We start from the raw sequence: 114,433 nt of genomic DNA, 5'->3' as shown, positions 1-114,433 counted from the left end.
GGCTTCCTGCTCGTTCTTGTACGGCCACATGCGCAGACCGCCGAGCGCGGGGCCCAGCACCGTGTTGTGGATGGCGATGATGGCCTTGAGGCCGGCGTCCTTGTTCTGGCAGAACACGACTTCTTCGTGACCGGTGTTGGCAATGGTTTCGAAAATCATTGGAACGGTTGACTCCATAAAGGACGGTGCCGGTTCGAGGCGTCGAGCGGCATCAGAAGGCAGCGGAAAAGGAAACGCCGAATAGGTACGGGACCTGCGTGATCGGAAATGAGGTAGCGCAGCAAGTGAAGCCCTGGCAGAGGCAGGGGTGGAGAATCAGGCGCGAAAGTCTAATACGTCACTCCGCCAAAACGGTAACGCGCCGCATCATGCGTGCCGCGTGGCGCACCATGTCATCACAGCGGCAGCCAGTACCCGGGCTTGAAATGCCAGCCGTCGCGGTGCCGCTCCCACTTGGCGTCCACATAGCGATAGTCGGGTTTGGCGGGAATCCACTGGCCGGGTACGGCGACAAAATCATGGCCGTCCCAGCGGTAGTAGCTGTGCGCCCATACGTAGCCGCGGCGGTCTTCTTTTACCGTTTCGATCACGAACGGCGGCGGCTCGCGCGGCGCCACCAGGTCGTGCGAGTACGTGCTTTCAAACAGCGGCCGATGCACCACCGGCGTGGGCGGCTGCTCGGCACAGCCGGCGGCGAGCGCGGCGGCCAGGGCTAGCGTAACGAGAGCGGCGGAGCGATTGACCATGGCATGCAGTTCCGAAAAAGCCGTTGAGGCGTGCAGGTGTCGCAGTCTATCGCGCCGTCCACGGTGCCGACAGCGTGCCCCGTGCTGTCTCGGTCCGCGAAAAGAAAAACGCCCCGACGGGCGGGGCGTTTTCATCAAACCGCTAGCGGGTTCGGGCGGCGGGTCAACCCACCACCCACACGCCGGCACGCCAGTGCCAGCCGTCCGGGCGCTGTTCCCAGTGCGGATGCACGTAGTGATAGCCCGGGCGCACCGGCTCCCAGTGGCCACGAACGGTCACGTACTGGCGGCCGTCCCAGCGGTAGTAGCTGCGGGCCCAGATATAGCCCGGGCGCGGCTGCACGTTCTCCACGATGACCGGCGGTGGTGGGCGCGGCGCGACCACTTCCACATACTCACGCGGCGGCGGTGGCGGCTGCTGCACGTACACTGGACGGTCGTGCACGACCCGTTCCTCCACGCAACCGCTGGCCAGCGCCGCGGCGACAACTAACGATGTAACGGCCAAAAGACGAATCGACATGGTCGTATGCATTCCCTGATGAGGTTGAGAAACGTAAAGTGGATGGTGCGTCTAGTGTCAGTGGATGGCCGTCATACCGACAGCCGTCCACGATCGCAGGTTGTTGCGCGTTCAGCGCGCCCAGTAGCCGTTGCGGAAGCGCCAGCCGCCCGGGGCGTGATCCCAATACGCCGGGTGCCAGACGTACCCGGGACGACCGTGGACCCAGTACCCGCTGACCCAGACATGGCGATGACGGTAACCGTCCCAGCGCCAGTAACCCGGCGCCCAGACATAGCCATAGCGCGGCGGCGGCACGCGCTCGAAGCGCGGCGGCGGTGGCGCCACGCCAACTTGAGTTACATAGACCTGCGCCGAGGCGGGTGGCGCGTAGGTGGTTGCGCCGGCGAAGGCCAGGCCGAGTCCGGCAACCAGGGCCAGCTTGAGAGGCATGCTTTTCATCGTCGATCTCCCGGCCGCACCATGCGGCTTGGGAAACAGTAACGGGGCGTGGCGCATGCTGTTGACTTCTTGCGACCCACTCGTTCAGGTTCGAGCCGGTAGCGCAGTATTCCGCGATGTCCATTCCAGGCCGGCCATTTGGTGAGCCCGTCGACCACCAGAAATGCTGCCGTGCAACAACTTTTCGATGCAGCCCCGCGTCATGCCATGCACGCAGCGCACCACGACGATCACACCATCGCCCACTAGAATTGGCGGTCTACCAACGTCAGCTGTCGGAGTTGCGCCATGAGTACGCCTGCCAAGCACGTTCCCGCCAGCGACACCCAGTCCGAAACCACGCCGCTGCGCTTCGTCACCGCCGCCAGCCTGTTCGACGGCCACGACGCGGCCATCAACATCATGCGTCGCATCATCCAGGCGCAGGGTGCCGAGGTGATCCATCTCGGCCACAACCGCTCGGTCGAAGACGTGGTGCGCGCGGCCCTGCAGGAGGATGCCGACGCGATCGCGCTGTCGTCCTACCAGGGCGGCCACGTCGAGTACTTCAAGTACATGGTCGACATGCTGCGCGAGCGCGGCGCCGGCCACGTGCGCGTGTTCGGCGGCGGCGGCGGCACCATCACGCCGGAAGAAATCAAGCAGCTGCAGGCCTACGGCGTCGAGCGCATCTATCACCCAAACGACGGCATGAAGCTCGGCCTCACCGAGATGATCGAAGACGTGATGGCGCGCGCCGGCACCGGCGCGGCCGAACGCGCGCAGAGTGAAACGGCGGCCGTTCCCACAGCCGATATCGACGACGAAATTTCCATCGGCCACATGCTCTCCGCCATCGAAGAGGGCAAGCTCGCCGACGCCGACCTCGCGCTGCTGCGCAAGCAGTGGGCGCTGGCCGGCAGGCAGACACCCGTGCTCGGCCTCACCGGCACCGGTGGCGCCGGCAAGTCGTCGGTAGTCGACGAACTGCTGCTGCGCTTTCTGCATGCGTTTCCGGAGATGCGCATTGCCGTGCTGGCGGTCGACCCGACGCGCCGTCGCTCCGGCGGTGCGCTGCTCGGCGACCGCATCCGCATGAACTCGCTGCGCAGCCATCGCGTGTACATGCGCTCCATGGCCACGCGTCGCCAGCATGCGGCCACCAGCATCGTGCTGCACGACTGCATCGATTTTCTGAAGAGCCAGCCATACGACCTCGTCATCGTCGAAACCGCCGGCATCGGCCAGAGCGATTCGGAAATCGTCGACCTGGTCGACTTTCCCGTCTACGTGATGACCAGCGAATACGGCGCCGCCAGCCAGCTCGAAAAAATCGACATGATCGATTACGCCGAGCTCATCGTGCTCAACAAGTTCGACAAGCGCGGCGCGGAAGACGCCCTGCGCGACGTACGCAAACAGTGGAAGCGCAACCGCACCGCCTTCACCCTGAAAGACGACGACGTGCCGGTGTACCCCACCATCGCCAGCCAGTTCAACGACCCCGGCGTCACCTGGATGTTTTCCAACCTGTGCCGGCTGATGCGCGACAAGCTCAAGCTGCCGGCCGACCGGTGGTCGCCGCAGCTCGACACCACGCTGAAAGAGCCGCGCGCCACCGTGCTCATTCCCGGCCAGCGCGTGCGCTACCTCGCCGAGATCGCCGAGCAGGGCCGCAGCATCAACGCCGGCATCCAGAAGCAGGCCGAGTACGCCAGCAAGGCGCAGCACTATTACGAAGCGCTGAAAGAGCTGGGCGACGACAAGCTGCCGCCCGCGCTCGACCTGTATCAGTCCACCGATCTGCTCACGCACATCGGCAACGATGCGCCAGCGGTCGACCGCAGCCTGCTCACCCTGCGCCAGCGCTACAACGCCGCGCTCGGCGAACTGAGCAAGGAGGCGATCGAGCAGCTGCGCGCGTGGCCGTCGCTGTACGAGTCGGTGACCAAGGAGTTCAACGAGTACACCGTGCGCGACAAGGTCATCCGCGTCGACAACTATCGCGAATCGCTCAGCCACCAGAAAATTCCAAAAGTCTCGCCGCCCAAGTCGAAAGACTGGGGCGAGCTAGTGAGCTTTCTCGGTCGCGAAAATCTGCCCGGCCATTACCCGTACACCGGCGGCGTGTACCCGTACCGCCGCAGCGGCGAAGATCCCACCCGCATGTTCGCCGGCGAAGGCACGCCCGAGCGCACCAACCGCCGCTTCCATTACCTCAGCCAGGGTGGCGCGGCCACGCGACTGTCCACCGCGTTCGACTCGGTCACCCTGTACGGGGAAGACCCGGCGCCGCGCCCGGACATCTACGGCAAGATCGGCAACTCCGGCGTCAACATCGCCACGCTCGACGACATGAAGAAGCTCTACTCCGGCTTCGACCTCAGCGCGCCGAGCACCTCTGTCTCCATGACCATCAACGGCCCCGCGCCGATGATCCTGGCGATGTTCATGAACACCGCCATCGACCAGAACGTCGAAAAATACCTGCGCGAAGAAGAAGCCCGCTGGGCTGCCGCCGAGGCCAAGATCGCCGCGCTCTACAAGAACGTGCCGCGCCCGCAGTACCTCGGCGAGTTGCCCAAGGGCAACGACGGTCTTGGCCTGGGCCTGCTCGGCGTCTCCGGCGACGAGCTGGTCGATGCTGAAACCTACGCGCGCATCAAGCAGCACACCCTGCAGAACGTGCGCGGCACCGTACAGGCGGACATTCTCAAAGAGGACCAGGCACAGAACACCTGCATCTTCTCCACCGAATTCGCGCTGCGCATGATGGGCGACATCCAGCAGTATTTCGTCGACCACAAAGTGCGCAACTTCTACTCGGTGTCGATCAGCGGCTATCACATCGCCGAAGCCGGGGCCAACCCGATCAGCCAACTCGCTTTTACCCTGAGCAACGGTTTCACCATCGTCGAGTACTACCTCGCGCGCGGCATGAAGGTAGACGACTTCGCGCCCAACCTCAGCTTCTTCTTCTCCAACGGCATGGACCCGGAGTACACCGTCATCGGCCGCGTCGCCCGGCGCATCTGGGCGCGCGCCATGCGCGAGCGCTACGGCGCCAGCCCGCGCAGCCAGATGATGAAATACCACATCCAGACCTCGGGCCGCTCACTGCACGCGCAGGAGATCCAGTTCAACGACATCCGCACCACGCTGCAGGCCATGTACGCGCTGTTCGACAACTGCAACAGCCTGCATACCAACGCCTACGACGAGGCCATCACCACGCCCACCGAAGAAAGCGTGCGTCGCGCCGTGGCCATCCAGATGATCATCAACAAGGAGCTCGGCCTCAACTTCAACGAAAACCCGTGGCAGGGCAGCTACGTGGTCGACGCGCTCACCGATCTGGTGGAAGAGGCCGTGTACAAAGAGTTCGAAGCGATCAGCGAGCGTGGCGGCGTGCTCGGCGCCATGGACACCATGTACCAGCGAGGCAAGATCCAGGAGGAGTCGATGTATTACGAGCACAAAAAGCACGACGGCTCGCTGCCCCTCATCGGCGTCAACACCTTCCTGCCCAAAGACCACGGCGGCGAAATCGCCACCGAAATCGAACTGATCCGCTCCACCGAAGAAGAAAAGGGCGCGCAGATCGCCAACGTCAAACGCTACGGCGAAGCGCGCAACGCGCTGGCGTCCGACAGCCTCAAAGTGCTGCAGACCACCGCACGCGATCGCCGCAACGTCTTCGAGCAGCTGATCGAAGCGGTGAAGTACAACTCGCTGGGGCAGATATCGCATGCATTGTATGACGTGGGCGGCGAGTATCGGCGGAATATGTAAGCCATGTCGCGCCTGGTCGAGCAGATAAAGCAAGCGGTCGCCGCATTCGTCGGCTGCAAGACCACGCCTGCGCTGATCGGCGGTTTGGCGCTCGCGGCACATCAGGTGGTGCGCGCGACAAGAGATGTCGACTTTCTCGCCGATGCCGAGGACGCGGACCGGTTGCACAACATTCTGCTCGCGCTCGGCTACCGCTGCGTGCATCGCAGCGAGGATGCGGCCAACTATCTGCGTGACGATGAAGGACTGGATTTGCTGTACGCCCATCGGCCTGTCGCACGCCGCCTGCTCGGCGAAGCCATCGAACACAAAACCGTGATGGGGTCATTGCGCGTGATCAGTGCCGAAGGCCTGATTGGTTTCAAGCTGCAGGCACTGGTCAACAACTCGTCGCGCTCGCGCGATCTTGAAGACATTCGGGCGTTGTTGCGCGCGCAGCGTGGGAGGCTCAACATGGCCGAGGTACGCGAATACTTTGCGATGTTCGATCGCATGGAGATGCTGGATGGATTACTCGACGAAATTGCCGACTGAAAGTGCCAAAGGCGTTTGCGAGCCGTTGGCTGGAGGGCGGGTGCTGGATGTTGCTCAGGTCGGGAAGGGCGATTTATCGGATTGGGTGGAGTTGATGGAGGCGGTAGAGGCGTTGTGCCCGGTGTGGCCTCTTGCTCCGCTAGGAATGCATGATGAGTACAGGCTTTGAGGGCTGAACAGCCTCATAAGTAAACCTGACCCCGTTCTTGGACCCCGTTCTTGGACTGGTGGGTCAAGGGGGATTGGACTCCAAACCTATGTGCTACTCAAAATCGGGGGGGCGTCGCTTCTCTTAATTCCTGCAGATAGCGCAGGTAGTCCGTTTCCGCGGCAAAGCACGCCTGGCGGTCGTTGCCGCGTTGAACGAGATGTTGCGGGATGCCAGGGAGATCAGGACGAGGCTGGCGCGCCATGGTGTGCTTCCGCTGCGTTATGTCGCATCAGGATGCTTTGCGGACGAAGCTGTCGCTGTAGGCAGGACGCCTGTGGCTCGCCACCTCACGGCTCGACCTCTCGCAGGAAAATGAACCTGACCCCTTTGCTTCGAATGACGGAAGCATCAAGCCTCGATCCAACCATGGTCCCGGTACCAAGTGACCTCGTCGCGCAGAGTCTCTCGGACGGGTCGGAATTGAACACCGAGTTCTTCCCGGAGCTTTCGATCGCTGAACGTCGAGCGCCCATTTTCCCGAACCATGAGCCGTACGGTCGCCCAGCTGAGGAGCGCCGGCGCCTTCGTGAGTCTCGCCCGAAGCTCCTGAAATGCCGCAACGATATACAGCATGAAAAGAGGTAGTTTCCTCCGCGGTGCAGGCACGCCGGTGACTTCCTGCAACTCGGAAAAGATACCCTTCATGTCCATATTGCGGCCAGCGGAGAGATAACGTTCCCCGCGACGTCCACGTTCGAGACTTGCGATCATTGCTAAAGCGACGTCGCGTGCATCAACGACCGATACTGTACCCGGGGGGATACCCGGCAGCTTGCGGTTTACGAAGTCCAGAGTCGTCTGACCGGCTTGCGTTGGACCGGAGTCGCCCGGGCCGTGCATCCAGCCTGGCAGCACGAACACGGCGAAAAAATCAGGATGGCTTGCCAAGAACGAACTCACTTCCTTGTCCGCGAGGATTTTGCTTCTGTAGTAGTCATCCCCGTCGTTCTCAGTGCGCAGCATCGTCTCGTCGATCATTGCCCCGCGAGGACCGTTGAGAACTGCAATCGAACTGGTCTGAACGAACTTCCGAACGCCCGCAGCATAAGCAGCTTCCAGAAGGTTCCTCGTGCCCAGTACATTTGCGGCGTGCAGAGCCTTCCAGTGCGAGCCTCCGAGAAAACTTTCACGGAAGTAAGCAGCAGTATGAAAGACGGCAGTCACGCCTCGCATAGTTGAGGCGAATTGCTGCACGTTCGTCATATCCCCCTGAATGACCTCGACCTCAAGCCCCTCGAACTGCTTCGACGCTTTCTCCTGTGATCTGGCGAGAGCCTTTACCGTCCACCCTCGATCCAGAAGCAGTCGTACCAGGTTATTACCCAATAGCCCTGTTGCGCCGGTCACGAATGCGATCCTTTGCTCCATATTTCTTACCCCTGCCAAAGCGTACCCGATAGTATAGATATACCAAACGGTATATTGGTTGCAAATTGTATGCTGTGATGAGGGGGATCGTGCGATGAAGCGGAAGAGACTAACGCGTGAGGAAGGCAAACAACGGACCAAAGAGCGCCTGCTTGAAGCGGCACTGGAAGTGTTTAGCCGATATGGCTACGAGGGTGCCTCTGTGGACCGCATCGCAGATCAAGCTGGCTACACCAAGGGCGCGTTTTACTCCAATTTCCCCAGCAAAGATGAAATCCTCCTTGCTGTTCTGCAGGAACATACACGCAGAGAACTTGTTGATCTGGAGGAACTTGTTCAGATGGAGGCAGATGGTACTCAGTTGCTGGAGTGCCTGGCTCAATACTACGAAAGCTCCCGAACTCGCGTCGATGCCGGAATATTGATGGCAGAGTTTCAACTCCAGTCGGCTCGTGATCCGAAGTTCGCCAAGAAATTCATTCCTGTCTTTACCCAGCATCAAGAGTCGTTGTCTCTGCTGCTGAACAGAGCTCTGGGGAAACTATCGCTTGATCTTGAGTCTCCGCAAGAGTTCACTGGAATTCTGATGGCTCTCTCCGTGGGGATCGCGCTTCAAAAACGATCTCAGCGGAGCCCCGGAGGGGACTCGTTTGGTCGGGTGCTCCGCCAAATATTGGGGGCGCCAAAAACGGGAAAAGGTTGAATCGCCTATATAGAAAACTGGGGTCAGAGTGGTCAGGTTCACTTATAGACTTTTGAATTGTCGCGTGGCGGACGATGCGCGGGCCTGATGCCGGCGAAACGTCGGGTCTTGGCCTCGACCATCGCACGGAAGTCGTCCCGGCCAAAGGCGCGTTGTTGCTGAAGATAGGTCAGGATGGCTTTCAGGTCGTCGTCGGACAGGGTTTCGTGTAATAGCTGGCGGTAGGCATTGGCACGCGCTTTGGGTTGCCATCACTTCCCCATGAATCATGTGCGTCGTGCAGATTTTACCGCGCAATTTTCAGTGTCTAGAGACTTCGATTGCTGCCGCGGACTCGCTTTGGTTTGGACACGGCCTCGCTCCCTTCTGCCAGTTCTCGAGCGAGTGTGAATACTTCGTCCAAAGCTGCACTTAGCTCCGTAGCGATTCGCTGCATGGATTTCAGCGAAGGATTGCGACGGCCGCGTTCGATGCCGCTCACATAGGTGCGGTCGAGCCCCGCGCGCAACGCGAGCTCTTCCTGGCTGAGCTCGCAACGCTCGCGCAGCAATCGGAAAGCAGGGCCGACGTATGAAGTGATGTCCACCGCTAAACAATCGCTTTTGGTGGACTATTGATCTACGGACTATAAGTCACGTTATACTTGGTCCGCGCATGGGGGCCTTGGCTCAGAGCGTCGCTGAGTCGACTTGTGTGGAATTTTCCCGTGGGACACTTCTTCGATGAAATCAGGAGGCGGCCATGTCAACGTTCGATGCGGATGATCGGGACACGAGGGGTTATTTTCTGCCGGAGCACAGCCAGCGCCAGCTGCAGAAGCTGCGCGATTACGCGGAGTTTCTCTCGCATATCGCGCAGCCGCGCATGCCGGATGCCGAGCAGGAAGGGCTCCCGAAGATCAATGCGGAGCAGGTTGCGATCTGCCTGGAATTTCTGGTGGAACAGATGGATGTCGTACTGAGCGGCCTCTCGTTTCCGGCTTATCGACCCGAAAGCGACGCAGCGCCCACGGCCGATAGGAAAGCAGAGGGCGCGGAGGCGATGCCGGACGATGCGGCCGGGAACTACCTTTTCGGCATGACCCTGGAGCAGGTCGATACGCTCAACCCGCTGATCGACATGATTGCAGCCCATGGCGATGTGGTGACTGCCAGCCATGGCGCCGAGCTGGCTGACCACACGCTGTCGCTGCTGGGGCAGGCCATCTTCAGCGATGCGTGCACTGTGCGAGAAATTATTCGTCAGGTGGAGTCGCAGCGGCTCGACCTTCCGCACAGTTTGCACAGCGGCGTGAACGAAGAGCCGGCCGTCTATCGTATTGAGCGAGAAAACGTTCGGGTTCATTAAGTAAAGAACGCGAGCATCATTTACCTTCATGGGAAGGCTGCCGGCCATAACACCGGACTTTGTCGTTTATGCTTAGGTTTTCTGACGCAACAAAAGGGTCAGGTTAAAGGTCAGGAGTAGTCCAACCTGAGCCTGTTCGGTGTGCAAGCCGCCAAAAATTGGCTTCCACCACCTCCACCCATAAGACGAAACGCACGGTGAGAAATCGCCGGTCGTTTCGTTTGCTGGCAACCTATTGGCGCTACTTACCGACAGCAGTGGCATTGAAGGAATGTCGACTTCCATTACTGGCCACAAGTGTAAGAATGGAAAAGATAACATCGGCCATCCATCGCATATGAAAGAACTATCGGATCAACTCGCAGCAAAAATCGTCGATGCCGTACTTGAGGAGCGATGCGCGTCCGAAGAAGGCATGCGTCGATACAGGCCACTGCTTGAGGAACGAGCGCAGAGGATAGTCGCGCGCTTTGCCGCTGATCCCGGTGAAGACAGCAGATCCAACGATGACCCGCTCGATCAGATCCATGCCCTGTTTAGGCTTGCCGATACCATCGTCAAGAACGAGCTAAGCAGCAACCGTTATCCCAAGCAAGCATGCCCGGATGATGGCGGATGCATCATGTGCTGCACACATATGCAGATTGCTCTTAGTGTGCAGGAAGCTGCCATTATTGCGAGGGCACTGCTCGAGCTCACGGAGGCTGAAAAAGCAGAGATCGCCCACCGACTTCCTTCACTCGGAAAATCCGGGCCTGGTTCGCGATGTGGGTTGTTGGGCGAACAGGGCCTGTGCACGCTTTACGCAGCGCGCCCCATCAACTGCCGAACGCATCGCTCATGCTCAATAGCGGCTTGCGAGGACCGTGTGCGGCGGGGCCGGAATGCGGGTGAGGAAGTGGTGTTCGCCTACCCGTTCGATGATCTGATCCGCAAATCCTTCCATCACGCAGTACAACCGAATAGAACGCCGCACTTTCTTGAAATGAACACATTCCTGTCGAGCGTTCTACATGACGATGAGCGGCTTTCAGCATGGGCATCTGACCAGATGCCAGCCGAAAACGATGCATGGCGTCCCATCCCTTGTCGTACCAATAAACAAAAACGGGGTTCAGGTTTAACCTGACCCCATTCTTGGTTTGCAGGCATCCGGTGACCTGCGACGCGATGCAAGATCGGCCTGAGTTGGGGCGAGCTCGTCCCGGTGCTCAGCGCTGCATGGCGACCTGAGCCGGCGGCGGATTTTGCGCCTGTTGCATCGCCTGTGCGCTCTGGGCTTGAGCCGCCTGTTGAGCGTTTTGCTGCCACTGCACACTGCTTTGCGCGACAGACGTATTGACGGCCTGGGTGATGTCGACATGGGCGTAGCTTTTGTGTGGGGAATTGAGGTCGCCCTGGATAGCGAACGCGCGCTGGGCGTCTTGGCTCAGCACGACATGGTCGACGCCGCTCATGCCCTTGGCTTTTGCGGCGACGGCCAGCGCCGCCGCGAGATTTTCGCTGCGTTGATCCGGCACGCGTCCGTGTTCCGCATCCAGGCGATGCACCGCGCCCAGGGCCTGCTGGTAAACCCCATGACGGGGATGTATGGGATCGGCGAGCGTCGGTGATTGCCCCGTCTTATGTAAGGCATCCAGCGTGTTTCGACCGGCGACACCATCGGGCGTCAGGTGATACGCGAGCTGGAATTTCTGGAGTGCGGCCTTTGTGCCTGGACCGAAATCGCCGTCAGGGTGCAATGAGTGACCATGGGTGTCGGTGTACCCCAGCTTGACCAGACCCGTCTGCAGTTCGGTCACTTCTTTGCCGTGAGAGCCCTGGTGTAGAGAACTGTTGTGACTATGCGGCGTGTGGGTACGCTCGCCTTGGCCGATAGCCTTCAAGGCTTCCTTGATGTCCGGATCTTTTGCGGATGTCGAGGGATCGAAATTCGTATCGCCAACCTTGGCATGCGCACGGTCGAGAGCGGCCGCCATCTCTGGGTTTTTATAAGCGTTCTTATACTGCTCGGCCAGAGCGGCAGCCTTCGGCCCATCGTAGTAAGCGTATTTGCCCTTGATCTGGTTGGCTGTGGCCAATACGTCGTCATAGTTTCCGCCGTCTTTAAGCACTTTTTCGAACTTCGTCATCTGCGACGGGATCTGATTCTCCGTCTTCGCCAGAATGGCGACAGTCTCGAGACGGCGATCTTCAGGAATATTCTTTCCGTAAGTGTCCAGCATGTTCACCGCCGACCGCGTCGCCTGCTTAATCTGCGGATAGTCGATGTTTTTGTGAATCCACTTCTGACCGTCTTGAGACGATGCCCACGCGTCGATGCTGTTGCGTGTGTCTCTGTCGATGAAGGTGAGGGTGGTTCGACCATGCTCGCCGTTGCCGTGTGTCAACAGGTCGGTGCGAAGCTTCGCCATGTCGTGCGCAAACTTCAGATCGTGGTCTTTCGCATACTGGCTGGACTGCTGAATGACGCCGTCCACATAAGTGGTCTCGCCCGCTTTGGGTGCGGCACCGTCTGTCGACCCCAGCGCCCACGTTCCGCGCTTGCCCAGATCAACCTGGATGGTGCCGAGCGAATAGCCACTGTCCGCCACGATTTTATCGGCGTTACCCCATTGGGGATCGGAGGTGCCTGCGGTAATGCCCGTAATGGAAAGATGGTACGAAGAAGGGCCGCCTTCGGTACCGCGCCCGACAACGAAGTACGTGGCGCCAGCAAGTGAATCGAGATCGTGTGTATTCAGACCAGGCATGGTGTTCGTCCTTGAGTCGATGCTGCTTAGTTGTCGTTGGCGACGGCCAGATACTTATCCAATGTGTTGGCGCGGTCGCAAAGCTGGAAAATCTCGTTCTGCGTTACTTGAAGGTCAGCGACAGTTTCATTGCCGTAGAGCAGGACTTCGAAATCGCCGCTCTTGTTATGGAATGCCAGCCACTCCCGTTGAGCACTGACCAGACCGTCCTTCGCCTTGCCATTGAGCTTGCCGAGCAACGTCTTGTACGTCGCGTTGAGCCGGGTGTCCTGCTTGGTTTTTTCCGCGGAGAGGCAACCGCCGAGAGCGATCGTGTCGGAGCCGGCCTTGTCGATACAGGTAAAGAAGGCAGTCGTGATGCCTTTCGGAGCATCTCTCCGAATAATTTGGCTCGTAGTGTCGGCGGCTACGGCGGCCGAGCCGTAGGTGAGCAGAGCGAAGGTGATGGCGAGCATCCCTGACGTTTTCATGTGTTCCTCCTGTTCGTCGATTTTTAGCCTTGGAGTCAATAGCGCGGCCTGTCGCAAGATAGACGGAATAGGTAGCCTTCCTTCAAAGATCGCTCCTGAAATTCCCTCTGGAAAGCCTGCCACTGACGCTTGGCAGCAGATCGTGAGCTTGCTAGGGAAAGGTTGTCGGTCAACAGGTTACATCGCATCGCCTGGGCCTGGCACCAGTACCTCGCGTGGGCCAGCTAACCGGATCAGAGCTCTCACCCGCTTTTAGTCGAAAGAATGCACTCAGCGCCTGTTTTCACATCGCATAGCCCATTCAGGGCCGTCACGGCATTAGCAGCGGTTACAATCGCGCGCTCTTTTCAGGTTCGAGCCCATGTCCGATTCGATCGCTTGCCCGCAATGTACGCTGCAGAATAGCTATCCCGACGGCACCATGATGGTCTGCGCCGACTGTGGGTATGAATGGTTGGCGCACGCGCCTGCCGAGGCCTCGGTGGTGGTGCGCGACAGTAACGGCAACGTGCTGGCTCAGGGCGACACGGTGGTGGTGATCAAAGACCTGAAGGTAAAGGGGTCTTCGATTCCCCTCAAGCAGGGCACCTTGATCCGCGGCATCCGTCTGGTTGAGGACGACGCCGAGCACATCGAAGGCAACTCGGACAAGATCAAGGGGCTGGTCCTGAAAACCTGCTTTCTGCGCAAGGCCTGACTACGGCGCCGCCCAGGCCGGCGACCCGATCGACGATGGGGGATGTGCGTACGCAGGGCTGAAATCCTGCGATGCGACGAGCGCATCGGCAGCCATGCATCGATCGTGGCTATCACAAGGGCGGTGCGGATCGGCGATGCTCAAACGGCCTGCCAAGCGCCATTCGGCTCTGTCCGTGTTTGATCGACCCGGTTCGATCGCGACTTTTCACATCGTATCGCCAGGGCCTGGCACCAGGACCTCGCGTGCGCCGTTGTGGCCCATGGAGGACACCAGTCCGGCGGCCTCCATCGTCTCGACCAGGCGTGCCGCACGGTTGTAGCCGATGCGCAGCTGGCGCTGCACGGAGGAGATCGAAGCGCGGCGGCTGCGCAGCACAAAGGCGACGGCTTCGTCGTACAGCGCATCGAGTTCGGCGTCGGCGGCTTCGTCGCCAAACAGGTCGGCCGCCGCTTCCGATGGCGGGCCAGCGAGAATTTCTTCGCGGTAGTCCGGCGCACCGTATTGCTTGAGGTGGGCAACCACGCGATGCACTTCGTCGTCGGCGACGAACGCACCATGCACGCGCTGCGGATAGCCGGTGCCGGGCGGCAGAAACAGCATGTCGCCCTGGCCGAGCAGCGATTCGGCGCCCATCTGGTCGAGAATGGTGCGCGAGTCGATCTTGGACGACACCTGAAACGCGACGCGGGTAGGGATGTTCGCCTTGATCAGGCCGGTGATCACGTCCACCGAAGGGCGTTGCGTGGCCAGAATCAAATGAATGCCGGCGGCGCGTGCTTTTTGCGCCAGTCGTGCAATCAGTTCCTCGATCTTTTTGCCGGCCACCATCATCAGGTCCGCCAGCTCGTCGATCAGCACCACAATCAGCGGCAACGTATCGAGCAGTTCCGGCGTCTCCACATGCGTCGGAAAGGGGTTGCTCAGCGGCGTGCCGGCGGCGCGTGCCTCGCGGATCTTCTGGTTGTAACCGGCCAGGTTGCGCACGCGCAATTCGGACAAGAGTCGATAGCGGTTTTCCATTTCGGCGACGCACCAGTTGAGCGCGTTGGCGGCCAGCTTCATGTCGGTCACCACCGGCGCGAGCAGATGCGGGATGCCCTCGTACACCGAGAGCTCCAGCATCTTCGGGTCGATCATGATCATCCGCACTTCGTCGGGCGTGGCCTTGTACAGCATCGACAGGATCATCGCGTTGATCGCCACCGACTTGCCCGAACCGGTGGTGCCGGCGACCAGCATGTGTGGCGCGCGCGCCAAGTCGGTGACCACCGGTGCACCGGTGATGTCCTTGCCCATCGCCAGCACCAGCGGCGAGTCGTGGTCGCGATACGCATCGGAGCGCAGGATGTCGGCCAGCCCGATCATCTGGCGCCGCTCGTTCGGCAGTTCCAGGCCCATGCAGGTCTTGCCCGGAATCGTCTCGACCACGCGGATGGAGGTGCGACCCAGGCCGCGCGCCAGGTCGCGCATCAAGGCGACGATCTGGCTGCCGCGCACGCCAACGGCCGGTTCCACTTCGTAGCGGGTGATCACCGGGCCAGCCGAAGCGCCGACCACGGTCACCGGCACCTTGAATTCGCGCAGGCGCTGTTCGATCAGCTCGCCAGTGGCGGCCAGCACCTCGGCCGGTTCGGCATCGACCTCCTCGGACGCGGTCGTCAGCAGGTCCAGCGGAGGCAGTTCGATCGGCCGCCTGGACTGGCTACCCGCAGCGGGCATGGCTTGGCTGGTGGGCAGAGCCGGTTCGGCATCGGTATCCCTATCGTGTCCATCGTTGGAGGCGGTGCGCAGCGCTGCCGGCAGCGCACCGACGACCGGTGGCACGTGCTGGATAACGCGCGTGGGGGCCGGCGTTGCGAGCGGCGGCGCCATCTCGGCGGTAGCTGACTTTTGCAGCCGAGGGTCAGCCGTTGCCGGCTCGATAGGCTTCGGTGGCACCGATTCAGTAGACGCAGGCTCCACGCGAGTCGTCGCTTCGGACATGGTCGGAACGGACTCTGCATATACAGGTGTGATCGACGTCGGCTCGGGGTGGGCCATGACCTCGGGCGAGATCGGCGCGGGTTCGATATAAGCCGCCATCGGTTCGATAGGCGTGATCGCCTGGGGCGCGGCCGACATGGGTTCGTCATGCGTCGACGGCGCCATGACCCGTGCTGGCTTCGCCGCCGTAGGTGCGATCGATGCCGGCTCGGTCCGCACCGAGGAGGGCGCGGCGGTTGGCATCGGCGCGGTTCGGCGGGTATCGACGTCGTGCGCATTGCTCAGGGCGCGAACGATGCCGGCTGTCGATGTGGCCGGCGGGCGGACCCGGGTCATTAGGACGGGCGATTCGGTGACGCTGCGCGCTGGCCGTGCGGTCGGCGGCCGATGGGATGGCCAGGCTTCGGCCATCGCTTTTTCGGGTGTGGCTTGCGGCTTGCTGGCGGGCTGCGGCGGATGCTTGCGTTTAGCCGGCGCCTGCTTGCCGCGAGCCCATCTCTCCCCGGCCTTGCCGGCATGAGTGCGGCGCGCGGGTGCGGATGGACGGGTCGCCCGGCGCGTGTTGCGTTTTTGGTTGTTCGACGAGGATTTCCACAGGCGGAACAGAAGCCACATACCAGACAGAATCATTGCCGCGAAAACGTAGATCATCATGCGTGAGGCAGCGCCGTTCATGGTTAAGTCGACCCATGATCTTAACCGATGCGCTTATACGCCCGAATCCATGCGGCGAATACCGCCGCAACATAGCAACATAGCAACATAGCAACATAGGAAGCGAGCCTTCAAAAGGCGGGCATCGGCGCAAGGCTCAAGCACACAGTGTTGGATGCTTCGCGTCGAAGCATTCATTCCACTTGTGCAAGCGCTAAGCGCGCCGCTTTTTTGCCGGCCGTGCCATCGGCAGTTTTTGCAGCTCTTCGAGCAAGAGTGCCACCGGCGCCACCAGCCTCGGCGGCAGGGCGCGGTGCACCAGCCAGGCGACGATCTCGGGTCGGAAATCGGTCACGGTGAGAACCTTGAGTCGATGCCGATAGGCGCTGCGTTCGAGCAGATCGGCGGTGACCATGCCCAGGCCGGCGCCGCGTGCCACCAGCGACAGCTGCAATTCCGAGCCCGCCGCTTCGACCGTAACGTCGAACGGGATGCCGGCGATATCCAGCGCGCTGCGCAGCGCCGAGCGCATGCCGCAACCGCTCTGGCTGAGCACCCAGGAGAAACCCGCCAGGCCGCGCACGTCGAGTTTCGCCGGCAACCCCAGCGACGGCGCGGCGACGATGCGAATCGGCTGCGACGCGAATGCGGTCGCGACAAACGACGCGGGCGGCGTCGCACCGTTGGCGTAACCGACCACGGCGGCATCGAGTTGGTCGCCCTCCAGCGAGGCGGTCAGCGTAGGCGACCAACTGGTCTGAATGCGCAGTGCCAAACGCGGAAAGGCCTCGCGCAGTCGGTCCACCGGTGTGGCCAGCATCATGTCCGCGAGATACGGCGCCATGCCGAGCCGCAATTCGCCCTCCGGCTCCACGGCCGGGTTGACCGCCGCCATCAACTCGCTTTCGGCGCGCAGCAGCTGACGTCCCTTGGCGTACACCTCTCTCCCCACTGACGACGGCCGCAGCGGCTTGGATTGCCGGTCCAGCAGTTCCACGCCGAGCAAGGCCTCCAGCGACTGCACGCGACGCGTAATGGCCGGCTGGGTCAGATGCAGGCGGTTGGCTGCCTGCACGATCGAACCCGCGTCCACCACGGCGATGAAGGCAGTCAAATCATGGGTATTCATCGGCGATGCTCATGTATGTGATTTGCACATAGTCTTTATGATTATTATTCAATTGCTGCATGGGTTCGGGGTATTTAACCTCAGCACCCTCGTCGCCGCAAATGCCGTCCATGTCTACCGATGCCAACGCCGTACTCGCTGCTCCCGCCCCGGTCGAACAGGCGGTCGCTCTCACCCCCGGCATGACGTTGCTGTTCGCGTTCGCCGTCAGCGTGATGATCGTGAACCTCTCCGCCGCGCAGCCGCTGACCGTGCCCATCGCGCACAGCCTGGGTATTCCGCCGACGCTGTCAGGTCTGGTGGCCACGCTGCCCCAGCTGGGCTATGCGGTGGGCATGGTGTTTCTGGTGCCGCTGGCCGATCTCACGGAGAACCGCCGCCTGACCGTGATCACCCTTGTCATCTGTGCGGCGATGCTGGTGCTGGCCGGCCTCGCGCCGAATGCATCCGTGTTTCTGCTCGCCGCGTGCGTGGCCGGCACCACCTCGTGCGCCATCCAGGTGCTGGTGCCGCTGGCCGCCTCTATGGCTCACCCCGACCGTCGCGGCAGCGCGGTCGGCAGCGTCATGAGCGGGGTGATGCTGGGCATTTTGTTTTCGCGCCCGCTCGCCAGCACGGTGGCGGGCCATTTTGGCTGGCGCTCGTTCTATGTGTTGATGGGCGTACTCGATGCCTTGGTGGCGTTGATGCTGCTGCTCAAACTGCCGCCGCGTCGGCCCGATTTCGGGCATAGCTACGGCGTACTGATTCGGTCGCTGTGGACCTTGTGGCAGCGCGAGCGCGTGCTTCGGCGCTACGCCGTGTCTGCCGCGTTTGTGATGGCGGCGTTTTCGGCGTTCTGGACCGGTGTGGCCGTGCTGCTGGTGCAACCGCCGTTCGCCCTGAGTGCCGATGCGGCCGCGGCCTTCGCGCTGGCCGGCGTTGCCGGCACGGTGGTCGCACCGCTGGCCGGTCGCGCCGGCGACAAGGGCCATGGCGTGGTGGGCATGCGCATTGCGCATGGGGTGCTGCTCGCCGGCATCGTGCTCGCGGGCATCGCCGGTGCCGGCTGGTTCGGGTTCGACATTCGCGCCCATGCATGGCTTGCGCTGGGTCTGCTCGTGCTCGCGGCAATCACGATCGATGCCGGCGCCGTCGGCGACCAGACCATCGGCCGCCGCGCGGTCAACATGCTGATGCCCGAGGCGCGCAGCCGGCTCAACGGTTTGTTTGTGGGCGTGTTCTTCGTCGGCGGCAGCGCCGGTGCCGCCGGTGCGGGCGTGGCCTGGGCCATGGCCGGCTGGACGGGTATCTGCGGGCTATGCCTGGGGTTTGTGGCGTTGGCGTTTGCCGGCGACGTCGCGGCGCGCACCATGCGCCATTAGACGTATTGCGGAGGTTAGGGCAAATCTATTCGTAGTTGCCTGGCAGCCACTCGAGGTTCGGCGCGTTTTCATTCCCTCCGTCCCCCTTTGCTGTGCCCGTAGCGGCTTTTGTTAGGCGATGGAATTTGCCCATGCCGCAGCGCACCTCGCCTCCCGATCATTCTTGCGGCAAGATGTCCCCACTTCAGGGGGAAGTACATGGACGCATTGCATACGGAAGGTGGGTCGGATCGGGAGATTGCCGGCTTCTGGCGTCGTCTAGGCGCCTTCGCGGTCGACTCGATTCTGCTCGGCATCGTCGGCTGGATTCTGGGCGCGTTGTTCTTTGATACGTTCGCGCGCATGGGCGCCTATGCGAAGCTGATCGGCTTTGCGATCGCGCTGGCCTATTTCGGTATCTGCAACAGCCGTATCGGTGGCGGGCAGACATTAGGCAAACGCTGGCTTGGTGTGCGGGTCGTCGATGCCCACGACCAGCTGCTGTCCTTGCCGCGCTCGGTGCTGCGCTACGCGGTGTTGGGCATTCCGTTCTTTGCGAATGGCCTGCCGCTTGATCCTAAGCTAGCGATGTCGACACCGTTGGGTTACCTGCTCGCCCTCGTCGTATTCGGTGGCATGTTCGCCATCATCTACCTTTACCTGTTCAATCGCCGCACACGGCAGTCCCTGCATGACCTGGCGGTGGGCTCGTACGTGGAGCGCTTCGATCGTGCGGCGCAGCCCGTACCGTTCCCCGTCATGTGGCGTGGGCATATCGTCGTGGTGGCTCTGCTCGCTGTTATCGCTTTGAGCGCGCCAGCGGTCGCCAGTCGGTTCGCGCAGACCCAGACTTTCGCGGGCATCCTGCCGCTGTACCAGACGTTGTCCACCCAACCCCACGTAATGACGGCGCAAGTCGTACGCGGGTGGTCATCCTTCAATGGCGGCAAGACTACGCACTCCCTGCAGTCGTCGCTGTGGCTGGATGCGCCGCTGACTGACGATGGCGCCATGGCCAAGCGCATCGCCCAGCTGATGGCGAAAGCCGACCCGAATATCGCCAACGAGGATGTCGTTGCGGTGACGCTGGTCTACGGCTACGACATGGGCATCGCGTCGGGATGGAAGAAGCATGGGTATTTGTTCAAGCCGGATGAGTTGCTGTAGGTCGGTTGTCTCTTGGCGAGGGAGTTCAGCCATGATCCAGCGCGGCCGGATACAGGAAGGGTCGATGTGGCCGAGAGGGAAACACCAGATGGCGAAGTGGCCCGAGTTCAAGCGCCGAAGAACACCAAGGCGGGATTTAACTTCCGCCGTCCCGTTTTTCACCGGCGAGTCATCAGTTACTTCCTGGAGCCACTCATTCAAAAACACCGCGGAGAGCTTGCATGAACGCTGAATACGATCAATTTCGAAATTTTCGACGCAAGGTCATGAATCCTTCAAGGAAATCTACTGAGATGAACGCACGACTCACTAAGACCCATCGAGCTGGCATAAGAGTGCAGTCTTTAGGAAAGACCATATCGATCTTATTCTTTTCTGTATTGCTCATAAGCAATGTTATGTCTCAGTCCGCCCCGTCCAATCTCATTTCATCGAACGCTGCAAATTCCGGTCAACCCAACAGAACAAATCCGCCTGACGCACAACCTTACTTACGTGATAATCCGCCATATACCAACGATGTGATGTGGGGAAAAATTATTAGTCTCATACAACTGCATGGCGGATATGTCGAACCCCAAGATCTTGAGTCAACTTTTAACGTTAAATCTATTCGCGATAGAAATTTCGGAAGCAGCGGCTATAGTGCGCACCTTATAAGCAGCAGCTCTTGGAATTTAAATATAACTTACGTCGAATATTTTAAAAAGTATGTATTAGACGGGAAAATTATAAATCCTGGCGGTAAAATGTCGATCTTAAACATCAACTGGCCTTTTTATTTGAATGATAAGAAAGAATGCATAAATGCCGGTAATTCTATAAAAGAACTTAGCGATCTGGGCTGGTTTACAAAAGCAGAAAAAGAAAAAAATGTCACGCCACTGAGCAGCGAATTTAGAACATCAAATGCGTCAGATTTTGTAAATTCGAAAAATAAATCTCGTGTAGTAATTTCTTATGGCGACAACAAAGATTTTATCGATCCCATAAAACCGGATCAGGCTTGCGTTTTTATTGTAGAGATATACGGGCGGCTCTAGATAACAGATATTTCATTAATTTCAGGAAAAGTTAGCCCTGTTATTAGTTATGTTTCTTAACAATTAAATAATGGATTATAGTTATGGCAACTCTTAATGACCTATTGACGCAACTATCCAATGAAATGGCAGCTCAAAACAAGAGCGCGGAATACACCACTTTTTACAACGCTATTTCTTCATCGCCCGCATTATTGGACGCCCTGGAAGCTCAGGTAGCAAACCAGACGATTACAAAGTTTTCTTATAATACGACCGGTAATTCGTCGCTTGGTGGGGCATATAATCCATTGAATACAACGATGGAAATTGGATCATCCTACTTAAATACAATCATAAATTCACCGGCTGATATTATTGAGTTTGTGGCGCATGAAACACAACACGCGATCGACAACGGACCTTATTATCAAAATGAGCCCGGCTCAGGAACAATCCCTGCAGCCACTCAAGTCTATAATAACGATCTCAGCGCTTACTACAATAACCCGGGAAGCTTACCTGCTGGCACCACATTAACATCTATAATTAACACAAATGTTCTCGCCCACCTTGACGATGAAGGGAGAGCGAACATTGCCGGTTATAACGCCAATCTCAGCGCAGCGGTTGCGGCCAATGGTGGTGCGCCACTCACTCAAGACCAGCTCGCTGCGGCCATCGCGGCCGATCCATACGCGAGCCAAGTGGCCGGCATCAACACACTATCAGATGGCACAATTGATATAACCAATGCAGCGAATATTCAATCCGCTGCCAATTACATGTCCTTGGCAAATCCATCTGGATATGCCAATCCATCTGACCCGACGGGAAAGACACCCGACACAGAAATAACGTATAACGATTTATATGGCGCATTTGATTTAAATCAAGCTGTCTCTGCAGCCGATGGAGGCAGCGTTACTGTTAATTTCGATCAGCTTGGGCTGACGACATCTTCCATTGCAAGCGGCGCAAGCGCGTTAAGCGATCTCCAGATAGATGAGAATCTCGCAATTACTGGATTCAATTGCGGCGTTCCACAGGGCGGAACCGGCCAAGACGCCAGCTGCGTTGTGTTCAACTCTTCGGACAATTCCGAGAACTTCTTTTTCATCAACCCGGATGGAAGTGTTCGCAGCGTTGGCGAGGCTACCACCATCCCCGTCGCTTCGGACGGTTCAAATGATTCAACAATACAATTAAGCAGTGACTATGCTGACCTGGATATTGACGCAAGCAATATGCAGGTCGCCATGGCCAATGAAGAATCACTTGGCATTAATTTGGACGGGTCAGATGATGTAATTACCCTAGACCCGGGTTCCGAAACAACTGCAATCGGAAACAATAACGTTTTCACGTTATCCGACAATTCCGACACAACGCTTACCGTTACCGGTCAGAACGAAACGATAAGCACCGCGGGTAACACCATCGTCATCAACGGTGACGGCTCAAGCGTTACCTTGACCGACGCTAAAAGTCCGGTTTTGAACACCATTCAGATGAATGGCAACAATCAAACGCTTAACGCTACACAAGCCTATGAAAGCACCGTTGCCGCCGCGTCAGGCAGCACAGGCGAGACAATCAATGGCTCTGGCTTGACCGTCAATGCGGGCGTGGGCAGTCAGTTCGCGCTCAATGGGATGTCTCTTACGTTCAACGGTGGCGCCAATACCCAGCTCAACATCGCGGGCGGTTTCAACACCGCCACGGTGGGCGATGGCAGCCAGGTCACTTTGAACGCACCGACGACGACAGGCGGTTTTGTGGGTCTCAACACCATCAACGAATCCAATGGAACCGTTACCGTCGCGTTCAACGACAGCACCTATGGTGGCGACACGCTCAATGGTTCGGGCAACACGATCATAAGCGCGAGTAGCGCCTTTAACCTTAAAGGAGACAACAACACCTACAGCGGCTCAAGCAGCAGTACTAGCTCCTTTGGTCTGACAGGTGACAACAACACCTATACGAGTACGGCTGGCAGCAATTATTTTGAGATTACCGGCTCCAACAATGTGGTTTCCGCTGGCAGCGGCGGCTACTACTCGATATACAGTGGAACCGGAAATACGTTGACTGTATCTGGCGCAAACTTTGAGCTTGAGGCAATGGGAACGACAACGATCAATGGATCAAACAACACCATTGACTTGGACAGCACCAGCGACGACACGCTCAATGTTTCGGGCTCAGGCAATACCATTAACGCCCTTGAAGGTGGCCAGCTCAATCTCGTCAGCGGTAGCAATTTTGATGTGTATATCGAGAACAGCACCATCAACGTGGGGGCCAACGTCAGCGCGATACTTGAATTAGACAATGATCAGATCATCGCATCCAATGGAGACAGCTTTCAAATCGTCAACGGAAACAATACGTTTACCGCAGCGGCTGGAAGCACGCTTACGTTCAGTGATGAAGAACAAGATGTTCCGGGAGAATCACTCTCGGTCACGCAAGGTGCCATCGCTCTCGGAGACAAGACGATGTTCACTATCAATGGCGACACCAACGCTATTTTGGGTGGTAATCAGGACGTCATCCTCCTCACAGGATCGGATGATTTCGTCAGTGGAACCAATAGCAGCATCACATTCAACGGCCCGCTGGACGGTGGCGACAACAGTATCTCGATTTCAGGCACGGGAAATAAGTTAAACGCATCCAATGCAGCGATTGCTTTCATCGACGGCCAGACAGGAGACAGTCTGGAGATCCACGGCGTGGGTGACACGATATCGGCCACGGACAAGTCCATCGATTTTTTCACAACAGGCGGAAGTGCTACGGCGATAGGTGCAGGCAACACGTTGACCGGATCGGGGCAAACGCTCGCACTGGGCGGATCAAGCATAACCGACGCGACAGTGATCAGTTTGACGAGCAGCAGCATCACCGCCGACTTGGGAAATTTCGTCATCAGTGGTTCGGGCGACACTTTTACCGGGGCGGACGGCAGTCAGTTGAATGTCACGGGGTATGGCAACACGATAAACGTCAGCAACGCTACCATCACCGTGGCCGATGATACGTCGCTCACGATCGTTGGATCCAACGATCAGATCAAGGGTGGCGATGACGACTCGCTGGCGATTACGGGTACAAACGACGCCGTAACAGCAACGAACAGTTCCATTGTGTTCGGGCAAAACAATTCTGAAGATACCGTGACTGGTGCCGGTGATGGCGGCTCATACTGGTCCGCTCCCGATCCGGATCTGCCGCCAGGAGACAATGGCGGCTATAGCCCACCGTCGCAAACCGCTGCAATGGCCCCGCTCGCTTCTTCCCATTCGAAGTATGCATCGAGCGCTGATGCCATCCACAGTGAAAGTACAGCAGGCATGCCTGACCTCCATGCCCTTGTGCACGCCATGGCTGCTTTTCATACCGAAAGCCAAGGCATGGCGATGGACAGCTTGCTGACGGCCTCATCGCCGACCGAGCATCTGCATCTGGCGGCCGCAGCGTAATCAAGCGCGAGACCGATTGTCATTGTGAAACATGAGACCCGACACGCTGTGTGCCGGGTCTCATGTTTTTCACACCAAACGAAGCGTTGATAACTTGCTGTCGCGTCTGTCGTCTCGTCATGCGGACAAATAAGTTTGCCCTCCTCCACACTGTGTTTCATTGCTGCGCCGAAACAGGGTCAGGTTCACTTACGGTCGTTTGAATTTGGGTGAGGTGGGCGATGCGCGGGCCTGACGCCGGGGAAGCGTGGGTCTTGGCTTCGACCATCGCGCGGAAGTCATCGCGACCCAAGGCCCGTTGTTGTTGCAGGTAGGTTCGGATGGCTTTCAGGTCGTCGTCGGATAGGGCTTCGTGTAAGAGCTGGCGGTAGGCTTCGGCGCGAGCTTCCGGAGTGGCGGCGAGCGTGGTGTATTGCGGATGCGGCGAGAGAGTGGCCTCTTGGCGAAGGCCGCAATGGCTGGCGCAGCTGGACCACGGGAAGGTTGTCGGATCATCCGTCATGCGGGCACGAACGGGATTGAGATCGATATGGCGGTGGCAGTGCAGCACATAGCTTTCGCTATCGACCAGGCTGACCTTGTAGCGCCCTTCCCACAATGTCCCGGTGCGCCGATGACGGGCGTTGAACTGGCCGACGTAGCCGAGCCCCAGTTTTTGCATGAGGCGAGCAACCGCACCGATCTTCGGCGGCGTGGTTAGCAGATGAACATGATTGTCCATCAATACGTAGGCGTGCAGTTTGCAGTCCGTGTCGAGTAACGCCTCGCCCAGCAGGGTCAGGTAACGTCGTCGATCGGCGTCATCGAGAAAGCAGGGTAGACGGTTGTTGCCTCGCTGGACAACGTGTTGCGGAATACCGGGCAAGTCGAGTCGAGGTTGTCTGGCCATTGCCTGAGGATCGACGTGGGCGCGTCCTCTTGATAGCGTCGACGGTCACTGGGTTTTGTCGGTGTCAGCCCTCTCCGCCAGTCGGAAAGTGAACCTGACCACGTTTCTGGCTCATAGCCGCGTCGACGCCTCCTCCGTTTCGTTGCCACCAACCGCGTCATGATCTGTGATGCGCTGATCGACCAAGGTTCTTGAACGAGGGTGACTAGTTTTTTTTGCAGACGGCCAAATCCACGCGCATAGAATGCTTCTGATTGATGCCTAACGCTGGACGTAAGCGGCACGCGTCTTTTCACGCATTTGCTTTGATGAAGCTTAAGCAGCCTTTAAAAAATGGACTTAGTTACCTTTGCAACACCATCAATCAAATCGCTAACCTGGTCCGATGTTGGATCTTTGCTTTTATTGTGATCACACAAATTTCTTATATCGCCGAGGTGTTGATTGAATCTCCACTCTGGAGTGCCAATCACGGATGCGCTCTTTAGCGCCTCGTTTAAATCTGAGATCGTTGGATTTTTCTTAGCAATCTTGACATTGTGGTTGTTGCAAACTTCCAATAGGTGCTTCTCCAGCACTACGCCCGCAACAGCTCCAGCCGCGCGCAAGAATTTGTGTTTCAAGAGCTCACGCGCGGCCTCAAGCTCATCGTCAAGCAAATCTGCTTGGACCATTTGTCGAATATCGTAAAGAGAACTCTCGAATCTGCTGCTCAAAGAGTCCAGGATTGCGATCTGCTGTTTCAAATGTGGCATTGCTGCGCTTGAATCAGTTAGAACCTCACCAAGTCGCGTGACTTGTAGTCCCTGCAGCGCGTCCTCTATCCGGTAATTTTCGAAGCTGATTTCTTTACGCCCTTTTGGTTTCTCATATAAGCGAACGAAGTCATTCAATCTGTCAGGCAGCACTTGCTTAAGTAATACGATGCTTTCTGAATACCAGGCTTGATAGGTTTCATCGAAATTTGGCAAGGCGTCCAAACGAGACTTTGCGACCTTCTTGTCGCCTTTGCACGACTCGAGTACGGCGGCTTCATACCTCTTTCCATAGATGTCGCGCGTAAAAGCTTGCTGTAAAAGACCGCCTTGTCTACGCAGGCGCTCGAAGTCTTTCTTGTATCGTTCAATGTTAGAGGCCATGGATGAACCTTGCTGAGTTGCCCAACGTTTCGATTAAGAGCGTAGCCGTCTGCTTGGATGAGTAGTTATAGAGCTCAGCTACGCGGCGCGTTGGCTGATTTCACGCGAATTGACCAGGTTCTTTAGAACGTCATTGCAGATTGTTATTGATTGTTTTCCCCAACCGTATCGCCTCGCTCTGCAAACCGCAGCAATTGCGGGAAAAGCGTAGTGCCTCAGCTTCGGATTGTTTACACGCAATATAGCCAACCTAGCCGTTAGCGTCCCTCCGCGAGTGCCAATCGCGGTATTGATAGATCTAACCTCCCAATCCATCAAAGGTTGGCTTGGAGCACGACGTATTTTTTCCAGTAACGTGGAGAAAACGCCTCCTGATTTCGGTGGCGAATTCCAGCAAATAAGTGTCAGGTTGATGGCCTGCTCAACCTCGATGGGCGCCATGGGAACGGTGTGACCGGCTGCCCATGACCGCCGCCTCCGCCTCCGCCTTGGGGTGGTTGCAACGGATTGAACAGTGGCAGCAATGTTATCGATGATACCCCTGATACCTGCGACAACCGCTCAAATGCTTTGGCACAACCTTGGCCAGCATAGAGAGTATCGACAGCCGTACCACTTCTGGGGTCGATCACGTCGAATTGATGATACTGGGCATCGGTATCACCAACGTTGAGCTTATCCCCGCAGCAGCATTCCACGGTTTTTCCATGGAGCAAACAGGTGTGTATAACCGGATGCAGTCGGTACTTGGCAAGAATGCGTTTTTTGTTTTCGTCGGTGCGACCATTAGTTGTTGGCATGATGATTTTCCCGAAATTCCCTGCATTGCCTCACCTTGAGGGGCAGTAACGTGGTCCGGCTCGCTTATTTTCCCAATCTCGATTGCAGCAATGTCATGCCGTCAGTGCTTTCGTCAGCAGCATGTCGTACAGCTCCAACCGAAGGCGTGCCCCGACCTGCAACATGGTTAGCCAATAGACGAACATCAGTGCGCCGAACAGGATGACTTCACTCCAGCTTGGCTGTGGCGGCCATTGCAGATCTTTGAACTGGATAACAAGAGCTGCGAAGACAGGCAGGGCGCCCAGCTTGTCCAAATTGCCAGTCAGTAGGGGGAGCTTGCTTTGCACTCGCAGGGTGCGGTGGCTGGCGAAGGCGCTCATTGCTTCCAGACGTTCGCGCGGGAATGTGCTCAGCCATACGATCAGGCCATCGTAATGTGGCATGTCGAAGTCCAGGATCTCGGCGAATTCGCGCCGCTCGGCGGTTGGTGTGAGCTTTATGCCGGGCAGCTCTGCGATAGCGACAAGGATGAGCCCCACGATTTCGATGATCAGCAGCACGATGAGCAGCGCCAATACCCAAGATTTCGCCGGCAGTACTTTGCCGAGTATGAGTGCCATTGCCCCTGCGATGGCAGCTAGTGCGATGCCCCATTTTGCCTTGCGGGATGGCGAGAATTGATAAGACGGATGAAGCGGCAACGCCTCGATCTTCTCATTCAGCGCTGCGAACGTGAGTACCGATGATTCCATTTCTGCGTCCTCCCTGTTGAAACTTTGGCAAGGTTTACTTGCGTGCCCGAAACCGTGCCACCCCAGATTCACTTATCGGGCTAGGGTCGCTTTGGCGGTTTGCGTACTGGTCTTACTTGATCCAACTCCTGTTCGAATTCATCGACGAAGTCGGTCAGCGAACTGCCGCAGGCATTGCAGAGTTCGCGCAACTGCAGCAAGTCCATCCGGCGTGAGCCACGTTCGACGTCACTGACGTAGGATTGAGGGCGCTGCAGTGCTGTGCTCAGGTCTACTTGGGTCATGCCGGCCGTGGTGCGGAGCTCGCGCAGGCGGCGCAGCAGTACCGAATACTCATCCTTATGTATGGACTTGGCGGGCATGGCGGCTATCCGAAACGACAGCCATGACGCTATATCTGCTTTTCAAATATCTGAAAAACAGATATTCTTTTTTGTGTGGAGGCTTATTCGCGATATCACCGGAGGAGGAACGCCATGACGGAAGAACGCCTTGTTTTCGGAGTCACCGTCGACCAGCTCGACGAGCTCAACACGCTGCTTCGGACGATTACGGCGCATGGCGACGTGATCACGGTCGGCTGTGACGAGCCCCTGCATCCGCAGACCGTGTCGACCCTGGGCGAAGTCGTGTTCAACGCGGCGCTTGCCGTGCGGGAAGTCTTCGACCGGATCGAAGCGCAGAAGCTCTGAGCGAAAACGAGCAGAGACGACCGGGTCAGATTTCGACCGTGCTCTGTGCGAACCCACGCTCGCGGAAGCCGCAGGCACCGGCGACTCGGCTGCTGCGCGTTGGAACGCCGGCGTGAACCGCTGACGCGTTTCCATCGAACACCTCCATGCAAGGATTGTCCTTGCACGGAGTGTCGGGGAAATCAGCGGTCGTCCAACCTGACCCCGTGCTTAGTTCGGCCAAACCGGCGGTTGATTGGCGGTGGGGTTGGGGATGTAGCGGCCGTAGCTCACCGTGGCCAGGGTGCGGATGTTCTGCAGCAGGTTGGGGTTGGCGACGACCGAGGGATCGAGCGGATTGCTCGACAGAATCACCATGTCGGCGACGTTGCTGGTGGCGAGGCTGCCGCGATCGGTCATGCCGTATTGCCAGGCGGCATTGGTGGTGAACGCTTTTATGCCATCCAGAATGCTGATGCGCTCGTCGCCCGGGTAAGCCGGGTTGTTGGCGAAGACCACAGGGCAGGTCCGTGTGTTGCGGTTCGGGTACCACGGGGGCTGCTGGGTCTGCCGCGTCACGCCCACCCAGATCTCGAACAGTGGGTAAGGCGGCGTCACTGGCGTATCGCTGTGCAAGGTGAGATGCAGGCCGCGGTCGCGCACTGCACGGGCAGGGTAGATGTTCATCGTGCGCTGCGGGCCCAGCACCTGCTGGCATTCCGGCAGGCCGTAGTAATACACGTTGGTCGACATGATGCTGACCACTACGCCCGGGTTCAGCGTCTTCAACTGATCGAGCTGTGCCGTGGTGATCATCGGCGCATGCAGCATCACGTCGTGCGTGCCCGGCGGCGGCACCGAGTGGTCCTTGGTGGCCGAGGCCATCACCGCGCGCACCGCATTGCCGATCGCGGCATCGCCGATCTGGTGGATCAGCATCGGAAAGCCGGCGGCATGCGCGGCGTACAGGCGCTGCTGAATCTGCTGCTCGCTCAGATCGGGCAGGCCGACATACGGCTGCGGAAAGATGCCGCCGTTGGTGAACGGCGCAAACACCTGCATGTAAGGCGAGTTGAGAAAAGCGGTATAGCCCTGCGGCGATCCGTCGGTGAAGCTTTTCAGCATTGCCACGGTGAGCAGCGGGTTGCTGCCCACCAGGGTTCGGCCCGCCGCACCGGTGGCGACGACGGACGAAAAATCGGGGCTGCTGTCGTCATAGGCCACCATGGCCGCGGACAGCGGGAAGGGACACTTCGTCGGCAGGCAGTTTTTTAGAACGTTGTTGTAGAGCCCGATATCGCCGATCGTCGCGGCGCCTTCCTGGGCCAGCGTATAGCCGTGTTGTGCATAGATTGTGGCGGCCTTCTGCAACAGCGTTTCCGCCAGGCCGGCATAGCGATGGAGTACCAATCCCTGCATCTTGCCGGTGGCGTACAGCGACAGATCCTCGTCGAGCTGCCCCTTCTCGGCAAGTTGGGACTCGACAGTGGGATTGGTGGTGGGCGCGTGGCACCCACCGGATGCCACGGAGGTGTTGCAGATATTGAGCATCTGCAACGCCCTGGTGTTGACATAGGAAATGTGACCCGACTCGCTGGTGACGTAGATCGGGAGGTCCTGCGCGATGGCATCGAGCTGCGGTCGTGCCAGACCGTTTTCGAAGGTTTCGCAATCGAGGCCGAGGCCATCCGGCTTGCTGCAGCCGGCGCCGTGGCCCAGGCGCGATGCGTCGTAGTTGAAGGCCAGCACCGGCAGCGGATCGATCTGCGACCCCGACTGCCGAATTTTCGCCACGGCCGCCTTGATCCGCGCCGTCACATCCTGCTGTGTCTGTACCGGCACGAAGCAGTGCTGGTAATCCTTCGCGTCGAGGCATCCGGGCGTGCCCGGCAAAGGCTTGAAAAGCACGTTGACGTTGGAGACGTCGGTCCAGTGCTCTGGATCGTTGTACATCGCATAACCGGCCATGTGCGAATGCGGGTCGATAAACCCCGGCAACACCGTCGCGCCGCGCAGATCCACCCGCTGCGTATTCTTGTCGGCCAGCCCTAGCACCTGCGCGTTGGTGCCCACCTTCATGATCCGGCCGGCGGGCCCGACCGCGACACCCTGAGCGGAAGCGTTGTTGTCGTCCATGGTCACGACATTGGCATTGTAGATGACCAGGGCCGCCACGCCGGGGCTGGCCGTCGCCGACGGACTATCCGCCGTGGGCGATACCCCTGTCTCGACGGCTCGCTTCGAGGCGGAGCCATCGGTACTGCAGCTGGTGACGGCCGCGCTGGCAAGGATGACAAGCGCGACCAGGGCGGCCGCAATCGACCGGTAGAATCCTTCTACTTTCATGGTTATCCCCTGACGACGAAATGGCGTATCAGGGTATGTACTACCGCCCACCCATGCGGAATGCGTCAATTCGGCAACAAGCGCTGGCGACGCCGTCGACAGAGGCGGATGACATCTCGATGCTTGACAATGATGCGTCTTCGACCCCGCTCGACTCGGCGATCTCTCTTACTGATGCTCTGATCCATTGAACGCAATTACGTGAACTCGCTCAATTCGCGGCGTCGTCGCACCGGCACGCCGTGGAAAAAACGGTATCAGGAACAATTTTATAGCTAACTGGGTCAGTGTCCCTTAGCAACAAGGCCTATTCGGGATGACAAAAAATAACAGCGGTGCCGAATTCTCTACTTTAGGTCGCTACAGCTACGGGGATAGGGTCAAAGCACGCTTACAGTGCGATAGTTCTAAATAAGACTGGATCTATCGGTTCGTCAGGCATGAGTGAACCTGGCCCTGTTTGGTTGAGAAACACAGTAAGAGGCTAAAGATCAGATAAAGAATCAGCCAGGGTTCGACTTAATGCTGACAATGGCTGTCTTTGGATTATTTTTGATATGGGACTGGCTCCAGAATGTTTCTTCTGCTTCAGCTTGTGAGCGGCAACCACGAATCGTTTGCTGGTTGGGGCCTGAGCCTTGTGTATATGTAATCACGTATGTCAGCTTGACATCTGTCATTGCTCTTATCCTCTGGGTTGGGCATTGTCGTAAAAAGGGCAGGTAAAAAGGGTGGTAGGGACAATTTTTGATAAGCGAAGGGTTGCTGCGAGTGCTCAAATGGTCCCTGACTACCTTGTAGTTCGCGTGCTATCTGCCATCAGAAACTAACCGCAACGCGCCGTATTTTAACAGCAGGGAGCTAGAGATGATTCATACCGATAGTTATCGTGATTATGTTGAGGCTTTTGGGATTCCGGGGACGCCTGAAGGGGCCTATCTGAAAGACTCACGCTTGGCCAAAGCCTATGAAGTTGCCTTGGACATACGGAAGTTTGAAATCGACCTTTATTGGAAAAGGTCGGGCAGTTTTTGGCTTCTGGTTGGTGGAATTGCAGCGTCGCTAGGGCTTGCGCTCGGCGCGAAGTCAGGTGTGGTTTTTTCCAGAGCCGCTTTAGAAATAGTGTGTTTGTTTATTTCCCTACTTGGTTGTTTTGTTTGTGTTGCATGGGTGTTGGTCAACAGAGGAAGCAAGTTCTGGCAGCGCAACTGGGAGCTACAAGTCCAGATTTTAGAAGATCGTGTGATTGGTCCGCTTTACAAAAGCGTTTTCGCCGAACGCGACGTCAAGGTCATGTATTCGGTGACCCGGATCAATGAATGCATCGCTGTGGCCTTCGCCCTCATGTTTGCAGCGTCTACGTTTGTTTTCATCATCGGAAGCAGCGGGTTCGCGTACCTAAAATGTTTTTTGGATAACGTTGGTTTTTGGCCTGTAGGGGACGACATGGCAATTACTATGGTTTTGGCCAAGCTTGCTATTGGTTTGGTCGCGCTAGCACTTGCTCGGCGAGCGCTCTCGAGGGCGATTAATGATCGGGTAACGATGGTTGGCAAAAATAAGCAGGATTGGAACCATGATCTCGATATGGAAGTGGAAGTCAGTGTGAGAGCCATCAAGCTGGTTGAAAGATGCAGTAGCAAAGCGGCGGACTTCCATTGGAAAAAGCCTGAATCAGGCTCCAACGAGGTAAAAAGATCGTCGGTGTCTTTTTTTAAAACGCTTTCATACCTATTCAAGTCGTCCGTTCGGCTTGAAGATGATCCGAGATCGAGCTAACTAAAAAAGTCAGATGCACTTTGTCGACAGCTTTTCTGCTGGCTTGGCAAGAAAATACTTTCAGCTGTCGGCAGGCTCGTTTCCGGAAGCCTAGGCGGCTAAACGATGGTCGTAGAACGGCCGTAGCCTGTCGTCGACAATGGCTGGTAACGCATCTGGATGGTTTGGGTCAGCATGAAGCAAGGCGTCTGCGTACGCGGGCTTGATCCCGATGATGCAGCGGGCATGGCTGCCGACCGCGGGCGGCGGCTCGTCGGCGATGTCGGCAAATGAAAATGGCTTTGGCGTGTCGCCATGTCCAGGCGACCGACGTGCCACCAGCCTCGGCTGCCGATACTGCGGTGCTCGAATGGTTACTGACACCTTGACTCATTGGGAGCGCACGGAAGCGCCTCGCTAAACCATCGGCCCCATGCCCGCATTTCTTTCGCGAATTGCTTCGGCGGTGCGGGGAATGAAGAATTCGAGCCCGACCTCGATCACCTCGGCCTGGATACGATCGACGAAGGGTCGAAACGATCGGTTGTAGTGCTCGAATGCTTGCTCGACATCCCCAGCGCATGCCACGAACGCGTCGGCCAATGCTGCTGCGCCGTCGATGGCCAATGAGCCGCCGCGACCGGCGGCCGGGGAAGGGCAGTAGGCGGCATCACCGACCAGGGCGATTCTGCCCTTCGTCCATGAGGGCATGGTCGTGTGGCACAGCTTGTCGAAATAAAAGTTGTCGGAGCGACGCACCTCGGCGAGCAATGCCGGCGTTCGCCAGCCCACGTCGGCCAATCGCTCGGCCATGATTCGACGCTGGTCTTCCTCGTTACGGTAGTCATAAGGGATTTCATCCTCCGACTGAAAGCACAAGCAGATATCGGTTTTCTGGTTGTAGGCATTGAGCATGACCGCTATGCCAGGCTCGTTATAGATTTGCGTGGTGTTGTCGGGGATCAGCGACTTATCCACGATGGTGATCGAAAAGTACGCGCCCAGATAACGCAGAAACTGCGCTTCGTCGCCAAAGCAAAGCCGTCGAACCGTGGAGTGGACGCCGTCGCAGCCGATGACCAGGTCGAATGCACGCGGCTTGCCGCCCCTGAAGCTCACGGCGACCTGGTGTGTTTCGTCGGTCAATGACTGGATGGAGTCGCCGAATATAAACTCGACGTGGTCCTTGACCGCGTCGAAGAGCATGGCGAGCAGCACGTCGCGCTCGATCTCATACTCGTCGTGCGCGTCGTTGCCAGCATGTTGTGGCCGAATGCTTGACCGCTCCGTGACATCGTCGGCGTTCCTGAACTCCATGACCTCCATCTTCAAGGCCTGCTCGCGGATCTGGTCAAGAAGACCCATGCGCTTGACGATGTCGATGGTTCGGTCCTGGATATTGACGGGTGTGCCGCCCTTCTTGGGCCCGGGAGCTATCTCCACCACCGTGACCCGGTAGCCGAATGTCGCCATCCAGTAAGCCGTCGAAAGGCCGGCAAAGCTGGCGCCGCAGATCAGGACGGTCCGATTCATTGATGAGGTTCCACGGGTTAGGTTAAACGGGGCACCATGGGGAGCCGCTGACCAGCGCGGTTACAGACAATCGCGTAATATTTAACTAGGTATAAAAATGTACTCAGTACATAATTCTTGAGGGTAGGAGCTCCGATGTCAACACCCCCGGCCCGCCGCACGCGCAAGCGCCTCGCTACCCGAACCTCGATTTCGGACGTCGCCACGCGCCTGTTCTTCGAGCGGGGCTTCGACCGCGTCACGGTAGACGAGATTGCAGAAGCGGCCGACGTCAGCCGGATGACGGTGTTCAATCATTTTCCGCGAAAGGAAGACCTGTTTTTCGACCTCGATGCGCAAGGTCGGGAAGAACTCATCCATGCATTGCACACCAGGGATCCGACGGTTTCGCCCATCGATGCGCTGCGTGCGTTTGCCCATCACGCGGTGGCGAAGCGCCGGCCGTATGTCGAGTTTTGCGATCAGAGCCAGCTGTTTATTGAGACCATCGAGGCCAGTGAAACGCTGAAAGCCCGGGCGCGCACGATACGCGACGAGCTCATTCGGGAAGTGTCGGTGGCTATGGCCGAATCGGTCGGCCGAGCGCCGGGCGACCCGGACGCTCATCTCGTCGCCGGCATCCAGGTAGCCACGTGGGGCGTCGCCATGTTGGAGGCCCATAAGACGTATCAAAAGACCGGGAAAACCACGTCAGCACACAAGGTGCTGCTGGCGATCGTGGATAAAGGCGCTATCGGGCTGACGACAATGATGGCGGGCACGCCTTACGCCAAGGTTTGACCGTCCTCTGGCGAACTGACCGGGTTATGACGAAAAAGGTGCCGGGGACAATTTCTGACACGAAGGGTCGAAGCCAGAATGCGTCGATTCGCAGCGGTGGCGACGCTGGGGCGGCTGCCTGGGTCTCTCGCATGGTCCCTGACACTTTTTAGTTGTCGCTACGAGCCCTGTACCCGAACTTTTGCAGGATGCGATCGATCTCGTTAAACGCCAGTGCGTCCTCGGTCAACGTGATCGCGTCGATCGTTGAATAAGCGCGCGCAAAGAACTCGGCCAGCAAGTCGTCCCGGTCGGGAAACCTCGCTATCAACTCGGGCATATCGGTGTCCAGCTTTGCCAGGCGCCGCTGTAACTCTTGGCGTGATACCGCCATGGCGCGTCCTCGGTGGGAGTCCGAGCATAGTCCTGTACGGTGTCAACAGCGGATCAAGGTGGCGCACCGACCGCTTTCTGTCACGCCTGCACAAAATCTTGTCTCATCTCCTGACACATTTCGCCGACAAACTCAGCGCACCTCACGGGAGATAGCGATGGACGTGGCAACGTATGTGGTGTGCGGGTTTCACCAGGGGCGTCGCTTGAAGCCGCAGCACTTCAAGACCGAGGCGCAGGCGCGCGAGCATGCCGCCTATATGAAGCAGTCGGCGGACTTCGTGATAGTCACCACCAGCGACGCGCAGATCGGCAAGGTACATGGGGCGCCGTTGCGCGGCCGGCGTCCGCTACGCGCGGTGTAATTTCCGCCGCTGCATTCCTCGACCGTGCCCGCCCCGCTGCGCAAACGACTGCAGCGGGGGTGCGTTCGATGTCCCGATAGCCATGCCGTGGGTAGGGCAGAGACTCTATTCGCACCGTCGCTGTGCGAATGGGCTTTGACCCGGAGCATCCTGGCTCGCCCATGCCGTGGCGGTGACGATGCTGCTATTCCGGGCGAAACCGGCCACCCGAAACGTCTTGTAAAGCGTCGCCAAGAGGAGGTCCGTTCGCCGACGACCACGTTGCCAGGAAGGGCTGCGTGCACCGGGACGCTTGCAACACACGACGGTTGGCGATGACGAGCACGCCGACCAGTATGATCACTCTCAGACCGACTCCGACCGGCAGAAACCGACCCATTTCTGCCGATCGTGGCTTCGATCAGCTTGCCTTGAATCCGACATTCGGCCCGACGTCATTTACCCGGATACCTCCAGCTATGCCTGGATCAAAATACGGGGAGTCGACAGTCCTAGCGTGTAAGGATTTTCTGATTGTGAGGCGCGCATTTTTTCATTGGCCACTTGGGAATACACTCGGGCCAACGACGCAAGGAGCAAAGTGATGGTTAAACGCATCACGTCGATCCCAATGACTGGCACGAGCGCGCTGACGCTCCGCATCTCCGCACACGCCCATCGGCGCCCTTGTTTGCCCCGCCCTTACGGACGACGCCCACTGCCCTTGGGCGCCGGTGGCGTGTCTTCTTCTGAGAAACATTGGCTATGACGAAACCATTTTTGGCGGCCTCGCTTGCGCTGGCCATCCTGACCTCTACGACTGCTTGCGGCTCATCGAACATGACAACTCCGGACATCAAAACCAAAGCGCACCCCACAAAGCGATACGAGCTCACGGTCACGATCAAGGACGCGCCAGGGGGCTTTGATTCGATGCAGACGATGGTGCAATACGACGTCTCAAACCCTTTTTGTGCGCCGACCCGGCCTGGCAGCGGTGCCACAAATGCGCCGGACAAGACCGTGACCATCCCTATGACCAAGACAGGGGAGAACACGTATACGGGCGAGTTCTATGCCGACCTGATGGAAGACGGGGATTACTACGGCAAGGGTGTCTGCCACTGGCAACTGACAGGCGTAACGACGTATTTGCAGCACAAAAATTTGATGATGACGCCTGGCATGTCGCCAAAGAGCATCGAAGCGCAGAAGCCGGAGACTTGGTATTTCTCCGGTCTATCGTATGCCCAGGCTGACACCGAGCGTGTCGATGTGGGCATCACGGATGGCAGCAAGTTGTTGCCGTCTGACCATCCGTTCTCGGTCACCTACACCGCGAAGGAACGCTTTCAATGACGCTCAGCACGAAGGACTACGCGCTGCTCAGCGATGCCGCCTACAAAGATCCGGAGGTAGAGGCGCAGGCGCCGGATGGCCGGGTGATCTCTTATAAGCGCGTCACCCTCGATAGCGTGGAATACCGGCCAATTGCGCATGCGGATAATTCAAAAACCGGATTTCAGGCGACCGCGTATGAGCGATTGGACTCGACCCATGAAGTGGTGATTGCCTATCGCGGGACGGAGATGGACCGCGAATTCAAAAAAGACGTGTTGGTTACTGATGTGGACATGGCGGTCAAAGGGTTCAACGACCAAGGCGCCGACTCCAACGCTTTCACCGAAAAAGTGATCGGCTTGGCCAAGCAAAAGGCCGAGCTTTACCATTCCCCGGTGCCGGTGAGCGTCACCGGCCATTCGCTTGGCGGCACGGAAGCGGAAATGAACGCTTACAAATATGGATTGAAGGGCGAGACCTTCAACGCGTTCGGAGCGGCGGGCCTCAGCGGCCTCCATATCCCCGAGGGTGGCAACCAGCTCATTGACCACGTCCGTGCGACGGACGTGGTGAGCGCAGCCAGCCCGCACTTTGGGCAAGTGCGCGTCTACGCCGTGCCCCAGGACATCCAGGCTTTGCAAGGTGCCGGCTACCACGATAACCGACTGCTCAATGCCCTCACACCCGACGAGCCCATCCTTGGGAAGATCCAGGGTGAGGCGCACAAAATGGGGAACTTCCTAGCCGACAACAGCGTGATCGGGAAATCCATCATCACGCCACAAAACGAAGCGTTGGCGACCGAACACAGCGTGATGATCGGGCACTACCGTGGCCAGATCGAACGCGCACGAGACATGGCGCATCTGGAATACAAAATCAACAAGCCCGTGCTCGATGCCACGGGAGCGGTTGTGCATCGTGTTGAACACAATGCCCAACAAGCCGGCGAATTGCTCGGTGCGGTCAAGGACAAAGCCGTGGAGGACTATCACGGCACGGTTAACGCTGCATCGCACAGAATCGAAGACGTTGTGGGCTACGCCCACAAGGTGTCTCCGGTGCTCTTGAATCATCCCGCGCACCCGGACTACATGCTGTTTAATCAATCGCTGAGTGCCGTGCATCGCCTCGACGCCGAGCTCGGACGCATGCCCGATCAGCACAGCACAAACCTCGCAGCGGGCGTCGCCGTAGGTGCCAAGGCCCACGGTTTGAGCCGGGTGGACCATGTGGTGCTGAGCACCGACGGTGCAAACGCGTCCGCTGTCCAGGGAGATCCGGCGTCTCCGTCGAGAGAAATAGCGCGCCCCACACCGACGGCACAAGCGGTCCACACCCCCGTTGAGCAGCACACGCAGGCGATGCAGCAAGTCAATCAGCAGCAACAGCAGGTCCAGCAGCAAGTGCAGCAAGCGATGCAAGTGCAACAGCCGCAGCAGCAAGGGCCGACGATGGGGCGCTAGGACGCTGAGCTTGGAAAAGCTGAGAACGGCTGAAATCGACCCGTTGCCGTCTTTCACGCTCGCACCCAATATGTCTGCAACGTTGGTGGAAGCGGCCATTGACCTTAGCAGTCGATCGTTCTGATCTGGCGGCTTGTAAGCCGCCTCCAATCTTATTGCCATACCTGATAAACGCGCCCCGTCTGGGGTCCCTCTACACTCCGCACATACGCCATTGCGACACGGGTCGCAGGCACCGACTCGAAGCCGGGAAAGAATGGCCCATAGACGCCTTTGGACTCCGTCAATACCGTCGGGCTCACGGCGTTAATGCGTAAATTGCGAGGCAATTCAATTGCCGCCGCCCGCACAAAGCCTTCAATCGATGCGTTGACGGCGGTCGCGTTGGCTCCCTGTCTGATCGGCTCTTCGGCGACGATCCCCGTGGTCAGCGTGATTGAGCCGCCCTCACGCAACATATGCTGGCCCAGCAGCGCGACCCGCACTTGGCCAAGTAGCTTGTCCTGCAAGCCGATGTTGAAATCTGCTGGCCGCATCGTCGCGAGGGGCCCGAAGAACAAGCTACCTGTCGTCGAAACGATAGCGTCTAATGGACCGACTGCTTTAAACATCCCCTCCACGCTGTCGTCACTCGTGATATCGACGCGGAAATCGCCGTGCTCGCGACCCACGCGGACCACCTCGTGCCGATCGACCAACGCTGCGACAACCGCACTGCCAACGGTACCGCTCGCACCAATTACTAAAACCTTCATATCCAACTCCTTTGAAAGATGGGATAGGAGGATTATTTTGCAAATACTTATTTGGATAAATGAGCGTATTGTTCGCACATTCGAAACCAATGGTTAGTAATATGGACAAACTGCGTGCCATGGAAGTGTTCGTTGCGACGGTCGATGCGGGCAGCTTCGCAGCGGCAGCAACGGCATTGAATCTCTCGGCGGTGATGGTTGGTAAGCACATCCACGCTATCGAAACCCAGTTGGGCGCAAGACTGCTAGAGCGAACGACGCGCCGACATCGACTTACTGACATTGGCGCGGCTTACGTCGAGCGATGTCGCGACGTGCTAGCGACCGTGCAAACCGCCGACGGCGTTGCCGACTCTTTGCACACTGTGCCGCAAGGCATACTCCGGATCACGGCGCCCGTATCGTTTGGTGCCCATCGGCTTACGCCAGTGATCGGCGACTACCTTGCTGCGCACCCGCAAGTGAAAGTGGACCTGAGTTTGAATGATCGCGTGGTTGATCTCGCGGAAGAAGGCTTCGACTGCGGTGTGCGAATGAGCCGCACGCTCGACGATAGGCTGATCGCGCGTCCGCTCGCCATGTCTCGCATGTTCGCCGTGGCCAGTCCCAGTTGGATAGCACGCTATGGTATGCCGGCGCATCCGTCCGAACTTGAAGGCCATGCGCTGCTTAATTTTGCAGTTTGGGGACCGAGCCACATCTGGCGTTTTGCGCGAGGCGACGATGTCGTTAAGGTCCCAGTTCGCGGACAATTCAGCACCAACAATGGCCAGGCGCTGCTGAGTGCCGCGATAGCAGGAGTGGGCGTGATCATGCAAGCGGACGCATTGCTGGCACCCGCCATCGCGGCAGGTCACGTAGTGCAACTCCTGCCCGATTGGGAGCTCCCTACGCGGGCGGTACACATCGTCCGATTGCCCGAAGTAAGGCCTAGCGCCAAGCTGCGAAGCTTTATCGATTTCGCGTTGACGCGACTGGGTTAAGAGCCTTTCCAGGCTCGGTAGGCAATTTGCGCATGTCCTCATGAGCAAAATCAAGGTTGCAAGCGCGCTATGTGAGCGACGAACGAATCGCCTATTAGGTGAGCGCATATCCATAGAATGGCCGGAGCCAGTCGGACTCCGGTCGTTCGATGTTGCATGCCGAGTGTCTCTTGATGGCCGGTCAGTGACCTTTTGGATGGAGACCGTGCCTCGTGGTTATCCGGCCTGTAGCAGAAAAGGCCTTCCAAGAATACCTTGCCGCTTAGCAGTCGTCGGACTGATCTTTTCGCCTAATCTATTGCCTTTGCTTGGACGCTAGGCGTTGGGCATCGCAATCTTCAGCGCGCCTTTTAACGCGTTTTCTTCGACCAAGGAAAGTAGTGTGTTGAAGGCGGAGCAAAAAGTCTCGAGTACGTGGAAGTGCGCAGCTCGAACTCCTTGGACGTAGGCGTGCGCATCACGATTGCGAATAGCGTCTGTAAGCAAGTCGTAGGTATGCTGGACCCTCTCCCTGTCCTCTTGCGAAACGCCTTGATGACGATAAAACAGTTGAGCGAGTTGTGATTTGACTCGACCCATTGTACTGAAATCCTCGACGCCAGCATGCGGAACGCTTAGCAGCCATTCTGATGTCCACGGCGTTTCTTTCGAAGGTATACCCAGCTTCTGTTGCGTCTTGATCTCCAGCAAACCCGAAAAAATCAATGATGCCTTCAGTAGGTACTCAGCTCCCGTGGAAAATAGGATCCACAACATTACTCGACCGAATATCGGGTGCTGCTTACGCGCCTCATCTTCAAAGGCAAATTCTGAGACGGGCTTGAACGCGCTGCTATCGCGATCTAACTCAACCATCTTCGATGAGCACATAAGCGCGATGGCCGCGGCGAGTTGGTTTACCCCCACTTCGGGTGCGAAGTACTCTTTTTCTTGTGACGTTTGCATGTATCAGCAACCTCCGGTGCGAGAGACGATAGGACGATGTCATCCAGCCGGCCCGAAACGCGACGTTCGAGCCCGTCCGTTTCTAGCCGATTTCGGACTTTTGCTGAACGTCGCCGGCCAAACCGCCGAAGATATAGAGGCAGAAATGGCTGCGTAGAATGCGGCGTTGTGAGCTGCTTTCCGTTTTTAATTCGACAGGCTATTCGAGGGCGTCATAGGCAATCCAGCAACTGAATAGTTGTTCTTCCTATAGCGACGAGCGAACTTTCTTGGGCGGCTACCGAATTTGTATAGGTAAGGACCTGCTGATTGCTAATGGCGGTCTCCACGCAACGAGCCCCCACCTTATATTCAGGGGTAGGTTCGCGAGGTCACGGAGTGGAACGTGACCACTGCGAAGATTCAGAAGTGCGGAGCCGCAGTCGCGATATCATGCTTGGACACTGAGCGCCGTTCTGCCCAATTTTAAGCAGCCTAAGGCCACTCACGGATCGAACTTTTTCTCCACGCCCAGTAGGATCGATTGATTGTCCTTGCTCGTATTGTCCAGATAGTTCTGATACTCGGCACGGAACGTCCAGCCTTGAACGGTCTGCAGGCCTATGCCGGCACCAAGCAACGTGTGGTTGCGTGACTGATTGAGCAGGGTCGCCTGATACAGCGGTCCGCTCAGTAGATCGGCATAGCGCATCGTGGCTTCACTCGATCCCTGCAAGTCATGACCGAACTCCGCGCGCAGTTGTGGAGCCCACACGCCGTAGTCGCTCTTGACCGACCACTGCGCCAGCACACCAAGCGTACCTGTGCTGGTCTTGACCGTCTGCCGCTGGTACGCGAGCGAATAGGTCGCGTCGCCGTGCTCGGTGTAGGCATCGAGATTCGCGTGGGCCAGGTCCAAACGGCCATAGGATGTAAACAGCAGGCCGTCGTCGGTGTGGTGTTCGTAACCCACCGAAAACGATCCGAACCACTGCTTGCCATCGCGATTGCCGAACACGGTATTGCTGTCGTCGGTGACATAGCGACGCGCATCGAACGACAGCCATTGATAGCCAAGCAACGCATCGGCGTAGAGCGCCTCCGTTGGACGGAAGCTGGCGTAGATCGCCCCGTTGTAGCTGTTGACGGTACTTCGGCTGTCGTGTTGACCGATGTCCGAATCGTCGTGGCCGTAGCCGACGCCCACGCCCATCGCCAGTCGTTCGGTCACCTGTTTATCCGCACCCACGCTCAAACCTTGCGTCGTGAAGTCGACGCCGTTGTCGCTGGTGCCCGGCTGGGTCTTGCCGAAGTTCACGGCACCGCCGGTCCAGATCGAGAAACCGCCCAACGTGGAGCCGCTGCCGCTAGGTCCGATCAGCGGACTGGTCGACGTCGGCGCGTCCGGCGAGACCAGGAAGCGGGTCGTTCCGTTCTGAGTACCGTTATTCAGATCCGCCATCACGTCGGGGCGGCGCACGCTGTCCGCCGAGCTAGCGGTGATGCCGTTGCTGAAACCGCCGCCGGCGCTGCCGCTGTGAAGTGCTTCTAGACGACGCTGGAAGTTGCTGATCTGCCCTATCGCCATGCGACGTGTCGCATCCGCCTGTGCATCGAGCACGCCGAGCACTTCGGCGTTCTTCGACGGGTCGCTGCGCAAAGTCACGCTGACCGTCAACGTGCCAGGCGCTGAAGTGGCGTACGCGTTGCTGAGCGTATAACGCAACACCGCAGCACCACCGAACGTCGGCGCTGCCGTATAAGACAGCGTGTATCCCGTGCCGCTGGCCTTGATCGTTGCCGAACCGGCGTTGGCCGGCGAAACCGACACCAGCGTCGCCGCCGTAAACGGACCGCCGTGTGCGCTGGCCGTGAGATCAATCTGCACCGTCGAGCCGGCGATCGTCGTGGCCTCGAGCGTGGGTGCTACAGGCACTCCATTGATCGTCAGGGTGACATGCGCCGGCTTGGAGGCACCGAAAGCGTTGGACAGCGTGTAGTCGAAACCGACGCTGCCTGAGGCATCGGCCGCCGCGGTGTAGACCAGATCGGTGCCTTGGACGACCACCGTGCCGGAGGACGGCTGTGTGGCGATGGCTGCGGCAGTGAACGGTCCGTTCGTGGCCCCCGTGGTGGCGTGCAAAGTGACCGATTTTCCGGCGAGCACGGTCGCTGACTGCGCAGTAGCCACCGGCACCGCACCCGCAACGACCGTGATGGTTTCCGTCGCCGGTGCGGACGTGCCGCCTGAGCCCGTCGCGGTGTACTCGAACGCATCGGTGCCAAAATAGTTCGATGCCGGTGTGTAGACGATGCTCAGCCCGTTGACCGTCGCCGTGCCGTGCACCGGCTGTTGAGTCACAGTGGCGCTTGTAATCGGCCCACCTTCGCTAGTCACCGGGATCGTCACGGCGGTGTTGGCATTCGTGCTGGCGGCGCCGTTAGACACAACGGGCACTTCCTGCCCGATCACAACGACGTAAGCCTGGGCCCCCTGAAAATCGAACTTATCGGTTGCCGTTACGGTGACGTTGAACGAACCGGCGGCGGTCGGTGTGCCTGACACTACGCCGGCTGGACTGAGTGTTAGTCCGGCAGGCAACGAACCCGAAGTCACCGCATAGGTGTATGGGGCGGACCCGCCGGATGCAGACAAGGTGGTCTGCGTATAAGCAACAGCCACTTTGCCTTGCGGCAAGGTGGCAGGCGTCAACGTGAGGCTGGGCGCATTCACCGTGAATGTATAACTCTGGCTGATCGAGAACGGCGCGCCAACGCCGCCGCTGCTGTCCGTAGCGCGAATGCTGAAAATAAAGGAGCCGGCGACCGTCGGCGTTCCCGACAAGACGCCGTTGCTTGCATTCAGTGTCAGGCCCGCAGGCAGAGTGCCTGCACTCACCGCATAGGTGTACGGCGCCGTGCCCCCGCTGGCCGTGAACGACTGCGTGTAGGTCGCTTCCGCCGTAGCCGCCGGCAGGCTTGTCGGCGTCAGCTGCAGAGTCGGCGCACCGACCACCAAGGCGTAAGCCTGCGAGCCGGTGAAGCCCAGGCCATCGGTGGCGGTCACAGTGAAACTGAAACTGCCCACGTTGCTGGGCGTACCCGCCAGGTGGCCACTGCTGGAAAGCGTCAGTCCAGCTGGCAGCGTTCCGACAGTCACCGCATAGTTGTACGTGCCGTTGCCTCCAGTGGCGGTGATCTGCTGGCTATACGCCACGGCCGACTGAGCGTTCGGCAAAGTGGTCGGCGTCAGCGTCAGGGCGGGCGCGTTCACCGTGAACGTATAGCTTTGACTCACGGAGAACGGTGCACCGTTGCCGGTGGTGCTGTCGGTGGCTTTCACTGTGAAGGTGAAGCTGCCGGCAGCGGTCGGCGTTCCAGAGAGTGCGCCGCTGCTCGCGTTCAATGTTAGGCCCGCAGGCAGCGTTCCTGCACTCACGGCATAGGTGTAAGGCGCAGTGCCCCCGCTTGCCGTGAGGGTCTGGGTATAGGCGGCTTCCGCCGTGGCTGCCGGCAGGCTCGCCGGGGTCAGCTGCAGGGTCGGCGTGGCCACCACCAGGGTATACGCCTGCGTACCGGTAAAGCCGGCGCCATCGGTTGCGGTCACGCTGAAGTTGAAGCTGCCGGCGCTGGTCGGCGTGCCGGAGAGCTGGCCGCCATTGCTCAAGGTCAGTCCGGCAGGCAAGCTGCCTGCGCTCACGGTATAGCTGTAGGTGCCGTTGCCGCCATTGGCGCTGAACTGCTGGGTGTAGGCCGTCGCCACTTTGGCATTCGGCAGGCTAGCCGGGCTGATCGCGACGTTCGGCGCATTCACCGTCAGCGTGTAGTTGCGGCTTGCCGTGAACGGCGCGCCGGTGCCGGTGCTGCTGTCGTGGGCGGTGATGCTGACGATGAAGGTACCGGCCGCGGTCGGCGTGCCAGCCAGTGCGCCTGTCGTGGAATCCAGGCTCAGGCCGGCCGGCAGCGCGCCGCTGCTGATTGAATACGTGTACGGCGCGGTGCCACCAGTAGCACTGATGCTTTGAGAATAGGCCACCTCGGCGGTCGCTACCGGCAAGGTCGCGGGATTCAAGGTCAGGCTCGGCGCAGCAATGGTCAACGTATAGCTTTGCTGGCCGGTGCTTCCATTCGTATCGGTGGCGCGCGCAGTAATGTTGAAGCTTCCGGCCGCCGTCGGCGTACCGCTGAGTGTACCGCTGCCGCTTAGGGTCAGGCCGGCGGGCAATGCGCCGGCGACGATGGAATAGGTGTACGGCGCAATGCCGCCGCTGGCCGTGAGTTGGCTCGGCGCATAGGCCGTACCGACGCTTCCCGAGGGCAACGTCGCAGGAGCAAGCACGATAGTGGGCGCGGCGACGGTCACCGTGTAGTTGTGGGTCGTGGAGAACGGGCCGCTGCCGGTGCTGCTGTCGGTCATCGTGATCGAGACGGGAAAGTTGCCCGGCTGCGTCGGCGTGCCCGACAGCGTCGCCGTGGCTGGATTCCAGCTTAGGCCATTCGGCAAGGCGCCAGTCAGCACGAACGTGTACGGCGCCGTGCCGCCGCTGCCGGCGAAGCTCTGCGAGTAGGCGCTGCCGTAAGGCGCATCGAGCGTGCCGGCCGGCGGCGTGAAGTTCAGCGTCGGCGGATTCACGGTGAGCGAGTACGTCAGCGTGCCGGTATTGGTGTTGGCGTCCGTCGCGGTCACGCTGAAGTTGACCGTGCCGCCGGCGCTAGGCGTGCCGGACAGCGTGCCGCTGCTGCTGAGCTGTAGCCCGGCGGGCAGATTGCCGCTGGTGACGGCGAACGTATACGGCGCCGTGCCACCAGTCGCACCGATGCTCTGGCTGTAGGCATTACCGACCGCGGCCGCGGGCAGGTTGCCGGGCGTCAGCGTGATGGTTGGCGCAGCCACCGTCAGGCTGTAGCTGCGGGTGCTCTGGTAGGTGCCGTTGCGGGTGGAGTCGGTGGCGGCGACAGTGAAATTGAAATTGCCACCGGTGCTCGGAGATCCGCTCAGAGTTCCGTCGGTGCCCAGGCTCAGGCCTGGAGGCAGGGCGCCGCTGGCCAAACTGAAGGTATACGGTGCGGTGCCACCTTGCGCGGCGAGTGGCTGCGAATACGCCACATGCAGGGTCGCCGCAGGCACGGTCGCCGGCGTAATGGTGATTGTCGGCGCGGCGACGTTTGGCGAATAGGTACGCGTCGCCGTCGTGCCGGCAGCGTCGGTGACCTGGACGGTGAACGTCGCCACACCGGTGGCTGTGGGTGTGCCCGAGACCGTGTCGCCGAGCAGCGAAATCCCCGGTGGCGGGCTGCCGCTGCTGATCGCAAACGTGTAGGGCGGATTGCCGCCGCTGGCTGCCAGCGTCTGGCTATAGGCCACGCCGGCGACCGGATCGGGCAAAGTGGCCGGAGTGACGGTCGGCGCGCTCGGATGGATCGTCAGCGTATAGCCGCGGCTGCCCGAATAAGGCGTGCCGCCGCTGCTGTCCGTGGCGGTGACGGTAAAGTTGAAATTGCCGTAGACGGTCGGCGTGCCGCTGAGCGCGCCGGTGCTGTTGTTTAAGGTCACGCCGGTGGGAAGCGAGCCGGCGGACACCGCATAGGTGTAAGGCGCGGTGCCGCCACTCGCGGTGACGGTTGCGCTATAGGCCGTTGCCTGCGTGCCTGCCGCGAGCGTGGTCGGCGTGATGGCGATGGTTGCCGGTTGTATCGTGCCGCTGTAGGCGAGCGAGCCGGTGCCGGAACCGCCATCGTGCACGCTGATCGTGAAGCTGTAGCTGCCGCCCGCGGTCGGCGTGCCGGACAGCACGCCGGTCGTGGAGGACAGATTCAGGCCAGCGGGTAGGGTGCCCGCGCTGATGCTGAAGGCATAGGGCGACACGCCCGAGCCGCCGCTGGGGGTGATCGTCTGGTTCACCGGCACACCGACGGTCAGCGTGCCGAGCGTGGACGGACTCAGCGTGATCGGCGGCACCGCGTTGACGGTCAGCGAGGCGGTCACCGTGCCGAAGAAAGGAGCGGTCCCGCTGGTGCTGTCGTACACCGTGAACTGGAAGCTGGTCGTGCCAACCGCAGTGGGCGTGCCGGTGATGAGGCCGCTGCTGGAGAGGCTGAGTCCGGCAGGCAGGCCATGACCGGCCACCAGGGCGTAATTTGAATAAGGCGGCGTGCCGCCGCTGATCTGCAGTTGATAACTGTACGGCGCATTTACCGCGGCCGCCGGCGGCTGCGCCGCGGTCAACACCGGTTCGGCGATGGTGACCGTGTAATCCTCGTTGCCGGTGAGCGCGGCGGGCGTGGTCGAATCGCTCACGTTGACCACGATCACGAACGAGCCCGTACCGGTTGGCGTACCGGAGATGGTGTTCGCGTTGAACGTGAGCCCCGGTGGCAATCCGCTGACCGAAAAGGCGTAAGGAGCGACGCCGCCGCTGGCGCTGAGCGTCGCGCTGTATGACTGCCCGATCACCGGCGTGGGCAACGATGCCGGCGAAATCGTCAGCGCTGACGTGTTCGGCTGGATGGTGACGGTGAAGGCGATCGTATCGCCTTCGTCGTCGAGCACGGTGAAGTTGTCGGTAATCGAATTGGTCGAGCTCGGGTTCTCGTTGGCCACATAGGTGACCAGGCCGGTGCCATTGCCGTGCTGTGGATCAACCCCGGACAATGATCCATGGGTCGGTTCTACGGAAACGCCACTCAGACCGAAGACGGAACAAGTGATGAAGTTCGCCGTGAAGGTGCCGCCGGATGCCACAGTCTCTATCTGCGTCGACGGACATTCGGTGCTCGGGCCGCTGGCATGCGCTAGGTCTGGCCACAGCGACCCGCCGGCAATGATCAGCAGCAGCGTCAAACGCGCCAATAAAATCGACAGACGATTCGCACCCACCTTCGATTGAAGATGAGCGTACGTACCTGCACGCGCCATGGTGCGGTCAAACAGACGATGCAGCATATTGGCCCCTCTTCCCTGTTTTCCACAGCGTTCGACATCGTTGCGATGTCATGGCTGCAGTGACGACTCTGGATACCCTGCAATCGACAAGCTCTGCGCTCTGATCGGCAGTAAGACTTCCAGGCTTCGTAATTCCCCGAGGAGATTGAAGCAAGAAATGGGTATAAATAAAAGTGCCTGTAAATAGTCACGGGCTTTAGTTGCGACGCACCAAAAAAAACATGCACTTGTAACTACGGCAAGCGTGTTACACATTAGCGCGGCGCGAGGACGCGCATCCTTCAAGGGAAATATCCATGGCTCAGGTCTATATGGGGCAAATCATGCTGGCGGGCTTCGGTTTTGTGCCCCGCGGTTTTGCAGCCTGTAACGGTCAGCTTTTGCCGATCAACCAGTTTCAGGCTCTGTTTTCGCTGCTCGGAACGCAATATGGCGGCGATGGCCGCACTACCTTCGCACTGCCCAACTTGCAAGGGCGAGCCGCGGTAGGTGCGGGGGCGTCGGTGGATCCCAACTGGCAGCCGCCGGCGTATACGCAGGGCGAGGTCGGGGGGGCCGAAACGGTCACTTTGGTATCGCAGAATCTGCCGGCGCATACGCATACGGCCCTGGGGTCGACAAACGCCGGTGCGATCAAAAACCCTACCAACGCGATGTACGCGGGCAGCGGATCGGAATCGATCTACGCGCCCTCCTCGGGGCCGCAAGTGGTGTTGAACGGCCAGACGATTGGGTTATCGGGGGGCAGTCAGCCGCATGTAAATATGCAGCCCTACGGCGTACTCAATTTCAATATCGCGCTATACGGCATTTTTCCGTCGCGTAATTGACCGTTTCAGCATCCAAGTCCGCACGGGAGCCAAGCCATGAGCACGCCTTATCTCGGAGAAATCCGGCTGTTCGCTTTTTCACGTATTCCAACCGGCTGGTTTGCCTGTGACGGCAGCCTAAAGCCCATTTCGGATTACGAAACGCTTTTCACCTTGCTTGGAACCACCTTCGGGGGCGATGGCGTCAGCACGTTTGCCGTACCCGATATGCGTGGGCGCCTCCCCATCAACATGGGCAGAGGAGCCGGTCTGTCGCCGCGCGTTCTAGGCGAGTACAGCGGTAGCGAGAGCGTGACGTTGCTTACGCCCAATCTGCCCTCGCACAACCATACGTTTGCCGCGACGACCGGCCTCGCGAACGGCAACGCACTGTCGAGCAGTGTCGAGCTGGGTACGGTCAGCGGCGATCTCCTTTATGCCAGCGATCTCACGGGTGCGCATTCCTATGCCATGTCTCCCACCACGATCAGTGCTATCGGCGCCAACCAACCACACGACAACACGATGCCGACCTTGACCGGGTCGTTCTGCATTGCCTGGGCCGGCATTTATCCGTCGCCGAGTTGAGTCGAGCGCAAGCATCGAATAGCCGCGACGCTAACATCTTGAGGAGAGCGATATGACCGAGCCGTATTTGGGTGAAATCCAGTTATTTGCATTTAACTTCGCGCCCGTCGGATGGGCGTTATGCAATGGTGCGACCTTACAGATCAGGCAGTTCAACGCCCTTTTTTCGTTGATCGGCACCGCCTACGGCGGCGACGGACGAACCACCTTCAACTTACCCAACCTTACCGCGCGTGCGCCATGCAGCCAGGGTACCGGACCGGGATTGAGCTCGCGCACTATCGGCGAAACGTTTGGCGAGAATGGGGTGGCGTTGACGACGTCTACCATCCCTTCCCATACCCATAGTTTGAACGTGTTCAATCAACCCGACACGGCCAAGCGAAGCCCTTCACCGGCGGCGAATTACGCGCTGATACCCCCGGAGAACGTGAACCCATTCGTCAACGGTATAACGCCCAATACCAGTTTTGCACCCATAACGGTCGGCGTAACCGGCGGTGGGCAGCCGCATGAAAATCGCCAGCCCTACCTCGCGTTGAACTACTGCATCGCGTTGCAGGGCGCGTTCCCCAATTTCGGTTGAGCGACGTGGCGTCACCCTCTTTCCCCGAAGCGCGCGGCGACCGATTGCGTACGCCGGTGGAACTTGACGCGCGCGGCATCACCTTACGCCCCATCGTAGACGCCGATATGGCATTCCTGCGCATGCTCTACGCGCAGACGCGAGCCGCCGAGCTGGCATCCGTGCCGTGGCCGGTCGAGTTCAAGCAGAAATTCCTCGACGACCAGTTTGACCTTCAGCATCGCCACTACGTGAGCTTTTTTGGTACCGCCGAGTTTCTGCTGATCGAACGAGATGGCGAGTCGATCGGGCGGTTATACCTCCTGCGCGATATGCTCGAATTCCTTATCGTCGATATCACGCTGATCGAAGCGATCCGAAATCAAGGTATTGGCGGCCTGTTGATCAAGCGTGCCCAAATGGAGGCAGGCTCGCTCGGACGCGGCATGGTTCTGCATGTCGATCGGCGCAATACCGCTGCGCGCAGGCTCTACGAACGACTGGGCTTCTGCATAGTCGACCTCGACGACGGCAGCTCTTCACACCTGACCATGCGCTGGTCGGCGGATCAATTGAATACTGCTTGATAGATAAACCCATTTGCTTGCCGAGCGATGGGCACCATAAAAATAGCGAAGTCGCCCATGATGGAATGCCGCAGCTGATAAAGGCTTTGCGGCATGACTTCCGCTCTCTCACAAAAAAACAGGAGACTAAAGGGCTGACGGGAAGCTGATGTCATGCCCAGCGGCGTCGCCTCCACCAGAATGAAGGCGACCGGTTCATCGTTATAGCTGCTCGCGAAGATCTCGTTGAGGTGCGGCAAGAAATGATGCAGCTCTAGATAGCTCATGGGGTTTCCGAGTCGACGGCACAGTGATCTGCGCAAGTTTAATACGCGAGATGGGATCGCCGAGAGAATGCGTCGGGGTAACTGTGCGTTCGCAATCGCTTTCTGCGCTGGCTTGTACTTTCTTCGAGGCGCACCGCGGTTCGTGCGTTTTGCTTATCCGGCAGCAAGCTTCTCCAATAGTATTGGCGACAATGCCTAACAATTCCGTAAGAGACTTCCCGTCAATACTGCCCGCTTGATGCTCTTGCCCCGAGCTTTCAGGCTTTTAGTTGGCCATCATGTTGTTCTCTATATTGCGTCGTGCGTGTCAGTGCGTGTGGCGTTGAACCTTGCCAGACTGCATTTCCGTAAACGGTCTTGTTGCATTGATGGTGCTGACACAGACCTCGGTATAAATCGCGCCCTGAGACCTCACTCGTTCACCGGTGTCGTCGGTGTCTGGCGATCGACCAGAAAACGTTTAGACGTCCAGAATGTTGGCAGGTTCTCTCTCTAGGCCATCAGCCGATATGGCGGTATTAATTGCTCAGATGCAGCAACCCCTCCGATTGGATTCAGCTGAATGGCTTTCCCGCAAGAATCCTGAAGTGCCATGCGCGTAGTCTTCGTGGAATGGAAAGGCGGCGTGTACCCAGTATTCCGAATCGATTCAACAAGGGTGACTTGCCTCGCTCTTTCTCGAAGTCCCTTGGCCCAAGTCCTTAAAGCTCGCCCCTAGCGACTGTCAATTCCAGAATGCGTATCCGTGACTAAGGCGTTGTTCGATCGAAAGGACCAGCGTGAACCTTGCTGGGCATACGGAGTTAAAAAAGAGAGCTTGAGAAGCGGCCGCCAACTCAAGCCGCCGCCAGCAACGTTCCCAATTGACACAGCCAATGACTGCTTTGCGGCATGCGATTGTGGTAGCCGACGGGCGGTTGTTGGCCGGTTACTGACCGATCGCCGGCGTCCGCCGATTCGTCGACTGGCGAGTGACGCTTGATGGTCGCTGTTCGACCCATTTTTGCCGTTGGCGAGCGTCCGCTTTGCGGCGGCATCTTAGGTGGCAGACCGTATCTTCTTGGCCGTTCACCGACCGCTGTTTGGTGTGCGTCGCCCCCGTTTCGGCCATTGCAAGGTTGCAGTGGCCTTGACCGCCGCTGCTTGTTGCCGCTTCATCGTCAATGGCAAAATGGCGCGTCGGAAAAGGCAGACTTGGTTTGGTAAGCCCAAGTCCTTTCGGTAACGAAAGCTCTGCTCTTTGGCTTCGTGCACAAGATCCCCACGACGAACATGTGACGCCATTCAGGCGTCTATACGTTCGTCCGTGTGGTTCTCCTTCTGAAGAACGCTCCGGTCGGACATCGACAGAGGAGCAGTTCATGCACAAGCATCATCCAGATATCCATGACGTCGTCATTGCCGGCGGCGGCCCCGTCGGCCTGTTTCTCGCTTGCGAGTTGCGCCTGTTGGACCTGTCGGTCCTAGTGCTGGAGCGATCCGAAGATCCACACTCTCCCTTGAAGCGCATGCCGTTTGGAATGCGTGGCCTTTCGGCGGGCACCCTTGAAGCCCTTTACAGCCGTGGATTGCTGGACGAGGTCGTTGCAGCGCAGCGTGCGAATGACGGCGCAGACAGTACTGCAAAAACCGCACCCTGGATGGAACAGCCGCGCCGGCCAGCCGGCCATTTTGCGGGTATCCCGTTCTATCACGACGACATCGACACCTCGAAGTGGCCTTATCGCCTGACAAGCCCGGCCGGCACCAGCATGGCCGTCGCATTGGAGACGCTCGAAACAGTCCTGGCCCGCCGAGCCAGCGCCATGGGGGCCGAAATTAGGCGTGGCTTCAGCGCCGACGAGTTTCACGCATCAGGCGAAGAGGTGACCGTTCGCGCAGGTGGGGAGACTTTTCGCGGACGCTGGCTCGTCGGTTGCGATGGTGGCCGAAGTGCGGTGCGCAAGGCAGGTGCCTTCGAATTCGTCGGCACCGCTCCTTAGTTCACCGGCTATTCCGTCGAAGTCGAGATGGCCGATCCGAAAGCGCTCCCACTTGGCCGGCACTACACGTCGACCGGCATGTACACCTATGCGCGGCCCGGCACTATCGCGATGGTGGATTTTGACGGCGGCGCTTTTCACCGAACCCAGCCGATCACGCTTGAGCATGTGTAGGCGGTCCTGCGCCCCAGGGCTGGCCGGTTTGAGAGCATTTCGGGTGGCCGGTTTGAGTGTGGAATCGGTGGTGGGTTCGATCGGAATACGCAAACGGTGCTGCCCATGTGATCAGGCTCTTCCCCGGATCCCTGATCTCGGCTCCAGCATGGCATGGGCATGCTCACGGTGCTGTGCCCAGGTTTTCATCGTAAAATGACGCGGTCGCTGATAACGCGGCGTATCCCTGCACGCCGCCGATGCATGTTGATCTTCCAACGCTTTATTACCTCGTGGTGGGGACACTGCTGGCCAGTGCGGCGCTTACGCTGTGGGAGGCGCAGATCAACTCGGCGCGCCGCCGCCCGCTGAGGTTGCTGGCCATTGGCTACACCACGCTGGCGGTGGGGTGCACGATCGCGACCGTTCGGGATCATCTGTTCGGCGGCGTTGGCGCAGCGTCGGCCAACTTGGTCATCGTGGCCGGCTACCTGCTGGTGTGGAATGGGCTGGCCTGTTTTGTCGGGCGCCGTCACTTGATCGCCTCGCTGGCGCTCTGGCTGCTTATGCTGGCGTCCTGGCTGTTGGCGGGGCCGCAGGCGCAAACCGCCATGTGGATGTATGTGAGTGCGGGTCCGATCGCGCTGATCTGCGTACTGGCCATGTGCGATGCCCTGAGCATCGACCCCGACAGGGAGCTGCGCGCGCGGTACATTGTGGCCGCGGTGATGGCCGTGCACGCCCTGACGTATGCCTTGCGCTGCTCCCTGCTGCCCTGGTGGGTCTCTCGTCACGGGCCCGCTGGGCTGCTGCTGGCCGGCTGGCTGACTATGTACGAGGGCGTGCTGTTTTCAGTGGTGCTGCCGATGGCGGTGCTGCGGCTGGTGCGTGAGGAAGCGCATGGCGAACTACTGCGCGATTCGCGCACGGACTACCTGACGCGGTTGGGCAACCGGCGCTGGTTTTTCGAGGAAAGCGAGCGGCTGATGCGCGCGAAGCATGCGCGGGGGCCACTGTCGCTGCTGGCGTTCGATCTGGATCATTTCAAGCAGATCAATGACGAGTACGGCCATGACACCGGCGACTCGGTGCTGCAGGCCTTCGCCGACACGGCGCGGACCGTTCTGGGCGAGCCGGTGGTGCTGGCGCGCATGGGTGGCGAGGAGTTTGTGGCGCTGCTGCCTGGCCGGCATGGCGAGGAGGCCCGCCAGATCGGCGAAGCCCTGGTCAGACAGTTTGCCGCGGCCGCGGCGGCGGGCGTCTGTGGCATGCCACTGGCGGCCACCGTAAGCGTGGGCCTGGCGCAGCTCGATCAGGATGCGTCTTCCCTGGCGGGTCTGCTGGCGGCTTCCGATCGTGCGCTCTACCGTGCCAAAGCCCAGGGCGGCAATCGCCTGGAGCTGGCCTAACCGGTCGGCTGGCTAGCGAGATATACGGCCGCGTGCACGGTCGTCGTTTTCTAGGCGCGGTGTGATTTACGCTGCGGTATGCGTCACGATGTTCCCTATGACTCCGGCTCGTGGGCGCAGCTAAACCGTTTCGGTCTACAAGGGCTTCAATTGGGCGGACGGTCAACGGAGTTTGTCGATGCCAGGCTCGATGGGGCAGGCTGTCGATGCAGCGATACGCGGCTCGGGTAAGGGCGATGCGCCTGGAACGACTTTGACCGCTTTGCCGTCTCTGCGTTTGCCGGGTAAAAACCGCCGCTCTGAATTTTGGATCAGAATGCGCTCTCTCTATAACGACAAGCACGCGGCACCGCTTGCCGATCGTCGAGTCACTCACGCACGCCACCACCCGGGAAAACCTATGGAAACGATCCACGTCGTGCAGCCGTTCGACCGGGTGAAGAACGGTTTGAAACCGGGGCAGGTGCTGCAGTTCAAGACGGCCGATGAGGCGGCACGCCGAGCCGGGCTGCTGGCCAGCAAGCATGCCGGCGTCGTCGCCTACAGCATGGACGTGGACGAGGACAGCGGCGACTACGGCACGCCGCGCGTGCTGTTCGAGTCGGGCGACGTGCCGGAGCTTTGATCGGCGAAAGATACGGGGCCAGGAGCTAACCGGGTCGGCGCCCCTTAGCTTGCCTGGTTTGCGAAAGCTGACGTCGTGAACGACGAGGGCGAGTGCCGACCGGCTTCGATCCATGCTCAGTGCGGCGCGGCACTCGTCGAAGCCGCCGGCGCCGATACTTCCGCCGCGGCGCGCTTGGGCGTATCGGCCGGGCACCACGGCTTGAGGCGCTTGCCGGCGTTGAACAAGTCGATGCATTCGCGCATCTCGGCCTTGAAGGCCAGGTCGGGCGTATCGATCGGGCAGCCGTACGACAGCGGCTTGGTGTTGCGGTACTCGGCAAAGCAGGTCGACAGCGGCGGCGGCTTGGGCGGGTTCGGATCTTCGGCCAGCGAATGCGCCGGCATATTGAGGCGCTCGTCGCCATCCTTCGGCGAGGGCGGTATCGGCGGCGTGCCGCACAGCGGATTGAACCCGGGTTTCTTGGGGTCGCAGATGCTGGCAGCGATTGCCTTGATCGCATCGCCGACGTGCCGCCCGACTTTGCCGCCGGCCGTTTCGTTCGGCGGCGGAAAATATTTTTCGAAGCGGGTGGTCTTGGTGTGCATCTGGTTGTAGTCGTGCTGCATGATCTGACTGTCGTCAGTCGGCTTGGCCGGTTTGATCTTGGGGTTCGTCGTGGCGTAGTCGGTCTGCGTGGGCGCCAGCCGCACAGAGCCGTCTTTTGCAAACAGACTGGAAGCGGGCGGCGTGGCTGCTGGCGGCGGTGCCGCTTCATGATCCTGCACCACCATCGCATCGCGATGCGGCTTTTCTTTCACCACCGGTCGCACGCGTGGTGGCGGTGCCTGCGGCGGCGCTATCGCGGGTTGCACGGGCGGCGGCGCGGCGGCCGGTGCGCTGGGGTGGTCGATAAAACGCACGACCAGCGCCTGCTCGGTTTCGACCGGCGCTGCCGCCAGATTCGATACTTTGGCCTGCATGGCGTACCACAGCACCAGCGCGAACAGCGCGTGCAGTACCAACACCAACGTCAGCACCAGCGCCAGCGTGGGACGTGTCAGCGATGGCTGCCGCCAGCGGCCGCGCGCCAGGGTCTCGCGCGTTTCGCTGTCCAGTGGTGCCAGACCGCGGGCACTATCGCCATGGCTTTTATGTGGGGCCTGCTCGGAACGTTCGATGACACTGCCTTATAAGAGCCTATTACCCACACGAAACACGCGCACACCGTCAGCGCGTTTTGCGGCCAGCCACTATAGACCGATTTTTTCATTCAGGGTTCCCCTGAATCGCGGACGGCTGCCGCAACGCCGCCGCCAATGCCGAACTCGATGCGCGCACGCAACACGGCGCAACGGAAGGCGTGGCGATCAGCTGGTGAGTTATCGACAGTGAATGCCTTGCGCGCGTCGCGCGTTTGGCCCGTGTGCGTGTTGGGTATCTGCGATCGTCGATCGCGGAGGCTGGGTTTGCAGTCGCCTCTGATCGCAGGCCTGCAACGGGCGTTTCAGGCTTTACGAGCAGGCAAACCGGCAAACGTTTTTCTAGTTCTCTCCGAGCACCTTGAACATGCCGGGGTCGACCAGATCGCGCAGCGAGACGCCAAGCGTCTCTGCCAGCAGACCCATATTGTCGATGGCGATATTGCGCGTGCCGCGTTCGACTTCGGAGACATAGGTGCGGCTCAGGCCCGCCTGCAGAGCCAGGGCCTCCTGCGACAAATCTTTCATGCGCCGGCTCTGGCGCAAGTTTCTCGCAAAAACGTCGCGCGCGCTCAATGGTTTGGATGCCTTGCCCATGGGCCAAAGCATCCATGCAGTGGATGTTGATCGCTACAAGCTATAGGAGTATAAAAAGTAACTATAAGTGACTTTAAGAAATGACTAAACGACGAATTGTCTCCTATACAAGGAGATGCCAGTGAACTCATATCGTGCAGGCGAATGAGATAGGGACATGCATCAATGGAACTGATCGATAACGACAACCAAGCCGCCACGCCGACGGACTCGGCGATCGAGGATGAGAGCCGCTATGGCGAAACGCTCGCCGAGCTGCTCGGCAACCTGCAGGGTCTCGCCGAGGATGCCGTGGTCGGCACCGGCCTGGCCCGCTTCAGCACGCAGCGGCTGATCGCGATCCGTTATGCCGCGCAACGCAGGGTGGAGACGCAGCTGCAGGGTATGGCGGCGCTTCTGCAGGTCATGCGGTTGGCGACGCGGGAGTTCGGCGACCGGCTAGCTCCGCATGTCATGTCGGATATCGCCGCGCATCTCCAATGGCAAACGCAGGAGCTGACCTGCTGGGGCGAACTGGCGAACCAGGCCGCCTACATCCGCGAGCATCCCGACTTCGCGCGATCTCTGGCTCAGCGCTACGTGCAACAGGCGCAGACTTTGGGCGAGTGGCCGAGCGCTTGAGCGGGCGCGGTTGAAAAGCGGGCGCGCGGCGTGCCGGTGGAAAGGGACGTCCGGCCGATTGGCTCGCGCGATGTCCGATTCTCGTTGAAGCGGCCTTGCCTTGGCCGAAGAGTGACGGCTTACGCGATCGCTTTGCTGAGTAACGTTTCGTAGAGTTGAAGTCGCAGTCGGATGTTGATCTGTCTCACGCTCAGCCAATAGCCGAAAATCAGCGCGAAGATCAGAAAAATTTCTATCCAGCCGGGGTGGGGCGGCCATTGCATGTCCTTGAACTGCAGATAGAGCGCGACGACGATGGGCAGGGCGCCGAGCTTTTCGATGCTGCCGGTAAGCATGGGCAGTTTCTCTTTCATTCGCTCATGCCGATAGCTGACGAATTCGCTCAGCGTTTCGCGCTCATCCAATGGGAATGCTCTTAGCCACTCGACGAGGGCCAGATGGTGGGGAAGATCGAAATCCAGTTGCTCGGCGAAATCGCGGCGTTCATTGGCAAACGTCGGCCACTTCGTCGGTATCAGTGAAATGCCGGCTACGAGCACGCCGGCCATTTCCACAGTCAAGCTGATGTAGGCGATGACCACGGTGGTCGCGTGGTTCGGCAGCAACTTGACGCTCAGGAGGCCAATCAGTGCGCCAAACGCGGCGGCGGATAGACCCCATTTGGCTTTCTTCGGAAAAATAGTGTTATCGGACGGGGATTCCGGCAGCGCCTGGATCTGTGCATCGAGCGCGGAAAAGGTGAGGGTTGGTGATTCCATATCTTGTTGCTCCATAAGCATTAACGTTGCAGGACCCGACTCGCATGTGAGTGCGGATCGGGTCCTTTGCATTGGCTGGCAGCCTTTCGTGTGGGATAGGTCGCAGACTCAGTGCCCGCTCGCCGCGTCCGATACCACCGGCAGCAGCACCGCACTGCGTCCGTCCGCGCCGTGCTCGATCGTCACCGTCGCTTTTTGGTAGTCCGACGGTTTGGCGAACAGGATATTGGGTACGTAGGTCTGCGGGTTGCGGTCGTACAGCGGGAACAGGCTGGACTGGATCTGCACCATGATGCGGTGGCCTGGCTTGAACGCGTAGTTCACCGTGGGCAGGCGGAATTTGTATTCCTGCACCTGGTTGGCCGGGATCGGTGACGGCTCGGCGAAGCTCTTGCGATAGCGCCCGCGGAAAATGTCGAGCGAGATCGGCAGCTCGTAGCCGCCCATGGCGGGGTCGTTCGGATCGCTGCCCGGATAGACGTCGATAAGTTTGACCACGAAGTCGCCGTCGGTGCCGGTGGTGCTGGCGAACAAGTCGGCGATCGGTGCGCCCTCCAGTCGCACGGTTTTGCTCAGCACCGGCGTGGTGTAGCTGAGCACATCGGGCCGATCGACCACGAAGCGCTGGTCGTGCACCAGCCAGGTGCGCCACGCGTCTTCGTTCTTGGCCGGGATCGGCCGCGGCAGATAAGGCACGGGTTTGGCCGGGTCGGCGACGTAGCTGTCGCCGCTGCCGCTGGGCGGCTCGAAGCCCAGGCCCTTGTCGGCCTGCAGGTAGAGCGGCGTGAGCGATTGTTTGCTTGCCACTTTCCAGTCGGTGAAATCGTCCCAGTGCTGCTCGGTCGGGTTGTAGATCATCGCCTCGGGCAGCGGTTTGGCCAGCGGCGTGCCGCGCAGGTAGTGGTTGAACCAGGGGATCATCACGCTGCGGCGGAATTGTGCAGTGGTGTTGCCCGGCCACTTCAGCGGGCCCATGTTCCAGCCGTCGCGGTTGATCTGGCTGTGCCACCAGGGGCCCATCACGAGGTGGTTGTTGCTGCCGTGGCCGGCGGTTTTCAGCGCTTCCCACGCGTGCACGGCGCCGTAGATGTCTTCCTGATCCCACAGGCCTTGCAGCCACAGGGTCGGCACGTTGGAGGGATGCGCGACGAGCAGCTTGTCCAGCGCCTGGTTCTGCCAGAAGGCGTCGTAGGCCGGGTGGGCCGAGAAGCGGTTCCACCAGGGCAGCTGCTTGAAGCCGTTGGCCTCGGCATAGGCGCCGGCGGAACCGGCGTCGAGGAAGTTGCTGTAGTCGTCGTAGCTGTCGCGCGGGATGGTTTGGCCTTCGCCCTGCTTGCTGGTCTGGCCGCTGAAGTAGTCGAGGTTGATCTGGCGCAGGGCGCCGTAGTGGTACCAGTCGTCGCCCATCCAACCGTCGATCATCGGGCTTTCCGGCGCGGCGGCCTTGAGCGCCGGGTGCGGGTGGAGCAGAGCCATGGCCACTGTCCAGCCGTCGTAGGACGAGCCGATCATGCCGACGTTGCCGTTCGACTCCTTGGTGTTTTTTACCAGCCAGTCGATGGTGTCCCAGGCGTCGGTGGTGTCGTCGGTGGTGGTCGGGTTGAGTGGCCCTACCGGTGGGCGCGTCATGATGTACTTGCCTTCGGAACCGTATTTGCCGCGGATGTCCTGCCACACCAGGATGGTGCTGCCGTCGGCCCAGTCCTTGTCGCCCGACCACACCGCGTCGGCCATGTGCGGGCTGTTGTTGGGTGCCATGCCGCTGGCGTCGTACGGCGTGCGTTCGAGCAGCATCGGCAGGCCGTGCGCGTTTTTCGGAATCATGATCACGGTGTGCAGCTTCACGCCATCGCGCATCGGAATCATCACGTCGCGCTTGACGTAGTCGAAGCCCCCCTGCGGCTGCTTCCAATCGGCGGGAATATCCGACGCGGTCTGGATCATGTCGGGCGTGATCTTCGATGCATCGGCGTTCTGTGCGCGAAGTGCGGGCGAGACAACACAGACGAGGCCGGCGAGCGAGACGAGTGCCGAGGCCAGGGCGGTTTTTTTCATGCGAGGGATCCTGTGAGGGGGCTTCAGAAAACTGGCGTGCGCGCGCGCTTTGTCAAAGCGCAGCGTGCTTTTGCGGTCAGCCGATCTTGGCCGTGCCTGCCTGAGGCATAGTAGAACTTCGATGGCCGCGTGCAAAAATCGTGCAGCTCTGTGCTGACTGCCTCACCCGCCCCGAGGGGCGGAATTTGGCTCTCGCGTAAAGGTCACTGGCTGGCTGGCTTCGGTTCTGTCATAACGCTTCCATGCGTCCCGAGGGACGGCAGCTGAGTTCCGGTCCCCTACATTCCCAACTCATGTAAGGACATGCCATGGCTAGCTTGGTTGCTCGTTCGGGGGCGAGGCGTGCGGATGATATTTTTTTCACCGCCATGTCTTTGCTGATGCTGGTGATCGTGCTGGTCGGCTTTGCGCCGAGCTACTTTTTGCAGGGCGCGGTGTTTGCGCATTTGCCGAGCCTGCTGGTGCATCTGCATGGTGCGGTGTTTTCGACGTGGATCGTCCTTTTCGTCATTCAGTCGAGTCTGATCTCGACAGGCCATGTCCGGCTTCATCGACGGCTCGGCGTGCTCGGCGCCGTGATTGCCGGACTGATGGTGGTGCTCGGTGTGCTGGCGCCCTTCGGTACGTTGCGGCGAGCGGCCGTGCTGCCGCCATTCTTTACGCCGGCGTCGTTTCTGATCGACAACGTCATCGGCATTCTCATCTTCGGCGCTTTCGTGGCGGTGGCGATCCGGAAGCGCCACAACGCCAAAGTGCACAAGCGGATCATGCTGATTGCCAACGTGATGCTGATGCCGCCGGCGCTGGGGCGCATCCCGTTTATGGAAAGCCATCCCGCGCTTATCGGTGTGATTCCGCTCGGCATGATTGTGGCGCTGTTGGTGTTCGACGTGTTCACCTGGCGACGCCCGCTCGCCGTTACCGTGATCGCAGGCCTGATTTTCGTCGTCGCCAACCCGATCATGGCGGCGGTCGTGCATACCCCGTTGGCGGAGCGGATCACCGTTTGGGCGCAGCAGCATCCGTGAGCGATGTCGCTGCCCGGAATCTCCTGTGGTGCGTTGTCGCTTTTTCTCGGGACGTCGAGCGTTCAGAGCGGGTGCTGCTTGTAAAACAGCTCGAGCTGCCGATAGACGTCCGGCAGATGCTCGTGCAGGGTTGCCGGTGCTTCGAAAAACTGTTCGCTGGCGACGGCGAAAAACTCGGCAGGGCTTTCCAGCGCATACGGATCGATTGGCAGATGAATGCCGTTGTGATGCTCATTTTTCAGATGATTCCAGGCGCTCAAGAAGACGCGCGACCACACGTGATGATCCATGCCTTTATGCAACGGCGGAAAGCCGTTGGCGTCGCCGTTGAGCATGTCGAGCTTGTGCGCCATTTCGTGGATGACGACGTTGTGTCCGGGTCTGTTTCCGCCGTGCAGCACTTCGGACCACGACAGGATCACCGGGCCGCGGCCCCACGCTTCGCCGGCCAACAGGGCGTCGCTCTGATGAACCACGCCGGCGGCATCGATTTTCGGCCGGCGGGGCATGAAGGCGTCCGGATAGACGATGATGCTGCTCCAGCCGTCGTACCAGTCCATGCCCAGTTTCAAAATGGGAACGCAGACGTTCGCCGCGAGCAGTACAAGATCGGCGTCGTCCAGCGGCAGATCTTTTACCGGCTCTACCGACTTGCGCACCAGAAACAGCGTGGCCAGCACGCGCAGCGCCGCCTGATCGGACGCGCCCAACCGACGTGCCGGTGCACAGCGCTGCAGCGCCTGCTGCCAGAGCGGCTCGTCGATGGGATGTCGAGCGACGATGCGTCGGATGCGCCAGTTTCTGAATTTGTTGAACATGGACGCATGCTGGACTGAGTCTTGGACTTCACAGGATTAGGGCCGACGCGCGCTTTCTCAAGCAAGACCGCGCGATTCATTCGGTTGCGACCGCTGCGATACCGGCCCGCTCGGGGATTCCGTCGGCGTGTCTGTCGACGGCAGGACGTCGGTTCGGGCAGGTTCTTACAGATTGGCACCGGTCATGCATTAATCATCCCGGGAAGAGGCTCCTCGCTTTTGCCTGCACCGGTCGCGACGTCCGACGAGGCGACAGAAGGAAGGCTGCGCCGTTTATTCCAGAACTCGTGATGCGTTCGCTACGCCCGGGAAGTGCGGTGATGAAATCGCCGTGACGACGCGCAGCGGCAGTGAATGACGCTGGTGGGGAAGGTGGAGTGTGAAGGGAGCGGCGGCGGGGGATGGGGGAGCTCACACGGTTTGAAAACCGGTTGGCATGATGCGGCGGAAAGCTTTGAGACATCCGCGCCGAGATGCGCACCGTTTTGGCGTCGTCCATCGACGTAACGGACTACCGGCCATCGTGGCCGGTCCGAATGGAGGATTGAATGAAACGCTATCTGTGCCTGCTGGGAGTTGCATGGCTCGTCTGCCTGGCGATGCCGGTTCACGCTACCGGTCATGCGAAAAAGAAGCCCGTGACCACGTCGGTTGCTGCCGATCCGGTGATAGCAGACGAAATTGCCGATCATGCCGCCCTGGTCAAAAGCGTGATCGGCGTAGTCAAGGTGACCCGCGGGCAACAGACGTTCGATGCCTCCAGCGGCAACACGTTGCAGGTTTCCGACCGCCTCGTCTCGGCGCCCGGCGCATCGGCCGCCATCGTCTTCCGCGACGGTACGCTGCTGACGCTGGGAGCGGGCGCCGACATTCTGGTGCGTAACTACGTGTTTGCGCCGAAGGACAACAAGTTCGCTTTCTCGCTGTACCTCAGCAAGGGCTCGGCGATCTACGAGTCCGGCAAGATCGGCAAGCTGTCGCCGCAGTCGGTATCGGTCGAGACGCCCAAGGCCACCGTCGGCGTCCGCGGTACCCGCTTTCTGATCGAAGTGAACTGAGCCGCCCATGGATATTCAACGTATGACAGTGCGGTTTTTTGCGCTTGTGCTGCTGGCCGCCGCCGGCGTGCTGTCCGGCTGCGCCGCCTCCAGCGCGACTAAGGTCACCCTGCTGCCGGACCAGAGCGGTCACGTCGGCGCGGTGACGGTGTCCGATGCGCAGGGCCAGCAGCGTATCGACCGGGCCTTCGACACGGTGGCGGTGGAGTCGTCGACGGCACCCGGCGCGCCGCGGGCCAGCGATCGCCAGGCGTTCGAAAAGGACCATCGCGCGCTGCTCGATGCGCAGCCGACCCCGCCGCGTAGTTTTACGCTGAATTTTCTGTTCGACAGCATGGCGCTGACGCCGGAATCCAAGCAGCAGCTGCCTGAGGTTTTGCAGTCCGTGCGCGATCGCAGCCCGACCGAAGTCACTGTTTACGGTTACGCCGATTCATCGGGTACTGCCGCGTACAACATGGCGCTGTCGGCGCAGCGTGCGCAGGCCGTAGCTCGCCTGTTGAAGCAGATCGATCCCAAGCTGCCGATGGACGTACGCTACTTCGGCGACAAGGCGCCGCTGGTGCCGACCGGGCCCGGCGTTCGCGAACCGCGAAACCGGCGGGCCGAAATCGTCGTGCTGTAACGCGGGCCAGTCATGAAGCCGATTACCTCAGATGTGCGGATGTCTCGACGCTCGGTCATTCTCGTGCTGCTGGGGGCGCTGTCGATCGCGCTGGTCGTCGGACTCGCCGGGCTGTTCAACGCGCCACCGGTCACCGGCCTGGACCGGTCTGTGCTGGACAGCCTGCTGGTGCATACCGCCTCGGGTGCTCCCGCGGCAGGCACCGTGGTGGTGGATATCGACGAAGTCAGCCTGTCGGCGCTGGGGCAGTGGCCATGGCCGCGCTATCGCGTGGCGCAGCTGATCGAGCGCATCGCCGCCGGGCATCCGTCGGCCATTGCGATGGACATCGTGTTCTCCGAAGCCGATCGCACCTCGCTGGCCGACATCCGGCAAACCTTCAAGCGCGACTTCGGCATCGATGTGTCGTTCAACGGCGTGCCCGCCGGTTTGCTCGACAACGACGGCTATCTCGGCCAGGTGATGGCGGGTGACGATGTCGTCGGCGCGCGCTATTTCTATTTCGACCACGCGAGCCGTTCCGATGGCCCGTTACGCCCTGGGGTCGGCTTTGTCGGTCGCCTGAACCTGCTGTCGCTCGATCGAGCGACTGGGGTATTGCAAAGCATCGATGCGGTCGCCTCGCAGACGCGCATCAGTGGCTTCGTCAACAGTCGTTTCGATGACGACGGCGTGTTGCGACGGCTGCCCTTGCTGATCGAATACAACGGCATCGTCCATCCCAGCCTGGCGCTGGCAGCGACCATGCGTTCGCTCGGCGTGGCTTCGGGCCGCGTGGAATCGGGTGCCGACGGGTTGTCGATCCGGATCGGCTCGCACCGCATTCCCGTGGACCGGCGCGGCGACGCGCTGCTGCGCTTCAACGGCTCGTCGCAACGCTATGCCAGCCTCTCTGCGGCGGATGTGCTGGGCGGTCGCGTTCAGCCCGCGGCGCTGCGCGGCAAGATCGTCTTCATCGGCTCGTCGGCTGTCGGTCTGCACGATATGCATCCCACGGCAGTGGATCGGGATTTTTCCGGATTGAAAATTCAGTCGGTGATGGCGCAGAACATCCTGGACGATCAATCGGTACGTCTGCCGGTGTGGGGCGGCAAGGCTGCCCTGGTTCTCGGTCTGCTGCTGGCCCTCGTGTTTGCCGCGCTATTCGTTGCCGGCTGCGGTCTGTCACTGCTGGCGTCGCTCTTCGTGTTATCCATCGCCGCATTGCTTGCGACGGTTGTGGCGGTGTTTGTTCGCGCCGGTCTGTTCCTGCCGATAGGCGGGCCGCTGCTGGTTCTCGGTGTGCTGCTGGTGCTGTCCTTCGTGGTTCGCTTCGCCGTCGATCAGCGCCGCGCGCAGCGTTGGCGCCGGCAGCTGGACAACGCCCGTCAGGTCGCCATCGAGTCGATGGCCGCCGTGGCCGAAACCCGCGACCCGGAGACCGGTGCGCATATCAAACGCACGCAACACTACGTGCGCGCGATTGCCGAACGGTTGTGGCGCACCGGCCAGCACCCGCAGACGCTGAACAAGGAATACATGCACCTTCTGTTTCTCTCGGCGCCGCTGCATGACATCGGCAAGGTCGGCGTGCCGGATCACATCTTGCTCAAGCCGGGCCCGTTGACGCCCGATGAGATGAAAATCATGCGCCAGCATGCGGAGTTCGGCCGCAAGATCATCTACAGCATGGCGGAACACATCGAAGGCGATAACTTTCTTTTGATCGCCGGCGAAATCGCCGCCACGCATCACGAGAAATGGGATGGCACCGGCTATCCGGATGGATTGCGGGGTCAGGACATTCCACTGTCCGGCCGCATCATGGCGGTCGCCGACATTTACGATGCGTTGATCAGCCGACGCTGCTACAAGGATCCTTTCCCGCACGAGCGCGCCAAGGCGTTGATGCGCGAACTGGACGAGACGACCTTCGATCCGGCCGTGCTCGATGCTTTCTTCGCGATCGAAACGGAAATTCTGCAAATCGCCGCCCGCTTCCGCGATGAGGAAGAAAATCCCCCGGCGTGGGTCGACTAGGTATTGCCTTGGTCTGCGGGCGTTGAAAAGAGCGGTGGTAAAAAGCTATCGGAATAAACTGCAGCCCGACGGACGAGTTGGTCGACCCTATCAAGCACAAAACGTAGAGGCCGGATCAGGCACTTTCGCCTTGCGCTGCTGCACCAGAACAGCCGTTGGCGGTGGTGGAACGAGGCTGCGAAAGTCGCCGATAATAACGGCAGCAGCCATGGGGCGAAGCGTGTTCAAGGACAGGGGGCGTTATGGATTATTCGAATCGCAGGGGCATGGGCCGGCCCGATCATGTAAAGCGTGCCCATCCTTCCAGGCAAAGCCTGCTCGCGCTTTTGCTTTTGGTATTGGCCGCCATTCTCATCGGGCGTTTCTGGATCGAACGGGCCAACCGCAACGAAGCCACGCAGGCCTCGGTCGATTATCGGGCGTTTATGGCCGCCGTCCGCGAGGCAGACAACATCCCCGACGCGCTGCAACGATGCCTGCGTTTTCCCGATCTGCCGGCCACGCACTGGAATGGTGAAACCACCGCGACCTATTGCCAGTTGCGCAACCGCCATACTTTGCAACTGTCTGACATCGACGCGTTGCTGCAAAAAAATCAGGCCGATCGGGTCGATCGGTCGTTTCAGGGCTATCTCGATACCGCGTTGCACGATCCCAAACAGCCTGGAACGCTCGACGCCGCTTTTTATGCCGCAGGCTTCGACAAGGCCAAGGATGGAACGCGAAAAATCATCGATGCGTGGAAGCAACAAGCGCCCAACAGCGCCTTTGCATTGGCGGCCAGCGGCATGCAATACCTCGATGCCGCTCAGCAGGCGCGCGGCGACGATTGGGCACGTAACCTTCGTGACGATCAGGTCATCGGTATGCGTCAGCAGCTGGATTCGGCACGGCGCGATCTGGATCGCGCCGTGGCGCTTTTGCCGACGCTGACGACAGCCTATCAGTCGATGATCTACGCCGGTGCCCTTGAAGGCGACGACGAGTATATGAATCGCGCGGCGAGAAGCGGCCTGGCTGTCGATCCGTCGAACTTTGCCATTCGCACGCAGATGATGAATCAGGCACAGCCCAAGTGGGGCCGTGCCTTTGGCGGCGAACGTGAGCAGAAACAAGAAGTCGAACAGCTGGTTCAACGCAACCCGCTGCTTCGCATGGTCGCCGGCATGCCGCGTGTCAACCGACTGACCTCCAGCGATGCTCCGACTATGTGGAACGAGACGGAGCAAATCATGTCTGCTGCCGATAAAAATCTCACCTATCTCGATCTGATAGATCTTGCCGGCAAGATTTACGATGAAGCGCCGACGCAGGCGATCGAACTGTATTCCGAGGCGTTGCGCTTTCAACCGAGGGATGCCGATGCGCTGCAGTGGCGCGCCCAGGAAATGATGAAACTGGGCGATGCCAAGAGCGCCATCGAAAGTGTCGCTCAAGCGGCGCGGCGCTTTCCCGGCGACAGTGCAATTGGCACGAAGCTCGGCCATATCTATGCGTCGACCGGCCATGTCCAAGAGGCGGAGGCCGCGTTTCTTGCCGTCATCCAGCGCGATCCGGATGCCGAACGGGCGATGGCCGAGCTGGGCGATTTGTACAACCATGCGGGACACCAGCCCGAAAAAGCCGAAGCACTGGCCGATACCTTGGTCAGCCGTTATCCGGATATTCCGGATGGCTATATCGTGCGCGCCTGCAATCAAATGGATCACAACTTGGACGGGCGTTACGAAACGATCCATTACTTTATCGATCACTTTGGCGATCGATCGGAGTTCAGGTCGCAAGTGGCGGAGATGCGGGCTTACCTGGCCAGCCATCCCGAGAAAGCGCTCGAAAGGTAACGTATCCCAACAGCGACGAGGCGTTCGTCGCGTACAGGGGCCACTGCGCTATCCGATAGTTTTGGCCATCCATTTGCTCGGTCACGAACCCGCTGAAAATAAAAAAAAGCACCGACGGAATCATCCGTCGGTGCTTTTTTTCATCGGCTTACGTTGAACGTATCGCTCAGTTCGACTCGGTGAACTGGATATACGGCGACGAGCCGCCGACAGCGCTGCAGCTGCCAAGGTTCAGGTTGTTGCTTTCGCCGGTGGAGCCGGCGTTGGCGGCGCAGGTCGGCGTGGCGGTGCTGCCATCGGCGACGGCGAGCTTCACCGTGATCGACGAACCGGAGTTGAATTCCGCTTCCGATCCGCCGGCGTTGCCGACGACGTTGAACTCGGTCTGGTCCCACACGGTGGCCAGATTCAGCACGCTGTCCTTGGCGGTGAGCGAATAGGCGGTGGTGCCATTGGTAAACACCACGGTGTCGTTGCCGCCGCTGGTGGCCGTGCCCGAAAGCTTGAGGTTGGCCAGCTGGGTGGCAGGCACATCGGGTGCGGTCACGGCGGCGCTGTTCTTGTAGCAGTCACCGGAGCCGTCGCTGCCGAAGCCGCTGGGGCAGCTGCTGCCGCCGTAGCCGAGCAGCCAGTACTGGATGAACACCGCGGCCTTGCCCTTGGTGCTGTAGTCCGGCGAATAGATGAACTGCTGCCAGACCGTGCAGCCCGAATGGCTTTTACACGCGGACGTCGTCTTGTTGTAGTTGGAGTTCGCCTGCAGCGTGTACTCGTTCGCGCCCAGGATGCCGCCGCCGCCGAAGGCCGCGACGCCCACGCCCTTTTCGGAGGTGACGCCGGTCACCGAGGGAAAGGTGCCGGTGGCGCTGCTGATCAGGCTGGCCGTTTCGATGGCGTAGTCGTCGCCGTTACCCGTGGTCTGCGTGCCGCCGGCAACGCTACCTGCGCTCGCGCTCTGTACGGCAAACCGGGTGAGAGCGTCCGGGCGTCGCGGCAGCGGGTGCGAAAACGACTGAACCTGCGAGCAGGACACCTGCTTCCAGAGAATGCTGGGGAAGGTCGCCTGAAAGCAGCCTTCGGCCGGGGTCGACATGCGGGTGATGTCTTCATGCCAGCTTTGAATGGCCTGCGCCTGCACCATCGAGGGAGCCTGTGCCTGATCGGCAATGGCGGTCGTGGGTGCCGCAAAGGCGGCGGGAACAGAGGCTGCGCAGACAAGACTTGCTGCAACGGCGATCTTGATGAGTCGACGTGCGGCGAAATGGCTCTTTGATTCCATGCTTTTCTCCCAATAGAAGCTAGTTGTTGTAGCCGTTGGGCCCGGACGATCCGGGCTCCTCCGTTACTCCCTAAACAAACACACCGCTTTATCTCCACCTCCCTGTGTACCGTCATGACGACGGTCCCTACGATCTTGCTGATCTCATCGGCAGCAAATTGTTGCGATCGAATATCAAGATGATGCGAATCGCCGAAGCGCAGCAAACCATGCGTTCAAAAATTGCGCGGACAACCGAATTCTCGACAAGCCGCAAAAATGATCGCCGTGGATTTTGTCCCATCGAGGGTACTCATTAATTTCGGTGTCCATAACTGGAAAATTTCGTATGGCCGAGTGCGTACGCTCGATTTGTCGATTGCGTCGAGGAATGGACTGCCGCACGCATCGCGTCACCCGATATAAAGTCCTGAATCGTCTCGCCGGCATCGGCGCTACGGGCTTTACCGGCGCATGGCTACCGAAGTGGCGAGCCCTTCTCGCGGCCGGATGGAGAGCGTGTTGTCGCCTGCAGCGCCATGCAGTGCATCCTCTCGGGCGTCTTCAGTCTTTGTGCCCATCGAGGCCGATATGGTTTCTCACGACTCCACGCGATGGCGCGCTTCGGCGAGATCGATCTCGCGCACCAGGCGGCGGGAGGTTTCGTCGGAGATAAGCGCATGCCGCGCCAGGTTGAAAATCTCGTTGCGCTCGGCCTGCAGCGCGGCGAGGCGCAGGGCGATTTCAATCTCGTCGGCTTTGCGCAACTGCTTGGCCTCGGTTTCGCTCGATGCATCGCGATCCAGTCGATGCTGATAAAGCGCAATCACGCGTGCGGCGGCATGGGAATACATTTCGGCGTCGGCCGCGACGCTTTTCTCCATCAGCTGGCGCTGCGACTTTTCGATGGCCGCAATCGCCAAATACCACCAGCCCCAGCGCAAGCTGCAGGATCACCGTCTTGTCGCGCAGCAGTCCGTCCTTTGGAATACGCCAGCCATCGAGAAACAGCAGCGGCGGAAGAAACAGCAGAAAGAAAATCTGCGGATCCAGCACCACGCCGTGATCGAGCACGCCGGCAATGCCCGCGCCCATCGCGATCTGCACCAGCGGCAGCGGTATCGGCAGGATACGCACCACATAGCTGCTGGCCACTACGGCCAACAGCATCGCCAGCACCAGTTCTATCGAATCGATCGTTTTCCTCGGCCGATCAAGTTGCGGTTACCCAGCTCATCGTCGCAGACCAATCACCGCGCATACTTCAAACCTCGGGCCAACGCACTGTGGCAGAGCCGGAGTGTTCTGTGCGTGCCTGCTCCAGCGTCGAGCAAGCGTTGCGCGACGGTGGCGGCGCGCCGATCGCTGTAAACGAAGGCCGCATTCGCCCGTATTTCATACGCCCTGTGCCCGAGCCATCGCGCGCGCCGCTGCCGGCACCTTTTGCCGAATGTGGCAGCAACCATAGTCAACGCATATGGCAACCATGAGAACAAACGATTGGCCTCAATGGCGCCGATTGCGGATGATGCAGCGCAACAGACGCCGCGGTCGACGTCTGTGCCTTTTCTCAGGAGTTGCCCTCATGTTCCATTCGCAAACTGCCAGCGCCAGCCGTCTCCCTCATCTCGCCACCGTTGTCGCGTTGGTGCTTACGCTCGCCGTGGGCGTGATGCAGTCCGGTACGCGCACCGATACCGTCACTGCAAGCACTGCCAGCGTAACGACCCGCTGACGTCTGCGCGGCGCATGCCGCGCATAGGGCCGTGCGTCGAAGCTCTAATTTGGCGCGTTCTGCGTTCGTGCGGTCAGTGGCGCCTATGATCGAGGCCTGCGCCATGAGGAGCGCCTGATTTCGATCGACCCGGTTTCGATGAGGTTCGCTGTAAGGTAGGCGGACTGCGTCGTACGGGAGCATCGATCCGCATGGTTTTGTCGAAGCGCTTTATGCATCACACCTGTTGCTGGCTGCTCGCAGCAGGGCTGTCGGTATGTCTGCCGCCTTGCGCTGCGGCAGAGTCCATGGCGCGTGCATCCGCCGGCGCAGGCGAAGCGCGGTTCGAATTTCTCACGCCGTCGCTGGTCCGCATGGAGTATTCGCCGACCGGCCAATTCGTCGATGCGCCCACGGCGGTGGTGCAGAAGCGGGACTGGCCCGCTGTGCATGTGACAACGACGCAGGCCGGCGGCTGGCTTGTCGAGCAGACGTCGGCGATGACGTTGCGATATCGCTTGCATTCCGGGCCCTTCACGGCCAGCAATCTGGTCGTTCGCTGGAGCTCGCCCGCTGGCGGTGCGGGGCACGAATGGCACCCGGGCGATGTGGACGCGCGCAATCTCGGCGGGCTGACGTATTCGCTGGACAACATCAGCGCGCCCAACCTGCCGAAGGACGGCAAGGATCTGCAGAGCCCGGTCAACGACATCATCCCCGGCATCGAGGTGCTGCTGCCGCCGGCCCAGCCGGGCCTGCTCAGCCGCAGCGGCTACGCGGTTATCGACGACAGCACCACGCCGGTGTGGAACGCGCAAAAGGCCTGGATCGAGCCGCGTCCGCAGACCGGCGGGCAGGACTGGTACCTGTTCACCTACGGCACCGACTATCGGAGCGTGCTGCAAACCTACGCCGAGCTGTGCGGCCCGGTGCCGATGATTCCGCGCTATACGCTCGGGCCGTGGATTACCGATTTCAATTTCGAATACTTTCCCGATTCCGCCGACGCCAGGCAGCCGGCGTTTCAACGCTACAACGCGCAGCACCTGAAAGACGAGGTGACGCGTTTGCGCGATGAGGGCATCCCGTTCGATGGGCTTGTGCTGGATTTTGCCTGGCACAACTACGGCTGGGACGGCGGCTTCGACTGGAGCCCGCTGGTGCCGCACCCGAAGCAGCTGCTCGATTGGCTGCACGGGCAGGGCATCAAGGTCAGCCTCAACGATCATCCCGGCTACGCCAATACCGAGGAGAGCGTGGTTTCGTATGACGACAGTCATGCACCGGCCGCGCTCGCCGCTCTTGGCCAGCCGCTGCCGCCGAAGCCAGCGTTCGACCGGTCGTTATCGAACGCATGGCAGTTCGCCGCCGACCCGAACGACTGGGGTCTGTCGCAGACGTGGTTTGCGCCAGATGCCAACGTGCGCTGGTCGCCGATCGAGACGGGCATGTCGTGGGAGGAGCAGGGCCGCGGCAAGGGCATCGGCATTGCCTGGTATCGCACCTCCGTGAGTCTGCCCGCGCAGCTGCCCGCGTCGCTGTATCTCGTGTTCGGTGAAGTGGCGTCGTCGTATCGGCTGTTCGTCAACGGGCACGAGGCGACGCATAGCCAGATTCAGTGGCCGCAGCGGGTCACCTATGCCGACGTCGCCCGGTTCATGCGCGCAGGCGAGCGCAATACCATCGTGCTGCGCGTCGTCGCCGGCAAGCGCGGCAGCGGCCTCCTGGGCAGCCGTATCGTGCTGCGCGACGTCAAGCCGCCGCCGCGGATTTTTTTCGACCTCTCCGATCGGCGGCAAGCCGACAGCTCCATGCAGACCCTGCACAAGCCGCTGCTGGATCAGGGCGTGGCGTTCTGGTGGATCGACGGCGGCAGCGGCGCGGTCGACATGCCCGGCCTGGACAAGCAGCTGTGGACCAACAAGGTGTTCTTCGACGCGACCGAGCAGGCGACCGGCAAACGCGGCTTCATCCTCGGCCGTTATGGCGGCTGGGGCAGCGAGCGCTACCCGGCCTATTTCACTGGCGACACGTATTCGCAGTGGCCGGTGCTGGCGTACGAGGTCGCGTACAGCACGCGCGCCGGCAACGTGCTGGTGCCTTACGTCAGCCACGACATCGGTGGCTTCCACGGCGCCAAGATCGACTTCGACCTCTACGCGCGCTGGATCGAATTCGGCGCGTTCAGCCCGATTCTGCGCATGCACAGCGCGCACGCCAATCCGCTGGAGGGCAATGTGCGCATGCCTTGGCTTTACGGCGCGCAGGGCGTGGCGCTGATGAAAAAATACTTTACCCTGCACACGCAGCTGATTCCCTACGTCTACAGCTATGCCTGGCAGGCGCACACGGCGTCGCTGCCGATCATGCGGCCGCTCTATCTTGCTTATCCGCAGCTCGACGAGGCGTACCAGCATCCGCACGAATACTTTTTCGGCGAGCAGATGCTGGTGGCGCCGGTGCTCGATCCAAGCGGCGATGTCAGCGTGTATCTGCCGCCGGGCGACTGGTTCGATTTCTTCACCGGCAAGCGCTATGCGGGCGGCATGACCTTCAGCGCTCACTACGCGACCGATGCCACGCCGGTGTTCGTGCGCGATGGCGCGATCGTTCCACAGCAGTCGGTCAGCGCGTACTCCGATGCGCGGCCGCTGGATACGCTGATGCTCGATCTCTACGGCCGCGGCAAGGGCCACTTCGATCTTTACGAGGACGACGGTACGTCGCTGGCTTATCTGCATAATGCCTATACGCTGACCGCGATCGATTACGACAACGCGAGCGGATCGCAGCAGTTGACCATCGCGCCGGCCAGTGGCGCATTCGCGGGCCAGGTGCAGCGCCGGTCGTACGAGCTGCGCCTCCATGCGGCGGGCAAGCCGCAGAGCGTCACCGTGGACGGCCAGCCTGTCGAGCACTGGTCATGGGATGCCGCGTCGACCATCGCCACGTTGAACCTGACCGAGCGCAGCGTGCATGTGCCGGTACATGTGGCGTGGACATATTCGACGCCTGCGCCTTGAAGGACGCGCGCAGCGAGTCGGCGGCTTGCGGTCCTCGTTCTTTTCGCGGTGAATCGAATCCGCTTTTGCTTTACGACGAAACGGGACCAGCGCCATGTGGCCCCGTTCGGTCTTTTTCGATGCGCTCCGCATGGCGGCGTCATCGTTGGATTACATCACCAACTCACCCATCGCGGCGGCGGTGAATTCCTTCAGGTGCTCGCTGTCGCCTGTGCGTACCTTGGTCAGCCATAGCGGATCGCTGAGCAGGGCACGGCCCACCGCAATCAGATCGAACTCGCCGCGCTCCATGCGCTCGATCAGATTGTCCAAACCCACCGGCGTGGAGCTTGCCCCGCCAAAGGCCGCCATCACGTCGTTCGACAGGCCGACCGAGCCGACGCTGATGGTGGCGGCACCGGTGAGCTTCTTCGCCCAGCCGGCAAAGTTCAGTCCGTTGGCGCCATCGATCTCCGCAAACTCCGGCTCCCAGAAGCGTCGCTGCGAGCAGTGCAGAATGTCCACGCCGGCTTCCACCAGCGGCAGCAGCCAGTCGGTCATCGCTTCCGGCGTCGGTGCCAGGCGTGCCGTGTATTCCTGCTGTTTCCACTGGCTTACGCGCAGGATGATCGGGAACTCTGGACCCACAGCTTGGCGGATCGCCTTGACCACTTCGCCGGCAAAGCGCGAGCGCTGCACCAGCGTAGCGCCTCCGTAGCGGTCGCTGCGCTCGTTGGTGGCCGACCAGAAAAACTGGTCGATCAGGTAGCCGTGTGCACCGTGAATCTCCAGTGTGTCGAAGCCCAGACGCTTCGCATCGGCGGCCGCGCGAGCGAATGCTGCGACGGTGTCGGCGATGTCTTCTTCGCTCATCGCCTCGCCGCGCGCGGTGCCCGGCGCCACGAGGCCGGAAGGGCTTTCGGGCGGTGCGGGTGGCGTCCATTCGGCAAACGGATGCGCCACGGCACCCACGTGCCAGATCTGTGGGCCCATCTTGCCGCCCGCGCCATGCACGGCATGGATCACGTTCTGCCAGCCGGCCAGCGCGGCCTCGCCGTGGAAGAATGGAATCTGGCCTTCGTTGCGCGCTGCCGGCCGGTCGATCACCGTGCCTTCGGACAGGATCAGCCCGACCTCGCCCTCGGCGCGGCGGCGGTAGTAGGCCGCTACATTGGCGCCCGGTACGCCATGGGGGGAGAACGAGCGCGTCATCGGTGCCATCACTACGCGATTCTTCAGCGCGAGGTTTTTGATCTGGAACGGCTGGAACAGCACGTCGGTGTTGGTTGTGGGTGTGTTGTTGGATGTCATGCGGGAGGATCCACTGGGGAGGAACCCGTCGATGGTATATTTTGTATACCTAGTGTCAATGAGGCACAATTTGGCAACTAGGTAGCCGACGGGAAACCACCATGCCTTCGCTCAGACATCGCGTGCTGCAGGCTTCCGACTGCCCCAGCCGGCTCCTGCTGGACGAGCTGGCCGATAAATGGTCGGTGCTGATTCTGGCCGCGCTCAACGAGGGCCCGCTGCGCTTCAACGAGATCAAGCGCACGCTGGAGGGCATTACGCAAAAAGCGCTCACCCAGACGCTGCGCCGCCTGGAGCGTAACGGCATCGTGGCCCGTCGCGTCGTCGTGGCATCGCCGATCGCGGTGGAGTACAGCGTAACGGCATTGGGCAAAAGTCTGAAAAAGCCGCTCAAGGCCTTGTACGAATGGACGGTCGTCTACCTGCCCGAAGTGGAGGAAGCGCGGCAGACGTTCGATAAAAAATCGGTGCGAACTCCGGCCGAATAACGTTTAACGCGGCATGTCAAGGCAGACGCCTGCTATTCGTCGATCCCGCTATCCCTCTTTCGTGTCACTTATCGCGTTGATAGCATGTGGATGGCCGTAAGGTCACAGCAAAATCAAACTGGGGAAATATGAAGAAGTTAGTGATCGCGGCGGCTGCAGCCGCCGTTTTGGGTGGCTGCGTGTCCGCGCCCAGCAAACCGGTGGAATCAAAGACCGCCATGCGGGGAAAGCAGGTGGTGTTGGCTCATTACGCGATGCCCGATTTTGCAGCTATGACGCCTGGCAAAGCCGCGTTCGGTCTTTTCGGTGCTGCTGCGATGATTCATGCGGGCAACGCGATTGTTCAAGCCGACAATATCCCCGATCCGGCACTTGTTATCGGCCAACATCTGGCGAATGATCTAGCGGCAAAAGAGGGTGTGAGCATCGTTTCCGGTCCGACACCGATGGCGATGAGCGATCAGCCAGCGACCTTGCTAAAGACCTATGCGGGTGCCGACATCATTCTGGACGTAAAGACACTGAGTTGGATGTATAGCTACTACCCTACTAAGTGGCAGACTTATCATGTCTTTTACGTTGCTCGTGTTCGCTTACTGGACGGGCACACGGGTAGCCTGATCGCGCAGCAGTTATGCAAGGTCGACCCCACCGATCCGAAGAATCCACCTTCCTTTGATCAGCTTCAGGCCGATCACGGTGCAATGCTCAAAGATTTTCTCGGCAAGGCTGCGGATACATGCGTCAACACCGTGGAGCAACAGGCACTGCGCGTTTAATTGCGCTGTGGCTAAACGTGTTTGCAACGTCAGAGAATGAGCGCCAAGCCAACGGTTAACGTTGTGGGTATCTGCACATTTATTCGGTGATTGATCAGGTCGGCGCTGGTTGATCTTCTTATCTCCATCAAGGAGCTCAGGGACGTATGTATCCTCAAAAGAGGGTAGGTCGGCGCTACGACGACCTACTGACGAGAATCTCCTGGCAGGAATTCGAGCAGTTGCTCGCGACTTACTACGCGGCTCAAGGTTATCGCGTCGAGCATGTCGGCACGGGCGGTTCAAGCACGAAGTTCGATGGTGGCATCGACCTCAAGCTGTATCGCGACGATCAATACTTGATTGTGCAATGCAAGCACTGGAACGTTTTTCAGGTCACGCACAATCCGGTGCACGAGCTGCTTGGCGTGATGCTGACGCAGCATGCGACGGGCGCCATCGTGATTACCAGCGGTGAATTTAGTCGTGCGGCGAGAGTGGCTGCGGCCGAGGAGCCGCGGGTAACGCTGATCGATGGTACGAAACTGCGCGAAATGCTTGGGCCGATTGCCGGATTGTTCGTGCCCAGCGAATCCGGCCATGTACATACGAGCGTCGGCGGAAAATTGGGGAGCGCCGAAGCGAATTTTTCGGGCTATCGTTCAAGTCGCAGTCGGCAGTCGCGCTCACGCAATCCGCTGGCTGGCTTGGCTTTCGCCATCGTCATGGGCCTTGTCGCGTATGCGGTGATCATGCATACGATCAAAGGAGTCGCGCCAAAAACGGTATCGCTCCAAGCGCCTAGCGGCGCGTTGCCGCTGTCGTTCGCACCGCCGGTCGCCGTCGCTCCCAGCATGGCTGTCGCTACTGCCGTCGCGTCGGCCATGCCGGCGTCGAAAGATCAAGTGACTCATATGACGGCGGCGCAGCAGCGCGAGTGGCAGCGCAAAAACGATGAAGCGATGAGGATTCTCGAGAAGACCACGCCGACGCTGGAGCGATAGCGTTACCCGGCTCCGGCCAGCAATCGATTGAGCGGCTGATTTTTTCTTCGGACGGCGGGTAGAACCCGATGTCCGAAGAAAGGAAAAACTTTCACGACTTGAAGAACGCCAGCAGATCCTGATTGATCACGTCGGGATGCGTGGTGCACATGCCGTGCGGGTAGCCCTCGTACACCTTCAGCGTGCCGTGTTTGACCAGCTTGATCGAGAGCAGGGCGGCGTCGGCGATGGGGACGATTTGGTCGTCGTCGCCGTGCATGATCAGCACCGGTACGTCGATGGCTTTGAGATCGTCGGTGAAGTCGGTTTCCGAGAACGCCTTGATGCAGTCGTAGTGCGCTTTGGTGCCGCCCATCATGCCCTGGCGCCACCAGTTTCTGATCGCGCCCTCGGACACCTTGGCGCCCTCACGGTTGAAGCCGTAGAACGGGCCGGAGGCGACGTCCAGAAAGAACTGCGCCCGGTTGGCCGCCTGCGCCGTGCGAAAGCCGTCGAACACTTCGATCGGCAGACCGCCGGGATTGGTATTGGACTTCACCATGATTGGCGGCACCGCGCCGATGAGCACGGCCTTGGCCACGCGGCCCTTGCCGTGTTTGGCGACATAGCGGGCGACCTCGCCACCGCCGGTGGAGTGGCCGACGTGGATCGCGTCTTTCAGATCCAGGTGCACCGCCAGCTCGGCCACGTCGGCGGCATAGGTATCCATCTCGTTGCCGGTATCGGTCTGGGTGGAGCGGCCGTGACCGCGGCGGTCGTGCGCAATCACGCGATAGCCCTGGTGCAGGAAGAACAGCATCTGCGCGTCCCAGTCGTCCGCGCTGAGCGGCCAGCCGTGGTGAAAGACAATGGGCTGGCCGGTGCCCCAGTCTTTGTAGAAGATGTCGGTTCCGTCGCGGGTCTTGAGAGTCGGCATGGTGTTCTCCTTAGACAAAGCGTTTGAGGAAGATCGAGTATGCGACATTCCACGCACGGCGATATGTGCCGTGCCTGCCGTTTGCCTGACTCCTTGTGGATGTGCTTCGATCGCCGTGCTTCTCTGCCGACGGACAGGCGCAGCCATCGAAGCCGTTAGATCTCGTGCGCCGCGACGGCGGCTAGGTTACTGGCTGTCCCACCACCCCATTGCCGCCCTGGCGTTTGGCTTCGTAAAGCGCGCGGTCGGCCCGTTGCAGCACGCTGGTCAGGCTGTCGCCGGCTACGATCATGGCAACGCCGAAGGAGGCGGTCACCTGCTGCGCCGGTTCCACGCTCAGCTCGGCGATGGTCGCGCGCAGGCGTTCGGCCAGCTGCTGCAGGCCGACGGCGTCGACGTGCGGAACCACGACGAGAAACTCTTCGCCGCCCCAGCGTGACACGCACTCGCCGCTGCGCAGCAGCCTTTCGCAATGCTGCGCTACCTTCTGCAGTACCCGGTCGCCTACGGGGTGGCCGTAGGTATCGTTGATCGCCTTGAAGCGATCCATGTCGAACATGATGACGCCGGCGGGAATCCGATCGGCGAGGATGCTCTGCAGTATCTGCTCGCCCGGACGGCGGTTGGCGATATGCGTGAGCGGATCGTGGTTGGCAATGATTTCCAGCCGCGCGCGTTCCAACGTGAGCCGCTCGATCTTGCCGGCCAGCCCTCGCTGCACGGGTATCAGCACGGTGACCAGGACGAGCGCCGGTCCGTAGGCCATCAGCAGGTCGCGCCCTCTCGGGGTTTCCATTTCCAGCGGATGCAGCAGTAGATAGACCAGCACGGGCCACGCGACGAGTATCCAGACGAGCAGGGCCACGCGAAACGCCTGTGGGGTCGGGAAGAACAGCATCACCATCAGCACCAGGATCAAAAGCAGCGAGGATATCGGCGGTAGAGTGGTGATCAGCGGCAGGCCTGGCGTGAGAACGGCTTGCGTCACGTACAGCCAAGTCGGCGCGACCAGCGCCGCGCCTGACGCCAGCAGCGCGTAGCGGCCGATAGCCAATGCCCACCTGGGCTGGCGGAGCAGCGCGATGAGTAGAACGGCAAACAGCACGAGCATGGTGGGCGGAACGATCAGATCCAGCGGCTGCTGGACAGGACTGAGCCAGTGGATCGTCGTGGCGCACGCGGCAGCGACTATGGCCAGTCCCAGCATCACCACCATGGCGTGGTGGACGAAGCGTTCGCTGGGATCTTGCATGGGCATGGGGCTGTGGCCTGTGTAACCGACGGCGGCAATGGGTCGGTAGTTTTCTATGGCTTTATTAAGCGCACACGGGCGCGTCGCCGACAACTGGCTTCGAACCGATCGAGCGTTCGATGGTGGTCGCGTCGTAGAGGCCAGCGTGATGTCGCAGGCTGGTGATGAGCGCAGCGAATCCCAGCGCCATCGGCACCGAAACGTTGGGATTCGCGTTGCTCATCGCCAACCTGCCCAAGCGGATGCAATCGCTGACGAACTATCGCAGCGGCTCGGCGGCGGTGTCGCCCTTGCAGGTGATCGGCTGGCCGGTTTTGCCGACGACCGGGCTGAAGCTCGAGCCGCTGTGGTTGATGACGATGCCGGCATCGCAACGCTGGTTGCGGTCGAGCCGATAGGTGGCCTGCACACGCAGCGCTTCCTGCCGCTGCTTCTCCATGCGCACCGCCAGGTCTGCCTGGTACTGGCGCGACTGCTCATCCACCTGCTGATGCGTTTCGGAGAGCTCCTGGCGCTGCTGTTCAAGGTCGGCAGCCAGCTGTGCCTGATGCTGCGCAGCGGCGGCTTTGGCGCGTTGCGCGTCCTCGGCGGCAGCGAGCGCCGACGCATGCATGACCTCATCGGCGTGACGCCCGGCAAGGTATTGAGACATGCCGTTCCAGGCCACTGCGGCGACGACCAGACCGGCCACGCCAGCTCCGATTTTCCACGACAGCGACATGGCCATGACCTTTGATCCCCCGCCAGGTTGACGAAAATTCCGCGCCGGCGGAACCCGACAGCGCATCCGTTCGAGGCCGCTCGGTCGAGTCTAGCATTGACTCGCAGAGTGCCTTGGCTCGCGGCGGCCGATTATGATGCAGGAGTGGACTTTTCAAGGGGATTCGGCTTTTGTGCCAAGGTGCATGTGCCAATGACGGATTTCTTGTTTCTGGGGCGACCCGACCGTTCGTTGCCACTGGCGAGCAGAAACGTTGATGAGTCACGCCCTGGACACGATCGAAAACGCCTTGCTCGACGAGCTGATGTCGGCCATCGAAACGATCCGCTTGACCGATTTGGCGATTCGCGAAAACGTCGAGTCGGGTCAATGGGATGAGGCGCGCCGCCGATCGATGGCGTTAGTCGATGTGCTGAAGGACAAGCGCACTTTCGGCGACGCCATAAGCCAACAGCTCATGGACTTGAGCGTTGCCGATGCCGGGCGTGCGAGGTTCCAGCGGTGCTCCGACATGTCGATACATCTGTTGAGTCTGCTTTCAAAACACTCGCCGATTTACCAGCGTATCGTCGCCGGCCTGGCCGCAGAAAGTCGTTGGGCGCTGTCGGCCGAGTAACGGCGAGTGACAACGGACGGAGCATGCCGTGCTGCTTGCTGCTTTCGGGCAACGACAAACGCCGATAGGTATCTGGTCGATCGGAGCGTTGCCAACATGGGCGATTGATCGGTTAGTTTGTCCGTGGTCGTGTCGCTGCGCTCGGACATCGGCTGCCAGTCGCCATCGACAAAGGTAATGGTGACAAAGATCGGGTAGCCTTGGCAGGTACGCGCGCTTTCGTAAAAGCGCATTTCGCGATCGATAGCCGTGTGCCACGCCATCCACGGCAGCAGGTGGCCCCGAGGTCGCGCCTTGCGTTGCGACATGCCCGGCGTTTGGACGTCTGATTGGACAGGGCGGGCATACGCGCGACGAAGGCGCCGACAGCGAAGAGGCAACAGGTGTGGGGTGGTTTCATCGGTCGATCCGGGGCGCTGTCGGGTATGAGAAGTCGGCGCCATCAAGGCGTGCGGCTTGCCGGCCCGTCAATCGCCGTGGCGCGCCCCTCGACCCCGATAGACGAAGAGCGCCGTTGCCGGCGCCCTTCGTCTATCGCGGCGAGTGAATGGCCCCCAGCGCGAAGATGTTAGCCCTGCTTCTCGAGTGCCCTGACGGCATCCAGCGTCTCCTGCACGTGCTTGGTGGGACTGAGGCTGGAATAGACGTGGACGATCTTGCCGGACTGGTCGATCACGTACGAGGTGCGGTCCGACCAGTCGGGTTTGAGCATCAGCGTCGCGTCGTACTGTTTGGCGATCTTTGCGCCTTCGTCGGCGGCGACCGGGAACTTGCCGCCGCAGTGTTCGGTTTCCTTGGAGAAATCGGCCAGCTCGGAGGTATGGCCGGCGGTCACGCCGATCACGGTGGCATGCAACGCCTTGAACTTGTCGATCGATTCGGAGAACAGGTGCGCCTCGACGTTGCAGCCGGAGGTATGCGCGGCCGGGAAAAAGTAGACCACTACCGGCCCCTTCTTCAACGCATCGGCGAGGCTGAAAGTAAAGGGCTGGCCGGCAAGGTACGCCGGCGCGGTGAAGTCGGGCGCCTGCGTGCCTTCCTTAAGCGCGGCAAACGCCGGCGAGGCGAGGATGGCGGTACCGACGAGACTGAGGGCGGCAAGTTTCAGCAAGGGCTTCATGAGAGCGGTTCCTGTTTGGACGGAAGAGTCAGGAGGTTTATACGCCATAAGTGCGCCGATGGATGCCGCTTGCGCTGAGCGATGAGCCATCTCTACACGTCACGGGGCCGGTTGAAAACGCCGTCTGGGGGCTTGTGGGCGGTCGTCGGCTTTATCCGCCGCCTCGCGACGCCAGGCGCAGGCCGCTGGTCCGGCAGACGTCGATGTGTTGAAACAGCTGGCGGCGTCCGCCTTGAAATGTCACGCGCAGGTCGCGCAGGCAGCCGCCGGTCGGAACGTCGAAGCTCAGCGAGCTCAGGCCGCCCTGCAGCGGCTGGCCTATCGCCACGTCGCTGAAATTCCCGTCGTCGGCGGGGGCGATGGCCAGCGCGGTGATGCTGTCGAACGTGGCGTTCACCACCTTGAACTGTCGCGCAGATGTGAGTGCGGCCTCGGCATGTGCGGCGCTGGCCGACGGTATGGCGAGCAGGCTGCCGAACATCATGGCGGTAGCAAGGAGGAGAGTGGCGCGGTTGGGATTCATGCAGGGGCTCCGGTTCGAATGGTGTGGCCGCCGTTGGCGCGATGGCACACGGTCGGTAACCGGATATCGCTGGATGGAGCTACTCGATGGAAGCGGTTTGGGACGAATCGTCGTGATGCGATGGCGAATCGTAGCGGCGTGAAGCATTGCTTTTCAGCGCCGTGCGCAGCGCCTAGGATGGCCGCTCCCACTTACGGAACATTCCGCTGATGATGGTTCGCCTCGGCAACACGCAGATCGGCCTGTTTCGCTATCTGGGGCTGTGGGGAGGCGTGGTGCTGGTGTTCGCCGTGCAGGGATTCATGCAGGATGTCATGAACGGCAGCACCGTCTGGTCGATCTTCGATTACCTGCGCTGGTCGATGATCGAGTGGTACACCTGGGCGGCGTTGACTCCGCTGGTGTTCCAGCTGGCGACGAGGTATCCGATTCAACCGCCGGTGCGCTTGCGCGGGCTGGGCATACAATTGCTGGCGAGCTTGGGCGTGACCATGCTGGTCATTTTGATCGGTGCCTTCGTATCGACGGCGTTCGAGCCCAGTTCGTTTGCCGAGCAGGTCAAGCTGTTTGTCGGCCAGCATTTCGCCACCGACTTGCTGGCCTATTGGTTGGTGTTCGCGATCCAGCAGGCCATGCAGTTCCATGCCGAAAAGACGCGCCGCGAGATCGAAGCCAGCCAGATGGCGACGGAGCTCGCGCAATCCCGCCTGCGCGCGCTGAAGTCGCAGCTGCAGCCGCACTTTCTGTTCAACACCTTGCATGCCATCGCGACCCTGCTGGACGAGGACACGCTGTCGGCCGAAGACATGCTGCTGCGCCTGAGCGAGTTGCTACGCGCGTTTCTGGAGGACTACGACGGCCAGGAAGTCAGCCTGCGGCGTGAGCTGGTGCTGCTGGATCTTTACCTCGGCATACAGCGCATACGCTTCAAGGATCGCCTCACCACGCGGATCTACGTGGCCCCCGACACGCTGGATTGCGCGGTGCCCAGTCTGATCCTGCAGCCGATCGTGGAGAACGCCATAGCGCACGGGATCAGCAAGCGGGTCGGTGTGGACTGCATCGAGATCGAAAGCCGGCGCGAGGGCGATACGCTGTGCATCGACGTGCGCAACCACAACAGCAAGCTGGAGGCGGGGCCGGCATCCGGTTCGGGACACGGTATCGGTCTGTCGAACACCGAGCTGCGCCTGCGCGAACTGTATGGCGAGGTCGCCCAGGTCAGCCTGGGCATGATCTGGCCCGAGGGCGTCATCTGCCGTCTGCGCCTGCCGTTTCGCGACATCGACGAACTGGACGATGCGCCCGAGGTCGCTTCCCTGTGAGCATTACCGCTCTCGTGGTGGACGACGAGCCGATCGCGCGCCACGCCATCGTGCGCCTGTTGCGCGACGATCCGGACATCGAGCTGCTGGGCGAGTGCGGCGATGGCGCGTCGGCGGTCGAGGCGATTCGCCATAGGTCGCCCGAGCTGGTTTTTCTCGACATCCAGATGCCTGCCATGAGCGGCATGGAAGTGGCCTCGACCATCGGTGCGGAGCGCATGCCGGCGACAGTGTTCGTGACGGCCTTCGAGCAGTACGCGGTGCGGGCGTTCGAGACGAACGCGGTAGATTATCTGGTGAAGCCATTCAGTCGCGAGCGTTTCGCCGCCACGCTGCGGCGCGTAAAGTCGCGGCTGTCGGCTGGAGCAGGGGCGGGCAGGGATGCATCGACGCAGATATTGCAAGCGCTACAGGCCTTGCGCCAGCGCGACGAGCATATCCAGCGTATTCCCATCCGTACCGACGAGCACATCCGGTTTATCGAGGTCGACGACATCGTGTGGATCAAGGCCAGCGGCAACACCGTGCAGATTCATCTGGCCGATGGCATGCACGAAATGCGCGAGACCATGAGCGCGCTGGTGGAGCGGCTCGATCCGCGGCATTTTGCGCGCGTCCACCGCTCGGCCATCATCAACGTGCGCCGGATCAAGGCAATCCATCCGTGGTTCAACGGCTACCACGTCGTCACCATGGATACTGGACAGAAGCTGCGCATGAGCCGCTACCAGCACGACACTTTTCTGCGTCTGGTATCGGCGCGTGGTGGCAACACCGCGGAGTAGGGTCGCAAGCGAAACGGCGACGGTGTCGGGATTCTTTACTGGGCAACGCCTTGGCAACTTTGTTCAGCCGTTGGGGCCCATGGTAAATACCGTGCGTGCGCGGCCTTCGGCCTCAGCCCAGCCGCTTGCCACCATCGACAGCGGCACCGCGTGGGTCGCCATCTGGAAGCCTTGGGGTACGGTGGCGTTGAGCAGTTGCGTGATGGCGGCGAAGATGCGCGGCATAGGCACGCTGCCGATGCCGCTGCCCATCAGCTCGATCGCGGTGGACCGAAGCGCTGAACTGGGCAAGGTAATGGTCGGTGCGCTGATCGAACCGATCTGCACAAATCGAAGCGGCACCGCATCTTCCGCCGCCTTGGCCGCCGCTGCCAGCAACAGGCTGGCGCTCGGTCCCCAGAGGTAGTCCAGCACCACGCCGACGCCGGCGCGAAAGTGATGCTGGAATTCGCTTTCCAGGGCGCTTTCATCCTGCGCGAGGTTGATCGTCGCATCGGCACCCAGTGCGCGCAGCGAGTGCAGTGCTTCGACGTTGCGTCCTGTCGCGATGACTTTGCCGGCACCCAGATGTTTGGCGATCTGTACCGCGAGCGCACCGGAGCTGCCCGTAGCGCCGTTGATCAGTACCGTCTCTCCCTCAGCGAGCTTGGCACGCTCCACGAAAGCCGCCCATGACGACATGCCCGGAATGGCGATCGCCGCCGCGGTCACGTCGTCCAGTGCTGCCGGCAGGGGAATGCAGCGGTTTTGTTTGACCAGGCAGTATTCGGCCATGGCACCGAAGGGCGCTTCAGGCAGCACGAAATACACGCGCGTGCCGTCCTCGAGCGTCCCCGTGCCGTCGACGCCGGGAACGAGAGGAAATCTTCCCGATGCGCTGTAATGTGAGCCGGCTGCCCGGCTTCTTGTGACATGGCTGAGCGATGACGCCGCTACCTTGACCCGAACCAGGCCTTCGGTGGCGACCGGTTCGCGAAAGTCGGTATATACCGGCAAGTTACCCGGTTCTTTGATGAGTGCTGCTTTCATGTGTTTTCTCCTTTGAAGAAAATCGGTGTTCGATTCCCTGCGCTGGGTAGATCGAATATGTGTGTATAATACACGTACAAAATATATGTGCAATATGCATGGAGTTTGGCGATGAAAAAAGAAATTCGCGAGCTGCGCGGTGCGCTGCTCGACCTGACCGGCGTACTCAATCGCCCTCAGCCCGACGCGGCTCTTATCGAGGCGGCAGGCATCGACCTCGACCGCGCACTTTTTCCGCTGCTGGCGCGAATCGACCGACTGGGTCCGATAGGTATCGTCGAGCTGGCCGAGCTGGTCGGGCGCGACCACACCACGGTCAGCCGGCAAATCACCAAGCTGGAGAGTCTCGGTCTGATTGCCCGTACCCCGAGCCCGCAAGACGGGCGTATCCGCGCGGCCGTCGTTACCGAGCAGGGCCGTGCGATGACGGCCGCATTAGATGCCGCCCGTCAAAAGATCATGGAGAAGATGCTTGGCGACTGGGAAAAAGAAGATGTGCGCACCTTGGCTCGTTTGCTTCGCCGGGTGGCGGACGACGCGCTGGACTGGGTGAAGACCCTGTAGCGTCATACATGGCGATGCGATCCATTTCGCGGTGGAAATGTACCGCCCCGACATGACGCGTCGTGCATGCTGCTAAATTGCGGTACTCGTCTTTCTCTTTCGTATCGGAGCCCGTCATGCCCTGTGTCCCTACCGCAGCTTCGCTTGCCGTCGTGCGCTGCAAACAGGCGAGCGTCGCGCTGGCGATATCCATCGCACTCGCTGCCGGCGCTGTTGGCGCGCAAGAGGCGCGTAGCGATCAGGTGCCGCCACCGCAGGACACGGCCTACGTCGGTACCGTGACCCTGCATGTCGATGCCAGCGACACCGTGCAGGGCATTTTTCGCGTGCACGAAACCATTCCGGTGAAGGGGGGGCCGTTGACGCTGCTGTACCCGCAGTGGATCCCCGGCGACCATTCGCCGACGGGGCCGATCGCCATGCTGGCCGGGCTCAAGCTCAGCGGCAACGGCAAACCATTGATGTGGAAGCGCGACAAGTACAACGTCTACGCCTTCCATCTCGATGTGCCGGCGGATGTGTCGAGCATCGATGCGGATTTCCAGTATCTGTCCGGACGCAGCGATGATTTCGAAATCACCGACCGCATGATGGATATGGAATGGAGCAAGGTATCGCTGTATCCGGCTGGCTATTTTTCGCGCGACATCACCTTCGCGCCCAGCGTGACGCTGGCGCACGGCTGGCAGCTCGGCGCGGCTCTGGAGACGGCCTCGCAATCGGGTGACACCACCACGTTCAAGCCGGTGACGTTCAACAACCTGATCGACTCCCCGATCTATGCCGGGCAGTATTTCAAGCGCGTCGATCTGAACCCCGGCGGCGATGCGCCGGTGCATCTGGATATCGTCGCCGATGCGCCGAAGTATCTGGAGATGACGCCCGAACAGCTGAAGGTGCATCGTGCGCTGGTGACGCAGGCGGTAAAGCTGTTCGGCTCGCACCATTACGACCACTACGACTTTCTGTTCTCGCTGTCGGATCAGATGGGCGGCAACGGTACGGAGCACCACCAGTCCAGCGAGGACGGCCTGGGCGCCGATTACTTCACGGCATGGAGCGACAACGCACCGGAGCGCGATCTGCTGGCGCACGAGTACACCCATTCGTGGAACGGCAAGTTCCGCCGCCCCGCCGACCTGTGGACGCCCAACTTCAACGTGCCGATGGGCGATTCGTTGCTCTGGGTCTACGAAGGCCAGACCCAGTACTGGGGTTACGTGCTGACCGCGCGCGCAGGCATCTGGACGCCGCAGCAGTTTTTCGACGCGCTGGCGATGATGGCGGCCAATTACGACCGCAATCGCGAAGGTTTCCATTGGCGCACGCTCGAAGACACCACCAACGATCCGACCGCCGCCCGACGTTCGAGCCTGCCTTATCGCAGCTGGCAGATGAGCGAGGACTATTACAGCGGCGGCCAGATGATGTGGCTGGAGGTGGATGCCAAGCTGCGCGCGCTGACGCACGACCACAAATCGCTGGACGACTTCGCGCAGGCGTTCTTTGGCGTGGACAACGGCAGCTACGTGACCAAGACCTACACCTTCGACGACGTAGTCGCGACGCTGAATACGGTGGCCCCCTACGACTGGGCGGCGTTTCTGCATGCGCATGTCGACACGCTCGACCCGCCGCTGCAGAACGGTCTGGCGGCGACCGGCTGGAAGCTGGTCTACACCGACAAGGAAAGCGACTACGAGAAGCAGTACAACAGCCGGCCGGAACCCTCCCGTCATCTGTACAACTTCGCCTGGTCGATCGGCCTGACCATGAACGACAAGTCGCAGATCAACGACGTGCGATGGGACGGTCCCGCGTTCAAGGCCGGCGTCAGCACCGGTGCCACCCTCGTCGCCGTGAACGGGCAGGACTATTCGACCGACATACTGAAAGCGGCGATCACCGCGGCGAAGGACAGCAAGACGCCGATCCAGCTATTGCTGAAATACCAGGGCGGCTTTCGCACGGTGGCGGTGGATTACCACGGCGGCCTGCAGTACCCGCATCTGGTACGCGTCGAAGGCACGCCGGACTATCTGAGCCAGATCATTGCGGCGCGCAAGTAGCGGGGGGCGGCGCTCTCGCCATTGAGCGTTACCGACGAGGGCAAAAGCACCGCTGGCTGCTTTTGCCCTCGTCGGTTTTGGACGGCTGGTGTTCGCGCACAAAGCCATCAAACGAGCGCAGGTATTTCCGGCAAGCGTGGGCCCGGCGGTCAGCCGTGGGCGTGATCGCCGGCCATGCGATCGAGCGTTTTCAGCGCATCGTCGGGCAGCGCGATATCCGCCGCCGCCAGGTTTTCGCGCAGATGCGCTACCGATGAAGTGCCCGGAATCAGCAGGATGTTCGGCGAGCGTTGCAGCAGCCACGCGAGCGCCACTTGCATCGGCGTGGCATCGAGCTGCGTGGCGACCTCGGACAGCGCCGTCGACTGCAGCGGGGTGAAACCGCCGAGCGGGAAAAACGGTACATAGGCAATACCGGCGGCGGCGAGTTCGTCGATCAGCGCGTCGTCGTGGCGGTGCGCCAGGTTGTACTGATTCTGCACGCCGACGATGTCCGCGATGGCGCGCCCTTCGGCCACCTGCGTGCGCGTGACGTTGCTGAGGCCGAGGTGACGAATCAGGCCCTGCTGCTGCAGTTCGGCCAGCACCGTCAGCGGCGCTTCGAGCGAGCCTTCGGCCGGGCCGTGCACATCGAACATCAGGCGCAGGTTGACCACATCCAGCGCGTCGACGCCGAGGTTGCGCAGGTTGTCGCGTACGGCACGGGTCAGGTCTTCCTTGGAGAAGGCGGCATTCCATGAGCCGTCCTCGCCGCGCCGTGCGCCGACCTTGGTGACGATGACCAGATCGTCGGCGTAGGGATGCAGCGCTTCGCGGATGATCTGATTGGTGACGTGCGGACCGTAGAAGTCGCTGGTGTCGATGTGATCGACGCCGCTGGCGATCGCCTCGCGCAGCACCGCGATGGCGCCGTCGCGGTCTTTCGGCGGGCCGAACACGCCCTTGCCGGCCAGTTGCATGGCGCCGTAGCCCAGGCGCTTCACGGTGCGATCGCCGAGCTTGAACGTGCCGGCTTTGCGGATATCGGTCATGGCTTGTCTCTCAGGGTCTTTGCTATTGGGGACCTGAAATATAGACACTCCAAGCTTGTATGATAACTGGGCACAATCGGCACGGGCCGTATGGAAAATCGAACAATGCCACCGAATCTAGCCGATCTGTCCGCCTTCGTGGCTGTGGCTCGGGCCGGCGGATTTCGCGATGCCGCCCGCAAGATCGGCGGCAGCGCCTCCAGTCTGAGCGAGGCCGTGCGCCGGTTGGAAAGCACGCTCGGCGTCAGGCTGCTCAACCGCACCACGCGCAGCGTGGCCACCACCGAGGCCGGGGCGCGATTGCTCGATCGGCTGGGTCCGGCGCTGGGCGAGGTCGAGGCGGCGCTGGATGTGGTCAACGGTTTTCGCGACCGCCCGGCCGGCACGCTGCGGCTGAACGTGCCGGTGAGTGCGGCCCGGCTGGTGCTGCCGCAGATCCTGCCGCCGTTTCTCGCGGCCTATCCCGATATCCGGCTGGAGATCGTTGCCGAAGACAGTTTTGTCGATGTGCTCGCGGCGGGTTGCGACGCCGGCATTCGCTACGACGAGCGGCTCGAGCAGGACATGATCGCGCTGCCGATCGGTCCGCGCGTGCAGCGCTACGCGACGGCGGCATCGCCAGCTTATCTGGACCGCTGCGGTCGCCCGGATCATCCGCGCGATCTGCTGGCGCATGCCTGCCTGCGCGGTCGCTTTTCCAGCGGGGTAATACACCCCTGGGAGTTCGAGCGTGACGGCGAGATCGTGATAGTGGAACCGTCCGGCCCGCTGATCGTGCGCATCGGCGCAGCGACCGATCTGGCCGTCGACGCCGCGGTCGCCGGCTGTGGTGTCATCCAATTGTTCGAGGACTGGCTGCGCCCGCATCTGGACAGCGGCGCGCTGGAGCCCGTGTTGGAACCCTGGTGGCAGCGGTTCTCCGGGCCGTTTCTCTACTATCCGGGGCGCCACCATCTGCCTGCGCCGCTGCGCGCGTTTGTCGATTTCATTCAGGCGCAGCGTGTTTTGGCGGAAGGCTGAGCAGCGCTGGACGAACCGCCGTGCAGCGCGTCAGCGCCGCGTCGCCAGTACGCCGTCCAGCGCCAGCTGCGCCTTGAAGCCGGCTTTCTCCAGCCGCTTGGCCACCTCGTTGGGCACATCGCGACCGCTGGTGAGCTTGTTCGGGCTGCCGGTGTAGTGAAACAGCCGGCCGCCGCGACGCAGCACGCGCGCGAGGTGGTCGTAGAACACCTGCGAATACAGCTCGCCGGCGATGCCGAAGCGCGGCGGGTCGTGCAGCAGCGCATCCACGGAGGCGTCGGCGATCTGCGTGATCGCCTGTGACACGTCGGCATGATTGAGCTGCAGGCGCCCGCCGCTGGCGAGACCATCCGGATCGGGCGACCACGGATTGAGCGTGCGCAGCCACAGCACGTCGGCGTTTTTCTCCAGCGAGTGGATATGCGCCACGCCGGCTTCCAGACAGCAGGCGGCGAAGTAGCCCAGGCCGCCGCAGGTATCGAGCACCATCTTGCCGCGCGGTTCGATCAGCGCGACCTTGCGGCGCGCATCCTCGAACGGCGATTCCTTCGAGGTCGGCAGCATTTTGATGCCGTCGATCTCGAACGTCGGCGCGCCCCATTCGGTCGGCACAAGTTTGATCAGCGACTGGTCGAAACGCGAGACGGGCGCGAACGCTTCGCCGTCCCAGTGGTAGATCGTGCGGTCTTTCAGTGTGGGCGGGTAGGGGTATGGCCGCTGACGCCACTGCCAGGCATCGCTATCCAGCGTGACGCTGTCGGTCGACAGTCCCAGATCCAGCGAACCATGCCATGTGCCTGCGCCGGCATCACGCGCGGCGAGAAGTGCGCTGGCGATCGGGCGAGTGAGCAGGGGGCTGGAACAATGCGACACGAGAACGCTCCTGGTACGACGGCAGCCGGCCGCATGCGACGAACGCGAGATCGTAACCTACTGCTGTCGTTGGCGCGGGATGGATGAGTCGACGCGTGGTGCGAAGGCAGTCGATCGCATGTGCTTTATCCGTCGCGCAGTCGCGCCGACCGGTCTGTCGCCGCGGCGTGCAGGCCTCGCCGGTGCAGGGTTTTCAATTCCTCGGCGGTCAGGCGGCAGGCGGTGGCGCTGCCGGTCTGCGCCATCACGAAATCGATAAAGGCGCGTACGCGGCTGGGCAGTTCGGTGCGCTGGGCGTAGTACATGTAGACGCCGTAGCGCTCGTTGAGCTGGTCGAGCATCAAGGGCACCAGGGCGCCGCGGCGGATGTAGTCGGCGGCGCTGATGCTGTCGAGCTGACCGATGCCGAGGCCGTCCACCACTGCCTGGGTTTCGGCTTCGGCATCGTTGCTGGTGAAGCCCGCCGGCAGGTCGGCGAAGCGCAGCTCGCCCTTGTCCTGAAACTCCCACGGCGAGATGCGGCCGGTATTGGGGTGACGCGCGCCGGTAAGCTGATGCCGCTCGAGCTGCTCGCGTTTTGTCGGCGTGCCGTGTTCGGCCAGATAGGCCGGACTGGCGCAGATCAGCAGCTGGATGCGGAACAGCTCGCGCACCACCAGCTGCGCATCGGGCGGAAAGCCGCTGCGAAAACCGATGTCGATATCGCTGCCGATAAGGTCGGTGTAACGATCGTCCAGCAGCAGCTCGACCATGACGCCGGGATAGGCCTTGCGGAACGCGCCGATCAGCGGCAGCAGAAAGACGCGGCCTAGAGTGGGTGAAGCGGTGAGGCGGATGGTGCCCTGCTCTTCGGTGACGGCACTCTGCACTTGCTGCCAGGCGCTGTTGACCAGCTCGATCCCCGGCCGCACCTTGTCGGCGAAGCGGCGGCCTTCCTCGGTCAAGCTGCTTTTGCGCGTGCTGCGGCGGAACAGCTGCACGCTCAGTTCGCGCTCGAGCTGACGCACCGCCTTGCTCACCGCCTGCGGCGTGATGCCCTGGGCCGAGGCCGTACGGTTGAAGCTGCCCAGGTCGATCGCCTTGAGGAAGGTTTCGATCGCGCGAAGCCGATCCATTGGAAACTCCGGGTTGTTTTTGAAAGCCGGTATTGAGACTACTACGGTTGCTTTTCAACGCGTAGCCTATGCGGGCTTACTTCCCCCAAAGGAGACATTCCATGCTTCCCACTCTCAGCTATGCCGCATCGTCGGCCAAAGCGCCGCTGGCGCCGTACCGCTTCGAGCGCCGCGACCCGCGCGAGCACGACGTCGTCATCGACATTCTCTATTGCGGCGTCTGCCATTCGGATGTGCACACCGTGCGCGACGAGTGGGGCCAGGGCAAGTACCCGATCGTGCCGGGCCACGAGATCATCGGCCGCGTGATGGCGGTCGGCAAGGGCGTGACCAAGTTCAAGGTCGGCGACATGGCCGGCGTCGGCTGCATGGTCGATTCGTGCCGCGAATGCGCCAGCTGCAAGGAAGACCTCGAGCAGTTCTGCGAGAAGGGCGCCACCTTCACCTACGCCAGCAAGGATCGCCACGACGGCAGCGCCACCCAGGGCGGCTATTCCAGCCAGGTCGTGGTGGACGAGGCGTTCACCCTGCACATCTCCGACAAGCTCGATCCGGCCGCAGCGGCGCCGCTGCTGTGCGCCGGCATCACCACCTACTCGCCGCTGAAGCACTGGAAAGTGGGCAAGGGCAGCAAGGTCGGCGTGGTGGGCCTGGGCGGCCTGGGCCATATGGCGTTGAAGCTGGCACACGCTTTCGGTGCCACCGTGGTGCAGTTCACCACCTCTGAATCCAAGCGTGCGGATGCGCTGCGTCTGGGCGCCGACGACGTCGTGCTGTCCAACAATGCCGAGCAGATGAAGGCCCATGCGGGTACCTTCGATTTCATTCTGGATACGGTATCGGCCAAGCACGATCTGGACGTCTATCTGCAGATGCTCAAGCGCGAGGGCACCATGACCCTGGTCGGCGTGCCGGACAAGCCGGCCGAACTGGCGGCCGGTGCGCTGATCTTCGGCCGTCGTTCGCTGGCCGGGTCGCTGATCGGCGGCATTGCCGAAACGCAGGAGATGCTGGATTTCTGCGCCGAGCACGGCATCGTCTCGGAAATCGAAAAGATCGATATCCAGGACATCAACGAGGCCTACGAGCGCATGCTCAAGAGCGACGTCAAATATCGCTTCGTGATCGACATGGCCAGCCTGAAGAAAGAAGCCGCGTCGGCCTGATTCCCTCCGAGCCGTCGAGCTTCATCGAAAGAGGCCGCCGATGGCGGCCTCTTTCGTGAATGGAATGCAGACACAGCGTCGGCCTGCCTGCATTCGCGTTTACTTCTCGGCGAAGTCGGTGGCCAGGCCGACCTTGCGCCAGGCCTCGACCTCGGCCAGCAGGTCTTTCAGATAGCCGGTGACCTTCTCCACGCCCCAGGCGCCGAGCACCAGATGGCGTGGGGGATTGGCATGGTCGACCAGATCTATCATTGCCTGCGCCGCGAGGGCGGGATCGCCGGCCTGCTTGCCGCTGCCTTCGCTGGTGCCGCGCATGCGCGCGGCGGCGGTGTCGGCGTAGTCGGCGATCTTGCTCGGCGTCTGCTTGAGCGAGCGTCCCGCCCAGTCGGTGCGGAACGGGCCTGGCTCGATACAGGTCACCTTGATGCCGAGCGGTTCGACTTCCGCCGCCAGGCCATCGGCCCAGCCTTCCACAGCGTGCTTGCTGGCCGCATAGAAGGCCGAACCCGGAAAGCCGATAAAGCCGGCGACCGAGGTGATGTTGAAGATGTGTCCCCGGCGCCGCGTGCGCATACCCGGCAGCACCGCCTGCGTCATGGCGAACAACCCGAAAACGTTGGCCTCGAACTGGGCGCGGATTTCCTTGTCCTCAGCTTCTTCCACGGTCGACTGATAACCGTAGCCGGCGTTGTTGACCAGCACATCGATACGGCCGAACTGGTCTTCGGCAGCTTTCACCGCAGACTTGATCTGCGCCGTATCGTTGACGTCCAGCGCAACGGCCAGCGCCCGGTCTTCGTGGCCGGCAACCAGATCGGCGACCTTGGATGGATCGCGGGCGGTAACGACGGCGCGTGCGCCGCTCTCGATAACGCGCTGCGCCAGCGCGCGGCCCAGGCCGGTAGAGCAGCCGGTGATAAACCAGACGGGTGTGGACTCTGACATCGCAATGCCTCGCACGCTTAAGTGTTGATTGGGACGCCGAAGGTAAAGTCATTGCCGTGAATACGCTGGAAAATCCAGCCGGCGTGAGTTGGCGGAGTATGTTGGTGGGCCGTTGTGCTTCGGCGGATAGCGCATGCGTTTATCGATCGTGAGCCGGAAAAACATAAGGCCGCTTCGAGAGCGGCCTTATGTTGAACACCAAAACGTGATCGATCAGCCGGCCGAAGAGGCGCTTGCCGGAGCCGCAGACTTGCCGTGCTTGTGCGACGAGTGGGCGGCTTTCTTTTTGGCCTGCTCATTGCGGTACATCGCGTCGGCCACCTGCTTCTGCTCCGGCGAAAGCACGGCGTACAGATCGCTGAAGGCCGACGACAGCTTCTGCATGTTTTCCGCATGCTGCTGAGCCAGCGCCGCGTACGACTTCATGGCGTCGTCGGCGTTCATGCTGGAGAGCTTGCTGGCACGATCGCGGAAGGCGCCGTCGGTTTTCGTGGCGTTGTCACGCATGGTCTGCGTGAAAGCGTCCCACTGTTTGGACTGTTGATCGGTGATGTTGAGCTGGCTGTGCAGTTCGGCGATTCTCTGCTCGACCACGTCCGCATGCTTTTGCGCACGGCTTTTGGACATGGATGAGGAAGACATCGACGAACTGCTGGCGGATGCTGGTGCCTGTTGCGCGAAGCCTGCCGTCGTGACGATGGCAAGCGACAGCAGAGCAGGGAGCGCGATGCGACGAATGGTTTGTTTCATGGATGATGCTCCGATTCACAGGGTGTGATCGACAGCGGCCCGAGATGGGCGCGTCGCGCTGCTCAGTAACCGTTCTGCGGCGGCGGGTAATTGTTGTCGTAATAGACAACGCCCGGCGGCGGTGGCGGCGGTGGCGACGAATACACCACATCCGGCGGTGGACGCTGGGCCGCATTCGAAATGGCGGCGCCGGCTATCACGCCGAGCAGGGCACCGGCGATAAGACCGCCGCTGCCGCTGCCGCCGCCGCGACCACGGTCGCGATAGCGGTTGTCGTTGCGGCGGTCGTAGTGCGGCTGCGGGCGGCCGTGATAGCCGTGGTCATAGCGCTGTGCCTGTGCGGGTATCGCAACAACGGTCACCGCCACGGCAACGACACCCATGGCAAGGTAACGATGAAACGCGGTTCGAGCGATGTGAGTCATGAACGTATGCTCCTCACGGTGGGGCGAGTGATCGCCTATATCGGGCGGGCATGAAAAAGCGCCTCGAACAGGGTTCTTGAAGCTGACGGAAATCGATGGCCGCGACGCAGGCCATGTCATGGCCTCAGTCGCTCGCCGAGTCTAGGCGCATGTGTGTGATCGAGCATTTAACGAATGTCCGGGACCGTAGTGTCGGTGAAGCCTCGCAGGGTTTCATGCCATGGAAGCGCTTCGTCCGTCCGATGCTCGGCGGCGTGCCATGAAGTGGATAGGCGGTGCGCAAAAGAACAGGCTCTTGGAGCCTGTTCTTTCCGTGCTGTGGGGAAGCCGATAGGCTCACTCAGCGTCGTCGCGTATCGCTGGCGGCATCGCCTTATGCGCCGTTCGGCGACCGGCTCACGCTTTCCACGCGGCCGCCGTCTCCTTTGCAAACGCCCGGTACGAGCGCGGCGCGTGGCCGAGGATGCCGGTCATGATGTCGATGGCGCCGGGCTTGGGCAGCATGCCGTCGCTCTGGAAACGCGCCAGCATCAGGCGAATGTCGTAGGGGGACCACGACGGCGCACGGCTGGCCATGTTCTTTTCGAAACCGACCAGATCGTTGCCGCCGTAGGCCACCGGCTTGCCCAGGGTTTCGGACCAGATCGCAGCGGCGTCCTTGCCTGTGATGGCATCGGGACCGACCAGCTCGATCACCTCACGCGGCAGCGGAGTCGCTGCCTGCTCGCGGCGCAGCAGCGAGGCGACGGCGATCTCGGCGATGTCGCGGGTGTCGACCATCGACACGCCGCGCTCGCCCAGCGGCATCGGGTAGACGCCGTTCTCCAGCGCGCCTTTCATCATGGCGTCGTTCTGCATGAAGTAGGACGGGCGCAGCACGGTGGCCGGCAGGTCGAGCTGTTCGATCGCACGTTCCACCGTGTATTTGCCGGTGAAGTGCGGCACGTCGGTGAACGCGTCGCTGTTCTGCACCGAGAAGTAGACGATGCGCTGGATGCCGGCTTCGCGCGCCAGGTTCAGCGCGATCAGCGCTTGAGTGACTTCGTCGGCGACGACCGCGTTGAGCAGAAACAGCGTGTCGACGTCCTTCAGCGCGGCGCGCATGGACTCGACGTCGGTCATTTCACCGGCGACGGCGCGTACGCCGTTGGGAAAGCTGGCCTTGTCGGGGTTGCGGGTCAATGCATGGACGGTGGCTTTATTGGCCACCAGGCCGTTGACGACCTGGGTGCCGATGGCGCCGGTGCTGCCAGTGACGAGAATGCTCATGTCGTTACTCCTTATTGTCTCGGTGGGAATGGGTTTGGTCGGTTGCGGTGTGAAGCGGGTACGGAGCTACTTTGTGCGTTTCGTAAAAGAAACGAAAGACGCATAATTGGGACATCAAGTCTCAAAAATGGAACGTATATGGATCTCGAAGCGCTGGCCGATTTCAACGCCGTGGCCAACCACGGTGGTTTCAGTCACGCCAGTCGGGCGACGGGGCGACCGAAGGCCACGCTGTCGCGGCGGGTCCGGCAATTGGAGGATTCGCTCGGCGTGCACCTGATCGAACGCGGCGCGCGTACCTTGCGCCTCACCGACGACGGCGCCGCACTGCACGAGCAAACGTCCGCGCTGCTCGATCGCATCGACGACATCAAGGAGGCGCTGATCGGTGAGGTGGGTTTGCCGCACGGACGTCTGCGCATCAATGCACCGGTACTGTTCGCGCAGCGTGGACTGGGCCGCATTGCCGCGCGCTATGCGGCGGCCTATCCGGACGTGCAGCTGGAAATCACCGCCGACGATCGCTTCATCGATCCGCTGGTGGATGGTTACGATCTGGTGTTGCGGGCCAATCCCAAGCCGACCACCGAACTGGCCGGCCGCTGTTTTCTGCGCGACGAGCCGATCGTGGTGGGATCACCAGCGATGAAGCGCCCCGAGTCGGCCAGCGACGATGCGCCGGTGCCGGCCGTGTTGTTGCTCGGTGCGCCCGAGAGCTCGCCGTGGACGATCGCATACGACGGGCAAACCCAGCAGCTGCACACGCGCGCCGTTCTGCGTCTGTCATCCATGACGATGGTGCACGACGCGGTGCTCGACGGCGCCGGCGTGGCGATGATGCCGCGCTCGCTGGTGCAGGCCGATGTCGACGCCGGTCGACTGGTCGAATGGGGCACTGCCGTGGGTCGACGTCTTGAGGTATGGGCGCTGTATGCGCCGCATCGTCACGTGAGCCGCAAGGTCTCCGCCTTTATCCGCATGCTTACGGAGCAATTCGTCGACGGCTCACCGGAAGGGTTTCGATCGCTGTCGCGATCGGCGGGGTGAGTCGCCAGTCCGTATTGTCGCGTGGCGAGGTCGACCCGGCCGTGCCGGGTGCATCGAACATCAGGATGGTGATTTCCTTACCCTCGGGAATTTCCAGCGCCGGCGTGCCCAGGGCGGCGATGCGGCTCTTGAAGGCGTCGAGCGTTATGCCTGGCCCCATGGCCGAGCGCCCGTTGACGGCCCAGACGCGGCTACCCTGTTTCCAGCGTGCCAGGGCCACATCGAGCCTGGACGTCACCAGCGCCGACTGGTCGATCGGCACTTGGTCTTTAGGCTGCAATACGGCGAGCATGGTGGGCGCGTTCGCGTCGCCGGTGAAAACGGTATCGCCGGGGCGTACGTGCGCCGCCAGCGTCGCCGCGGCCCGGTCCCAGCGGGGCTTGGTCTCGGTGTGATAGATCGGTAGAAGATTGATCGTGCACAGCAACAGCAGCGCGGTGATCGCGACTGGCAGCATACGGCGCGGCAGGGCGGTTGCGCCGATGCCGACCAGGATGAAAAACGGTGCCGCACTCCACAGGATGTAGCGCGGCAGCACCATCGACTTCACCAGCGACACGGCCAGCAGCAACAGCGGCAGCACGGCAAAGCCCAGCAGCAGCACGCGTCCTTCCAGCCGGCGGCGCATGCGATACAGCCCGATGCCGCCGAGTGCCGCCACCAGCAGACCGAGCAGGGGTACGACGGTGGGCAGCACGCTGAAGCGCACCACCGCGGCCATGCGCATCAGATAGGTGCTTTTTGCCGCAACCCGCAGATTTTGCCAGCTCAGCGGCGGAATCCAGTCGAACTTCTGCAGCATCTGGCCGTCGCTGAAGGCGAGGATGGCGCCGTAAAACGGTACGCAGAACATCAGGATGAGACCTGCGCTGAACAGCCAGTTGCGCCGAAAGCAACGGCTTGCTTCGCTGTTGTGCGGCGTGCACAGGCTGCGCCAGATCAGGTACAGCGACAGGTTCGCAGCCAGCAGCCACGGCGCCGCATCGCCGAGTACGTCCAGCGCGCCGATCGTGCCGAGCACATAAGCTCCCCAGCCGAAGCGGTCGAACTCGGCATGGCGAAAATCCAGAGCCGCACCGCGCGAATTCTGCGCCAAGCGCACCAAGCCCCACAGTGCGACGGTGATGAGCAGGGTGACGAGCGTGTACGAGCGCGCTTCCTGCCCGTATTGCACCTGCAGCGGCGACAGCGCCATCAACAGGGCCGCGACCACGGCAGCCGCACGACCGGCAACGCGTCGCGCAATGGTGAACACCACGGCGATCGACGCGGTCCCGAACAATGCCGACGGTATGCGCAACCCGGCGTTGTTCGTGTCGAGGGGCGAAATCGCCTGCAGCATCAGAAAATAGCTCGGCATATGCCGGTTGCTGAAGCTGTCCGCGATCAGGCTGCCGATGCCCAGATGAACGCGCTGATAAGTCAGCGCCTCGTCGAGCCAGAATGGCTGGCTGTCGATATGCATCAGTCGCGCCGTCAGGCCGATGAATACGATGATCAGCAGCCATGCGGCATCGCGCGCCGAGAATGTTCCGGTGCCGCTGGGCATCTGAGTGTCGGTGAGCATACGCGTGTTCAGAATGGGTCAGCCGTGGTGATGGTGCGACGCTAAAACCGTCGCACGCGGCGTATGAGGGACCAAAACTAATTCACCGATGTGACAGTCCGGCATCTCGGTTCGCCAACAGTCACGAAGCAAACGCCGTCGGCATCGATCGGTTGTCAGCGCTTGTGTCTGCGTTGTGCACCGTTCATCCCATTGCATCATTTCGATGCCCTAACTCTGCGGGCCCTGGGATAGTGAGATCAATTGACAACCGCTTCACTAAACGGCGCATGCGCTTGCAGCAACGCGCAGCCGCCACCCTATGACCATCAGGGAAAGATTTTGACGTCGAAGCGTCGTCCTGATGTGGGATCGGCTCTGTGCCGATGCATGCCGTTTCGTTATCGCCCGTGTCATCGGGCCATCCGATCAGTCAGAGCGTCACATTGCGTTGCCGATCTTGCGGGCGAGAAAATCTTTCATCAGCGCCGCGATGTCGTCGGCATGCGTTTCCAGTGCAAAGTGGCCCGTATTCAACAGATGCACCTCGGCATCCGGAATGTCGCGTTGGTACGCCTTGGCGCCTGCCGGCAGAAAGTAAGGGTCCTTGTCGCCCCACACCGCGAGCAGCGGCGGCTGGTGCTGGCGGAAATAGGCTTGCCACGTCGGATAGAGCGCGACGTTGCTGCGGTAGTCGAGGACGAGATCGAGCTGAATGTCCTCCATGCCCGGGCGAGCGATATAGGCGATGTCGAGGGTATAGCCGTCCGGCGAGACTTTGCTCGGGTCGGCGCCATGCAGGTATTGCATACGGATCGCCTCGGGCGACAGCGCCTCACGGCAGGCTGCGCGGGTCTGCTCCGATGGCGACCGCCAGTACGCCTGATACGGCGCCCATGCATCGCTGAGACCTTCATCGTAGGCATTGCCGTTCTGGCTGATGATGGCGCTGACGCGTTCGGGATGCGCCGCGGCCACGCGGAAGCCCGTCGGTGCGCCGTAGTCGAACACGTAGAGTGCGTATCTGTTCAGCGCCAGAGCCTCGGTGAAATCCGTGACGACCTGCGCGAGGCGATCGAAGCTGTAATCGAATTGCCCGCGCGGCGGCGCTTCGGTATTGCCGAAACCCGGCAGATCCGGCGCGATCACGTGATAATTTTCGGCGAGTTGCGGAATCAGATCGCGGAACATGTGGCCGGCGGTAGGGTAGCCGTGAAGCAGCAGCACGACGGGCGCGCCCGGACGACCGACTTCGCGATAAAAGACGTCGACGTCGCCCACTTTCCTGGTTTTGTAAGTGATGATCATGAAGTTCTTTTCCTGGAGGGAGTTGGGGGGGGGCGGTCGAGTCGAGCCGCGGTTCAACCGGGGCAGGGTGTTACCGCTGCGCGTGGTCGCCAGCGCCACCGAACCGAGCGTTACAGCGGTCAAAAAACGTCGTCGCTCGCGGCTCATGGGTGTGTCATCGTCCGGCTTCGAGGTTTTCATGTAAGTTTTTTCGGTTCGGAACTGCCAGGCTGTGGCATGTAAACTAATTGGCAGATATCTAAAAAACTACCGATCGGTCGTTAGTTTAAGAGTATGAGGCCATGAAAACAAGCCTTGAGCAAATCGTCGTCGAAGCGCGTGAGCTTTTTCGCGAGCACGGCTATGCGGGAGCGTCCATGCAGGATCTCGCCGATCGCGTGGGTCTGAAAAAAGCCAGCCTGTATACGCGTTTTCCCAGCAAGGAGGCGCTGGTCGAACCGGTGCTCGCTCTGACGTTGGAAGAGACTTTTGCCGATATCGAAGGCGATGCCGATAATTGGTTGGCGAATTACGAGGCCGTGCTGAAACGCATCGCGGCCGAACTGACCGACCGCACGCGTTGCGTGGGCCTGCATCTCGCCTATGGTGTGCCGGCCGATGCCCCGCAAGCGCTGAGCGCCGTGCAGCACTATTTCGCCACTTTGCGGAATGGCCTGATCGCCATCCTCAGGCACGCGTTGAATGCGAAGCGCGCGGCGACCGTCGCCACCGATGCGCTGGTTCGCCTCGAGGGCGCCACATTGTGGGTGGTAATAGAAGACGACCCGCAGCCGATGCAGCGAGCGCTGAAAAACCTGATTGCCGAAGCGCGCGCATTCGAAGCGTAACCATGGCCGCGCGTGCACGCCGTGCCGGGACAGGACCGCCGGGATCGATCGCCAGCGCTCATATCTCTTGCTGAGCCTTGGCACCGCGGATCGCGATGCCATCGATTGCCCCCACGCGGGGCGATCTACTCGACGGTGCATCCGATCAACGCCATGAAACGAAAAAGGGGCAGCCCTTGCGGGCAGCCCCTTTTTAACCGACGTTTGGCTGAATTAGCGCACACCGCCACCCGCAAACAGCTGTTCGCCAGTGAGCCACGCCGAATCGTCCGAGGCCAGGAACACGGCAATCGAGGCGATGTCGTCCGGCTGGCCGAGGCGGCCTAGCGGGGTCTGTGCCACCGTGCCGGTTTCGAAATCCGAGCCGATGAAGCCGGCCGAGTGGGTGCCCTCGGTTTCGACCATGCCCGGGTTCAGCGCATTGACGCGGATCTTGCGTGGTCCCAGCTCGCGCGACAGTACGCCGGTGATGGCATCCACCGCGCCCTTGGTGCCGGTATAGATCGCGCTGCCGGGCGGGGTGATGCGGCTGACGACCGAGCCGATATTGATGATGCTGGCCCCTTCGCCCAGATGCTTGCTCGCCGCCTGCGTGGTCAGCAGCAGGCCGAGTACGTTGATATTGAACTGGCGATGGAACTCCTCCTCGGTGATCTCCTCGATCGGCGAGAACGCATACACGCCCGAGTTGTTCACCAGCACATCGAGCTTGCCGTAGTGGGTAATGGCTGCGTCGACGATGCCCTTGGCTTCAGCCGCCTTGGAGACGTCTCCCTTCACCGCAACGGCCTTGCCGCCGGCCTGGGTAATTTCCGCAACTACCTTGTCCGCGCCTTCCTTGCTGGAGGCATAGTTCACGACAACCGAAGCGCCCGCTGCGGCGAGGGATTTGGCAATGGCGGCGCCGATGCCTTTGGATGCGCCCGTGACGATGGCGACTTTACCGGAGAGCTTGCTCATGACGTGTCCTTTGGTTTCGAGTGGAGGATATTGTTCCGAGATCCTTAAATCCCGTAGTTCGTAACATATGAACTATAGAACTAAATGTCAAGGACTGCTACTATGGGTCGCATGAGACCGCTGATTCATCCGTCGATCGAAGACGTCACCGTCGAGGGCATCCTGCATGCGCTCGCCGATCCCGTGCGCGTGGCGATCTATGCGGAACTGGCCAGTTCCGGCTGCGCCAATATCTGTTCGAACTTTTTGCAGATGAGCGATCGCAGCATTCCCAAGTCCACGCTGTCCCAGCACTTCCGCGCGTTGCGCGAAGCGGGGCTGGTGCGCAGCGAGCGACGCGGCGTGGAAATGCACAATACCGCTCGCTGCGATGAAGTGGAGAAACGGTTCCCGGGATTGCTCAGCACGATCATGAATGCGTACCGCATCCAGTCCGCCGAGGGCGCGCGCGCGGTCAAACGCCAGCAGGCGGCCGTCAGGAAAAAGGCGGGTTAGTTGTCATGCGTCGGCTTGGCGCCGGCGTCGTTTGTGGCGGCGCCAGCGGCGTTCGATACAGGTCAGGGCCTGTCGGGTCGGCCGGCGCAGAAAAGGCACGTCCTGCACGAGCAGCAGCAGACCCAGCGGGAGCATCCACAGACCGAGCACCGGCAGAATGCTGAAGATGCCGCCCAGTACCAGCAGAAAACCCGCGGGCAGGCGCACCCATCGCGAGGATGACTTGCGCAGCCATTGCAACGAACGGGCAGCCCAGCTCGGCAGCTTTTGACCGAGCCGGTCGAGCTGGTGATTCAGCCGCTGCTGGTCGCGATTCACCGGTTTACCGGCAGCGTTTACTGATCGCTCGCCGGCGTTTTGGCTGCGTTGTCGGAGCCGGCCCTGGCCGCTTCGCGCTCCTCGCGCTTGCGCGCGTCTTTCTGTTCCTGCTGCTTTTTCTTGGCGATTTCGCGCTGGCGTTTTTCGAACGAGTAGTTGGGCTTGGCCAAAGGTGTGTCTCCGTAAGGGCGACCTATTGTAGTCGTCCGCGCCCGACGAAGTGCCGAAACGTTGCCTGATGCAGGAAAAGGACGCAGTCGGCGTCCATTTCCCGTCAGCCGCCGATGCGCGGCGGCAGGATTACTTCGATATCAGCAACAGTATCGACTGGCCGCACTGGCTGTAGGTGGTGCCGGCGCCGCCGATCAGGCTCTCGTTGCCGGGCGTGACGAAGGTATTGGCGCCGTCGTTCCAGTTGCAGGTGTCGGTGACGCGGTACCAGTGGGTGCCGGTGGGTGGCGCGGGCAGGGTGAAAGCCACGCTGCCCGACCAGCCGTTGTAGGCGACGTAGAGGGAATTGGCGTCGCCCAACGACGAGCCGTTGATCGCGTAGGCGATGGAGTGGTTACTGCTGTTGCTCCAGTAATTGCTGTCGGCGACGCTGCCGCTGGGCTGGTACCAGGTGAGCTGGCTGCCGGTATACCAGGTGGCTGGACGCAGGGCCGGATGGGCTTTGCGGAAGGCGATGAGCCGCTGCGCGAAGGTGTAGAAATTCGACTGGTCGGCGCTCCACGTGTTGGTGAGCCAGTTGGCAGTCGAATCGAGGTTGTAGGCGTTGTTGTTGCATTGAAGCGTGCGCAGATACTCATCACCGCCCTGCATCAGCGGCGTGCCGGCCGAGAGCATGTCGAAGGCCATGCCGGTGCGTGCTGCGCGGCGCTGATCAAATGCGGTGCCGGTGCCGGCGGACATGCCCTGATCCCAGCTGTAATTTGTGCTGGTGCCGCCGTCCGATGGGCCGTACGGCCAGGCTTGCGCGTTGCTGGCGCCGTTGCACGAATACACGTCGTTGAGCGTCAGCCCGTCATGCACGTCGATAAAGTTGGTCGAGTTCCACGGCGCGCGTCCGCTGGCCTGAAAGAGATTGGACGAGCCGGAGAAATTGTTCGCTTCCTGGCCGATCGATACGGCGATGTTGCCCAGCTCGTTCTGCGCCTGACGCATGCTGTCGCGAAAGCTGCCGTTCCATTCCGACCAGCCTTGCGGAAAGCCGCCCAGCTGATACGAATTGCCGCCGATCGCCCAGGGCTCGGCATACAGATCAAGGCCGCTGCCGCCGGCGGTCGGTCGCACGGTGAACTCGCGCAGGATGCGGTTGATCGCCACATTGCTATCGGCCGCGTCGAAGTTGTAGCCGCCGTTCGGGCAGTTGGGCGCGGCCGACGTTGCCGCCCCGTTGAGGCAGCTGTTGCCCAGCACCGCGGCGAGATCGAAACGGAAACCGTCGACGCCCATCGTGTTGGACCAGTAGGCCATCGAGTCCACGATCAGGTTCTGCGCCACCGTGTTGTAGGTGTTGAAGTTGGCGCCGATGCCGGTGTTGTCGTAGTAATACTGGTTGCCCGAGGCGAGTTCGTAATACGTGCTGTTGTCCAGGCCGCGCCATGACGTGATGGTCGCGGTGGTGGGATCCGAACCGCTCCATGTGCCCCCTTCGCTGGTGTGGTTGTAGACCACGTCGATATAGACCTTGATGCCGGCGTTGTGAAAGGCCTGCACCATCGCCTGGAACTCGGCGGTCGGGCCGCCGGCTGCCTTGTTGTAGGCATAGCGGCGGTCCGGCGCAAAGTAGTCTTCGGTCATGTAGCCCCAGTAATTCTGGTTGGCGTCCGAATTGGGCACGACGTCGTTGGCGTCGTTCTGGGTTTCCTGCACCGGCAGAAATTCCACCGCGGTGACGCCGAGGCTGGCGAGCGCGGGCGCCTTGAGTCCGGCGCCGCGATAGGTGCCGCGATAGGCGGCGGTGATGCTGGCGTCCTGCTCGGTCAGGCCGCGCACGTTCACTTCATAGATCACGTCGTCCTTTTGCGCACGCGTCGGCTTGGTGCCCGTGCTTTGCGTGCTGGGGATCAGCACGATGCCTTTGGGTGCGTAAGTGCCGCTGTCGATAGTGCGATAGCTGGCGCCGGAGGCGAACACATAGGCGTTCTGGTTCGACGCATTGAGCGGGTCCTGACTCATCTCCTGCGCATAGGGATCGAGCAGCAGCTTGTTCGGATTGAAGCGGTTGCCGCTGGCGTCGACGTCCGAGATAAAGCCCGCGGCGGAGCCTTTGCCCCAGCCGGCGCTGTACGGCCAGTTGGGACCCCAGGCGCGATAGCCGTAGTACACGGTCCCGGTGATGCCCGCTGACTGGATCGACGACACCGGCACCGTCACCGCCCAGACGCCGTTGCCGACCGAGCTCAACACGTAGCTGGCAAGATCCTGCGCACCGTAGCCGCTGGCATACAGATACACCGCCATGCGCGTGGCCTGCGAGGAATACACGCGGAAGGTGATGCTGGTTTTCTGCGCGTTGTAACTGGCGCCTAGCGTCATGCTGTTGATCGCGGCGCGCGCAGGCATCGTCGGCGCGCCGGTAAGTCCGATACAGAGCAGCAGTGCTGCAAGAATCCCGTGACGTTTCATTCGCGTCGATCTCCCCATGGTGTCGTTGACGATCCGGTGATGCGATGTCGACGTGGTGGAGAGTGCTGCGTGGTGATGGACGCCCTGGCGTAACCCGTTGTAGCGCCGCCGCGAGGTCGAAGACCGGTACTCACTGCACGTCGCGGACACGCCGCCACAATGCCGCGCTCCGTGCATGGATAGTAGGAAGCATCGCAGTGCAGCAACCAGCGTATGCATACGTATTCATTGAAATGCGTCTGCATCGACGTGCGAGCCGGCCGCGGCTGTATGCCGCTGTGTGTGCTCAGCCGATGGGTTAAAGCGCCTGCTTGCCGTAACGATATTCCGCAAGCAGCCAGAGCTTGCGCTGGCTCACGGTGAAGCTGTCGGCGCGATAGTCGCCGTATTGCAGCTCGAGGCTGAAGCGCTTGCTTATCTGCGCCTTGATACCGGCATCGGTTTCGGTACCGTAGCGCGCACCATTGCCGTTTTGCGGATCGAACCAGTGCTGGGTGACGAGCCAGGTCAGTGAGTTCCACGGCAGCGTGCCATACACCCCGGCGTAGCGATCGCGCAGCCCGTGTGTGGGGATGGCGAACACGCCGACCCAGCCATCGAAACTGTGGCCCGAGCCGTAGGCGATGTTGAATGCATTCTTGCCATCGCCGCCCAGCGACTCTTCGCCGAGGCGGCCGGCGATGGCGGGCAATCCGTAGCTCAGTTCGAACAGGTGATAGGGCAGGCTGAAATGCGCCGGGTTATTCGCGTAGTCGTTCTGGTGCGCGCCCTCGATCGTCCAGCCGACCTTGCTGCTGTCGCCCAGCGGTGCGGTGCCGGTCCAACGTGCGCCGACGGTACGCACCGAGTTTTTCGCCGAGGTAATGTTTTTGACGAAGTAGCCGTAGCCGCTGAGCGTCCCCATTGGCAGCACCTGATCGAGATGGATCAGATGACCATCGAGCTCCCAACGCCGCTGCGCGTAGTCGGGGAAGTCCGCCCCGACCGTGCGGTTTACCTGATTGATCCAGTCATAACTCAACGTCGTTTTTTCGGCGAGCTTGACGTAGGTCGTCATGCCATCGAACGACTGCGGATTCTGACGCCAGTAGTTCGGGCTGAAAAAACGGTGGTTGTCGATGTGCAGGTATTGCCGCCCGGCGCGAATACCGAAGTCGCCGTTGTCGTAACCCACCCACGCGCTGCTGAGTTCGGTGGATCGCGGGTCCGCCTCTGCCGGGTAAGGCGTGCGCCGGCCCGTCGTGTCGTCGTACTGCCGACCGAACAGCGGCTGTACCTTGGTGCCTTCGACGTAAGCCGCCAGATGCGGGGTGAACGCCCATAAATAGCCTATCTGCAGCCGCAGCGTATGCGCGCGGCCAGTCTTCTCGAAGCTGTTGGAATGCAGCGTGCTGTCTCGATAGCGCAGGCCGAGATAAGGCTGACTGACATAAGTGTCGTCATCGGCGTGGACGGCCGAAGAGAAAGCGATGGCGGCGACAACGGCGAGGTAGCGTGGAAGCGTCATGGAATCGGCAGCTGGCGGTGTGAACCTCCGTTTTAGCGTCTAGCGGCGATTTGTCATAAACATATTTTGTTATGTGGATATGGCGCGACGTGATGACCCCTCTCTATGGAAGAGATTTCAACTCTTCATATAGTCGGTAAACTTCTGCGCGTAATCCGGGTGCCAGCGCGACAGCGCCGGGCGGTTCTCGATAATGTCGTTGGTGGCCCAGCGCATCCGTTTCTCGTCGGTAGCGCGGTCCACATCGTTGTCGGGGCACAGAATGTAGAAGTCGCCGCGTGCCAGCGCAGGCAGCATGAAATCGACGACCTGGTCGGCCGTCCACGCCGCGGCAGGCTTTTCCGTGATGCCGCGCGCGCGAGTGAATCCGGTGTAGGTGAAGCCGGGGATCAGCAAATGCGCGCTGACGCGCCCGTTAGTGGAAAGCAGTTCGTGCGCGAGCGACTCCGTCAGCGCGCGCAGCGCTGCCTTGCTCACGTTATAAGCGGTATCGCCCGGCGGCAGGGTGATGCCTTGTTTCGATCCGATGTTGATCACCATGCACGGCCAGCTCGCGCCCATCATGTCCGGCACCAACAGCTGGATGCCGTGCAGCGCGCCGCCGACGTTGATGTCGAGCGTGGATTTCCATTTGGCGACATCGGCGAACAGGCCGTCGCCGCCTTCGCGCGCGGCGTTGTTCATCAGTACAGCGACTTCGCCGAGCGCGTCGGCCTCGGCTTTTACACGCGCCATATCGTCGCGGCGGCTGACGTCGGCCTTTATCGCCCGAGCGCTGATTCCGTTGGACGTGAGATCGGCGACGGCGCGTTCCAGGGAGTCCGCATCGATATCGACCAGCACGATGCGCATGCCGATCTGGCCGAGTCGACGGGCCGTGGCAAGGCCGATGCCGCTGGCGGCGCCGGTGATGACCGCAACGCGGCCGGGAACGATAGCGGGATGATTCGACATGGGGGTTTACTCGAGGCGAAAACGCTGGATCGTGAATTTAGCGGAAGTCGCGTGATCTTTTCCTATGTATCGGCGGTGGGCTACGGGTGTCGCAGGCCCGATCCATGCGGCGCCGGAACCGCGGTTCGTGCGCTACGCTCGCTAGAATCGGAATGGCCACACCAGCGGTCGCCGACCGCGCGGTGCCACCGGGAGAATCGCATGCCTTACACAGCCAAAAAAACCACCTTGCGCCTTACCGGCGCGTGCGACGCTGCCGCATGAGTATTCGCGACGAGATATCGCCTGCAACAGGCGGTGAAAAGCCGATCAGCGTGCTTCTGACCGGTGCCAGCAGCGGCATTGGACTGGCGATGCTCCGGCAGCTGCTGGGCAACCGGCATATCGCCCTCGCTTTTGCCGTCTCCCGATTCGCTTCGACATCGGAGGTGTTGAGGCAGCTGCGCGACACGCACGGGGAAAGGCTCGTGCTGCTGGACGCCGATATTACCGATGAAGGCGATCTGGAAAGGTTGCGTGACACAGTGTCTTCGCACACCGATGTGCTTGATCGGGTGATCAATGCCGCCGGCGTGCTGCACGCGGCGAATCTGCGGCCGGAAAAAGCGCTCGAACAAATCACCAGGGCCAATCTGGAACGCGTGTTCGCACTCAACGCCTTCGCGCCGATTCTGCTGGCCAAGGCGCTGATGCCGCTGCTGTGCCACGATCAGGTGGCCGTGTTTGCCTCGCTGTCGGCAAGGGTCGGCTCGATCGGCGACAACCGCAGCGGTGGCTGGTATGCCTATCGCGCGTCCAAGGCGGCGCAGAATCAGCTGATGAAAACCTTTGCCATCGAACTGGCCCGGCGCAATCGAAACGCGTGCTGCCTGCTCTTGCATCCCGGAACCGTCGACACGCCGCTGTCCGCGCCGTTTCAGGCGCGAGTGGCGGCGGAGAAACTTTTCACCACGGACCGGGCCGCGACCCAGTTGCTGCAGATCATTGCCAGCCGCACGGCGATCGATAACGGCCGCTTTATCGCGTGGGACGGCACCGACGTGCCCTGGTGAGCGATGCTTGTGCACTTACGCTTTAGGTTGGGTCGCTAGCGGCGTCAGAACTATTCGTCACACCATCGCGCGTCGCAAATCCTGCAGAGCCTGCTGAATATCCTGCGGTTCGCGCATCGCCTTGCGTGCTGTGCCGACCGCCTTGCGCAGCGAACCCGGTGTTTCGCTGTTCTCGATCAGCGAGATGGCGGGATCGCGGCATGCGATCAAGGCATCCACCCAGTCGGCCGGCTGCACGGTGCGCCATCGTCGCGTCAGCAGGCGGCTGGCGCGGAACGCAGGCGCGACGCTTTCCACCCGGCCTATCGCCATCACAAAACCGTCGGGGCCTCGCTGCGCGTTCGCGGGGTCCAGCGCATCGGCCAGAGCGGCGAGCGCGTCGGCGATGCGCACGCGCAGTACGCCCGTGGAGCGCACGGGCAATACAAACCACGCCGCGGCGACGCCGACGATCGCGCCGATCACGATTTCTTCCAGCCGCAGCGAAAGGATCTGCCCGGCCGATGGCCCTTCGAATCCCTGCAGCAGCGCCAGCGCCAGGGTGACGAACAGCGCCCACCACGCGTAGCCCAGCGGACGCAGCCAGATGCCCATGAACACGGCGGCAAGCATCAGTTCGACGGTTGCGGTATCGCTGACCGCGTGACCGGCGAACGCCAGCGCGAAGAGCGTACCCACGCCGGCGCCCACCACGCGCAGCACGCTTTTGTAAGCGACATCCAGCCGTCCCTGGTTGCCGCTGCCGACGATAAAGGCGGTCAGCACAATCCAAGCCCATCGGTCTGCAAAGAAAACGTAGCCCACGACAAAGGCGACGGTCAGAGCGACCGCCATCTGGACGGCCATTCGCGTGCTTGCCACCGGTCGCATCGAACTGGCGCGCGCAGGCGATGCGGTGACGTCGTTCAGGACGCGTGTCGGCGGCAACCAGCGCAAGCGTCGGGCGCCCAGGTGGAACAGGGTGACCCAAAACAGCGCAAGCAGTGCGACGATGATCGGCAGGAGCAAGGCTGTCGTTGGGCCGACGCGCGTCGGCGGTACGTAAGGCGTGGTGAGAATCACCACGAAAGGCAGCGCGATCAGCGAGCCGGCCCGGCGCACCAGCGGGCCAAACCGACGCAGCCAGATGGACAAGGAAATAGCGATCACGAAAAAGGCTGCGCCGAGCCAAGGCGCATGAAGCAGCAGCATGCCCACGGCCAGCGCCGCCAGGCTGACGGCGGGCAGGGTCAGTGCGGCTTCGATTCGGCCACGTCGATCGCGATCCAGCTGGCTGCGCGACAGCGACACGCACAGCACGATGGCCAATATGGCCGGGCCCGGCTCGGGATCTATGGTCAGGGCGCAAAACATGGTGGCCAGCGCGGCGAGCATAGTCACGATCGCCTCGCGCAATGCCTGGAAAATCTTGCTGGTGGTGATGGGCATCGCTGGCTCCAGTCCTTTGGCGCTCTGAGTAAGAGTGGACGCAGGTACGTTAGCAAATGCGTGACCTCGCGCGTATAAAAAACCCGGCCAAACTGGCCGGGTTTTTTCCCCATCATGCGCGTCCCTTCGCTGGCGCATCCGTACGCGGGATGAAACTACTGCTTGGGCGTCGTGCCACCAGTGTTATTGGAAGAGGTGTGCTTGCTCAGGCTTGCCGCAGCATTGCTGCTGGCGCTGCCGATATTTGCGGAAACGCTGGCCACGTTGAGGCTGCCGAAGCCGGTGGTGTAGTCCCAGCCGGCAGCGGCCGTTTCACCGTCGTTGTTGCCGGACGTCACGTCGTGGAAATCGCCGGAGTTGGCGGCCGCATCGGCGTACAGCAGCGGAGCGGCAAAGCCGAGGCTGCCGTTGGCTTGCAGAATGCGCGCCCAAGAGCCGACGAACAGCGGCGAGGCCAGGCTGGTGCCACCGATCTGCTGGTTGGTTTGACCGTCGACGACGACAAGGGAACCGGTTACCGGGCTGGCGTCGAACGCAACATCCGGCACACCGCGATAGCTGGAGCTGCCGTTGGCGCCTACGCCCTGCTGCCAGCTCGGGATCGGCTCGATCGTGCTGGGACTGCCGCCGGTAGCGCCTTCGCTCTGGCTCAGATTGTTCCACACGGTTTCCTTGCTGAACGTGGTGCCGCCCGTGGTGTAGAGCTCGGTGCCTCCGACCGCGACCACGTACGGCGAACTGGCCGGATAGCTGGGCGTGATGCCGCCGTCGCCGCATTCATCCGCGCCGGAGTCGCCGGAGGACACCGAGAAGGTTTGTCCCTGCGCCTGGGCCTGTTCGAAGATCTGGTCGTCGGTGGCGGTATCGGCGTCGGTCTCGCACTCGCCGAGCGAGACGTTGATGACCGGCACGGCGTTCGCCGAAACCACGGCGTTATAGTCGGTGCTCAGGTCGGCGTCGCTGAGCGAAGCGGCGTCGTACAGCACGAGCTTCTGGACACCGCCGGAAATACCGACAATATCCTGCGTATCCAGATCCCACTCGCCGTCGCCGCTGGTGTCGCTGCTGCCGTTGCCGACCACCTGTACGCTGACGGTGGGTAGACCGTTGTTCGAGGTGAACGTCTGCAGGTCGTTTTCGACGTTGGTCATGCTGCCTTCGGTAATCACGCCGACAGGAATCGATGTTGCCGGCGAGAGACTGCTGGCGCCGTAGATCGAGGCAAAGTCGGTCGGCTTGTGAGCTACCGCCGTACCGCTGGCATCGGTATGCACGGCGTTCGGATTGAGGCGCTTGGCAAAGGTATGTGCGACATGCACGTTCTGCAGGCCGACTACCTCCAGCACCGAATTCTGCAGTGATGAAGGAATGCGCACGTCGTTGTCGTTGGCAAACGCATGGCGGCCGTCTTTGGTGTGCACCTGGACAAACGTGGTGTTGAAGGCAGCCTGGGCGGTATCCGCATGACCATAACCTTCGACCAGCATACGGTTCGGCGCGATGCTGACGTTGGTGAAGCCTGCCTTGGTCATATAGTCGGCGACCGCTTGGGCTTGTGCGGCGGTAGGCGAATATAGCGCCGTGAACTGCGCAGGAGTGAGCGGCTTGTGTCCGGGTGTTTTCAGATAGCTTTGGAGCTGCGCCTGATTTTGCAACTTCAATGACACAACGACATGCATCGGCTGGGAATAGGCCAACGGCCCAATGACGGTATCGCCTTGTCGCAACGCGGTAGCCTGCTTGACCGTTACCAGCGTGGAGCTGGCGATCGATGCGTCTGACGCGTCGGCGTAGGCGAACGAACTCGCTGCGCATGAGGCAGCAGCAAGGCCGATGGCGGCAAAGAGGGATTTGGTGCGGAGATGACTCGGCATATGACGTGCTCCAATGTTTGTTCGGGACGATCCCCTTTCGGGCGAGCGTAAAATTCCACTGGTGTCGTGTTGTGCCGCGTAACGCTGCGGCGAAGTCCGAGGAGTGCTGTATTGGGCCGCCGTCACTTTCGACTGCCGACCAACAGGGCTACAGGGGCAGCGAATCCGATATGCCGGACAGGCTTCAACAGCGCGTGGCGGGGAACCTCCTCGTCAATGAGTGCTATCAGCAAAGGTCATGCTGAGGTTCGACATATTCGCCGTCTAAATGCGTTTATTTAGCGTGACGAATGGAGAAAACATAATGATCTTGAAAATCATCGTCTATAAGAAATAATCCAATAGAAAATGCCGCTTTTTGACAAACATAAATAACTGTTCATGATTTTGTATATGAGATGAACAAAATATAGATAATCCGATCGTGTTCATTTCGGATTAAGAGCTCGTGGCAAAGTGGCGTTGCAGCGCCTGTTGCAGGGGTGTGCCGTTGCGCGAATACGGCCGTGACTGACGTCTCAGCTGCCTATTTACCCGCCGATTCGTGACGAGTTGGCGGGCGCAAACTTGCTTTTTATCGTTTTTTGGCAGGCTGCCTCACCGCCACTGATCGTCGAGTGGACTGAAGAATGGCGAGCCACTGGCAAATTTTTGCCTTCGGTGAACCTCCACCGTTAGCGTTCGACCAGCGACATGGTGGCGAGCCCGGCCATTTCTTTGTCCGCTGCGCCGGCGACACATATTCCGTATAGTCACGAGTGTGCTTCGCGTCACATTATGGCGAGAGCGCGAAGCGCCTTCGCTCTGCTGGCGATGCACACGTCAGCCACGCCGGCCAGCGGCTTGGCTGGTATCGACTGGATTGTCTCGAACGGAAAGATTCGTACGGGCGCGTAAATGAAGTATTTGCGAGAAGGTGCGTCGATGGATTTGCAAGCCTCGTTCAAACTCAGCCCGAATCGCCTTCTGTTGGACGGCGTCAACATGTTTTTCGCGCTGCTGCCAGATGAGCAGGCCAAGGCCGAGATCATCCGTATTGGCGAGCGCTTCGTGAAGTCGCATCGGCTGGGCGGTTCGTCGGTCGATATCGACCGGCTGCACATCACGCTCACGCCCATCGGCAAACCGGACCGCCTGCGTCAGCCGCTGGAAGGCGCACTTTTGGCCGCCGCTGAGAATGTGCGAATGAAGGCGTTCGAGGTCACGCTGGATAGCGCCATGCGTTTCAGCAACACCAGCGCGGATGGCCGCTTTCCGTTCGTGCTTTGCGCGGACGCTTCAACCACTCAAGCGGCGCTCAATTTACGCAAGGCGCTCGCCCAGGCTCAGTACGCACAGGGACTTTTCGTGCCAGGCGTATCCAGCTATATGCCGCACGTTACGCTGCTCTATGGCCACGGGGTTGAGGCGATCGAACAGCCGATTCCACCGATCAGCTGGAGAGCGCGCGAATTCATGCTTATCCGCAGCTTTTTTGGTCAGTCCAGGCACGAAGTCATGGGACGCTGGCCGCTCGACTCAGCAGGCTGAGGCGAGTTGAAGGGGAGGGATGATCTTGGCGCGATCCGGCCAGGATGCACTCTCAGCCATCATTCCTGCATCGTGAGTGGCTACTTTCCGCCAGGGGCCGTCTTGCCTCGATGGTACGACGATCAGGCCTTGATGACCGCGATGGCGATCGCGCCGATCCTGTCGGGCAAATTAGGACTGCGTTGGC

At 60.9% G+C, this 114,433-nt stretch carries 102 protein-coding genes and 3 pseudogenes (1 of these 105 running past the window's edge); 49 read left to right on the top strand and 56 right to left on the bottom strand.

Annotated elements, in window-relative coordinates; genetic code table 11:
• From HDE76_RS07315 to HDE76_RS07300, 4 genes are all read right to left on the bottom strand, one after another.
• A protein-coding gene (locus HDE76_RS07315) for a Glu/Leu/Phe/Val dehydrogenase (RefSeq protein WP_184506357.1) crosses the window boundary here: on the bottom strand, positions 1–159 show its start. It extends 945 nt beyond the left edge of the window; only the first 159 of its 1,104 coding nucleotides appear in the window; it begins with the start codon at positions 157–159; its stop codon lies beyond the left edge, outside the window.
• Positions 160–395: 236 nt separating this feature from the next.
• Positions 396–746, bottom strand: coding sequence for a YXWGXW repeat-containing protein (locus HDE76_RS07310; protein WP_184506355.1), 351 nt, complete (start codon positions 744–746; stop codon positions 396–398).
• A gap of 163 nt (positions 747–909) precedes the next feature.
• Positions 910–1,269 carry a YXWGXW repeat-containing protein gene (locus HDE76_RS07305; protein WP_184506353.1) on the bottom strand — a complete coding sequence of 120 codons (360 nt, stop codon included), beginning with the start codon at positions 1,267–1,269 and terminating at the stop codon, positions 910–912.
• A 111-nt stretch (positions 1,270–1,380) separates the two neighbouring features.
• Complete coding sequence (locus HDE76_RS07300) at positions 1,381–1,710, bottom strand: YXWGXW repeat-containing protein (RefSeq protein ID WP_184506351.1); 330 nt, start codon at positions 1,708–1,710, stop codon at positions 1,381–1,383.
• Positions 1,711–1,998: 288 nt separating this feature from the next.
• Here HDE76_RS07300 and HDE76_RS07295 point away from each other — a divergent pair, with 288 nt between their 5' ends.
• Both HDE76_RS07295 and HDE76_RS07290 read left to right on the top strand, forming a co-directional pair.
• A complete protein-coding gene (locus HDE76_RS07295) occupies positions 1,999–5,481 on the top strand; it encodes a methylmalonyl-CoA mutase family protein (RefSeq protein ID WP_184506349.1) in 3,483 nt (1,160 codons plus the stop codon).
• A 3-nt stretch (positions 5,482–5,484) separates the two neighbouring features.
• Positions 5,485–6,015, top strand: coding sequence for a nucleotidyltransferase family protein (locus HDE76_RS07290; protein ID WP_184506348.1), 531 nt, complete (start codon positions 5,485–5,487; stop codon positions 6,013–6,015).
• A gap of 284 nt (positions 6,016–6,299) precedes the next feature.
• Here HDE76_RS07290 and HDE76_RS20735 read toward each other — a convergent pair.
• Together HDE76_RS20735 and HDE76_RS07285 are read right to left on the bottom strand one after the other, a co-directional pair.
• A pseudogene (locus HDE76_RS20735) lies at positions 6,300–6,428 on the bottom strand (transposase); the annotation flags it as partial.
• Between the two features lie 146 nt (positions 6,429–6,574).
• Complete coding sequence (locus tag HDE76_RS07285) at positions 6,575–7,573, bottom strand: SDR family oxidoreductase (protein ID WP_221262325.1); 999 nt, start codon at positions 7,571–7,573, stop codon at positions 6,575–6,577.
• Between the two features lie 115 nt (positions 7,574–7,688).
• Here HDE76_RS07285 and HDE76_RS07280 point away from each other — a divergent pair, with 115 nt between their 5' ends.
• Positions 7,689–8,297 (top strand): TetR/AcrR family transcriptional regulator, encoded by a 609-nt coding sequence (locus HDE76_RS07280; protein WP_184506344.1) that lies wholly within the window; start codon positions 7,689–7,691, stop codon positions 8,295–8,297.
• A gap of 307 nt (positions 8,298–8,604) precedes the next feature.
• On the opposite strand, the gene HDE76_RS07275 is transcribed toward HDE76_RS07280, so the two are convergent.
• Positions 8,605–8,883 carry a helix-turn-helix transcriptional regulator gene (locus HDE76_RS07275; RefSeq protein ID WP_184506342.1) on the bottom strand — a complete coding sequence of 93 codons (279 nt, stop codon included), beginning with the start codon at positions 8,881–8,883 and terminating at the stop codon, positions 8,605–8,607.
• A gap of 155 nt (positions 8,884–9,038) precedes the next feature.
• On the opposite strand from HDE76_RS07275, the gene HDE76_RS07270 reads away from it, so the two are divergent.
• Positions 9,039–9,644, top strand: coding sequence for a hypothetical protein (locus HDE76_RS07270; protein ID WP_184506341.1), 606 nt, complete (start codon positions 9,039–9,041; stop codon positions 9,642–9,644).
• Between the two features lie 271 nt (positions 9,645–9,915).
• The gene (locus HDE76_RS07265; RefSeq protein ID WP_184506339.1) at positions 9,916–10,773 is read left to right on the top strand and encodes a YkgJ family cysteine cluster protein; all 858 of its coding nucleotides are present in this window, start codon (positions 9,916–9,918) and stop codon (positions 10,771–10,773) included.
• A gap of 82 nt (positions 10,774–10,855) precedes the next feature.
• Here HDE76_RS07265 and HDE76_RS07260 read toward each other — a convergent pair whose 3' ends face one another.
• Positions 10,856–12,397 (bottom strand): peptidoglycan-binding domain-containing protein, encoded by a 1,542-nt coding sequence (locus HDE76_RS07260; protein ID WP_184506337.1) that lies wholly within the window; start codon positions 12,395–12,397, stop codon positions 10,856–10,858.
• Between the two features lie 26 nt (positions 12,398–12,423).
• Positions 12,424–12,867 (bottom strand): lysozyme inhibitor LprI family protein, encoded by a 444-nt coding sequence (locus HDE76_RS07255; protein WP_184506335.1) that lies wholly within the window; start codon positions 12,865–12,867, stop codon positions 12,424–12,426.
• A gap of 361 nt (positions 12,868–13,228) precedes the next feature.
• Here HDE76_RS07255 and HDE76_RS07250 point away from each other — a divergent pair, with 361 nt between their 5' ends.
• A complete protein-coding gene (locus tag HDE76_RS07250) occupies positions 13,229–13,564 on the top strand; it encodes a zinc ribbon domain-containing protein YjdM (RefSeq protein WP_179477147.1) in 336 nt (111 codons plus the stop codon).
• Positions 13,565–13,771: 207 nt separating this feature from the next.
• On the opposite strand, the pseudogene HDE76_RS07245 reads toward HDE76_RS07250, so the two are convergent.
• Positions 13,772–15,256: pseudogene (locus HDE76_RS07245) on the bottom strand (DNA translocase FtsK); the annotation flags it as partial.
• A 1,162-nt stretch (positions 15,257–16,418) separates the two neighbouring features.
• A complete protein-coding gene (locus HDE76_RS07240) occupies positions 16,419–17,333 on the bottom strand; it encodes a LysR family transcriptional regulator (protein ID WP_179477146.1) in 915 nt (304 codons plus the stop codon).
• A 110-nt stretch (positions 17,334–17,443) separates the two neighbouring features.
• On the opposite strand from HDE76_RS07240, the gene HDE76_RS07235 reads away from it, so the two are divergent.
• From HDE76_RS07235 to HDE76_RS07220, 4 genes are all read left to right on the top strand, one after another.
• A complete protein-coding gene (locus HDE76_RS07235) occupies positions 17,444–18,697 on the top strand; it encodes an MFS transporter (RefSeq protein ID WP_221262324.1) in 1,254 nt (417 codons plus the stop codon).
• A gap of 198 nt (positions 18,698–18,895) precedes the next feature.
• The gene (locus tag HDE76_RS07230; RefSeq protein WP_184506334.1) at positions 18,896–19,843 is read left to right on the top strand and encodes an RDD family protein; all 948 of its coding nucleotides are present in this window, start codon (positions 18,896–18,898) and stop codon (positions 19,841–19,843) included.
• Positions 19,844–20,064: 221 nt separating this feature from the next.
• Positions 20,065–20,886 carry a hypothetical protein gene (locus tag HDE76_RS07225; RefSeq protein ID WP_184506332.1) on the top strand — a complete coding sequence of 274 codons (822 nt, stop codon included), beginning with the start codon at positions 20,065–20,067 and terminating at the stop codon, positions 20,884–20,886.
• Between the two features lie 83 nt (positions 20,887–20,969).
• Positions 20,970–24,356, top strand: coding sequence for a hypothetical protein (locus tag HDE76_RS07220; protein ID WP_184506330.1), 3,387 nt, complete (start codon positions 20,970–20,972; stop codon positions 24,354–24,356).
• Positions 24,357–24,513: 157 nt separating this feature from the next.
• Here HDE76_RS07220 and HDE76_RS07215 read toward each other — a convergent pair whose 3' ends face one another.
• The gene (locus HDE76_RS07215) at positions 24,514–25,221 is read right to left on the bottom strand and encodes a transposase (RefSeq protein ID WP_255481471.1); all 708 of its coding nucleotides are present in this window, start codon (positions 25,219–25,221) and stop codon (positions 24,514–24,516) included.
• 350 nt (positions 25,222–25,571) lie between these two features.
• Complete coding sequence (locus HDE76_RS07210; RefSeq protein ID WP_184506328.1) at positions 25,572–26,384, bottom strand: hypothetical protein; 813 nt, start codon at positions 26,382–26,384, stop codon at positions 25,572–25,574.
• 581 nt (positions 26,385–26,965) lie between these two features.
• Here HDE76_RS07210 and HDE76_RS07205 point away from each other — a divergent pair.
• Positions 26,966–27,223, top strand: coding sequence for a hypothetical protein (locus HDE76_RS07205; protein WP_184506327.1), 258 nt, complete (start codon positions 26,966–26,968; stop codon positions 27,221–27,223).
• 54 nt (positions 27,224–27,277) lie between these two features.
• Here HDE76_RS07205 and HDE76_RS07200 read toward each other — a convergent pair whose 3' ends face one another.
• Positions 27,278–27,919 carry a hypothetical protein gene (locus tag HDE76_RS07200; protein ID WP_184506325.1) on the bottom strand — a complete coding sequence of 214 codons (642 nt, stop codon included), beginning with the start codon at positions 27,917–27,919 and terminating at the stop codon, positions 27,278–27,280.
• 80 nt (positions 27,920–27,999) lie between these two features.
• Positions 28,000–28,281 carry a helix-turn-helix transcriptional regulator gene (locus HDE76_RS07195; protein ID WP_184506323.1) on the bottom strand — a complete coding sequence of 94 codons (282 nt, stop codon included), beginning with the start codon at positions 28,279–28,281 and terminating at the stop codon, positions 28,000–28,002.
• Positions 28,282–28,395: 114 nt separating this feature from the next.
• Between HDE76_RS07195 and HDE76_RS07190 the strand changes: the two genes are divergently transcribed.
• Complete coding sequence (locus HDE76_RS07190) at positions 28,396–28,611, top strand: hypothetical protein (RefSeq protein WP_184506321.1); 216 nt, start codon at positions 28,396–28,398, stop codon at positions 28,609–28,611.
• A 210-nt stretch (positions 28,612–28,821) separates the two neighbouring features.
• Here HDE76_RS07190 and HDE76_RS07185 read toward each other — a convergent pair whose 3' ends face one another.
• Together HDE76_RS07185 and HDE76_RS07180 are read right to left on the bottom strand one after the other, a co-directional pair.
• Positions 28,822–30,936, bottom strand: coding sequence for an amidohydrolase family protein (locus HDE76_RS07185; protein WP_184506319.1), 2,115 nt, complete (start codon positions 30,934–30,936; stop codon positions 28,822–28,824).
• Positions 30,937–31,439: 503 nt separating this feature from the next.
• Positions 31,440–31,616: a hypothetical protein gene (locus HDE76_RS07180; RefSeq protein ID WP_184506317.1), complete on the bottom strand. Its 177-nt coding sequence runs from the start codon at positions 31,614–31,616 to the stop codon at positions 31,440–31,442.
• Between the two features lie 187 nt (positions 31,617–31,803).
• Between HDE76_RS07180 and HDE76_RS07175 the strand changes: the two genes are divergently transcribed.
• Entirely contained in the window at positions 31,804–32,715 is a 912-nt protein-coding gene (locus HDE76_RS07175) for a hypothetical protein (protein ID WP_184506315.1), read from the top strand.
• 396 nt (positions 32,716–33,111) lie between these two features.
• On the opposite strand, the gene HDE76_RS07170 is transcribed toward HDE76_RS07175, so the two are convergent.
• On the bottom strand, positions 33,112–34,227 hold the full coding sequence (locus HDE76_RS07170; RefSeq protein WP_184506313.1) for an FAD-dependent monooxygenase: 1,116 nt from the start codon (positions 34,225–34,227) through the stop codon (positions 33,112–33,114).
• Between the two features lie 135 nt (positions 34,228–34,362).
• Between HDE76_RS07170 and HDE76_RS07165 the strand changes: the two genes are divergently transcribed.
• Positions 34,363–35,007, top strand: coding sequence for a TetR/AcrR family transcriptional regulator (locus HDE76_RS07165; RefSeq protein ID WP_184506312.1), 645 nt, complete (start codon positions 34,363–34,365; stop codon positions 35,005–35,007).
• Between the two features lie 148 nt (positions 35,008–35,155).
• Here HDE76_RS07165 and HDE76_RS07160 read toward each other — a convergent pair whose 3' ends face one another.
• The gene (locus HDE76_RS07160) at positions 35,156–35,380 is read right to left on the bottom strand and encodes a hypothetical protein (RefSeq protein ID WP_179482880.1); all 225 of its coding nucleotides are present in this window, start codon (positions 35,378–35,380) and stop codon (positions 35,156–35,158) included.
• A gap of 157 nt (positions 35,381–35,537) precedes the next feature.
• On the opposite strand from HDE76_RS07160, the gene HDE76_RS07155 reads away from it, so the two are divergent.
• The 3 genes from HDE76_RS07155 to HDE76_RS07145 all read left to right on the top strand — a co-directional run bounded on the left by HDE76_RS07155 (position 35,538) and on the right by HDE76_RS07145 (position 38,530).
• Positions 35,538–35,744, top strand: coding sequence for a hypothetical protein (locus tag HDE76_RS07155; protein ID WP_184506310.1), 207 nt, complete (start codon positions 35,538–35,540; stop codon positions 35,742–35,744).
• A gap of 744 nt (positions 35,745–36,488) precedes the next feature.
• Positions 36,489–37,082, top strand: a complete 594-nt coding sequence (locus HDE76_RS07150) for a hypothetical protein (protein WP_184506308.1) — start codon at positions 36,489–36,491, stop codon at positions 37,080–37,082.
• A complete protein-coding gene (locus HDE76_RS07145) occupies positions 37,079–38,530 on the top strand; it encodes an XVIPCD domain-containing protein (protein ID WP_184506306.1) in 1,452 nt (483 codons plus the stop codon). The genes HDE76_RS07150 and HDE76_RS07145 overlap by 4 nt, the downstream gene beginning before the upstream one ends.
• Positions 38,531–38,682: 152 nt before the next feature.
• Here the strand turns inward: HDE76_RS07145 and HDE76_RS07140 are convergent, their stop codons facing one another.
• Entirely contained in the window at positions 38,683–39,285 is a 603-nt protein-coding gene (locus tag HDE76_RS07140) for a short chain dehydrogenase (RefSeq protein WP_184506304.1), read from the bottom strand.
• Between the two features lie 101 nt (positions 39,286–39,386).
• Between HDE76_RS07140 and HDE76_RS07135 the strand changes: the two genes are divergently transcribed.
• A complete protein-coding gene (locus tag HDE76_RS07135; protein WP_184506302.1) occupies positions 39,387–40,268 on the top strand; it encodes a LysR family transcriptional regulator in 882 nt (293 codons plus the stop codon).
• Between the two features lie 315 nt (positions 40,269–40,583).
• Here HDE76_RS07135 and HDE76_RS07130 read toward each other — a convergent pair whose 3' ends face one another.
• Positions 40,584–41,213 (bottom strand): hypothetical protein, encoded by a 630-nt coding sequence (locus HDE76_RS07130; protein ID WP_184506300.1) that lies wholly within the window; start codon positions 41,211–41,213, stop codon positions 40,584–40,586.
• Positions 41,214–41,697: 484 nt separating this feature from the next.
• Complete coding sequence (locus HDE76_RS07125; RefSeq protein WP_184506298.1) at positions 41,698–48,135, bottom strand: putative Ig domain-containing protein; 6,438 nt, start codon at positions 48,133–48,135, stop codon at positions 41,698–41,700.
• Between the two features lie 296 nt (positions 48,136–48,431).
• Between HDE76_RS07125 and HDE76_RS07120 the strand changes: the two genes are divergently transcribed.
• Genes HDE76_RS07120 through HDE76_RS07105 form a run of 4 tightly spaced genes read left to right on the top strand, consistent with a single transcriptional unit; the run spans position 48,432 to position 50,684 of the window.
• The gene (locus tag HDE76_RS07120) at positions 48,432–48,965 is read left to right on the top strand and encodes a tail fiber protein (protein ID WP_179482867.1); all 534 of its coding nucleotides are present in this window, start codon (positions 48,432–48,434) and stop codon (positions 48,963–48,965) included.
• A 36-nt stretch (positions 48,966–49,001) separates the two neighbouring features.
• Positions 49,002–49,532, top strand: coding sequence for a tail fiber protein (locus HDE76_RS07115; protein ID WP_179482865.1), 531 nt, complete (start codon positions 49,002–49,004; stop codon positions 49,530–49,532).
• A gap of 52 nt (positions 49,533–49,584) precedes the next feature.
• Entirely contained in the window at positions 49,585–50,118 is a 534-nt protein-coding gene (locus tag HDE76_RS07110) for a tail fiber protein (RefSeq protein WP_179482863.1), read from the top strand.
• 5 nt (positions 50,119–50,123) lie between these two features.
• Complete coding sequence (locus tag HDE76_RS07105) at positions 50,124–50,684, top strand: GNAT family N-acetyltransferase (protein WP_343205674.1); 561 nt, start codon at positions 50,124–50,126, stop codon at positions 50,682–50,684.
• Here the strand turns inward: HDE76_RS07105 and HDE76_RS07100 are convergent.
• Positions 50,666–50,950 carry a hypothetical protein gene (locus tag HDE76_RS07100; RefSeq protein WP_179482862.1) on the bottom strand — a complete coding sequence of 95 codons (285 nt, stop codon included), beginning with the start codon at positions 50,948–50,950 and terminating at the stop codon, positions 50,666–50,668. The two genes, HDE76_RS07105 and HDE76_RS07100, sit on opposite strands and share 19 nt — an antisense overlap.
• 1,361 nt (positions 50,951–52,311) lie before the next feature.
• On the opposite strand from HDE76_RS07100, the gene HDE76_RS07095 reads away from it, so the two are divergent.
• The 4 genes from HDE76_RS07095 to HDE76_RS07085 all read left to right on the top strand — a co-directional run bounded on the left by HDE76_RS07095 (position 52,312) and on the right by HDE76_RS07085 (position 55,119).
• Entirely contained in the window at positions 52,312–52,932 is a 621-nt protein-coding gene (locus HDE76_RS07095) for an FAD-dependent monooxygenase (protein WP_218862603.1), read from the top strand.
• A 27-nt stretch (positions 52,933–52,959) separates the two neighbouring features.
• Positions 52,960–53,106, top strand: coding sequence for a hypothetical protein (locus HDE76_RS20565; RefSeq protein WP_218862601.1), 147 nt, complete (start codon positions 52,960–52,962; stop codon positions 53,104–53,106).
• A gap of 239 nt (positions 53,107–53,345) precedes the next feature.
• Positions 53,346–54,494: a GGDEF domain-containing protein gene (locus tag HDE76_RS07090; RefSeq protein ID WP_184506296.1), complete on the top strand. Its 1,149-nt coding sequence runs from the start codon at positions 53,346–53,348 to the stop codon at positions 54,492–54,494.
• A 400-nt stretch (positions 54,495–54,894) separates the two neighbouring features.
• Complete coding sequence (locus HDE76_RS07085) at positions 54,895–55,119, top strand: hypothetical protein (RefSeq protein ID WP_184506294.1); 225 nt, start codon at positions 54,895–54,897, stop codon at positions 55,117–55,119.
• Between the two features lie 116 nt (positions 55,120–55,235).
• Here HDE76_RS07085 and HDE76_RS07080 read toward each other — a convergent pair whose 3' ends face one another.
• Positions 55,236–56,138, bottom strand: a complete 903-nt coding sequence (locus HDE76_RS07080; protein WP_184506292.1) for a hypothetical protein — start codon at positions 56,136–56,138, stop codon at positions 55,236–55,238.
• Positions 56,139–56,642: 504 nt separating this feature from the next.
• Entirely contained in the window at positions 56,643–56,897 is a 255-nt protein-coding gene (locus tag HDE76_RS07075; protein ID WP_179482854.1) for a helix-turn-helix transcriptional regulator, read from the bottom strand.
• 165 nt (positions 56,898–57,062) lie between these two features.
• Between HDE76_RS07075 and HDE76_RS07070 the strand changes: the two genes are divergently transcribed.
• Positions 57,063–57,518, top strand: coding sequence for a hypothetical protein (locus tag HDE76_RS07070; RefSeq protein ID WP_184506290.1), 456 nt, complete (start codon positions 57,063–57,065; stop codon positions 57,516–57,518).
• Between the two features lie 119 nt (positions 57,519–57,637).
• On the opposite strand, the gene HDE76_RS07065 is transcribed toward HDE76_RS07070, so the two are convergent.
• Positions 57,638–58,291, bottom strand: coding sequence for a hypothetical protein (locus HDE76_RS07065; RefSeq protein WP_184506288.1), 654 nt, complete (start codon positions 58,289–58,291; stop codon positions 57,638–57,640).
• A gap of 93 nt (positions 58,292–58,384) precedes the next feature.
• On the bottom strand, positions 58,385–60,331 hold the full coding sequence (locus HDE76_RS07060) for a CocE/NonD family hydrolase (RefSeq protein ID WP_184506286.1): 1,947 nt from the start codon (positions 60,329–60,331) through the stop codon (positions 58,385–58,387).
• Positions 60,332–60,699: 368 nt separating this feature from the next.
• Between HDE76_RS07060 and HDE76_RS07055 the strand changes: the two genes are divergently transcribed.
• Complete coding sequence (locus HDE76_RS07055; protein WP_221262323.1) at positions 60,700–61,359, top strand: hypothetical protein; 660 nt, start codon at positions 60,700–60,702, stop codon at positions 61,357–61,359.
• Positions 61,360–61,421: 62 nt separating this feature from the next.
• On the opposite strand, the gene HDE76_RS07050 is transcribed toward HDE76_RS07055, so the two are convergent.
• The gene (locus HDE76_RS07050; protein ID WP_184506284.1) at positions 61,422–62,177 is read right to left on the bottom strand and encodes a M90 family metallopeptidase; all 756 of its coding nucleotides are present in this window, start codon (positions 62,175–62,177) and stop codon (positions 61,422–61,424) included.
• Between the two features lie 548 nt (positions 62,178–62,725).
• On the opposite strand from HDE76_RS07050, the gene HDE76_RS07045 reads away from it, so the two are divergent.
• From HDE76_RS07045 to HDE76_RS07030, 4 genes are all read left to right on the top strand, one after another.
• Positions 62,726–63,235 carry a FecR family protein gene (locus HDE76_RS07045; RefSeq protein WP_221262322.1) on the top strand — a complete coding sequence of 170 codons (510 nt, stop codon included), beginning with the start codon at positions 62,726–62,728 and terminating at the stop codon, positions 63,233–63,235.
• A 7-nt stretch (positions 63,236–63,242) separates the two neighbouring features.
• Positions 63,243–63,860 carry an OmpA family protein gene (locus tag HDE76_RS07040; RefSeq protein WP_184506282.1) on the top strand — a complete coding sequence of 206 codons (618 nt, stop codon included), beginning with the start codon at positions 63,243–63,245 and terminating at the stop codon, positions 63,858–63,860.
• A gap of 39 nt (positions 63,861–63,899) precedes the next feature.
• Positions 63,900–65,879, top strand: coding sequence for a CHASE2 domain-containing protein (locus tag HDE76_RS07035; RefSeq protein ID WP_184506280.1), 1,980 nt, complete (start codon positions 63,900–63,902; stop codon positions 65,877–65,879).
• Positions 65,880–66,121: 242 nt separating this feature from the next.
• On the top strand, positions 66,122–67,720 hold the full coding sequence (locus HDE76_RS07030; protein ID WP_184506278.1) for a tetratricopeptide repeat protein: 1,599 nt from the start codon (positions 66,122–66,124) through the stop codon (positions 67,718–67,720).
• Positions 67,721–67,886: 166 nt separating this feature from the next.
• Here HDE76_RS07030 and HDE76_RS07025 read toward each other — a convergent pair whose 3' ends face one another.
• The 3 genes and pseudogenes from HDE76_RS07025 to HDE76_RS20725 all read right to left on the bottom strand — a co-directional run.
• Entirely contained in the window at positions 67,887–68,999 is a 1,113-nt protein-coding gene (locus tag HDE76_RS07025; protein ID WP_179482838.1) for a hypothetical protein, read from the bottom strand.
• A 578-nt stretch (positions 69,000–69,577) separates the two neighbouring features.
• Positions 69,578–69,901: a hypothetical protein gene (locus HDE76_RS20730; protein ID WP_255481510.1), complete on the bottom strand. Its 324-nt coding sequence runs from the start codon at positions 69,899–69,901 to the stop codon at positions 69,578–69,580.
• Positions 69,900–70,175, bottom strand: a pseudogene (locus tag HDE76_RS20725) (cation:proton antiporter); the annotation flags it as partial. The gene HDE76_RS20730 and the pseudogene HDE76_RS20725, both read right to left, overlap by 2 nt.
• Before the next feature lie 388 nt (positions 70,176–70,563).
• Here HDE76_RS20725 and HDE76_RS07015 point away from each other — a divergent pair.
• Together HDE76_RS07015 and HDE76_RS07010 are read left to right on the top strand one after the other, a co-directional pair.
• Positions 70,564–70,713 carry a hypothetical protein gene (locus HDE76_RS07015; RefSeq protein WP_179482832.1) on the top strand — a complete coding sequence of 50 codons (150 nt, stop codon included), beginning with the start codon at positions 70,564–70,566 and terminating at the stop codon, positions 70,711–70,713.
• A gap of 287 nt (positions 70,714–71,000) precedes the next feature.
• Complete coding sequence (locus tag HDE76_RS07010) at positions 71,001–73,715, top strand: TIM-barrel domain-containing protein (RefSeq protein WP_184506276.1); 2,715 nt, start codon at positions 71,001–71,003, stop codon at positions 73,713–73,715.
• Between the two features lie 150 nt (positions 73,716–73,865).
• Here HDE76_RS07010 and HDE76_RS07005 read toward each other — a convergent pair whose 3' ends face one another.
• On the bottom strand, positions 73,866–75,005 hold the full coding sequence (locus HDE76_RS07005) for an NADH:flavin oxidoreductase (protein ID WP_184506274.1): 1,140 nt from the start codon (positions 75,003–75,005) through the stop codon (positions 73,866–73,868).
• A gap of 101 nt (positions 75,006–75,106) precedes the next feature.
• Between HDE76_RS07005 and HDE76_RS07000 the strand changes: the two genes are divergently transcribed.
• The 3 genes from HDE76_RS07000 (at position 75,107) to HDE76_RS06990 (ending at position 77,255) form a co-directional block, all read left to right on the top strand.
• Complete coding sequence (locus HDE76_RS07000; protein ID WP_179482828.1) at positions 75,107–75,493, top strand: helix-turn-helix domain-containing protein; 387 nt, start codon at positions 75,107–75,109, stop codon at positions 75,491–75,493.
• 128 nt (positions 75,494–75,621) lie between these two features.
• Positions 75,622–76,272, top strand: coding sequence for a hypothetical protein (locus HDE76_RS06995; protein ID WP_179482826.1), 651 nt, complete (start codon positions 75,622–75,624; stop codon positions 76,270–76,272).
• Positions 76,273–76,418: 146 nt separating this feature from the next.
• A complete protein-coding gene (locus HDE76_RS06990; RefSeq protein ID WP_179482824.1) occupies positions 76,419–77,255 on the top strand; it encodes a restriction endonuclease in 837 nt (278 codons plus the stop codon).
• Positions 77,256–77,346: 91 nt separating this feature from the next.
• Here the strand turns inward: HDE76_RS06990 and HDE76_RS06985 are convergent, their stop codons facing one another.
• From HDE76_RS06985 to HDE76_RS06970, 4 genes are all read right to left on the bottom strand, one after another.
• Complete coding sequence (locus HDE76_RS06985; RefSeq protein ID WP_179482822.1) at positions 77,347–78,171, bottom strand: alpha/beta hydrolase; 825 nt, start codon at positions 78,169–78,171, stop codon at positions 77,347–77,349.
• 181 nt (positions 78,172–78,352) lie between these two features.
• Entirely contained in the window at positions 78,353–79,429 is a 1,077-nt protein-coding gene (locus HDE76_RS06980; RefSeq protein WP_184506272.1) for a GGDEF domain-containing protein, read from the bottom strand.
• 58 nt (positions 79,430–79,487) lie between these two features.
• Positions 79,488–79,646: a hypothetical protein gene (locus HDE76_RS06975; protein ID WP_179482816.1), complete on the bottom strand. Its 159-nt coding sequence runs from the start codon at positions 79,644–79,646 to the stop codon at positions 79,488–79,490.
• 36 nt (positions 79,647–79,682) lie between these two features.
• Positions 79,683–80,150 carry a hypothetical protein gene (locus HDE76_RS06970; RefSeq protein WP_184506270.1) on the bottom strand — a complete coding sequence of 156 codons (468 nt, stop codon included), beginning with the start codon at positions 80,148–80,150 and terminating at the stop codon, positions 79,683–79,685.
• A gap of 283 nt (positions 80,151–80,433) precedes the next feature.
• Between HDE76_RS06970 and HDE76_RS06965 the strand changes: the two genes are divergently transcribed.
• A complete protein-coding gene (locus HDE76_RS06965) occupies positions 80,434–80,760 on the top strand; it encodes a hypothetical protein (RefSeq protein ID WP_179482812.1) in 327 nt (108 codons plus the stop codon).
• 568 nt (positions 80,761–81,328) lie between these two features.
• Here the strand turns inward: HDE76_RS06965 and HDE76_RS06960 are convergent.
• Both HDE76_RS06960 and HDE76_RS06955 read right to left on the bottom strand, forming a co-directional pair.
• Positions 81,329–81,880, bottom strand: coding sequence for a peroxiredoxin (locus tag HDE76_RS06960; RefSeq protein ID WP_179482810.1), 552 nt, complete (start codon positions 81,878–81,880; stop codon positions 81,329–81,331).
• 151 nt (positions 81,881–82,031) lie between these two features.
• Positions 82,032–82,403, bottom strand: coding sequence for a hypothetical protein (locus HDE76_RS06955; RefSeq protein ID WP_179482808.1), 372 nt, complete (start codon positions 82,401–82,403; stop codon positions 82,032–82,034).
• 209 nt (positions 82,404–82,612) lie between these two features.
• Here HDE76_RS06955 and HDE76_RS06950 point away from each other — a divergent pair, with 209 nt between their 5' ends.
• Complete coding sequence (locus HDE76_RS06950; protein ID WP_184506269.1) at positions 82,613–83,728, top strand: histidine kinase; 1,116 nt, start codon at positions 82,613–82,615, stop codon at positions 83,726–83,728.
• A complete protein-coding gene (locus tag HDE76_RS06945; protein ID WP_184506267.1) occupies positions 83,725–84,513 on the top strand; it encodes a LytTR family transcriptional regulator DNA-binding domain-containing protein in 789 nt (262 codons plus the stop codon). Before HDE76_RS06950 ends, HDE76_RS06945 begins: the two co-directional genes overlap by 4 nt.
• 63 nt (positions 84,514–84,576) lie before the next feature.
• Here HDE76_RS06945 and HDE76_RS06940 read toward each other — a convergent pair whose 3' ends face one another.
• Complete coding sequence (locus tag HDE76_RS06940; protein WP_184506265.1) at positions 84,577–85,542, bottom strand: zinc-binding dehydrogenase; 966 nt, start codon at positions 85,540–85,542, stop codon at positions 84,577–84,579.
• A gap of 111 nt (positions 85,543–85,653) precedes the next feature.
• On the opposite strand from HDE76_RS06940, the gene HDE76_RS06935 reads away from it, so the two are divergent.
• Positions 85,654–86,106 carry a MarR family transcriptional regulator gene (locus HDE76_RS06935; protein ID WP_184506262.1) on the top strand — a complete coding sequence of 151 codons (453 nt, stop codon included), beginning with the start codon at positions 85,654–85,656 and terminating at the stop codon, positions 86,104–86,106.
• A 116-nt stretch (positions 86,107–86,222) separates the two neighbouring features.
• Complete coding sequence (locus tag HDE76_RS06930; protein WP_184506260.1) at positions 86,223–88,175, top strand: M61 family metallopeptidase; 1,953 nt, start codon at positions 86,223–86,225, stop codon at positions 88,173–88,175.
• Between the two features lie 149 nt (positions 88,176–88,324).
• Here HDE76_RS06930 and HDE76_RS06925 read toward each other — a convergent pair whose 3' ends face one another.
• Complete coding sequence (locus HDE76_RS06925; protein ID WP_184506258.1) at positions 88,325–89,206, bottom strand: aldo/keto reductase family oxidoreductase; 882 nt, start codon at positions 89,204–89,206, stop codon at positions 88,325–88,327.
• 126 nt (positions 89,207–89,332) lie between these two features.
• Here HDE76_RS06925 and HDE76_RS06920 point away from each other — a divergent pair, with 126 nt between their 5' ends.
• Complete coding sequence (locus tag HDE76_RS06920) at positions 89,333–90,226, top strand: LysR family transcriptional regulator (RefSeq protein WP_218862606.1); 894 nt, start codon at positions 89,333–89,335, stop codon at positions 90,224–90,226.
• A gap of 30 nt (positions 90,227–90,256) precedes the next feature.
• On the opposite strand, the gene HDE76_RS06915 is transcribed toward HDE76_RS06920, so the two are convergent.
• Complete coding sequence (locus HDE76_RS06915) at positions 90,257–91,099, bottom strand: SAM-dependent methyltransferase (RefSeq protein ID WP_179482791.1); 843 nt, start codon at positions 91,097–91,099, stop codon at positions 90,257–90,259.
• A gap of 125 nt (positions 91,100–91,224) precedes the next feature.
• The gene (locus HDE76_RS06910) at positions 91,225–92,214 is read right to left on the bottom strand and encodes a LysR family transcriptional regulator (protein ID WP_179482789.1); all 990 of its coding nucleotides are present in this window, start codon (positions 92,212–92,214) and stop codon (positions 91,225–91,227) included.
• Positions 92,215–92,315: 101 nt separating this feature from the next.
• On the opposite strand from HDE76_RS06910, the gene HDE76_RS06905 reads away from it, so the two are divergent.
• Entirely contained in the window at positions 92,316–93,380 is a 1,065-nt protein-coding gene (locus HDE76_RS06905; RefSeq protein WP_184506256.1) for an NAD(P)-dependent alcohol dehydrogenase, read from the top strand.
• Positions 93,381–93,479: 99 nt separating this feature from the next.
• On the opposite strand, the gene HDE76_RS06900 is transcribed toward HDE76_RS06905, so the two are convergent.
• From HDE76_RS06900 to HDE76_RS06885, 4 genes are all read right to left on the bottom strand, one after another.
• A complete protein-coding gene (locus HDE76_RS06900; protein ID WP_184506254.1) occupies positions 93,480–94,325 on the bottom strand; it encodes an oxidoreductase in 846 nt (281 codons plus the stop codon).
• Positions 94,326–94,538: 213 nt separating this feature from the next.
• Positions 94,539–95,075 carry a Spy/CpxP family protein refolding chaperone gene (locus HDE76_RS06895; RefSeq protein ID WP_179479795.1) on the bottom strand — a complete coding sequence of 179 codons (537 nt, stop codon included), beginning with the start codon at positions 95,073–95,075 and terminating at the stop codon, positions 94,539–94,541.
• A 62-nt stretch (positions 95,076–95,137) separates the two neighbouring features.
• A complete protein-coding gene (locus tag HDE76_RS06890) occupies positions 95,138–95,500 on the bottom strand; it encodes a hypothetical protein (protein WP_221262321.1) in 363 nt (120 codons plus the stop codon).
• Between the two features lie 396 nt (positions 95,501–95,896).
• Positions 95,897–96,769: an NmrA/HSCARG family protein gene (locus HDE76_RS06885; protein WP_184506252.1), complete on the bottom strand. Its 873-nt coding sequence runs from the start codon at positions 96,767–96,769 to the stop codon at positions 95,897–95,899.
• A gap of 138 nt (positions 96,770–96,907) precedes the next feature.
• Here HDE76_RS06885 and HDE76_RS06880 point away from each other — a divergent pair, with 138 nt between their 5' ends.
• Positions 96,908–97,816 (top strand): LysR family transcriptional regulator, encoded by a 909-nt coding sequence (locus HDE76_RS06880; RefSeq protein ID WP_184506250.1) that lies wholly within the window; start codon positions 96,908–96,910, stop codon positions 97,814–97,816.
• Here HDE76_RS06880 and HDE76_RS06875 read toward each other — a convergent pair.
• Together HDE76_RS06875 and HDE76_RS06870 are read right to left on the bottom strand one after the other, a co-directional pair.
• On the bottom strand, positions 97,752–99,383 hold the full coding sequence (locus tag HDE76_RS06875; protein WP_184506248.1) for a glycosyltransferase family 39 protein: 1,632 nt from the start codon (positions 99,381–99,383) through the stop codon (positions 97,752–97,754). The genes HDE76_RS06880 and HDE76_RS06875 overlap by 65 nt on opposite strands.
• A 420-nt stretch (positions 99,384–99,803) precedes the next feature.
• Positions 99,804–100,670 (bottom strand): alpha/beta hydrolase, encoded by an 867-nt coding sequence (locus HDE76_RS06870; protein WP_184506685.1) that lies wholly within the window; start codon positions 100,668–100,670, stop codon positions 99,804–99,806.
• Positions 100,671–100,951: 281 nt separating this feature from the next.
• Here HDE76_RS06870 and HDE76_RS06865 point away from each other — a divergent pair, with 281 nt between their 5' ends.
• Complete coding sequence (locus HDE76_RS06865) at positions 100,952–101,497, top strand: TetR/AcrR family transcriptional regulator (RefSeq protein ID WP_184506246.1); 546 nt, start codon at positions 100,952–100,954, stop codon at positions 101,495–101,497.
• Positions 101,498–101,710: 213 nt separating this feature from the next.
• Here the strand turns inward: HDE76_RS06865 and HDE76_RS06860 are convergent, their stop codons facing one another.
• Complete coding sequence (locus HDE76_RS06860) at positions 101,711–102,457, bottom strand: glucose 1-dehydrogenase (protein ID WP_184506245.1); 747 nt, start codon at positions 102,455–102,457, stop codon at positions 101,711–101,713.
• Between the two features lie 102 nt (positions 102,458–102,559).
• Between HDE76_RS06860 and HDE76_RS06855 the strand changes: the two genes are divergently transcribed.
• Complete coding sequence (locus HDE76_RS06855; RefSeq protein WP_255481465.1) at positions 102,560–102,952, top strand: helix-turn-helix domain-containing protein; 393 nt, start codon at positions 102,560–102,562, stop codon at positions 102,950–102,952.
• A gap of 3 nt (positions 102,953–102,955) precedes the next feature.
• On the opposite strand, the gene HDE76_RS06850 is transcribed toward HDE76_RS06855, so the two are convergent.
• From HDE76_RS06850 to HDE76_RS06830, 5 genes are all read right to left on the bottom strand, one after another.
• Positions 102,956–103,270, bottom strand: a complete 315-nt coding sequence (locus HDE76_RS06850; RefSeq protein WP_184506243.1) for a hypothetical protein — start codon at positions 103,268–103,270, stop codon at positions 102,956–102,958.
• A gap of 17 nt (positions 103,271–103,287) precedes the next feature.
• Complete coding sequence (locus HDE76_RS06845; RefSeq protein WP_184506241.1) at positions 103,288–103,440, bottom strand: hypothetical protein; 153 nt, start codon at positions 103,438–103,440, stop codon at positions 103,288–103,290.
• A gap of 130 nt (positions 103,441–103,570) precedes the next feature.
• Positions 103,571–105,901: an isoamylase gene (locus HDE76_RS06840; protein ID WP_184506239.1), complete on the bottom strand. Its 2,331-nt coding sequence runs from the start codon at positions 105,899–105,901 to the stop codon at positions 103,571–103,573.
• A 298-nt stretch (positions 105,902–106,199) separates the two neighbouring features.
• Positions 106,200–107,408, bottom strand: coding sequence for an alginate export family protein (locus HDE76_RS06835; protein WP_179479825.1), 1,209 nt, complete (start codon positions 107,406–107,408; stop codon positions 106,200–106,202).
• A 117-nt stretch (positions 107,409–107,525) separates the two neighbouring features.
• Positions 107,526–108,362 (bottom strand): SDR family NAD(P)-dependent oxidoreductase, encoded by an 837-nt coding sequence (locus tag HDE76_RS06830; RefSeq protein ID WP_184506237.1) that lies wholly within the window; start codon positions 108,360–108,362, stop codon positions 107,526–107,528.
• A 260-nt stretch (positions 108,363–108,622) separates the two neighbouring features.
• Between HDE76_RS06830 and HDE76_RS06825 the strand changes: the two genes are divergently transcribed.
• Positions 108,623–109,414, top strand: coding sequence for an SDR family NAD(P)-dependent oxidoreductase (locus HDE76_RS06825; RefSeq protein ID WP_184506235.1), 792 nt, complete (start codon positions 108,623–108,625; stop codon positions 109,412–109,414).
• A gap of 57 nt (positions 109,415–109,471) precedes the next feature.
• Here the strand turns inward: HDE76_RS06825 and HDE76_RS06820 are convergent, their stop codons facing one another.
• Together HDE76_RS06820 and HDE76_RS06815 are read right to left on the bottom strand one after the other, a co-directional pair.
• Positions 109,472–110,842, bottom strand: a complete 1,371-nt coding sequence (locus HDE76_RS06820) for an FUSC family protein (protein WP_184506233.1) — start codon at positions 110,840–110,842, stop codon at positions 109,472–109,474.
• Positions 110,843–110,997: 155 nt separating this feature from the next.
• Complete coding sequence (locus tag HDE76_RS06815; protein ID WP_184506231.1) at positions 110,998–112,716, bottom strand: S53 family peptidase; 1,719 nt, start codon at positions 112,714–112,716, stop codon at positions 110,998–111,000.
• Between the two features lie 897 nt (positions 112,717–113,613).
• On the opposite strand from HDE76_RS06815, the gene HDE76_RS06810 reads away from it, so the two are divergent.
• A complete protein-coding gene (locus HDE76_RS06810; protein ID WP_255481462.1) occupies positions 113,614–114,246 on the top strand; it encodes a 2'-5' RNA ligase family protein in 633 nt (210 codons plus the stop codon).
• The last annotated feature ends 187 nt before the right edge of the window (positions 114,247–114,433 follow it).

The organism is Rhodanobacter sp. ANJX3, from assembly GCF_014200755.1.
Taxonomy (GTDB): domain Bacteria; phylum Pseudomonadota; class Gammaproteobacteria; order Xanthomonadales; family Rhodanobacteraceae; genus Rhodanobacter.
Note: the sequence above shows the minus strand (reverse complement) of the source record. Positions and strands in the feature narration are given on the sequence as shown.

What these genes read in the sequence shown, in the direction of transcription:
- HDE76_RS07115 (WP_179482865.1), top strand. Translation starts at nt 49,002, where the DNA reads ATGAGCACGCCTTATCTCGGAGAAATCCGGCTGTTCGCTTTTTCACGT.
- HDE76_RS06905 (WP_184506256.1), top strand. Translation starts at nt 92,316, where the DNA reads ATGCTTCCCACTCTCAGCTATGCCGCATCGTCGGCCAAAGCGCCGCTG.
- HDE76_RS06885 (WP_184506252.1), bottom strand. Translation starts at nt 96,769, where the DNA reads ATGAGCATTCTCGTCACTGGCAGCACCGGCGCCATCGGCACCCAGGTC.
- HDE76_RS07290 (WP_184506348.1), top strand. Translation starts at nt 5,485, where the DNA reads ATGTCGCGCCTGGTCGAGCAGATAAAGCAAGCGGTCGCCGCATTCGTC.
- HDE76_RS06825 (WP_184506235.1), top strand. Translation starts at nt 108,623, where the DNA reads ATGAGTATTCGCGACGAGATATCGCCTGCAACAGGCGGTGAAAAGCCG.
- HDE76_RS07260 (WP_184506337.1), bottom strand. Translation starts at nt 12,397, where the DNA reads ATGCCTGGTCTGAATACACACGATCTCGATTCACTTGCTGGCGCCACG.
- HDE76_RS07165 (WP_184506312.1), top strand. Translation starts at nt 34,363, where the DNA reads ATGTCAACACCCCCGGCCCGCCGCACGCGCAAGCGCCTCGCTACCCGA.
- HDE76_RS06985 (WP_179482822.1), bottom strand. Translation starts at nt 78,171, where the DNA reads ATGCCGACTCTCAAGACCCGCGACGGAACCGACATCTTCTACAAAGAC.
- HDE76_RS06970 (WP_184506270.1), bottom strand. Translation starts at nt 80,150, where the DNA reads ATGGCCATGTCGCTGTCGTGGAAAATCGGAGCTGGCGTGGCCGGTCTG.
- HDE76_RS07000 (WP_179482828.1), top strand. Translation starts at nt 75,107, where the DNA reads ATGCCTTCGCTCAGACATCGCGTGCTGCAGGCTTCCGACTGCCCCAGC.
- HDE76_RS07175 (WP_184506315.1), top strand. Translation starts at nt 31,804, where the DNA reads ATGATTCATACCGATAGTTATCGTGATTATGTTGAGGCTTTTGGGATT.
- HDE76_RS07185 (WP_184506319.1), bottom strand. Translation starts at nt 30,936, where the DNA reads ATGAAAGTAGAAGGATTCTACCGGTCGATTGCGGCCGCCCTGGTCGCG.
- HDE76_RS07015 (WP_179482832.1), top strand. Translation starts at nt 70,564, where the DNA reads ATGTTCCATTCGCAAACTGCCAGCGCCAGCCGTCTCCCTCATCTCGCC.
- HDE76_RS07220 (WP_184506330.1), top strand. Translation starts at nt 20,970, where the DNA reads ATGGCAACTCTTAATGACCTATTGACGCAACTATCCAATGAAATGGCA.
- HDE76_RS07195 (WP_184506323.1), bottom strand. Translation starts at nt 28,281, where the DNA reads ATGCCCGCCAAGTCCATACATAAGGATGAGTATTCGGTACTGCTGCGC.
- HDE76_RS07295 (WP_184506349.1), top strand. Translation starts at nt 1,999, where the DNA reads ATGAGTACGCCTGCCAAGCACGTTCCCGCCAGCGACACCCAGTCCGAA.
- HDE76_RS06855 (WP_255481465.1), top strand. Translation starts at nt 102,560, where the DNA reads ATGGGTCGCATGAGACCGCTGATTCATCCGTCGATCGAAGACGTCACC.
- HDE76_RS06840 (WP_184506239.1), bottom strand. Translation starts at nt 105,901, where the DNA reads ATGAAACGTCACGGGATTCTTGCAGCACTGCTGCTCTGTATCGGACTT.
- HDE76_RS07170 (WP_184506313.1), bottom strand. Translation starts at nt 34,227, where the DNA reads ATGAATCGGACCGTCCTGATCTGCGGCGCCAGCTTTGCCGGCCTTTCG.
- HDE76_RS07305 (WP_184506353.1), bottom strand. Translation starts at nt 1,269, where the DNA reads ATGTCGATTCGTCTTTTGGCCGTTACATCGTTAGTTGTCGCCGCGGCG.
- HDE76_RS06955 (WP_179482808.1), bottom strand. Translation starts at nt 82,403, where the DNA reads ATGAATCCCAACCGCGCCACTCTCCTCCTTGCTACCGCCATGATGTTC.
- HDE76_RS07135 (WP_184506302.1), top strand. Translation starts at nt 39,387, where the DNA reads ATGGACAAACTGCGTGCCATGGAAGTGTTCGTTGCGACGGTCGATGCG.
- HDE76_RS06990 (WP_179482824.1), top strand. Translation starts at nt 76,419, where the DNA reads ATGTATCCTCAAAAGAGGGTAGGTCGGCGCTACGACGACCTACTGACG.
- HDE76_RS07095 (WP_218862603.1), top strand. Translation starts at nt 52,312, where the DNA reads ATGCACAAGCATCATCCAGATATCCATGACGTCGTCATTGCCGGCGGC.
- HDE76_RS07150 (WP_184506308.1), top strand. Translation starts at nt 36,489, where the DNA reads ATGACGAAACCATTTTTGGCGGCCTCGCTTGCGCTGGCCATCCTGACC.
- HDE76_RS06960 (WP_179482810.1), bottom strand. Translation starts at nt 81,880, where the DNA reads ATGAAGCCCTTGCTGAAACTTGCCGCCCTCAGTCTCGTCGGTACCGCC.
- HDE76_RS06815 (WP_184506231.1), bottom strand. Translation starts at nt 112,716, where the DNA reads ATGCCGAGTCATCTCCGCACCAAATCCCTCTTTGCCGCCATCGGCCTT.
- HDE76_RS06980 (WP_184506272.1), bottom strand. Translation starts at nt 79,429, where the DNA reads ATGCCCATGCAAGATCCCAGCGAACGCTTCGTCCACCACGCCATGGTG.
- HDE76_RS07270 (WP_184506341.1), top strand. Translation starts at nt 9,039, where the DNA reads ATGTCAACGTTCGATGCGGATGATCGGGACACGAGGGGTTATTTTCTG.
- HDE76_RS07090 (WP_184506296.1), top strand. Translation starts at nt 53,346, where the DNA reads ATGCATGTTGATCTTCCAACGCTTTATTACCTCGTGGTGGGGACACTG.
- HDE76_RS07125 (WP_184506298.1), bottom strand. Translation starts at nt 48,135, where the DNA reads ATGCTGCATCGTCTGTTTGACCGCACCATGGCGCGTGCAGGTACGTAC.
- HDE76_RS07155 (WP_184506310.1), top strand. Translation starts at nt 35,538, where the DNA reads ATGGACGTGGCAACGTATGTGGTGTGCGGGTTTCACCAGGGGCGTCGC.
- HDE76_RS07265 (WP_184506339.1), top strand. Translation starts at nt 9,916, where the DNA reads ATGTCGACTTCCATTACTGGCCACAAGTGTAAGAATGGAAAAGATAAC.
- HDE76_RS07300 (WP_184506351.1), bottom strand. Translation starts at nt 1,710, where the DNA reads ATGAAAAGCATGCCTCTCAAGCTGGCCCTGGTTGCCGGACTCGGCCTG.
- HDE76_RS06930 (WP_184506260.1), top strand. Translation starts at nt 86,223, where the DNA reads ATGCCCTGTGTCCCTACCGCAGCTTCGCTTGCCGTCGTGCGCTGCAAA.
- HDE76_RS07235 (WP_221262324.1), top strand. Translation starts at nt 17,444, where the DNA reads ATGTCTACCGATGCCAACGCCGTACTCGCTGCTCCCGCCCCGGTCGAA.
- HDE76_RS07010 (WP_184506276.1), top strand. Translation starts at nt 71,001, where the DNA reads ATGGCGCGTGCATCCGCCGGCGCAGGCGAAGCGCGGTTCGAATTTCTC.
- HDE76_RS06820 (WP_184506233.1), bottom strand. Translation starts at nt 110,842, where the DNA reads ATGCCCATCACCACCAGCAAGATTTTCCAGGCATTGCGCGAGGCGATC.
- HDE76_RS07130 (WP_184506300.1), bottom strand. Translation starts at nt 41,213, where the DNA reads ATGCAAACGTCACAAGAAAAAGAGTACTTCGCACCCGAAGTGGGGGTA.
- HDE76_RS06860 (WP_184506245.1), bottom strand. Translation starts at nt 102,457, where the DNA reads ATGAGCAAGCTCTCCGGTAAAGTCGCCATCGTCACGGGCGCATCCAAA.
- HDE76_RS07180 (WP_184506317.1), bottom strand. Translation starts at nt 31,616, where the DNA reads ATGACAGATGTCAAGCTGACATACGTGATTACATATACACAAGGCTCA.
- HDE76_RS07210 (WP_184506328.1), bottom strand. Translation starts at nt 26,384, where the DNA reads ATGGCCTCTAACATTGAACGATACAAGAAAGACTTCGAGCGCCTGCGT.
- HDE76_RS06880 (WP_184506250.1), top strand. Translation starts at nt 96,908, where the DNA reads ATGGATCTCGAAGCGCTGGCCGATTTCAACGCCGTGGCCAACCACGGT.
- HDE76_RS06875 (WP_184506248.1), bottom strand. Translation starts at nt 99,383, where the DNA reads ATGCTCACCGACACTCAGATGCCCAGCGGCACCGGAACATTCTCGGCG.
- HDE76_RS06865 (WP_184506246.1), top strand. Translation starts at nt 100,952, where the DNA reads ATGAAAACAAGCCTTGAGCAAATCGTCGTCGAAGCGCGTGAGCTTTTT.
- HDE76_RS06830 (WP_184506237.1), bottom strand. Translation starts at nt 108,362, where the DNA reads ATGTCGAATCATCCCGCTATCGTTCCCGGCCGCGTTGCGGTCATCACC.
- HDE76_RS06895 (WP_179479795.1), bottom strand. Translation starts at nt 95,075, where the DNA reads ATGAAACAAACCATTCGTCGCATCGCGCTCCCTGCTCTGCTGTCGCTT.
- HDE76_RS07120 (WP_179482867.1), top strand. Translation starts at nt 48,432, where the DNA reads ATGGCTCAGGTCTATATGGGGCAAATCATGCTGGCGGGCTTCGGTTTT.
- HDE76_RS07280 (WP_184506344.1), top strand. Translation starts at nt 7,689, where the DNA reads ATGAAGCGGAAGAGACTAACGCGTGAGGAAGGCAAACAACGGACCAAA.
- HDE76_RS06810 (WP_255481462.1), top strand. Translation starts at nt 113,614, where the DNA reads ATGAAGTATTTGCGAGAAGGTGCGTCGATGGATTTGCAAGCCTCGTTC.
- HDE76_RS07145 (WP_184506306.1), top strand. Translation starts at nt 37,079, where the DNA reads ATGACGCTCAGCACGAAGGACTACGCGCTGCTCAGCGATGCCGCCTAC.
- HDE76_RS06950 (WP_184506269.1), top strand. Translation starts at nt 82,613, where the DNA reads ATGATGGTTCGCCTCGGCAACACGCAGATCGGCCTGTTTCGCTATCTG.
- HDE76_RS07200 (WP_184506325.1), bottom strand. Translation starts at nt 27,919, where the DNA reads ATGGAATCATCGGTACTCACGTTCGCAGCGCTGAATGAGAAGATCGAG.
- HDE76_RS07225 (WP_184506332.1), top strand. Translation starts at nt 20,065, where the DNA reads ATGAACGCTGAATACGATCAATTTCGAAATTTTCGACGCAAGGTCATG.
- HDE76_RS06995 (WP_179482826.1), top strand. Translation starts at nt 75,622, where the DNA reads ATGAAGAAGTTAGTGATCGCGGCGGCTGCAGCCGCCGTTTTGGGTGGC.
- HDE76_RS07065 (WP_184506288.1), bottom strand. Translation starts at nt 58,291, where the DNA reads ATGGAGCAACAAGATATGGAATCACCAACCCTCACCTTTTCCGCGCTC.
- HDE76_RS07100 (WP_179482862.1), bottom strand. Translation starts at nt 50,950, where the DNA reads ATGAGCTATCTAGAGCTGCATCATTTCTTGCCGCACCTCAACGAGATC.
- HDE76_RS07060 (WP_184506286.1), bottom strand. Translation starts at nt 60,331, where the DNA reads ATGAAAAAAACCGCCCTGGCCTCGGCACTCGTCTCGCTCGCCGGCCTC.
- HDE76_RS06925 (WP_184506258.1), bottom strand. Translation starts at nt 89,206, where the DNA reads ATGACCGATATCCGCAAAGCCGGCACGTTCAAGCTCGGCGATCGCACC.
- HDE76_RS07005 (WP_184506274.1), bottom strand. Translation starts at nt 75,005, where the DNA reads ATGACATCCAACAACACACCCACAACCAACACCGACGTGCTGTTCCAG.
- HDE76_RS06890 (WP_221262321.1), bottom strand. Translation starts at nt 95,500, where the DNA reads ATGACTCACATCGCTCGAACCGCGTTTCATCGTTACCTTGCCATGGGT.
- HDE76_RS07040 (WP_184506282.1), top strand. Translation starts at nt 63,243, where the DNA reads ATGGATATTCAACGTATGACAGTGCGGTTTTTTGCGCTTGTGCTGCTG.
- HDE76_RS07110 (WP_179482863.1), top strand. Translation starts at nt 49,585, where the DNA reads ATGACCGAGCCGTATTTGGGTGAAATCCAGTTATTTGCATTTAACTTC.
- HDE76_RS07025 (WP_179482838.1), bottom strand. Translation starts at nt 68,999, where the DNA reads ATGGAATCAAAGAGCCATTTCGCCGCACGTCGACTCATCAAGATCGCC.
- HDE76_RS06910 (WP_179482789.1), bottom strand. Translation starts at nt 92,214, where the DNA reads ATGGATCGGCTTCGCGCGATCGAAACCTTCCTCAAGGCGATCGACCTG.
- HDE76_RS07230 (WP_184506334.1), top strand. Translation starts at nt 18,896, where the DNA reads ATGGACGCATTGCATACGGAAGGTGGGTCGGATCGGGAGATTGCCGGC.
- HDE76_RS07255 (WP_184506335.1), bottom strand. Translation starts at nt 12,867, where the DNA reads ATGAAAACGTCAGGGATGCTCGCCATCACCTTCGCTCTGCTCACCTAC.
- HDE76_RS07250 (WP_179477147.1), top strand. Translation starts at nt 13,229, where the DNA reads ATGTCCGATTCGATCGCTTGCCCGCAATGTACGCTGCAGAATAGCTAT.
- HDE76_RS07055 (WP_221262323.1), top strand. Translation starts at nt 60,700, where the DNA reads ATGTCTTTGCTGATGCTGGTGATCGTGCTGGTCGGCTTTGCGCCGAGC.
- HDE76_RS06935 (WP_184506262.1), top strand. Translation starts at nt 85,654, where the DNA reads ATGAAAAAAGAAATTCGCGAGCTGCGCGGTGCGCTGCTCGACCTGACC.
- HDE76_RS20565 (WP_218862601.1), top strand. Translation starts at nt 52,960, where the DNA reads ATGGCCGATCCGAAAGCGCTCCCACTTGGCCGGCACTACACGTCGACC.
- HDE76_RS06975 (WP_179482816.1), bottom strand. Translation starts at nt 79,646, where the DNA reads ATGAGCAACGCGAATCCCAACGTTTCGGTGCCGATGGCGCTGGGATTC.
- HDE76_RS07310 (WP_184506355.1), bottom strand. Translation starts at nt 746, where the DNA reads ATGGTCAATCGCTCCGCCGCTCTCGTTACGCTAGCCCTGGCCGCCGCG.
- HDE76_RS06870 (WP_184506685.1), bottom strand. Translation starts at nt 100,670, where the DNA reads ATGATCATCACTTACAAAACCAGGAAAGTGGGCGACGTCGACGTCTTT.
- HDE76_RS07085 (WP_184506294.1), top strand. Translation starts at nt 54,895, where the DNA reads ATGGAAACGATCCACGTCGTGCAGCCGTTCGACCGGGTGAAGAACGGT.
- HDE76_RS07070 (WP_184506290.1), top strand. Translation starts at nt 57,063, where the DNA reads ATGGAACTGATCGATAACGACAACCAAGCCGCCACGCCGACGGACTCG.
- HDE76_RS07045 (WP_221262322.1), top strand. Translation starts at nt 62,726, where the DNA reads ATGAAACGCTATCTGTGCCTGCTGGGAGTTGCATGGCTCGTCTGCCTG.
- HDE76_RS07240 (WP_179477146.1), bottom strand. Translation starts at nt 17,333, where the DNA reads ATGAATACCCATGATTTGACTGCCTTCATCGCCGTGGTGGACGCGGGT.
- HDE76_RS07140 (WP_184506304.1), bottom strand. Translation starts at nt 39,285, where the DNA reads ATGAAGGTTTTAGTAATTGGTGCGAGCGGTACCGTTGGCAGTGCGGTT.
- HDE76_RS07160 (WP_179482880.1), bottom strand. Translation starts at nt 35,380, where the DNA reads ATGGCGGTATCACGCCAAGAGTTACAGCGGCGCCTGGCAAAGCTGGAC.
- HDE76_RS07030 (WP_184506278.1), top strand. Translation starts at nt 66,122, where the DNA reads ATGGATTATTCGAATCGCAGGGGCATGGGCCGGCCCGATCATGTAAAG.
- HDE76_RS06835 (WP_179479825.1), bottom strand. Translation starts at nt 107,408, where the DNA reads ATGACGCTTCCACGCTACCTCGCCGTTGTCGCCGCCATCGCTTTCTCT.
- HDE76_RS07035 (WP_184506280.1), top strand. Translation starts at nt 63,900, where the DNA reads ATGTCTCGACGCTCGGTCATTCTCGTGCTGCTGGGGGCGCTGTCGATC.
- HDE76_RS06940 (WP_184506265.1), bottom strand. Translation starts at nt 85,542, where the DNA reads ATGAAAGCAGCACTCATCAAAGAACCGGGTAACTTGCCGGTATATACC.
- HDE76_RS07075 (WP_179482854.1), bottom strand. Translation starts at nt 56,897, where the DNA reads ATGGGCAAGGCATCCAAACCATTGAGCGCGCGCGACGTTTTTGCGAGA.
- HDE76_RS07190 (WP_184506321.1), top strand. Translation starts at nt 28,396, where the DNA reads ATGACGGAAGAACGCCTTGTTTTCGGAGTCACCGTCGACCAGCTCGAC.
- HDE76_RS07050 (WP_184506284.1), bottom strand. Translation starts at nt 62,177, where the DNA reads ATGTTCAACAAATTCAGAAACTGGCGCATCCGACGCATCGTCGCTCGA.
- HDE76_RS06900 (WP_184506254.1), bottom strand. Translation starts at nt 94,325, where the DNA reads ATGTCAGAGTCCACACCCGTCTGGTTTATCACCGGCTGCTCTACCGGC.